The 111,668-nt window shown below is 65.8% G+C and carries 101 protein-coding genes (2 of these 101 cut by a window edge); 46 read left to right on the top strand and 55 right to left on the bottom strand.

Going from position 1 to position 111,668, the window contains the following annotated elements; genetic code table 11:
* A protein-coding gene (locus tag ACYQ4T_RS05695; protein WP_459851314.1) for a cytochrome b/b6 domain-containing protein crosses the window boundary here: on the top strand, positions 1–321 show its end. 363 nt of this gene lie to the left of the window's left edge; the window shows 321 of its 684 coding nt (coding positions 364–684); its start codon lies beyond the left edge, outside the window; the stop codon is at positions 319–321.
* Here the strand turns inward: ACYQ4T_RS05695 and ACYQ4T_RS05700 are convergent.
* Complete coding sequence (locus ACYQ4T_RS05700) at positions 318–776, bottom strand: c-type cytochrome (RefSeq protein ID WP_459851315.1); 459 nt, start codon at positions 774–776, stop codon at positions 318–320. The two genes, ACYQ4T_RS05695 and ACYQ4T_RS05700, sit on opposite strands and share 4 nt — an antisense overlap.
* Before the next feature lie 219 nt (positions 777–995).
* On the opposite strand from ACYQ4T_RS05700, the gene ACYQ4T_RS05705 reads away from it, so the two are divergent.
* Entirely contained in the window at positions 996–2,615 is a 1,620-nt protein-coding gene (locus ACYQ4T_RS05705) for a CYTH and CHAD domain-containing protein (protein WP_459851316.1), read from the top strand.
* Here ACYQ4T_RS05705 and ACYQ4T_RS05710 read toward each other — a convergent pair.
* From ACYQ4T_RS05710 to ACYQ4T_RS05720, 3 genes are read right to left on the bottom strand one after another with little or no spacing between them, the layout of a single operon-like run.
* The gene (locus tag ACYQ4T_RS05710) at positions 2,612–3,127 is read right to left on the bottom strand and encodes a SixA phosphatase family protein (protein ID WP_459851318.1); all 516 of its coding nucleotides are present in this window, start codon (positions 3,125–3,127) and stop codon (positions 2,612–2,614) included. The genes ACYQ4T_RS05705 and ACYQ4T_RS05710 overlap by 4 nt on opposite strands.
* A 32-nt stretch (positions 3,128–3,159) precedes the next feature.
* A complete protein-coding gene (locus tag ACYQ4T_RS05715) occupies positions 3,160–4,419 on the bottom strand; it encodes a PepSY-associated TM helix domain-containing protein (RefSeq protein WP_459851319.1) in 1,260 nt (419 codons plus the stop codon).
* Between the two features lie 7 nt (positions 4,420–4,426).
* A complete protein-coding gene (locus ACYQ4T_RS05720; RefSeq protein WP_459851321.1) occupies positions 4,427–6,805 on the bottom strand; it encodes a TonB-dependent siderophore receptor in 2,379 nt (792 codons plus the stop codon).
* Positions 6,806–7,105: 300 nt separating this feature from the next.
* Here ACYQ4T_RS05720 and ACYQ4T_RS05725 point away from each other — a divergent pair, with 300 nt between their 5' ends.
* Positions 7,106–9,274, top strand: coding sequence for an RNA degradosome polyphosphate kinase (locus ACYQ4T_RS05725; protein ID WP_459852040.1), 2,169 nt, complete (start codon positions 7,106–7,108; stop codon positions 9,272–9,274).
* A gap of 3 nt (positions 9,275–9,277) precedes the next feature.
* Positions 9,278–10,783 (top strand): Ppx/GppA phosphatase family protein, encoded by a 1,506-nt coding sequence (locus tag ACYQ4T_RS05730; RefSeq protein WP_459851322.1) that lies wholly within the window; start codon positions 9,278–9,280, stop codon positions 10,781–10,783.
* On the opposite strand, the gene ACYQ4T_RS05735 is transcribed toward ACYQ4T_RS05730, so the two are convergent.
* Both ACYQ4T_RS05735 and rnd read right to left on the bottom strand, forming a co-directional pair.
* Positions 10,780–12,255: a hypothetical protein gene (locus ACYQ4T_RS05735; protein ID WP_459851324.1), complete on the bottom strand. Its 1,476-nt coding sequence runs from the start codon at positions 12,253–12,255 to the stop codon at positions 10,780–10,782. The two genes, ACYQ4T_RS05730 and ACYQ4T_RS05735, sit on opposite strands and share 4 nt — an antisense overlap.
* A 3-nt stretch (positions 12,256–12,258) precedes the next feature.
* Positions 12,259–13,434, bottom strand: coding sequence for a ribonuclease D (gene rnd, locus ACYQ4T_RS05740; RefSeq protein ID WP_459851325.1), 1,176 nt, complete (start codon positions 13,432–13,434; stop codon positions 12,259–12,261).
* Positions 13,435–13,592: 158 nt separating this feature from the next.
* Between rnd and aspS the strand changes: the two genes are divergently transcribed.
* Together aspS and ACYQ4T_RS05750 are read left to right on the top strand one after the other, a co-directional pair.
* Positions 13,593–15,374, top strand: a complete 1,782-nt coding sequence (gene aspS / locus ACYQ4T_RS05745; protein WP_459851326.1) for an aspartate--tRNA ligase — start codon at positions 13,593–13,595, stop codon at positions 15,372–15,374.
* An 89-nt stretch (positions 15,375–15,463) separates the two neighbouring features.
* Positions 15,464–16,504 (top strand): agmatine deiminase family protein, encoded by a 1,041-nt coding sequence (locus tag ACYQ4T_RS05750; RefSeq protein WP_459851327.1) that lies wholly within the window; start codon positions 15,464–15,466, stop codon positions 16,502–16,504.
* On the opposite strand, the gene ACYQ4T_RS05755 is transcribed toward ACYQ4T_RS05750, so the two are convergent.
* A complete protein-coding gene (locus tag ACYQ4T_RS05755; RefSeq protein ID WP_459851328.1) occupies positions 16,501–17,379 on the bottom strand; it encodes a hypothetical protein in 879 nt (292 codons plus the stop codon). The genes ACYQ4T_RS05750 and ACYQ4T_RS05755 overlap by 4 nt on opposite strands.
* Positions 17,380–17,509: 130 nt before the next feature.
* Between ACYQ4T_RS05755 and ACYQ4T_RS05760 the strand changes: the two genes are divergently transcribed.
* Entirely contained in the window at positions 17,510–17,761 is a 252-nt protein-coding gene (locus ACYQ4T_RS05760; protein WP_459851330.1) for a hypothetical protein, read from the top strand.
* On the opposite strand, the gene ACYQ4T_RS05765 is transcribed toward ACYQ4T_RS05760, so the two are convergent.
* From ACYQ4T_RS05765 to dapA, 3 genes are all read right to left on the bottom strand, one after another.
* A complete protein-coding gene (locus ACYQ4T_RS05765; RefSeq protein ID WP_459851332.1) occupies positions 17,762–18,628 on the bottom strand; it encodes a TauD/TfdA dioxygenase family protein in 867 nt (288 codons plus the stop codon). It abuts the gene before it with no gap.
* Between the two features lie 4 nt (positions 18,629–18,632).
* Positions 18,633–19,016 (bottom strand): hypothetical protein, encoded by a 384-nt coding sequence (locus tag ACYQ4T_RS05770; protein WP_459851333.1) that lies wholly within the window; start codon positions 19,014–19,016, stop codon positions 18,633–18,635.
* Positions 19,017–19,141: 125 nt separating this feature from the next.
* On the bottom strand, positions 19,142–20,101 hold the full coding sequence (dapA, locus tag ACYQ4T_RS05775) for a 4-hydroxy-tetrahydrodipicolinate synthase (RefSeq protein ID WP_459851334.1): 960 nt from the start codon (positions 20,099–20,101) through the stop codon (positions 19,142–19,144).
* A 323-nt stretch (positions 20,102–20,424) separates the two neighbouring features.
* On the opposite strand from dapA, the gene ACYQ4T_RS05780 reads away from it, so the two are divergent.
* Positions 20,425–21,555 (top strand): PQQ-dependent sugar dehydrogenase, encoded by a 1,131-nt coding sequence (locus ACYQ4T_RS05780; protein WP_459851336.1) that lies wholly within the window; start codon positions 20,425–20,427, stop codon positions 21,553–21,555.
* 78 nt (positions 21,556–21,633) lie between these two features.
* Positions 21,634–22,311, top strand: coding sequence for a glutathione S-transferase family protein (locus ACYQ4T_RS05785; RefSeq protein WP_459851338.1), 678 nt, complete (start codon positions 21,634–21,636; stop codon positions 22,309–22,311).
* A gap of 28 nt (positions 22,312–22,339) precedes the next feature.
* On the opposite strand, the gene ACYQ4T_RS05790 is transcribed toward ACYQ4T_RS05785, so the two are convergent.
* Complete coding sequence (locus tag ACYQ4T_RS05790; RefSeq protein WP_459851339.1) at positions 22,340–23,314, bottom strand: helix-turn-helix domain-containing protein; 975 nt, start codon at positions 23,312–23,314, stop codon at positions 22,340–22,342.
* Between the two features lie 255 nt (positions 23,315–23,569).
* Between ACYQ4T_RS05790 and ACYQ4T_RS05795 the strand changes: the two genes are divergently transcribed.
* The 3 genes from ACYQ4T_RS05795 to ACYQ4T_RS05805 are packed head-to-tail and all read left to right on the top strand — an operon-like array spanning position 23,570 to position 25,814.
* Entirely contained in the window at positions 23,570–25,075 is a 1,506-nt protein-coding gene (locus ACYQ4T_RS05795) for a methyl-accepting chemotaxis protein (protein WP_459851341.1), read from the top strand.
* A 24-nt stretch (positions 25,076–25,099) separates the two neighbouring features.
* Positions 25,100–25,462, top strand: coding sequence for a hypothetical protein (locus ACYQ4T_RS05800; RefSeq protein ID WP_459851343.1), 363 nt, complete (start codon positions 25,100–25,102; stop codon positions 25,460–25,462).
* Positions 25,463–25,475: 13 nt separating this feature from the next.
* Complete coding sequence (locus ACYQ4T_RS05805; RefSeq protein WP_459851344.1) at positions 25,476–25,814, top strand: hypothetical protein; 339 nt, start codon at positions 25,476–25,478, stop codon at positions 25,812–25,814.
* Between the two features lie 37 nt (positions 25,815–25,851).
* On the opposite strand, the gene ACYQ4T_RS05810 is transcribed toward ACYQ4T_RS05805, so the two are convergent.
* Positions 25,852–27,741, bottom strand: a complete 1,890-nt coding sequence (locus ACYQ4T_RS05810; RefSeq protein ID WP_459851345.1) for an ABC transporter ATP-binding protein — start codon at positions 27,739–27,741, stop codon at positions 25,852–25,854.
* Positions 27,742–27,945: 204 nt separating this feature from the next.
* On the bottom strand, positions 27,946–28,896 hold the full coding sequence (locus ACYQ4T_RS05815) for a LysR substrate-binding domain-containing protein (RefSeq protein WP_459851347.1): 951 nt from the start codon (positions 28,894–28,896) through the stop codon (positions 27,946–27,948).
* A gap of 145 nt (positions 28,897–29,041) precedes the next feature.
* Between ACYQ4T_RS05815 and ACYQ4T_RS05820 the strand changes: the two genes are divergently transcribed.
* The gene (locus ACYQ4T_RS05820) at positions 29,042–29,668 is read left to right on the top strand and encodes an FMN-dependent NADH-azoreductase (protein ID WP_459851348.1); all 627 of its coding nucleotides are present in this window, start codon (positions 29,042–29,044) and stop codon (positions 29,666–29,668) included.
* Positions 29,669–29,760: 92 nt separating this feature from the next.
* Here ACYQ4T_RS05820 and ACYQ4T_RS05825 read toward each other — a convergent pair whose 3' ends face one another.
* From ACYQ4T_RS05825 to ACYQ4T_RS05840, 4 genes are all read right to left on the bottom strand, one after another.
* A complete protein-coding gene (locus ACYQ4T_RS05825; RefSeq protein ID WP_459851350.1) occupies positions 29,761–30,816 on the bottom strand; it encodes a sulfate/molybdate ABC transporter ATP-binding protein in 1,056 nt (351 codons plus the stop codon).
* A 12-nt stretch (positions 30,817–30,828) separates the two neighbouring features.
* Positions 30,829–31,725, bottom strand: a complete 897-nt coding sequence (cysW, locus tag ACYQ4T_RS05830) for a sulfate ABC transporter permease subunit CysW (protein ID WP_459852042.1) — start codon at positions 31,723–31,725, stop codon at positions 30,829–30,831.
* 20 nt (positions 31,726–31,745) lie between these two features.
* Positions 31,746–32,600: a sulfate ABC transporter permease subunit CysT gene (cysT, locus tag ACYQ4T_RS05835; RefSeq protein ID WP_459851352.1), complete on the bottom strand. Its 855-nt coding sequence runs from the start codon at positions 32,598–32,600 to the stop codon at positions 31,746–31,748.
* 76 nt (positions 32,601–32,676) lie between these two features.
* On the bottom strand, positions 32,677–33,123 hold the full coding sequence (locus tag ACYQ4T_RS05840) for an RrF2 family transcriptional regulator (protein WP_459851354.1): 447 nt from the start codon (positions 33,121–33,123) through the stop codon (positions 32,677–32,679).
* Positions 33,124–33,391: 268 nt separating this feature from the next.
* Between ACYQ4T_RS05840 and ACYQ4T_RS05845 the strand changes: the two genes are divergently transcribed.
* The 9 genes from ACYQ4T_RS05845 (at position 33,392) to ACYQ4T_RS05885 (ending at position 44,205) form a co-directional block, all read left to right on the top strand.
* Positions 33,392–35,248, top strand: a complete 1,857-nt coding sequence (locus ACYQ4T_RS05845; protein ID WP_459851356.1) for a hydantoinase B/oxoprolinase family protein — start codon at positions 33,392–33,394, stop codon at positions 35,246–35,248.
* Positions 35,245–36,447 (top strand): ABC transporter substrate-binding protein, encoded by a 1,203-nt coding sequence (locus ACYQ4T_RS05850; protein WP_459851358.1) that lies wholly within the window; start codon positions 35,245–35,247, stop codon positions 36,445–36,447. The genes ACYQ4T_RS05845 and ACYQ4T_RS05850 overlap by 4 nt, the downstream gene beginning before the upstream one ends.
* A gap of 36 nt (positions 36,448–36,483) precedes the next feature.
* Positions 36,484–37,233: an ABC transporter ATP-binding protein gene (locus ACYQ4T_RS05855; RefSeq protein WP_459851360.1), complete on the top strand. Its 750-nt coding sequence runs from the start codon at positions 36,484–36,486 to the stop codon at positions 37,231–37,233.
* Positions 37,234–37,236: 3 nt separating this feature from the next.
* Positions 37,237–37,986: an ABC transporter ATP-binding protein gene (locus ACYQ4T_RS05860; RefSeq protein WP_459851361.1), complete on the top strand. Its 750-nt coding sequence runs from the start codon at positions 37,237–37,239 to the stop codon at positions 37,984–37,986.
* Positions 37,983–38,861: a branched-chain amino acid ABC transporter permease gene (locus ACYQ4T_RS05865; RefSeq protein ID WP_459851363.1), complete on the top strand. Its 879-nt coding sequence runs from the start codon at positions 37,983–37,985 to the stop codon at positions 38,859–38,861. Before ACYQ4T_RS05860 ends, ACYQ4T_RS05865 begins: the two co-directional genes overlap by 4 nt.
* Positions 38,862–38,863: 2 nt before the next feature.
* Complete coding sequence (locus ACYQ4T_RS05870) at positions 38,864–39,904, top strand: branched-chain amino acid ABC transporter permease (RefSeq protein ID WP_459851364.1); 1,041 nt, start codon at positions 38,864–38,866, stop codon at positions 39,902–39,904.
* Positions 39,905–39,919: 15 nt separating this feature from the next.
* Entirely contained in the window at positions 39,920–41,974 is a 2,055-nt protein-coding gene (locus ACYQ4T_RS05875) for a hydantoinase/oxoprolinase family protein (protein ID WP_459851365.1), read from the top strand.
* 192 nt (positions 41,975–42,166) lie between these two features.
* Complete coding sequence (gene murJ / locus ACYQ4T_RS05880; RefSeq protein WP_459851367.1) at positions 42,167–43,708, top strand: murein biosynthesis integral membrane protein MurJ; 1,542 nt, start codon at positions 42,167–42,169, stop codon at positions 43,706–43,708.
* 89 nt (positions 43,709–43,797) lie between these two features.
* Positions 43,798–44,205, top strand: coding sequence for a hypothetical protein (locus ACYQ4T_RS05885; protein ID WP_459851369.1), 408 nt, complete (start codon positions 43,798–43,800; stop codon positions 44,203–44,205).
* 7 nt (positions 44,206–44,212) lie between these two features.
* On the opposite strand, the gene ACYQ4T_RS05890 is transcribed toward ACYQ4T_RS05885, so the two are convergent.
* On the bottom strand, positions 44,213–45,175 hold the full coding sequence (locus tag ACYQ4T_RS05890; protein WP_459851370.1) for a 2-hydroxyacid dehydrogenase: 963 nt from the start codon (positions 45,173–45,175) through the stop codon (positions 44,213–44,215).
* A 139-nt stretch (positions 45,176–45,314) separates the two neighbouring features.
* Between ACYQ4T_RS05890 and ACYQ4T_RS05895 the strand changes: the two genes are divergently transcribed.
* Positions 45,315–46,145, top strand: a complete 831-nt coding sequence (locus tag ACYQ4T_RS05895) for an EipB family protein (protein ID WP_459851371.1) — start codon at positions 45,315–45,317, stop codon at positions 46,143–46,145.
* A gap of 116 nt (positions 46,146–46,261) precedes the next feature.
* On the opposite strand, the gene ACYQ4T_RS05900 is transcribed toward ACYQ4T_RS05895, so the two are convergent.
* Positions 46,262–47,608, bottom strand: coding sequence for a DNA polymerase IV (locus ACYQ4T_RS05900; RefSeq protein ID WP_459851373.1), 1,347 nt, complete (start codon positions 47,606–47,608; stop codon positions 46,262–46,264).
* A gap of 197 nt (positions 47,609–47,805) precedes the next feature.
* On the opposite strand from ACYQ4T_RS05900, the gene ACYQ4T_RS05905 reads away from it, so the two are divergent.
* The 6 genes from ACYQ4T_RS05905 to ACYQ4T_RS05930 all read left to right on the top strand — a co-directional run bounded on the left by ACYQ4T_RS05905 (position 47,806) and on the right by ACYQ4T_RS05930 (position 52,229).
* Positions 47,806–48,219 carry a response regulator gene (locus ACYQ4T_RS05905; RefSeq protein ID WP_379954158.1) on the top strand — a complete coding sequence of 138 codons (414 nt, stop codon included), beginning with the start codon at positions 47,806–47,808 and terminating at the stop codon, positions 48,217–48,219.
* 6 nt (positions 48,220–48,225) lie between these two features.
* Positions 48,226–49,611, top strand: a complete 1,386-nt coding sequence (locus ACYQ4T_RS05910) for a PleD family two-component system response regulator (protein ID WP_459851374.1) — start codon at positions 48,226–48,228, stop codon at positions 49,609–49,611.
* Positions 49,612–49,842 (top strand): hypothetical protein, encoded by a 231-nt coding sequence (locus ACYQ4T_RS05915; protein ID WP_459851375.1) that lies wholly within the window; start codon positions 49,612–49,614, stop codon positions 49,840–49,842.
* 180 nt (positions 49,843–50,022) lie between these two features.
* A complete protein-coding gene (locus ACYQ4T_RS05920) occupies positions 50,023–50,766 on the top strand; it encodes a pentapeptide repeat-containing protein (protein ID WP_459851376.1) in 744 nt (247 codons plus the stop codon).
* Positions 50,767–50,779: 13 nt separating this feature from the next.
* The gene (locus tag ACYQ4T_RS05925; RefSeq protein ID WP_459851378.1) at positions 50,780–51,541 is read left to right on the top strand and encodes a pentapeptide repeat-containing protein; all 762 of its coding nucleotides are present in this window, start codon (positions 50,780–50,782) and stop codon (positions 51,539–51,541) included.
* Positions 51,507–52,229 (top strand): DUF1194 domain-containing protein, encoded by a 723-nt coding sequence (locus tag ACYQ4T_RS05930; RefSeq protein WP_459851380.1) that lies wholly within the window; start codon positions 51,507–51,509, stop codon positions 52,227–52,229. Before ACYQ4T_RS05925 ends, ACYQ4T_RS05930 begins: the two co-directional genes overlap by 35 nt.
* An 18-nt stretch (positions 52,230–52,247) precedes the next feature.
* On the opposite strand, the gene ACYQ4T_RS05935 is transcribed toward ACYQ4T_RS05930, so the two are convergent.
* The 7 genes from ACYQ4T_RS05935 to ACYQ4T_RS05965 form a co-directional block, all read right to left on the bottom strand.
* The gene (locus ACYQ4T_RS05935; RefSeq protein WP_459851382.1) at positions 52,248–53,171 is read right to left on the bottom strand and encodes a class I SAM-dependent methyltransferase; all 924 of its coding nucleotides are present in this window, start codon (positions 53,169–53,171) and stop codon (positions 52,248–52,250) included.
* Between the two features lie 122 nt (positions 53,172–53,293).
* The gene (rpmG, locus tag ACYQ4T_RS05940) at positions 53,294–53,461 is read right to left on the bottom strand and encodes a 50S ribosomal protein L33 (protein WP_395020659.1); all 168 of its coding nucleotides are present in this window, start codon (positions 53,459–53,461) and stop codon (positions 53,294–53,296) included.
* A 98-nt stretch (positions 53,462–53,559) separates the two neighbouring features.
* Complete coding sequence (locus ACYQ4T_RS05945; protein ID WP_459851384.1) at positions 53,560–54,246, bottom strand: NUDIX hydrolase; 687 nt, start codon at positions 54,244–54,246, stop codon at positions 53,560–53,562.
* Between the two features lie 10 nt (positions 54,247–54,256).
* Positions 54,257–55,885, bottom strand: a complete 1,629-nt coding sequence (locus tag ACYQ4T_RS05950) for a S41 family peptidase (protein WP_459851386.1) — start codon at positions 55,883–55,885, stop codon at positions 54,257–54,259.
* 237 nt (positions 55,886–56,122) lie between these two features.
* Positions 56,123–58,495 (bottom strand): ribonuclease R, encoded by a 2,373-nt coding sequence (rnr, locus tag ACYQ4T_RS05955; protein WP_459851388.1) that lies wholly within the window; start codon positions 58,493–58,495, stop codon positions 56,123–56,125.
* Entirely contained in the window at positions 58,467–58,760 is a 294-nt protein-coding gene (locus tag ACYQ4T_RS05960) for a cupin domain-containing protein (RefSeq protein WP_459851390.1), read from the bottom strand. The genes rnr and ACYQ4T_RS05960 overlap by 29 nt, the downstream gene beginning before the upstream one ends.
* Before the next feature lie 122 nt (positions 58,761–58,882).
* Complete coding sequence (locus ACYQ4T_RS05965) at positions 58,883–59,965, bottom strand: lipid A deacylase LpxR family protein (protein ID WP_459851392.1); 1,083 nt, start codon at positions 59,963–59,965, stop codon at positions 58,883–58,885.
* 164 nt (positions 59,966–60,129) lie between these two features.
* Between ACYQ4T_RS05965 and ACYQ4T_RS05970 the strand changes: the two genes are divergently transcribed.
* Genes ACYQ4T_RS05970 through ACYQ4T_RS05985 form a run of 4 tightly spaced genes read left to right on the top strand, consistent with a single transcriptional unit; the run spans position 60,130 to position 64,686 of the window.
* The gene (locus ACYQ4T_RS05970; RefSeq protein WP_459851394.1) at positions 60,130–60,405 is read left to right on the top strand and encodes a hypothetical protein; all 276 of its coding nucleotides are present in this window, start codon (positions 60,130–60,132) and stop codon (positions 60,403–60,405) included.
* A complete protein-coding gene (locus ACYQ4T_RS05975; protein WP_459851396.1) occupies positions 60,402–62,261 on the top strand; it encodes a PHA/PHB synthase family protein in 1,860 nt (619 codons plus the stop codon). Before ACYQ4T_RS05970 ends, ACYQ4T_RS05975 begins: the two co-directional genes overlap by 4 nt.
* A 25-nt stretch (positions 62,262–62,286) precedes the next feature.
* Complete coding sequence (locus tag ACYQ4T_RS05980) at positions 62,287–63,300, top strand: CBS domain-containing protein (protein WP_459851398.1); 1,014 nt, start codon at positions 62,287–62,289, stop codon at positions 63,298–63,300.
* 30 nt (positions 63,301–63,330) lie between these two features.
* The gene (locus tag ACYQ4T_RS05985; RefSeq protein WP_459851400.1) at positions 63,331–64,686 is read left to right on the top strand and encodes a ferredoxin reductase family protein; all 1,356 of its coding nucleotides are present in this window, start codon (positions 63,331–63,333) and stop codon (positions 64,684–64,686) included.
* A 10-nt stretch (positions 64,687–64,696) separates the two neighbouring features.
* On the opposite strand, the gene topA is transcribed toward ACYQ4T_RS05985, so the two are convergent.
* Together topA and dprA are read right to left on the bottom strand one after the other, a co-directional pair.
* Positions 64,697–67,462 (bottom strand): type I DNA topoisomerase, encoded by a 2,766-nt coding sequence (gene topA / locus ACYQ4T_RS05990; protein ID WP_459851403.1) that lies wholly within the window; start codon positions 67,460–67,462, stop codon positions 64,697–64,699.
* Between the two features lie 66 nt (positions 67,463–67,528).
* The gene (gene dprA / locus ACYQ4T_RS05995) at positions 67,529–68,695 is read right to left on the bottom strand and encodes a DNA-processing protein DprA (protein WP_459851405.1); all 1,167 of its coding nucleotides are present in this window, start codon (positions 68,693–68,695) and stop codon (positions 67,529–67,531) included.
* A gap of 85 nt (positions 68,696–68,780) precedes the next feature.
* Between dprA and ACYQ4T_RS06000 the strand changes: the two genes are divergently transcribed.
* Positions 68,781–69,263: a glutathione peroxidase gene (locus tag ACYQ4T_RS06000; protein WP_459851407.1), complete on the top strand. Its 483-nt coding sequence runs from the start codon at positions 68,781–68,783 to the stop codon at positions 69,261–69,263.
* On the opposite strand, the gene plsY is transcribed toward ACYQ4T_RS06000, so the two are convergent.
* Genes plsY through ACYQ4T_RS06015 form a run of 3 tightly spaced genes read right to left on the bottom strand, consistent with a single transcriptional unit; the run spans position 69,260 to position 72,212 of the window.
* Positions 69,260–69,904 (bottom strand): glycerol-3-phosphate 1-O-acyltransferase PlsY, encoded by a 645-nt coding sequence (gene plsY / locus ACYQ4T_RS06005; protein WP_459851409.1) that lies wholly within the window; start codon positions 69,902–69,904, stop codon positions 69,260–69,262. The two genes, ACYQ4T_RS06000 and plsY, sit on opposite strands and share 4 nt — an antisense overlap.
* Positions 69,904–71,250 carry a dihydroorotase gene (locus ACYQ4T_RS06010; RefSeq protein ID WP_459851411.1) on the bottom strand — a complete coding sequence of 449 codons (1,347 nt, stop codon included), beginning with the start codon at positions 71,248–71,250 and terminating at the stop codon, positions 69,904–69,906. The genes plsY and ACYQ4T_RS06010 overlap by 1 nt, the downstream gene beginning before the upstream one ends.
* A complete protein-coding gene (locus ACYQ4T_RS06015; RefSeq protein ID WP_459851414.1) occupies positions 71,247–72,212 on the bottom strand; it encodes an aspartate carbamoyltransferase catalytic subunit in 966 nt (321 codons plus the stop codon). Before ACYQ4T_RS06015 ends, ACYQ4T_RS06010 begins: the two co-directional genes overlap by 4 nt.
* Before the next feature lie 167 nt (positions 72,213–72,379).
* Here ACYQ4T_RS06015 and ACYQ4T_RS06020 point away from each other — a divergent pair, with 167 nt between their 5' ends.
* Positions 72,380–73,453 carry an AI-2E family transporter gene (locus tag ACYQ4T_RS06020; protein WP_459851416.1) on the top strand — a complete coding sequence of 358 codons (1,074 nt, stop codon included), beginning with the start codon at positions 72,380–72,382 and terminating at the stop codon, positions 73,451–73,453.
* A 7-nt stretch (positions 73,454–73,460) separates the two neighbouring features.
* On the opposite strand, the gene ACYQ4T_RS06025 is transcribed toward ACYQ4T_RS06020, so the two are convergent.
* The 6 genes from ACYQ4T_RS06025 to ACYQ4T_RS06050 form a co-directional block, all read right to left on the bottom strand.
* Positions 73,461–73,979: a hypothetical protein gene (locus ACYQ4T_RS06025; RefSeq protein ID WP_459851419.1), complete on the bottom strand. Its 519-nt coding sequence runs from the start codon at positions 73,977–73,979 to the stop codon at positions 73,461–73,463.
* A complete protein-coding gene (locus tag ACYQ4T_RS06030) occupies positions 73,980–75,197 on the bottom strand; it encodes a CaiB/BaiF CoA transferase family protein (RefSeq protein ID WP_459851421.1) in 1,218 nt (405 codons plus the stop codon).
* A gap of 69 nt (positions 75,198–75,266) precedes the next feature.
* The gene (ruvX, locus tag ACYQ4T_RS06035) at positions 75,267–75,734 is read right to left on the bottom strand and encodes a Holliday junction resolvase RuvX (RefSeq protein WP_459851424.1); all 468 of its coding nucleotides are present in this window, start codon (positions 75,732–75,734) and stop codon (positions 75,267–75,269) included.
* A 43-nt stretch (positions 75,735–75,777) separates the two neighbouring features.
* Positions 75,778–77,853: an oxidoreductase gene (locus tag ACYQ4T_RS06040; RefSeq protein WP_459851426.1), complete on the bottom strand. Its 2,076-nt coding sequence runs from the start codon at positions 77,851–77,853 to the stop codon at positions 75,778–75,780.
* Positions 77,854–77,953: 100 nt separating this feature from the next.
* Positions 77,954–79,387 (bottom strand): MFS transporter, encoded by a 1,434-nt coding sequence (locus tag ACYQ4T_RS06045; RefSeq protein WP_459851428.1) that lies wholly within the window; start codon positions 79,385–79,387, stop codon positions 77,954–77,956.
* Entirely contained in the window at positions 79,384–79,575 is a 192-nt protein-coding gene (locus ACYQ4T_RS06050) for a hypothetical protein (RefSeq protein ID WP_459851430.1), read from the bottom strand. The genes ACYQ4T_RS06045 and ACYQ4T_RS06050 overlap by 4 nt, the downstream gene beginning before the upstream one ends.
* 97 nt (positions 79,576–79,672) lie before the next feature.
* Between ACYQ4T_RS06050 and ACYQ4T_RS06055 the strand changes: the two genes are divergently transcribed.
* The gene (locus ACYQ4T_RS06055) at positions 79,673–80,299 is read left to right on the top strand and encodes a helix-turn-helix transcriptional regulator (protein ID WP_459851432.1); all 627 of its coding nucleotides are present in this window, start codon (positions 79,673–79,675) and stop codon (positions 80,297–80,299) included.
* On the opposite strand, the gene ACYQ4T_RS06060 is transcribed toward ACYQ4T_RS06055, so the two are convergent.
* A complete protein-coding gene (locus ACYQ4T_RS06060) occupies positions 80,300–81,331 on the bottom strand; it encodes an alpha/beta hydrolase (protein ID WP_459851434.1) in 1,032 nt (343 codons plus the stop codon).
* 552 nt (positions 81,332–81,883) lie between these two features.
* Here ACYQ4T_RS06060 and ACYQ4T_RS06065 point away from each other — a divergent pair.
* The 3 genes from ACYQ4T_RS06065 (at position 81,884) to ACYQ4T_RS06075 (ending at position 86,309) form a co-directional block, all read left to right on the top strand.
* On the top strand, positions 81,884–83,554 hold the full coding sequence (locus ACYQ4T_RS06065) for a sensor histidine kinase (protein ID WP_459851437.1): 1,671 nt from the start codon (positions 81,884–81,886) through the stop codon (positions 83,552–83,554).
* A 19-nt stretch (positions 83,555–83,573) separates the two neighbouring features.
* Positions 83,574–84,074 (top strand): PAS domain-containing protein, encoded by a 501-nt coding sequence (locus ACYQ4T_RS06070; protein ID WP_459851439.1) that lies wholly within the window; start codon positions 83,574–83,576, stop codon positions 84,072–84,074.
* 147 nt (positions 84,075–84,221) lie between these two features.
* On the top strand, positions 84,222–86,309 hold the full coding sequence (locus ACYQ4T_RS06075; RefSeq protein WP_459851441.1) for a methyl-accepting chemotaxis protein: 2,088 nt from the start codon (positions 84,222–84,224) through the stop codon (positions 86,307–86,309).
* 53 nt (positions 86,310–86,362) lie between these two features.
* On the opposite strand, the gene ACYQ4T_RS06080 is transcribed toward ACYQ4T_RS06075, so the two are convergent.
* Together ACYQ4T_RS06080 and ACYQ4T_RS06085 are read right to left on the bottom strand one after the other, a co-directional pair.
* The gene (locus tag ACYQ4T_RS06080; protein WP_459851443.1) at positions 86,363–87,733 is read right to left on the bottom strand and encodes an aspartate aminotransferase family protein; all 1,371 of its coding nucleotides are present in this window, start codon (positions 87,731–87,733) and stop codon (positions 86,363–86,365) included.
* Between the two features lie 132 nt (positions 87,734–87,865).
* Positions 87,866–89,215 carry a glutamine synthetase family protein gene (locus ACYQ4T_RS06085; RefSeq protein ID WP_459851445.1) on the bottom strand — a complete coding sequence of 450 codons (1,350 nt, stop codon included), beginning with the start codon at positions 89,213–89,215 and terminating at the stop codon, positions 87,866–87,868.
* Positions 89,216–89,468: 253 nt separating this feature from the next.
* Here ACYQ4T_RS06085 and ACYQ4T_RS06090 point away from each other — a divergent pair, with 253 nt between their 5' ends.
* Positions 89,469–90,251 (top strand): 3-hydroxybutyrate dehydrogenase, encoded by a 783-nt coding sequence (locus tag ACYQ4T_RS06090; RefSeq protein WP_459851447.1) that lies wholly within the window; start codon positions 89,469–89,471, stop codon positions 90,249–90,251.
* 11 nt (positions 90,252–90,262) lie between these two features.
* The gene (locus ACYQ4T_RS06095) at positions 90,263–91,417 is read left to right on the top strand and encodes a patatin-like phospholipase family protein (protein WP_459851449.1); all 1,155 of its coding nucleotides are present in this window, start codon (positions 90,263–90,265) and stop codon (positions 91,415–91,417) included.
* A gap of 4 nt (positions 91,418–91,421) precedes the next feature.
* Here ACYQ4T_RS06095 and ACYQ4T_RS06100 read toward each other — a convergent pair whose 3' ends face one another.
* From ACYQ4T_RS06100 to ACYQ4T_RS06145, 10 genes are all read right to left on the bottom strand, one after another.
* Positions 91,422–92,195, bottom strand: coding sequence for a heme ABC transporter ATP-binding protein (locus ACYQ4T_RS06100; protein ID WP_459851451.1), 774 nt, complete (start codon positions 92,193–92,195; stop codon positions 91,422–91,424).
* Positions 92,192–93,250: a FecCD family ABC transporter permease gene (locus ACYQ4T_RS06105; RefSeq protein ID WP_459851453.1), complete on the bottom strand. Its 1,059-nt coding sequence runs from the start codon at positions 93,248–93,250 to the stop codon at positions 92,192–92,194. The genes ACYQ4T_RS06100 and ACYQ4T_RS06105 overlap by 4 nt, the downstream gene beginning before the upstream one ends.
* A complete protein-coding gene (locus ACYQ4T_RS06110) occupies positions 93,247–94,137 on the bottom strand; it encodes a heme/hemin ABC transporter substrate-binding protein (RefSeq protein ID WP_459851455.1) in 891 nt (296 codons plus the stop codon). Before ACYQ4T_RS06110 ends, ACYQ4T_RS06105 begins: the two co-directional genes overlap by 4 nt.
* Positions 94,134–95,186 carry a hemin-degrading factor gene (locus ACYQ4T_RS06115; protein WP_459851457.1) on the bottom strand — a complete coding sequence of 351 codons (1,053 nt, stop codon included), beginning with the start codon at positions 95,184–95,186 and terminating at the stop codon, positions 94,134–94,136. Before ACYQ4T_RS06115 ends, ACYQ4T_RS06110 begins: the two co-directional genes overlap by 4 nt.
* Before the next feature lie 17 nt (positions 95,187–95,203).
* Positions 95,204–96,193, bottom strand: a complete 990-nt coding sequence (locus tag ACYQ4T_RS06120; protein ID WP_459851459.1) for an energy transducer TonB — start codon at positions 96,191–96,193, stop codon at positions 95,204–95,206.
* 2 nt (positions 96,194–96,195) lie between these two features.
* Positions 96,196–98,307, bottom strand: coding sequence for a TonB-dependent hemoglobin/transferrin/lactoferrin family receptor (locus ACYQ4T_RS06125; RefSeq protein ID WP_459851461.1), 2,112 nt, complete (start codon positions 98,305–98,307; stop codon positions 96,196–96,198).
* Positions 98,308–98,445: 138 nt separating this feature from the next.
* Positions 98,446–98,640 (bottom strand): hemin uptake protein HemP, encoded by a 195-nt coding sequence (gene hemP, locus ACYQ4T_RS06130; protein WP_459851463.1) that lies wholly within the window; start codon positions 98,638–98,640, stop codon positions 98,446–98,448.
* Positions 98,641–98,844: 204 nt separating this feature from the next.
* Positions 98,845–100,128, bottom strand: a complete 1,284-nt coding sequence (locus ACYQ4T_RS06135) for a TRAP transporter large permease (protein WP_459851465.1) — start codon at positions 100,126–100,128, stop codon at positions 98,845–98,847.
* Entirely contained in the window at positions 100,125–100,685 is a 561-nt protein-coding gene (locus ACYQ4T_RS06140) for a TRAP transporter small permease (RefSeq protein WP_459851468.1), read from the bottom strand. The genes ACYQ4T_RS06135 and ACYQ4T_RS06140 overlap by 4 nt, the downstream gene beginning before the upstream one ends.
* A gap of 66 nt (positions 100,686–100,751) precedes the next feature.
* Positions 100,752–101,747, bottom strand: coding sequence for a TRAP transporter substrate-binding protein (locus tag ACYQ4T_RS06145; RefSeq protein WP_459851471.1), 996 nt, complete (start codon positions 101,745–101,747; stop codon positions 100,752–100,754).
* A gap of 139 nt (positions 101,748–101,886) precedes the next feature.
* Between ACYQ4T_RS06145 and ACYQ4T_RS06150 the strand changes: the two genes are divergently transcribed.
* Positions 101,887–103,875, top strand: a complete 1,989-nt coding sequence (locus ACYQ4T_RS06150; RefSeq protein ID WP_459851473.1) for a sensor histidine kinase — start codon at positions 101,887–101,889, stop codon at positions 103,873–103,875.
* Positions 103,872–104,468 carry a response regulator transcription factor gene (locus ACYQ4T_RS06155; RefSeq protein ID WP_459851476.1) on the top strand — a complete coding sequence of 199 codons (597 nt, stop codon included), beginning with the start codon at positions 103,872–103,874 and terminating at the stop codon, positions 104,466–104,468. Before ACYQ4T_RS06150 ends, ACYQ4T_RS06155 begins: the two co-directional genes overlap by 4 nt.
* A 48-nt stretch (positions 104,469–104,516) precedes the next feature.
* Here ACYQ4T_RS06155 and ald read toward each other — a convergent pair whose 3' ends face one another.
* Both ald and aptA read right to left on the bottom strand, forming a co-directional pair.
* Positions 104,517–105,635 (bottom strand): alanine dehydrogenase, encoded by a 1,119-nt coding sequence (gene ald / locus ACYQ4T_RS06160; protein WP_459851477.1) that lies wholly within the window; start codon positions 105,633–105,635, stop codon positions 104,517–104,519.
* Between the two features lie 116 nt (positions 105,636–105,751).
* Entirely contained in the window at positions 105,752–107,116 is a 1,365-nt protein-coding gene (gene aptA / locus ACYQ4T_RS06165; RefSeq protein ID WP_459851480.1) for an omega-aminotransferase AptA, read from the bottom strand.
* A gap of 208 nt (positions 107,117–107,324) precedes the next feature.
* Between aptA and ACYQ4T_RS06170 the strand changes: the two genes are divergently transcribed.
* On the top strand, positions 107,325–107,885 hold the full coding sequence (locus ACYQ4T_RS06170) for a cupin domain-containing protein (protein ID WP_459851483.1): 561 nt from the start codon (positions 107,325–107,327) through the stop codon (positions 107,883–107,885).
* A gap of 45 nt (positions 107,886–107,930) precedes the next feature.
* Here the strand turns inward: ACYQ4T_RS06170 and ACYQ4T_RS06175 are convergent, their stop codons facing one another.
* Both ACYQ4T_RS06175 and ACYQ4T_RS06180 read right to left on the bottom strand, forming a co-directional pair.
* A complete protein-coding gene (locus ACYQ4T_RS06175) occupies positions 107,931–108,836 on the bottom strand; it encodes a calcium-binding protein (RefSeq protein ID WP_459851486.1) in 906 nt (301 codons plus the stop codon).
* A 149-nt stretch (positions 108,837–108,985) separates the two neighbouring features.
* The gene (locus tag ACYQ4T_RS06180) at positions 108,986–109,831 is read right to left on the bottom strand and encodes an N-acyl homoserine lactonase family protein (RefSeq protein ID WP_459851488.1); all 846 of its coding nucleotides are present in this window, start codon (positions 109,829–109,831) and stop codon (positions 108,986–108,988) included.
* Positions 109,832–109,967: 136 nt separating this feature from the next.
* Between ACYQ4T_RS06180 and ACYQ4T_RS06185 the strand changes: the two genes are divergently transcribed.
* The gene (locus ACYQ4T_RS06185; RefSeq protein ID WP_459851490.1) at positions 109,968–110,867 is read left to right on the top strand and encodes an AraC family transcriptional regulator; all 900 of its coding nucleotides are present in this window, start codon (positions 109,968–109,970) and stop codon (positions 110,865–110,867) included.
* Positions 110,868–110,935: 68 nt separating this feature from the next.
* Positions 110,936–111,493: a PAS domain-containing protein gene (locus ACYQ4T_RS06190; protein WP_459851492.1), complete on the top strand. Its 558-nt coding sequence runs from the start codon at positions 110,936–110,938 to the stop codon at positions 111,491–111,493.
* A gap of 7 nt (positions 111,494–111,500) precedes the next feature.
* Here the strand turns inward: ACYQ4T_RS06190 and ACYQ4T_RS06195 are convergent, their stop codons facing one another.
* Positions 111,501–111,668, bottom strand: the final stretch of a protein-coding gene (locus tag ACYQ4T_RS06195) for a GFA family protein (protein ID WP_459851494.1). It continues 234 nt past the right edge of the window; the window shows 168 of its 402 coding nt (coding positions 235–402); its start codon lies off the right edge, out of view — the gene reads right to left on this strand; the stop codon is at positions 111,501–111,503.

The raw sequence follows: 111,668 nt of genomic DNA on the forward strand, positions 1-111,668 counted from the left end.
GCGTTCACCGGCCTGTTCAACGCCGACGACGTGGTGTTCGAGGGCCCGTTCTATGACAACGTTTCGGAAGCCACGGCGAAGCTCGCGGGCAACCTGCACGGAGCCATGTTCAACATCCTGCTGGCGTTGATCGCGCTGCACGTCCTGGTGATCGCGGTTTATCTGGTCTGGAAGCGTGAGAACCTGGTGCGGGCCATGGTGACCGGTCGCGCGATTCTGCCAAAAGGAAACGGCGAGGCTGATTTCGCCTCGCCGTTTCGGGCTCTGATCGTGGCCGCGATTGCCGCGGTGCCGCCGATCCTGGTCTATGTCCTGAATTAGTCTTCTTTCTTCTTGTTATCCTTGTGGCAGGCGCCGCACATCTTCGCGGTCTTGTCGAACTGCGCGCGCACCGTCGCGAGATCGCCGGACTGGCCGGCCGAGGCGAGCATGGTCGCCTCGGTCTTCAGGTCGTCGGCATGCTTGGTGAAGGCGTCCCAGTTTTCCCAGATGTTCGGCAGCGCGGCGGTCTTGCCCTGATCGGAGCCCTTGGGGAACAGGGAAGGAATGAGGCCGGCGACCTCGACGATCTTATTGGCCGGCGCCACCACGTCCGCGGCATTGCCGCCGGCGTCGATGATGCCTTTGATCGCCTTGAGGCTCTTGCCCATTTCCTTCATGTCGGCCTGGCGCGTCTGGATGATGTCGTCCGCCGCCCAGGCCGCGACCCCGCCGACCGTAATGGCAGCAGCGGCACAGACGGCCTTGGCCCAGGCCGCATTCTTCAACCTTGTCATTGCGACTCCCTCGCTGACGGGTGATTGGAGGCGCGATTATGCGGTCTCCGTTAACCGACCGCATTGGTCTTAGGCCTATGTTCACGCTCTTGTGAGAAATCGCTAGGCTGCAACAATAGCGTCACGGAACAGTCACTTTTTCATACTGGGGCGTGACCATAAGGTCGCGCCGGGGAAATCGGACTCGTTGATTTCATGGCGGTGGAAACAGAACTTAAGTTGCTCCTGCCGCCGGACACGGCTGCCGGAATCCTCCGCCGGCCGGCGTTGCGGAGCCTGCTCGTTCCGGCGGCCGATGCGGTCGCGACAGCCGAACCGGTCCTGAATGCCGGCGTCGAAACGGAGCCGGAGCCCAGTCTCGCCGGTCTGCACCGCACGCGGCTGGAATCCACCTATTACGACACCGCCGATCAATGGCTCGCCGGCCAGCGCATGGCCTTGCGGGTGCGGAAGATCGGCCGGAAGCGGATCCAGACCCTGAAAGCCCCGGCCTCCGGACCGGGCGGCCTGCAGAATTTCCAGGAGATCGAGGCCGAGATCGCCGCCGACCGGCCGCAGCCCTCGGCCGTCACCGACCGGAAGCTCAGCCGCAAGCTCGAGCGCGAGAATATCTGGCGGCGCCTCCGCCCGATCTTCGAGACCAAGTTCCATCGCTCGGCCTTCCTGACCGAGCATGGCAGCTCGATGATCGAGGTGGCAGTGGACCTCGGCTCCATCACCGCCGGCGGGCGGCGCCTGCCGATCGCCGAGATCGAACTCGAGCTGAAATCCGGCACGCCCGGCGCGCTTTACGACCTCGCCGAGCAGCTTGCGCTGCAACTGGCCGAGGAGGTTCCAGTCCGGCTCGGCGCCGAGACCAAGGCGGCGCGCGGCTATGCCCTGGCGGAAGGCCGCGATCCGCAGCCGCACAAGGCTCAGCCGATCACCCTTTCTCCCGAGCTTTCGACCGAGGAAGCCTTCGTCGCCATCGTCAACAATTGCCTCGAGCAGCTGCGCGCCAATGAAGAAGCGGTGCTGTCGACCGAGGATGACGAGGCGATCCACCAGTTCCGCGTCGCGTTGCGCCGGCTGCGCGCGATCGTCAGCGCCTATCGCGACCTGGTGGATGACGGCGTCCAGGCCATGATCTCGATCGACCTCAGGTGGATGCAGCGCCAGTTCGGCCCGGCCCGCGATCTCGACGTGCTGATCGCCGAGACCCTGCAGCCGATCCACAACCGGCTGCGCGCGCAGCCCGCTTTCGCTCAGTTGATCGAGACCGCCGAGACGGCCCGCGCCGAGGCGCGCCGCGCCGCCCATCTGGCGATCGAGAACCCACGCTATGTCTCGATGCTGATCCAGTTCTATCGCCACCTTCATTCCGGCGACTGGCGTCGCGCTTCGGGGCGGGCGCGCCTTGGCGCGCCGGTCGGTGACTTCGCGCGGCCCCTGCTGCAGTCGCGGCACAAGCGATTGATGCGGCTCGGCGCCCGCTACGACCTGTTGCCGGAACCCGAGTTGCACCGGCTGCGCATCCTGGCGAAGAAAATGCGCTACGCGGCGGAGGCGTTTCATTCGCTGTTCAAGCCCAAGCCGACCAAGAAATACATCGCGTCGCTGACGGCGATCCAGGACAGCCTTGGCTCACTGAACGATGCCTTCGTCAGCCGCCAGCTCCTGAGCACCCTGGCGCAAAGGCTGATGGTCGATCGCGGCATGGCGGCGGCCGACGCCAACCTGCTGCAGGGCCTGGTGCTCGGCTGGCAGACCGCGCGGATCGACCGCGACCTCTCCGGCTTCGACGAGGTCTGGAAGAACTTCGCCGAAGAGAAGCGCTTCTGGAACGACGCGAAGGGCTAGTCGAGGTCGCGCGGCCGCGTGAAGGCGAGCAGCTTGCCGCTGCCCGGCGGCAAGTCGCTCCATTGCGCGACGTCGAAACCGAGGACCGCGATCGCCGCGGTCGGGAACTTGCCATGCATATTGGCCAAGGCCTTGGCATCGCCGCTGCCGGCGAGCAGACTGGCGAGACTGCCGATGCCGGGATTGTGGCCGAGCAGCAGCACCGTCTCCGCCGTCGCGGGCACCTTGTTGATCTCGCTCAGCATCTCCCGGGGCGGTGCCAGGTAGAGCGCCCGGGAATACTCGATCACGGTGTCCGCCGGCAGGCTCGGCTTCATCAGGTCCAGCGTCTCGCGGGTCCGCTGCGCGGTCGAGCAAAGCACGACATCGGGCCGATAGCCCGCGCCGGCGAGCCAGGCCCCCATCTGCGGCGCCGCCTTGCGGCCACGGCCGTTCAGAGGCCGGTCGGCGTCTTTCTGATGCGAATCGTGCCAGGCCGACTTGGCATGGCGCATGAGGATCAGGGTCTTCATGGCGTCGAGGTTAGCACGGTGGCCGGATTCCGCTACTCTGCGCTGACGACCTTGCGGTGAAGTGCCGGCGGCCGCCGCACCGCGACGCGGGCGCGGCGCTTCCGGAGCCAGATCACCACGCCGGTGACCGACAGGGCGGCGACCACCAATCCCATAGCCGAGATCAGAATCCGTCCCGGGATGCCGAGGATGCGACCGGAATGCACCGGGAACTGCATCTGCAGGAAGATATCTCCGGCGGTGCCGCGCCAGGGAATCCAGTCGCCGATATAGCCTCCGTCCTGGCTGTCGAAGTAGAGCACCGGATTGCCGAGGCCGAGCCCGTCACCGTGCACCTCGCCGGTGTTGAAGAACCGCACGCCGTAGACGCCGAACTCCGGCGAATAGAAGATGTCGCCGGCCGGAGCGGTGAATCCGCGGCTCTGCGCCTCTGCCTTGCCGTTCTCCAGCACCTGGGCATAGGAGACCTTGGGGTCGATCATCCGGTCCTGCGGCTGCATCGCGCGCGTGTCGAACGGGGTCGGCGTGAAGCTGGAGACGGCGGTTACGATCGGCCGCGCTACTTCCTCGTAGAGATTGAGCGAGACCGCGCTGATCGCCAGCACGAAGAGCAGCAGCCAGGTCCAGAGGCCGAACGCGCGGTGGATGTCGAAGTTGATGCGATAGGCGGAGCCGCCGGTCTTGATCTTCCAGGCAGGCTTCCACCGGCTCCACCAGCTCCCGACTCGCGCGCCCGCGCGCTTCCCCATCGGCAGGGTCAGGTAGAAACCGACGAAGCAGTCGATCATCCAGAGCAGGGCGATGCCGCCCATCAGCCAGTCGCCCCAGCGGTCGATGCCCCAGAACGCCGGGATGTGCAGGTTGTAATGCAGCACATAGAGGAAGGAGACGAAGGTCTCGGTCGTGATCGGCCAGGCGGCGCCCCATTCGCGCTTGCCGCGGACCTCTCCGGTCACCGGATCGACGAAGATCTCGTTATATCCGGTATCAAAGAGGCCCTGCGCCGCGGGGTCGTAGCGGGGATGGAGGCCGAAGGATAGGCTGTGCCCCTCCTCCGGCAGCAGCGGTACGTAGGTGACATAGGATTGCCTCTCCTCGGCCGCCAGCTTGTCGGCCAAGACCAGTGGGTCGAGGAAGGGCCCGCGGCCCGGCGACTCCACAAGATGCGGGTTGATCAGCGCGTCCAGTTCAAGGTCCCAGGAGATGACCGCGCCGGTCAGGCCGGCGACGAACAGGAACCCCGCGATCGTCAAACCAACAAAGCGGTGGATCAGGACCAAGGCAGTCCGCATCGCGCCACTACCAGCTGACTTTGACGGCGCCGGTCACAGTGCGACGCTCGCCGTAATAGCAGTAGAAGTCGCAGGCCGTGACGTAGACGTTGTCGAGCAGATTCGAGACGTTGAGCTGGAAGGTGAAGTAGCTCCAGCTGTAGCGGGCGGCGGCATCGACCAGCCAGTAGCCGGGTGTCCGGAGGTCGTTGGCGTAGCTCAAGGTCGAGCCGTAGTAGCGGACGCCGGCACCGAAGCCGAGGCCTTGGAGGTCGCCCTCCGGCACCGTGTAATCGGCCCAGAGCGAGGCGGTGTGCCGCGGCGTGTCGCCCGGACGGTCGCCCTGGCTCTCGTCCTCGGTCTCGGTCACCCTGGCATCGAGGAAAGTATAGGCACCGAGCAGGTTGAGCCCGTCCGCGAGGCTGAGGCGGGTTTCGAGCTCGATGCCGCGGTTCCTGACTTCGCCGGTCTGGATGCTGTTGGTCGGGTCATTGGGATCGGTGGTGAGGACGTTCTGCCGCGTCAATTCGAAGGCCGAGAGCGTCACCGAGCTCTTGATCCCCTCCGGCTGGAACTTCAGCCCGACCTCGTACTGGTCGCCGGTCTCCGGCTCGAACGGCTGGCCGCCGGCATCGGTGCCGCCGGTCGGCTTGAACGAAGTCGCGTAGCTGACGTAAGGCGCGAGGCCGAGCTCGGACAGATAGAGCAGTCCGGCGCGCCAGGTCAGGGCCTCGTCGTTCTGCAACGTGGTCTCCTGCGCGACCTTGTCGCGTGTCGATGTGCGGGCGAAGTCGTAGCGCAGGCCCGCCAGCAGCCGCCAACGGTCGATCGCCAGCTGGTCCTGGGCATAGAGGCCGACCTGGCGCGCATCCTGATACGTCTTGGTGCTGATCGCCGGCATGGCAACATCGGCGCCGTAATCGGGGTCGTAGACGTCGATCGACGGTGCCGGCCCGTCGCCGAACTCGGCGTCGCTGAACTGGTTCCAGAAATCGACACCGACGAGGGTGGTGTTCTTCACTCGGCCGCTGCCCAGATCGAGCTGCGCCTGGTTGTCCACCGCGACGGCGTTCGAACTTTCCACCGCGATCGAGGCGATGCGGTCGAGGGTCCTGAGATCGGCCTGCAGGCCAGCGCCGTAGACCGTGCGGTAGTCAAGGTCGAGATGGCCGTAGCGGACGTTCTGCCGCAGTGTGATCTGGTCGGTCGGTGTCGTCTCGAACTGATAGCCGAACGAATAGCGACGCTCGTTGTGCCCGTCGAAACCGGGTTCGCTGGTGAAGGTATCGGTTGATATCTTGCCGTGCGGGTTGTCCTGGATGGTGCCCTCATAGGGCAGGAAGTTGATCGCGGACCCGACCTGGTCCTCCTGGAAGTCGGCGAGGAAGGTCACCCTGGTCTCCTCGTTCGGACTCCAGGTCAGGCTCGGTGCGAAGTAACCGCGGTTGTCCTCGGCATGGTCCACCTGGGTCTCGCTGTAGCGCCCAAGGGCGACGACGCGGTAGAGCAGATCGTCATCCTCGGTCAGCGGCCCGCTGAAGTCGGCGGCCAGCTCCTCGCGCCACCAGGTGCCGCTGCGGAGCTGAACTTCGTGGATCGGCGTCTCCGAAGGCAGCTTGCTCACCAGATTGATGAGGCCGCCTGGCGAGGTCTGGCCGTAGAGCACGGAAGCGGGGCCTTTCAGCACCTCGATCCGCTCCAACCCATAAGGCTCGACCTTCCACCAGCCGTAGACGAGTCCATCACTCGGGGTCCGGAGGCCGTCGTGATACTGGCCCTCGTCGAAGCCGCGCACCGAGATCCAGTCGCCGCGGGTGTCGACGCCGTAGATGTCCGGCTGGACTCCCGCGGTGTAGTGCAAGGCTTCCGCTACCCGCTCGACGTTCTGGGTATCCATCTGCTCGCGCGGGATCACGGTGATCGATTGCGGCGTCTCAATGAGCGGCGTGTCGGTCTTGGTGCCGGTGGCGCTGCGCTCGGCGACATAGCCGTCGACCGGTCCGTTGGCGCTCTCGCTTGTGCCCTCGGCCGTGACCGGGAGGGGATTGAGCAGCACAGGACCACCCTGCGCGGTATTCGCCGCGGCCGGCTCGATCGCGACCGTCGCCGTGTCCGCCATGCGATAGTCGAGTCCGGTTCCGGCGAGCAGCGCCGCCAGGGCCTCGCGCGCCGTCATCACCCCGCGCACGCCCGGGGTGCGCATTCCGGCGATCGCCTTGCTGTCGACCATTACCCGGATCGCGGTGACCTGCTGAAACCGCGTCAACGCGACCGCCAGCGGCTCGGCAGGAAGCTCGAAATCGAAGCGCGCCTCGGCCTGTGCCGTCTCGACCGGAAACCCGCCAGACCAAGGATCCAGGACGACCGCATCCGCTGCCTGCAGTTCGGCTTCCCATCCCTCCGCCATGGCAGCTCCCGGGGCGCCGGCGAGAATCAGCAATGAGCCCAGAATCGAACCCACCAGCCAATGGTAACCCTTTGGTAGGATAATCATTTACCCGTGCCATCCCCAAGTTTCAGGAGGCAAGAAAGTAACGCAATTAAGAATCATTCGCAAATAGAACTGGAGGTGACAGTTTTGTTGAACCCGGGCGGAAATTAACGATGCGGGATGAATTGACCTTTTAAATGTCCTAGCTTCGAGGACCATGGGATCCGGTGCGAGACCGGCGGAGGAAAAGCTGTGGCGGATTCGGCGATCAAGGCGTTGGACGATCAGAAGCAACCGGCGAATGACGGCGCGGCTGCCTATCAGGGCGAGCTCAGCCGGTTCGTTAACCGGGAGCTTTCCTGGCTCGCCTTCAATGAGCGGGTGCTGGAAGAGGCGGGGAACAAGAACCACCCGCTGCTGGAGCGCCTGCGCTTCCTCTCGATCTCGGCCAACAACCTCGATGAATTTTTCATGGTGCGGGTCGCCGGCCTCCGCGGCCAGGTGCGCGCCAATGTCTCCGCGGTCAGCGCCGACGGATTGACCCCGCGCCAGCAGTTGGCGGCGATCAACCAGCGCAGCGGCGAGTTGATGCGCGACCAGCAGACGCATTGGCGGACGCTCCGCCAGGAACTGCGCGACAACGGCCTTTGCGTGGTCGATGTCGCCGAGATCACGCCGGCCGAGAAGGAGTGGCTCGACAGCTACTTCCTCGACCAGATTTTCCCGGTCCTGACGCCGATGGCGATCGACCCGGCGCATCCCTTCCCGTTCATCCCGAACCAGGGATTTGCGATGGTGATGCAGCTGAAGAACACCGCCGACGGCAAGATGATGAAGGCGCTGATCCCGGTGCCGAACCAGCTGCCGCGCTTCATCCGCTTCCCCGGCATCGATCCGAAGAATGTCCGCTTCCTGACCCTGGAAGCTTTGGTGGGGCTCTATCTCCACCGCCTGTTCCCCGGCTACGAGCTGGTCGACCACGGCTATTTCCGGCTGATCCGCGACAGCGAGATCGAAGTGATGGAAGAGGCGGAGGACCTGGTCCGCCTGTTCGAGACCGCGCTGAAGCAGCGGCGCCTCGGCTCGGTCATCCGCCTCGAGGTCAATGCCGAGATGCCGGAAGACCTGCTGGCCGAGATCATCGACGAGCTCGATGCCAGCCGCGAGGACGTGTTCCTGCTGGACGGAATCATCGGTCTGCCCGCCACCTCGAAGCTGATCATCGACGAGCGGCCGGACCTGAAGTTCCAGCCGTTCAATCCGCGCTTCCCGGAGCGCATCCGCGACATGAAGGGCGACTGCTTCGCCGCCATCCGCCAGAAGGACATCGTCGTCCATCACCCGTTCGAGAGCTTCGACGTCGTCGTGCAGTTCATTCTGCAAGCGGCGCGTGATCCCAATGTGGTCGCGATCAAGCAGACGCTCTACCGCACGTCGGAAGACTCACCGATCGTCAAGGCGCTGATCGAGGCGGCGGAGGCGGGCAAGTCGGTGACCGCCCTGGTTGAACTCAAGGCCCGGTTCGACGAGGCCGCCAACATCCGCTGGGCCCGCGACCTGGAACGGGTCGGCGTGCAGGTGGTCTACGGCTTCGTGCAGCTGAAGACCCATGCCAAGGTCTCGATGGTGATGCGCCGCGAAGGCGCCAACCTCAGAACCTATGTGCATTACGGCACCGGCAACTATCACCCGATCACCGCCAAGGTCTACACCGACCTGAGCTTCTTCACGTCGGACCCGGGCCTCTGCCACGACGCCGCGCGGATCTTCAACTATATGACTGGCTATGCGCGTCCCGAGGGCACCGAGAAGGTCGCCTTCGCGCCGATGACGCTGCGCCCGACCCTGCTGAAGCTGATCGACGACGAGATCGAGCATGCCAAGGCCGGCCGGCCCGCGAGCATCTGGGGCAAGGTCAACTCGCTGGTCGATCCCGGCATCATCGATGCGCTCTACAAGGCGAGCGGCTTCGGCGTGAAAGTGCATCTGGTGGTGCGCGGCATCTGCTGCCTCCGCCCCGGTGTGCCCGGCATGTCGGAGAACATCCGGGTGAAGAGCATCGTCGGGCGCTTCCTGGAACATTCGCGCATCGTCTGCTTCGGCGCCGGCCATGCGCTGCCGTCGCGCAATGCCAAGGTCTTCATCTCCTCCGCCGACTGGATGCCGCGCAACCTCGACCGCCGACTCGAGCTGCTGGTTCCGATCGAGAACCCGACCGTGCATCAGCAGATCCTCGACCAGATCATGGTCGCCAACCTGAAGGACAACCTGCAGAGCTGGGAAATGGACCAAAGCGGCGAGTATCGCCGGCTGAGCCCGCCGGAAGGCAAGGAGGGCTTCAGCGCCCATACCTTCTTCATGACCAATCCAAGCTTGTCAGGGCGCGGCTCGGCGCTTAAGAAGCAGAAGAAAGCACCCAAGCTCGACCTGCTGCAGAAGGCTTAAAGCTTGACCGCATCGCTTCGGAAAGCCGCGGCCGCCGCCCGGGCCGCGCGGCCCGGCCGCGTGGCCGTGATCGACATCGGCTCCAACTCGCTTCGACTCGTCGTCTTCGACAAGCGCTCGCGCTGCCCCGTGCCGGTCTTCAACGAGAAGGCCCAGCCCGGCCTCGGCAAGGGCCTTGAGAAGACCGGCCAGCTCAATCCGGAAGGCGTCAAGGCGGCGCTGGTGAACATCGCACGCTTCGTCACGATGGCGGAGGCGATGGGCGTCGAGGAGATCGACATGCTGGCGACCGCGGCCGTGCGCGATGCCGGCGACGGCAAAGCCTTCACCGCGGAGATCGAGAAGAAGACCGGCCGCAAGGTCAGGATCGTCAGCGGCGAGGAAGAGGCGCGGCTCTCGGCGATGGGCGTCATCGCCGGCGTGCCGGAGGCCGACGGCCTGATGGGCGATCTCGGCGGCGGCAGCCTGGAGCTGGTCGCGATCAACAAGGGCAAGATCGGCCACCATGTCACCTTGCCGCTCGGGCCGCTGCGGCTGGTGGAAGCCACCGGCGGCGATCTCGACGCGGCGCAGAAGCTGATCGACAAGCAGTTCGAGAAGCTGGACTGGCTGGACGAGGTCAAGGGCAGGACGCTCTATCCGGTCGGTGGCACCTGGCGCGGCTTCGCCCGCATCCACATGGAGCAGAACGACTATCCCTTGCGCGTCATCCACGAATACCGGATGCAGCGTCGCGAGGCCGAAGACCTGGCCAAGCTCTTGAGCCGCCTCGGCAAGCGCTCGCTGGCCGATATCGCCGGGGTCTCGCGCCGGCGCATGGAGACGCTGCCGCTGGGCGTGCTGGTGCTCGAGCGCCTGCTGAAGTTGACCAAGCCCAGCCTCATTCTCTTCTCGGCCTACGGCCTTCGCGAGGGCTTCCTGTTCAGCCGATTGGACGAGGAGGCGAAGAGCGCCGATCCGCTGCTGGTGGGCTGCGCCGATCTGGCCGGCGCCGAGGGCAGATTCGGCCAGGTGATGGACCAGCTGGACGACTGGCTGCTGCCGCTGTTCCGCAGCGAAGGCCATGCCCGCGCGCGGTTGCGCGAGGCGGCCTGCATCCTCTCGGATATCGCCTGGCGCGAGCATCCGGATTACCGCGCCGAGCATGCCTTCATGCGCGCGCTGCGGCTGCCGGTCGCCGGCATCACCCATGCCGAGCGCGTGACGCTGGCGCTGATCCTGGCGATCCGCTACGGCGGGTCCGCCGACGCGACGGAGTTCGATCCGGTCCGTCACCTCCTGACCGAAGACGACATGGCCTTCGCCGCCCGGGTCGGCACCACGATCCGGCTCGCTTATGCCCTGAGCGGCGGCACCGAGCATATGCTGGGCCTGACCTCGATCGAGAAGTCCAGTGCGCGGCTGACCCTGCATCTGCCCAAGGGCGGCGAAGCCCTGTTCGGCGAGGCCATCCAGCGTCGCCTCGACGCCGCGGGCCGCGCCTTCGGCCTCGCGACCGCGATCGCCTAAGGCTGCTCGGTGCGATAGACGGTCCAAGGCAGGCCGGACAGTCCCCATTGCGGGAAGGATGCCTCCTTCCTGAAGATCCTGGCACAGCCGACCGTTGAAGTGTCGAGCGTCTCCGGCATCTCGGCGTCGTTCGAGCTCGAGAGCAACCACTGCGGCTGCTTGGCGCAGATTTCTGCGGTCGGCACGTAGGTCAACGGCAGGTGGTATCGCGTCGCGAAGAATTCGAGGATCGGCCGGTTGCGGACGTCCTGGTCGGAGGTGACCAGCACCGGCCCGGCGCCGGCGACCATTTTCATGACCGCGGCCGATTGATCGCGGCCGTCCCGCAACAGCCGCGAAACATCCGCCAGATTGCCGACCGCGATCGCCAGCAGCAGCGCCGCGCCCAGCAGCCGCACCGCGCCGCCGCGCGCCCAGGCCGCGGCGAAGAGGTCGGAGAGCACCAGCAGGAAAACCACCGCCGAGGCGAGGTAGTAGCGCGGGAAATGGATGTTCGGCAGCCGCGCTGCGAACATCGCGAGCGGCAGCACAACCAGGAAGATGATGTAAAGCGCCGCGGTGTTCGGCGCGCGGCGGCGCGCCCGCTGCCAACCGAAGATCGAGACCGCGGCGCCGATCGGCAGCGCAACCCAATCGGGCGCGGCATCGGGCAGGCCGAGCAACAGGTGCAGCATCCCGCCATAGCCGGCGACGAAGCCGGCGACGGTGAAGGGATCGGTGCCGGCGATGCGGTATCCTTCGGCGTGGAGCACGGCAAAGGTGATGATCGCCGCCACGGGGATGAGCAGCCGGACGGTCCAGGAGAAGGTGGCCTCGGTTGCCGCGATGACGCGCCGGATCGCGGCGAAGCTCGGCTTGCCGGACGGCCGGTTCATCCAGGCGCTCCAGAGGATCTGTCCGGCGATGCCGCCGAGCGCGATCGGCTGGAACAGGACGGCCGCCAGGTTGGCGAAACCCAGCCTGCGGCGATCGCGCGCCGAGCCCGCCGTGGCGCTCTCGGTCAGCAGGATCGCCAGCAGCGTCATCAGGATCAGGCCGGCATAGCCGCGGGCTTCCGAGCCGTAATTCACCATCGGATAGCTGACGGCGAACAGGGCCATCGCGCCCAGCACGCCGGCCGGGCCGGAACGCCGGAGCGCCAGGCCGGCGGCGGCGACCGCCGCGACGCCCAACAGGATCGACAGGGCGCGTTGCAGCAGCACCGGTGCGTCGGCGCCGACGATCCAGAGCCAGAGCGTGTTGAGATAGTGGTTGTTGTCGATCGCGAGGCCCCAAAGGAGGTCGTGGCGCGCTTCCACCTCGTCGATCAGCTTCAGGCTCCAGATCTCGTCCAGCCAGAGCTCGCCGTTGGCGCCGAGGATGCGCAGGATGAGAGCGAGCAGCAGGATCGCGCCGGCCGCGAGGGTGGCCGGCGTCGAAACTCGGAAGGGCAGGGTGAAGCGAGAGTCGACGGAAGCGGCGCCCTCGCTCAAGGGTCAGACCTCGATGATCTTGACGCGCTTGCCGGCCGCCGTCAGGGCGAGTTTGCCATGCTTCAGATTCAAGGCCTCGGCCCCGAACAGCTCGCGTCGCCAGCCCCCGAGGGCGGGAACGTCGGCATTGTCGTCGGCCGCGATCAGCTCGAGATCGCTGCTGTTCGCGACCAGTTTCTGCGCCACTTCATGCTGGTCGCAGCGGGTCTTGAGCAGCACGCGCAAGAGATCGATCAGCGGCCCCAGTCCCGGCGGCACTTCCGGCCGGGCCTCGAGCTTCGGGCACTCGCTCTCCGGCGTGTCCAGGCCGCGCTTCACCGCATCCAGGATCGCCTCACCCATGCGGCCTTCGGCGAAGCTTTTCGACAGACCCCTGCACCGGGCGAGCGCATCGGCGTCGCGCGGCGGATGGGCGGCGATCTCGACCAGGGTCTCGTCCTTCAAGAGACGGCTCCTGGGCACGTCGCGGCTCTGCGCTTCGCGCTCGCGCCATGCGGCGATCTCGCGCAAGACCGCGAGGAAGCGCGGCTTGTCGGAGCGGGTCTTCAGGCGCTGCCAAGCCTTCATCGGGTCGACGGTGTAGGTCGCCGGCGATTCCAGGATCGCCATCTCGTCGGCCAGCCAGGCCATGCGGCCGGTCGATTCCAGCTTTTTCTTCAGCTTCTCGTAGATGACTTGCAGATGCGTCACGTCGTCGAGCGCATAGGCGATCTGCCGGTCGGTCAGCGGCCGCTGCGACCAGTCGGTGAAGCGGGAGAGCTTGTCGACCCGGGCGTTGGCGAGCTTGCCGCAGAGCGTCTCGTAGCTGGCAGAATCGCCGAAGCCCGCCGCCATGGCCATCACCTGGCTGTCGGCGATCGGGGCGGGGACCTCGCCCATCAGATGGTAGAAGATTTCCAGATCCTGCCGGGCGGCATGGAAGACCTTGACCACGTTCCGGTTCTTCAGCAGCTCCAGCAGGGGGCCGAGGTCGAGGCCCTCGGCCAGGCTGTCGATCGCGGCGGCCTCGTGCGGCGAAGCGACCTGGATCAGGCAGAGCTGCGGCCAGAAGGTCTTGTCGCGCAGGAACTCGGTGTCGATCGTGATGTAAGGCTCTTGCGCGAGCCGGCTGCAAAGCGCTGCCAGACTTGCGGAATCGGCGATCAGGACCCCGCCGTGGGGCTTTTGCTGTACGTTCATGGGCCAAGCTATAACGCCTTTTGCCGAGGGCTCAAAGCGATACGGGCGGATACCCGTCCCCGGGCGCCCGCATGGGCCGAAACCCTTGACAAAGCGCGGTTTCCCGTCTCTTTTGCGCCCCGATTCCAGCGATTTTCCCGTTCAGAAGGACCTCAGCCATGCATCCCTACCGCACCCATACCTGCGGCGCCCTTCGCGCCGCCGATTCGGGGTCCGTGGTGCGGGTCTCGGGCTGGGTCCACAGGAAGCGCGACCACGGCAACCTGGTCTTCATCGATCTGCGCGACCATTACGGCTTGATCCAGTGCGTGCTCGACATCTCCAGCCCGCTCTTTAAGGCGGTCGAGCCGACAAAGCTCGAGAGCGTCGTCACCATCACCGGCAAGGTGGTGAAGCGCACGGCCGAGACCATCAACCCGAAGCTCCCGACCGGCGAGATCGAGATCCAGGTCCAGGAGTTCCAGCTGCAGTCGGCGGCGGACCAGCTGCCGATCCAGGTCAACAGCGACGAGGATGCCGGCGAGGAATTCCGCCTGCGCTACCGTTTCCTCGACCTGCGGCGCGAGCGCGTGCACAAGAACATCCTGCTGCGCGCCAATGTGATCGCCTCGATCCGCCGCCGCATGGTCGCTGCGGGCTTCACCGAGTTCCAGACCCCGATCCTGACCTCGTCCTCGCCCGAGGGCGCGCGCGACTACCTGGTGCCGTCGCGCAACCACCCGGGCAAGTTCTACGCCCTGCCGCAGGCGCCACAGCAGTTCAAGCAGCTGCTGATGGTGGCGGGCTTCGACCGCTATTTCCAGATCGCGCCCTGCTTCCGCGACGAGGACGGACGCGCCGACCGCTCGCCCGGCGAGTTCTATCAGCTCGATTTCGAGATGAGCTATGTCACGCAAGAGGACGTCTTCAACACGATCGAGCCGGTGCTGCATGCCGTGTTCGAGGAATTCGCCGGCGACCGCACCGTCTCGCCGCTGCCGTTCCGCCGCATTCCCTTCGTGGAATCCATGCTGCGCTACGGCTCCGACAAGCCGGACCTGCGCAACCCGATCCTGATCTCGGACGTCTCGGAAGTTTTCCGCGGCTCCGGCTTCGGCATCTTCGCCAAGGCCGTCGACGCTGGCTCGGTGGTGCGCGCGATCCCGGCGCCGGGTGCGGGCACCAAGCCGCGCTCCTTCTTCGACAAGTTCAACGAGTGGGCCAGGGAGCAGGGCGCGGCGGGTCTCGGCTACGTGATCTTCGAGGCGGGCGGCGGCAAGGGCCCGATCGCCAAGAATCTCGACGAGGCGCGGATCGCCCAGCTCAAGGAGGCGACCGGCTGCAAGGACGGAGACGCCGTGTTCTTCGCCTGTGACAAGAAGGCGGTAGCCGAGAGATTTGCCGGCGCGGTCCGCACCAAGCTCGGCGAGGACCTGGCGCTCATCAATGCCAAGCATTTCGAGTTCTGCTGGATCGTCGACTTCCCGATGTACGAATACAACGAGGACCTGAAGAAGATCGACTTCAGCCACAATCCCTTCTCGATGCCGCAGGGCGGGTTGAAGGCCCTGAACGAGCAGGATCCCTTGACCATCAACGCCTATCAGTACGACATCGTCTGCAACGGCGTTGAGCTCTCCTCGGGCGCGATCCGGAACCATCTGCCGGAGATCATGTACAAGGCCTTCGAGATCGCCGGCTATCCCGCCAGCGAAGTGGAGAATAAGTTCGGCGGCATGCTGAACGCGTTCAAGTTCGGCGCACCCCCGCATGGCGGCTCGGCGCCGGGCATCGACCGCATCGTCATGCTGCTGGCGGAAGAGAAGAACATCCGCGAAGTGATTGCCTTCCCGCTCAATCAGCGCGCGGAAGACCTTCTCATGCAGGCGCCGGCGGAGGTGCCGTCCGCTCGGCTGAAGGAGCTCCACCTGAAGCTCGATTTGCCTTTGGTCAAAAAGTAAGACAGACTCCGGCACCCTCGAGCGGCCGCCCAAGAGCCGCCGGGCATTGGGATCGGCTTTCTGCGGATCAACTGCGACTGACTGGATCGATGTCGAATCCTTTCGACGACGGCTTCACGATGCCCGCCGAGTGGGCGAACCACGCACGCTGCTGGATGGCCTGGCCGGCCCGGGATGAAGCCTGGGGCGACCATATCGAAGCGGCGCGCGAGGCGGCGGCGGAGATCGCCAACACGATCGCGCAGTTCGAGCCGGTCAGCATGGTGGTGAAGCCGAAGAACGTGGCCGAGGTCTCGCTGCTGACCAAGCAGGGCGTCAGCCAGGTCTCGGTGCCGCATGACGATTGCTGGATCCGCGACATGGGCCCGGTCTTCGTGACCTCCGCCGATAAACAGGTCGCCGGCATCGACTGGAACTTCAACGGCTGGGGCCATCGCTATCCGGAATACGACCGCGACAACGCGGTCGCCGAGCAGATCCTCGAGAGCCTGAAGATGCGCCGCTACGACGGCGACCTGGTGCTGGAAGGCGGCGCGCTCCATGTCGATGGCGCGGGCACCTTGCTGGTCACGGAAGCGGTGCTGCTCAATCCCAACCGCAACCCCGACAAGACCCGCGAGCAGATCGAGGAGTCACTGATCCGTCATCTCGGCGTGAAGCAGGTGATCTGGCTCGGCGAAGGGTTGCAGGACGATTTCGGCGGCGGGCATGTGCAGAATCTCGCGCGCTTCGTGAAGCCGGGCACGGTCCTCGCACTCACCTGCAGCGACAGCGCCGACCCCAACCATCGGGTCCTCTCCGACAACCTGGCGCGATTGAAGGCCTCGAAGGATGCGGCGGGCCGCGATCTGGAGATCATCGAAATCGAGCAGCCGCGGCCGCAATTCGACGCGGAGGGCCGCCGGCTGGCGCTGTCCTATGTGAACTTCTACCTGCCCAACGACGCCGTCATCCTGCCGGCCTATGAGGACGGCGCCGCCGACAAGAAGGCCTATGACACGATCGCTAGGCTCTTCCCCAAGCGCGAGGTGATCCAGGTCCCGGCGATCGAACTCGCCTATGGCGGGGGCGGGATCCACTCGATCTGCCTGCCGCAGCCGGCCGGCAACGCGGCGCCAAACTTCGGTTAAGGAGCCGTGGAGGTTCGATCGGGTTGGCCAAACCCGTACTCTGCCTTCTTTTTCTCGGATTCGAGTCTCGCGTGGTCTGCGACCCGGTTCCAGAAACCCGCGCGGCATTCGGAAGCCAGTTCCTCCCAAAGAGCGCGATAGTCATCGCCATCCGTGAGTTCGAACTCGCGCGGCGGGAGCGGCTCGTGGTTCAGGCGATGGCAGAGGTCGATCACACCTCTGAATTTGTAGGCACCCATAAAGAGATAGAGATTGCGCGGAAGCGCATATCCGAAGAAGTCCGCGATCATCTTTTGCTGCGAGTCATCCAGATCTCTATCACGCATCTTCTCCGCTATCTGCCGGTCGACGGCATTGCGCCATTCGGCAATCTCGGCTGCCGCCACCGGCTGAGGTCTCCCAAGCTTACTCGCCCAATAGCCGAGGTAGAACCTGACGTCCTTCTTCTTAAGCAAGTTCGCATCTATCATCGAATTGATTTCATCGAGGTTGCTCAAGAAATCATCGAATGCGTCGCGGACGTAAGCACCAACGCGTCCGTATTGCGGACGCCCTTTGACATTGTGGGGGATCAGAGCCGCAGCACACCAACCCACGCTGATCCGCGCGTATTCAGGCGTGGCATTCGGCTTATTCGCATTCAGGTGAATCCATCGCAGTGAGTAGTCGAGCATGACCATTGCATTCATGCTGAGTGGAGATGCCTTTATCTTCTCCCACGCGCCGGCGACGTATTCCTTTCGCTTCCAGGCCTGATCCTTCCGGTATCGACTAAACCCTATCCAGAAAGCCGTGATCGCACCGGCATAGCCGAGAATGTCGATGGCGTTGCCGGTCGTGAAGCAAACAGCAGCAAAAAGCGATCCGTCGCACATGGCATCCCCCTGCTCATTCCGTTATATACTACCATAAGATGTAGGCGCGCCGCCAGTGGCGAGAGGAGGTATTCGGCGCCGCGCGGGCATGCTATATTTCCAGACCTTGCAACCAGCCGTGGGCTCGCGCATGCAGGGAATCGACGACATGCAAGGGGTGCTGCTGAACCTCCTGGCGCAGGTCCAAAGCAATCTTTCGCCCGCGCAGATGGACGAGGTCGATCGCCTCGTCAGCGCCGGCCGCCACGCCCAAGCGGTGGAGACGGTCTGCCGCTTCTCCCATGACGGCCGCCTTCCCTTGCCGATGCACGCCAGGGCCATGGTGTTCAAGCTGGCCGACCGTCTCGGGATGGATCCCGCGCAGCTCGGGCTGCTGGATTAGTCAGGCCGCGCGTTGCGCGACACCCGCGGGCGCTTCACCGGCGGTGGTGGTGCGGTAGAGCAGGCGGCGGTGGCCGTCATAGTCGTTGACCGCGAGATGCATCAGGCAGCGGTTGTCCCACATGGTCAGGGTGTTCGGCGACCAGCGGAAGCGGCAGCAGAACTCCGCCCGCACATTATGCTGGTGCAGATAGTCGAGGATGGGCTTGGATTCCGCTTGCGTCATGCCTTCGAAGCGCTGGGTATAGACCGGGTTGACGAAGAGGGCCTTCCGGCCGGTGACCGGATGCACGCGCACCACCGGATGCAGCACCTCGCGGTCGGCGCTGGGGTCGTTGCGCACCATCCTGATCGACTTCGAGACCGGCACGTCCGGGTTCGGGCCCATCGTGCCGTGCGGCCAGCCGGTATGCACCGCGCGCAAGGGGTCGAGCAGCGCCTTCATGCCGTCGGAGAGCGCCTCATAGGCGAGATATTGGCTGGCCCAGATCGTATCGCCGCCGACCGGCGGGATTTCGACCGAATAGAGCAGGGTGGCGGCGGGCGGTTCGGAGAGGAAAGAGAAATCGCTGTGCCAGGTCCCGCCGAAGGTGGAGATCTTCTTCTCCGACGCTTCCTTCAGCACCGCGATGACGTCGGGATGCGAGGCGACGCCCTGCACATAGGGCACCCGCAGCACGCTGCCGAACTTCCGCGTGATGGCGAGCTGGTCATCGAGCGTCAGGTCTTGGTCGCGGATGAACAGGACCGAGTGCTTGGCTAAAGCGTTCTGAATGGCGGCGATCTCGCCCGCATCGGCGGTGCGGAGATCGATGCCGCGGATCTCGGCGCCGAGATCGGGGGTGACGGGGGTGATGTTCAACGGCATTCTTCTAGTTCCCAATGTCGGTCCAAAGCGGCCAGTACGGAGCCTGCAGAACGACCCCGGCGTAGAGCGCCGGCGACAACAGAATCGTTGCTATCGCCAGCTGCATCGCCAAGCGTGGCCGGCGGTCGCTGAAGATTGCGGACGCACACGGAAGAGCGAGGGTGGGCAGTATCGCGGCCAAGGCAAGCCAGTAGACGACATCCCAGTTTGCTGGATTGAAGGCCGGCCAGTCGTTGATGAGGACCTCCATTCCAGCCCAGCTGGCGATCGAATCGCGGCTATGCTGCGCGATAGCCGCGGCATCACTCAGCATCCGCCAGAGCAATGCCGCGACCGCAATTGCGATCCACCAGGCGACATACCGCAGCGTCAGGCCCAGTCTCGTCATCGGTCTATCCCGAAATCTTTGATCCCGGTTTCAACGGCGAAATTATAGGGGCTGCGTGGCGCGAAAAGAAGCGCCTCCCCCCTTTCGGGGAGAGGCAGTTTCAGGGACGCGAGGGAGAGGCAGAATCAAGCGGCGCGGGTAGTGCCGTTCCAGCGGCCGATCTCGCGGTCGATGCGGGCGGCGAGTTGCGGGGTCACTGGCGTCATCGGCAGGCGGACTTCCGGGCTGTCGATCAGGCCCTGGCGGTAGAGCCAGTATTTGACCGGCGCCGGGCTCGGCTCGGCGAACAGCAGCCGCGGCAGGTCGGAGAGGTCGTGCCAGAGCTTGAGCGCGGTCCGGGTGTCGCCATCGTCGCGATGGGCGGCGTGGATGGTCGCAAAGCGCTCGGTCTCGACATGAGCGGACGCGAGGATGCCGCCATCGGCGCCCTGGGCGAGGGCGACATGGAATTGCGCATCCTCGCCGCACATCACCGCAAACCCTGCCGGCTTGCGGCGAATGAGGTCGAGGCTCTGCGCCGGATCGGTGCAGCAATCCTTGATGCCGATGATGGTCGGAATCTCGGCCAGGCGCAGCAAAGTGTCGTTGGCGAGGTTGACGCCGGTCCGATAGGGGATGTTGTAGATGAGGATCGGATGTTCCGCCGCCTCGGCCAGCCGCGCGAAGTGCTGGTAGAGGCCCTCCTGCGACGGCCGCACATAGGACGGGCAGGAGACGAGATAACCCGCGACCGGCCAGTGGGCGATGCGGTGGAGCTGCTGCTCGAGCTTGCGCGTGTCGCTGCCCGAAACGCCGAGATAGATCGGCAGCAGATCGCCCAATTCGTCGGCGGCGATGGCGGCCAGGCGCTCCATCTCGCGCTCGTCCAGCAGCGGGCCTTCGCCGGTGGTGGCGCCGAGCACCAGCCCGTCGACTGGGCGGGCGGAGACCTGGCGCAGCAGGCGTTTTAGCGAGACTTCGTCGAGCAGGCCGTCTTTCATCGGCGTGACCAGCGGCAACCAGATGCCGCGGATTTCCGAGCGGGTGGAATCCGAAACCACCCGCTGACTACTGGGTGGGATCGCTATCGTGGTGGGGTCGGCCATGGCGCTGTCCTCCGCTTGTCTTGCCGGAGGAGTGGGGCAAACAAAAACCCCGCTCGATCCGGCGGGGTTCTCACTGGTCCTGCTATGTCTGCGTTTTTAGCGCAGGCAGCATCCAGCGGCCCCCGGGGAGGGTCGCTTTTGCCACATAACGCAGGTGTGCCGCAGATCGCTCATGGCCCCAGTATCGGGGCGCTGCGACATTCTGTCAAGGAAGCTGTCCGAAATTTCAGCGAGATATGCGGCCGCGCCTGGATCTCCTCACGGAAACTTTGCTCGGCGCGGGCGGTTCTTTCCGCTTTGATCGCCTTTTCAGCGGGGAGGCCATGATGCGTCGAACGATCTTTGCGACCTTGGCGGTTCTGCTCATTGCCCGACCTGGAGCAGCCGAGAGCATCAATGCCGGCGGCCGCGATTCCAGCGAGACCCGGCCCTTCGCGGTCGATGCGGTGGCGGAGTTCGACACGCCCTGGGCGATCGCCTTCCTGCCCGATGGGCGGATGCTGGTTACCGAGAAGCCGGGGCGGATCTTCCTGGTGGCGCAAGGTGGCGAGAAGACACCGATCAGCGGCGTGCCCGAGGTCGCGGCCTCCGGCCAGATCGGCCTGCTCGACATCGCCGCGGCGCCGGACTTCGCGGCGAGCAACCGCATCTACTTCACCTATACCGAGGCGGCCGACGGCGACACCCGCCTGGTGCTGGCGCGCGCGACCTTGGCCATGTCCGACGGCGCCGCGCAGCTCGCCGATGTGGCGGCGATCTGGCGCCAAACGCCGGTCGGCGGGCGCGGCCATCCCGGAGGCATCATCGCCTTCGACCCGGCGGGCCAGCATCTCTTCCTCACCGTCGGCGAGCGCCAGCTGGGCAAGCCGGCGCAGGATCCGCAGCAGGCGCGCGGCAAGCTGCTGCGCCTCAATCTCGACGGCTCGTCGCCGGCAGACAATCCCAACGCCGCGCAGGGCGGCGTGCCGGGCCAGACCTGGACATTGGGACATCGCAATCCCTACGGCCTCGCTTTCGCGCCCGATGGGAAACTCTGGCTGCATGAGATGGGCCCGCGCGGCGGCGACGAGCTCAACCTGATCGAGCCCGGGAAAAACTACGGCTGGCCGGTGGTCTCGAACGGCGACAACTACGACGGCTCCAAAATCCCGCGCCATGCGACGCGGCCGGATTTCGCCGCGCCCTTGCTCTACTGGAATCCGGTCATCGCGCCGGCGGGGCTCGTCTTCTACGAAGGCGCGATGTTCCCGCAATGGCGCGGCTCGGCGCTGATCGGCGGGCTCGGCGCCGGCGTGCTGGTCCGTGTCGCCTTCGCAGACGGCCAGCCGGACGAGGTGGAGCGCTGGGACATGGGTGCCAGGATCCGCGACGTTGCCGTCGCCCCCGATGGCGCGATCTGGCTCATCGAGGATGACGATCCTGGTCGGCTGCTGCGGCTGACGCCGGCGCAGTGAAGGCAGCACTCCTCCTGACAGACCCTGTCAGGCCGCCGATGTAGGCTCCGGGCTTTTACAGTCAGGGGAAGCTGCGTCATGGCTGAGCGTATTCTCTATGTCGGGCCGCTGAGCCTGTTCTCGCGCAAGGTGGAGATCGCACTGCGCGAAAAGGGGCTGCTCTATGCGCGGGAGCTGGTGGCCTTCACCCAGGCGAAGGGGTACAGCCCGAAGCATCCGGCGGTGGCCGAGGCCAATCCGTTGAAGAAGGTGCCGGTGCTGGTCGAGGGCGACCTCACCCTGTTCGATTCCACCGTGATCCTGGAATATCTCGAGGATGCCTATCCGGAACCGCCGCTTTATCCCAAGGGTGCCAAGGCGCGGGCGAAATGCCGGCTGGTGGAGCTGGAGGCGGACGAGATCCTGTTCGCGCCGGTGCGCAATTTGCTCTACCGCACCGAGCCGCCGCTCGCCGACGGCGCACGGCAAGCGGCGCGGGAAGAGGAGGGGATCAAGGCCGATCAGGAGATCGACCGGCAGTTCGCCGGCTTGGATGCGCGGCTCGCCGCGCGCGACTATTTCTGCGGTGCGTTCAGCGTCGCGGATATCGGCATGTTCGTGACGGTGCTGTTCACCCAGCGCCTGAAAGGCCCGCGGGTGTCCGCGCACCCGCGGCTTGCGGCCTGGTATGCGCGGATGCTGAACCGGCCGTCCTGCGCCAAGGCCGCGGAGGAGATCGCCGCGGCGGATCGGGATTTGTCGCCGGACTTGAGATGAAGCTCAAACGATCCTACGGACCGGCCCCTCAGGCGACGGCGAGGTCCTCTCGTCGCCGCATATCGGACGGGCGGTCCCCGAAGGCCTTCTTGTACTCGCGGCTGAAATGGCTCGCATCGGCAAAGCCGCAGGCAAGAGCGATTTCAGTCACGGAAAGCTGCGTCTGGAGCAGCATGTCTCGGGCGCGCTTCAGCCGGATCTTCCGCGCGAATTCCTGGGGAGTATAGCCCCGGCTTTGCTTGAAGGCGCGAAAGATGCTTCTTGCGCTGGCCCCGGCAACACCAGCGAGCTCATCGATGCTTACCGGCTGGTCCCAGTTGCTCTCGATATAGGCCTCCACGCGCCGTACCTGCCGCGGCGCCAGGGTCGGCGTCGGACGTTCCAACTGGGCGCGGAAGTCGCGGCATGTGCCGGTCAGGAAGGCGGTGATCAGCGTCTGCTCGAGCTCGCCGAACACGATTCGTGCCGGCTCGCCCGCCATGGTCCCGGCCGCGTGCACGATGCACTCCAGCATGCGGAGCATCACCGCGCTCTCCGGCTTGTCGAGGTCCACGGCGGCGTCGAAGTTCAGCTCTCCGGAAACCGGTTCGCCGAGCAGGACCGAGAGTCTGCGAACGAGGTTCTCCTTCGGTATGCGCCAAACGAACTGCTGGAAATCCTCGCCGAAGTCGATTGAGATGGCGCCGGTCGATATGCAGGCTTGGGATTTGGTGACAGCGACCTCTTCTTGTCCGAACCGGGTTGCCCCGCTGCCGCGATGATTGATCTGTATCCTGACGAAGTCGTTGTCGGGAAAATCCAGGCTGAGCGGAATTCCATAGGAGCAAAACCACAAGCCGCTGTTGGGTAGCGCGAAATGCCTTGCCTGGACGTCGACATCATCGGTATCGGCGGAGAGTTTTGCGATCCTGGCAGACAGCGCCCCTTCGACGAGTTGCCCCAAGCTGTCGAGATCCGAGCAGGCGAAAGCCGGATAGGCCGCCAGAGGCTGAGCGGAAGCCATGAGTCTCTATTCTCCGAATTTGAGACGCTGATCCTGTGTCAGACAGGTTGCTAACCGGTTAACAGCCGGGCCTGGCACCGGGCCCGCACACCAAGTTGCGTCCGTATGTCTCAGAACGTCCCGGCATTGCGCCGGATGAGACGGAAAAGACTGGCAGGCGAGTTCAAACCCTGGCGCTCGGCTTCACGCAATTCGGCGCGCAGATCGCTAGCTTCGTCCGGAATGATGGACATTCCACCAACGCGAAGGACGAAAATGCTCTCCAATCTTCTATCAGGACGTGACACGGCCGCTCTGCTGACCGCTTTGGACAAGTCCCAGGCGATCATCGAGTTCAAGCCGGACGGCACCATTATCACCGCCAATGCGAATTTCCTCAATGCGCTGGGCTACACCCTCGACGAGATCAGGGGGAAGCACCACAGCATGTTCGTCGAGCCCGGCTACAAGGACAGTGCCGATTATCGTGAATTCTGGGCGCGCCTCGGCCGCGGCGAGTATCAAGCCGCGCAGTACAAGCGGATCGGCAAGGGCGGGAAGGAGGTCTGGATCGAAGCTTCCTACAACCCTCTGCTCACCAAGGGCGGCAAGACCTTCAAGGTCGTGAAGTTCGCGACCGATGTCTCCAAGCAGAAGGCCGAGTATGCCGACCTGCGCGGCAAGGTCGACGCGATCGGCCGTTCCCAGGCGGTGATCGAGTTCAATCTGGACGGCACCATTATCAGCGCCAACGAGAATTTCCTGAGCACGCTGGGCTACTCGCTTTCGGAAGTGCAGGGGCAGCACCACAGCATGTTCGTTGAGCCCGCCTTCCGACAGAGCGCGGAATACCGCGAGTTCTGGGCGGCGTTGAAGCGCGGCGAATTCCAGGCGGCACAGTACAAGCGCATCGGCAAGGGCGGCAAGGAAGTCTGGATCGAAGCCTCGTACAACCCGATCATGGATCTCAACGGCCGTCCCTGGAAGGTGGTCAAGTTCGCGACCGACCTGACCAAGCGCAAGGAAGCGAACCTGCTGCTCGCGCAGCAATTCGAGGATGGGGTGAAGACCCTGGTCGAGAAGGTGGCGCAGTCCGCCCAGCATATGGAAAGCACGGCACAAGGCCTCGCGGCGGCAGCGGAGCAGACCAACCAGCAGTCTTCGACGGTCTCGGCCGCATCCGAGGAGCTGGCGGCGTCGGTCACGGAGATTTCCCGTCAGATCGCGGAATCCAGCCGCGTCGTAGGCGTTGCCGTGAGCGAGACCCGGAAGTCCGAGGAAATGGTCGGCTCCCTGGTGCATGCGGCGCAGAAGATCGGCGAGGTCACGCAGATCATCAATGATATCGCCAGCCAGACGAACTTGCTCGCCCTCAACGCAACGATCGAGGCCGCGCGCGCCGGAGAGGCGGGCAAGGGCTTCGCCGTGGTCGCGAGCGAGGTGAAGAGTCTTGCCAACCAGACGGCCAAGGCGACCGAGGAAATCGCTATTCAGATCAAGGGCATTCAGGACTCCAGCCATACGACCGCTGCGGCAATTCAGCAGATCGGCCAAGTGATCCAGCAGGTGAGCGAGATCAGCACGTCCATCTCCGGCGCCGTCGAGGAACAGTCGGCGGCCACCAAGGAGGTCTCCGCCAACATCAACGGCGTGAGCAGCGCCGCGCGGGAGACGGGTGCCAATTCGTCGACCGTGCTCAACGTCGCCCAGGCGCTGACCGGACAGGCCAGCAATCTCGAGGTCCAGGTCGACGACTTCCTGAAGAGCGTGCGCGCCATGTGACGCATCAAGCGAGGAAACCTGGGAATGGGCAATGTAAGGCTACTGCGGGTGGTGCCTGCGCCGAACCGTTGCGCTTCCGACCGCCAGCGGCTTGCTCAAAAGCTGTTGGACGCAGCCGACTGGATCGAAGGCAGCCTGGCGGACGGCGACGGCTACGTGCGGGAAGATGCTGTCGCGGTGCTGCGCTGGTCGGCGGGCTTTCTGCGCCGACCGGCGATGCGTGAAGACGACCTCGCCGGCACCCTTCGGGTCGTCCGGAGGGTCCTCCAGGACGCGATCTTCGCGCCGGGAGACGACGGGAATGGTCTTATACCCGGTCGGACAAGCGCAAAATCGACGCGCTCTCGAATGGCGGCAAGCACTCGGAATCTGCAGGCGGTACGATAGAATGCATAGGAAAATGGAACAGCGCATCGAGCAGGTGTCGACGGAGCGGGCTGCGAGGCTCTACGCCGGCATGATCGCCCTGTCGGATCGGGTCGGGGGCACGGCGGTCTTGCCAGAAGAGTGCGTGCGTGCCCTTCGAGAACTTGGCTACGCGCTGACGCGATGTTCCCCCGACGGGGAGGGTAGATTGAGGCAGCTGCAGCTGCTCAAAGTGACCTTTCCTCTCCTCGAGGAGATTGCCCGGTATCTGGCATCGCGATACCGGGACGAGGCGGCAATTCTCTTGCGATTGGCTTCGGGAATGCTGGCGGACGCGTTTCCGAAAGACCCGCTTCCGGAATCCAAGCTGTAGTTCGGCGCCGAACCCGCTTTAGTCTCGGCGATTCCCGCTATTCCGCCGCGCTCATCTCTTCTTCGGCGGGCCGGGCGATGGTGCCGTGGCCGATGCCGTCTTCGATGAAGCCGCCGGACTGGCGGTGCCAGAGGCGGGCATAGGCGCCGTTCTTCTGCAGCAGCTCGGCATGGGTGCCGGCCTCGACGATGCGACCCCCATCCAGCACGATCAGCCGGTCCATCCGCGCGATGGTGGAGAGCCGGTGCGCGATGGCGATGACGGTGCGGCCTTCCATCAAGCCGGCGAGCTGCTCCTGGATCGCGGCTTCGACCTCGCTGTCGAGGGCGGAGGTGGCCTCGTCCAGCACCAGGATCGGCGCGTTCTTGAGGATCACGCGGGCGATGGCGATGCGCTGGCGCTGGCCGCCGGAGAGCTTCACGCCGCGTTCGCCGACATGCGCCTCGAAACCCTTGCGACCCTGCCAGTCTTCCAGCTTCTCGATGAAGTCGAGCGCGTGCGCCTGACGCGCGGCCTCGATCGCCTCGGCTTCGGTCGCGGCGGGGCGGCCGTAGCGGATATTGTCCAGGATCGAGCGGTGCAGCAGTGAGGTATCCTGGGTCACCACCGCGATCTTGGCGCGCAGACTCTCTTGCGTGACGGTGGCGATATCCTGGCCATCGACCCGGATGCGGCCTTCCTCGACGTTGTAGAAGCGGAGCAGCAGGTTGACGAGCGTGGACTTGCCGGCCCCGGAGGGCCCAACCAGCCCAACCCGCTCGCCCGGCCTGATGACGAGGTCGATGCCCTTCAGGAGTCCGCGCGCGGTGCCGTAGCCGAAGCGGACCTGCTCGAAGCGGACTTCGCCGCTGGTCACCTTCAGCGTGCTGGCACTCTCCGGATCGGCCATCTGGCGCGGAACCGCGATTGACTTCATGCCGTCCTGCACCACCCCGACATTCTCGAAGATCGCTGTCACGTTCTGCGCCACCCAGCCGGCGATGTTGGAGATCTGCCAGGTCAAGGGCAAGGCCATGGCGACCGCGCCGACGTCGATCGCGCCCTGGACCCAGAGTCGGATCGCGATCGTGCCGGTGCCGACCACCATGAGGGCGTTCAAGGTCACCAGGGTCAGCGAGAAGCGGGTGATCATGCGCTGCTGGCGGTGGAAGGCGTCGGTATGCTCGTCCACCGCCTGCTGGACGAAGGCGTCCTCGTCGCGCGGGCGGGCGAACAGCTTCACGGTCAGGATGTTGGTGTAGCTGTCGACGATGCGGCCGGTGAGGCTCGAGCGTCGTTCCGACATCTCGCGCGAGCGTTCGCGCAGACGTGGCACGAAGTAGCGCAGCATGCCGGCATAGGCGACGAACCAGCAGGCCATCGGGATGGCGAGGCGCAGGTCGTTGGAGGCGGTGAGGAAGATGGCGCTGCCGCCGTAGACGAAGATGTACCAGACCGCGTTGGTGCCGGCGACGACGCTCTCTCGCAAAGCCGGCCCGGTCTGCATCACCCGGTTGGCGATGCGGCCGGCGAAGTCGTTCTGGAAGAAGGTCCAGCTCTGCCGCACCACATGCCAATGGCTCTGCCAGCGGATCACGTTGGTGAGGCCCGGCGCGATCGCCTGGTTGGTGAGGAGATTCTGTAGCAGCAGCACCGCGGGACGCGCGATCAGCAGCACGCAGGCCATCAGCACCAACTGGTGCCAGTGGTCACGCAGCACCTCGGTCGGCGGCAGGGTGGAAATGAGTTTCACCAGCCGGCCGATGAAGACCGGGATCGTGGTGTCCAATGCGGCAACCATGAAGCCGACCACGAACAGAGCAATGACCAGCCCCTTCGCTTGCTTCGCGAAGTGCCAATAAAAGGCGCCGAGCCCATCCGGCGGGGTGGCGTCAGGCGGCAGCTTGGTCGGCTGCAGCAGGTCTTCGAAGAAACGGAATATGGCCATCGGCCTGTTTCTAAACTGTTCGGTGCGGGCAAGGCTTCAGTGCGCGGCGACCGGTCGGAGCAGCGGTTGAAATCGTTCTACGGCGCGAGGGGCAAAGACTACGCGCTTTCCCGAGTCGCCAGGGTTGCGGAAGACGCGGGGTGGGGGTGCAGCCAGCGGGAAGGTTGGAGATGGTTTGCGGCAGAGGACGTTGATCGCGCAGACTTAATCCGCGACCGGCTCCAGCAGTGCGGTCGCCGCAATGGGCGCGCTGTCCTTCTTCTCCTTACGCATGTGCTTTGCCAGGTAGTCGATGAAGGCGCGCAGCGAGGGCAGCATGCCGCGGTGGCTGAGATAGACCGCCTGGACCGTGGCGGAGGGCTTGCTCCATTCCGGCAGCACCGTGGTGAAGCAGCCGGTCTTGACCTCGTCGCGGCAATAGAGTTCGGGAAGAAAGGAGAGGCCGATGTGATTGAGCACGGCGTCGCGCAGCACGGCGAAATGGTCGGCGGCGAGGCGCGGGGTCAAAACCAGATTCTGCGTCTCGCCGCTCTGGTTCTCCAATCGCCAGCGCACCAGTCCGTCGGCGTTGGCCATGCCGACGATCGGCAGGGTCTCGAGATCGCTCGGCTGCTTGGGCTTCGCATGGCGCTTCAGGAAACGCGGCGTTGCCACCAGGCTGGCATCGGCGACGCCGAAGCGGCGGGTGACCAGATGCGGATCCTCGTCGCCCGGCATCCTTACCCTGAGCGCCAGGTCGAAGCCGTCCTCGGCGAGATCGACGCGGCGGCTGGTGACGACCAGGTTCAAGCGGATCTTCGGATACTTGGCGAGGAAGCCGGGGATGATCGGGCTCAGATCCCGATCGGCGATGCCGAGCGGGGCGGCGACTTTCAGCAATCCGCTGGGCTCGGCCCTGAGACTCTCGGCCGCATCCTCGGCGGCGTCGGCGGAAACCAGCAGGTCACGGCAATGCTGGTAGTACATCCGCCCGGCCTCGGTAAGGGTGACGCTGCGGGTGGTGCGATTGAGCAGGCGCATGCCGAGCCGGGCCTCGAGCTGGGCGATGTGGCGGGAGAGCCGCGACTTCGGGATGCGGAGCGCGCCCGCGGCGGCCGAGAATCCGCCGTGCTCCACCACCTTGGCGAAGAAATAGAGCTCGTTGAGGTCGCGCATTGGTTCGTTCCTGGCCGTCGGCCCGAAGATTGTCCCATGGATGGAACAATGCGTTCCGATCCCGCCGGCTAATTCTAAGCCCGTTCCGAGGCTATCTCCAAGCCATGGCGGTTGCCCGCCTTTGCACCCTGAGGGGAGATGACCCATGAAGATTCTGCATTTGGATTCGAGCGTGCTCGGAGAGAACTCGGCGTCGCGGGCGCTGACCCGCAATGTGGCGCAGGCCTGGCGCTCGGCGGCGCCCGATGCCGTGATCCGCTATCGCGATCTCGGGGCGCAAGCGCCGCAGCATCTTTCGCCGGATTTTTTCGCGATCGGCGCCGTGCCGGAGGAGCAGCGCTCGGCGCAGCAGAGCTCGGAGCTCAAGCTCTCGGATGCGCTGATCGAGGAATTCCTGGCGGCCGATGCGCTGATCATCGGCGCGCCGCTCTACAACTTCGCCATTCCCTCGGGCCTCAAGGCCTGGATCGACCGCGTCATGGTTGCCGGCAAGACCTTCCAGTATTCGGCGCAGGGCCCGGTCGGCCTGGCCGGCGACAAGAAGGTCGTCATCGTCGCGACCTCCGGCGGCAAGTATGAGGGCACTCCAGTCGATGCCGCGCATATCGGGCATTTGCAGATGGTGCTGAACTTCGTTGGCGTGAAGGACATCACGGTGGTCCGCGCGGCGGGGCTGAACATGGGCGCGGAGAGCCGGTCTGCGGCGCTCGCAGCAGCCGAGGCGCAGATCGCGGCGCTGTTCGCCGGCGAGCAGGCGATCGCGGCGGCTTAGTTTTCTCTCTCACGTCATGCGCGGGCTTGACCCGCGCATCTGGTGTCGTCTGCGCGAGATCGCCGGGACAAGCCCGGCGATGACGCTTCTAGCTATCCAGCCGCGAACACCCGTGCGCCGCTGAAGGTCAGCGACACCTCGGTGCCCGGCGTCAGCAGCAACTGGCGGCTGGCGTCGTGCGGCAGGTCGGCTTCGATCTGGGTCTTGGTGTCGCGGCGCTGCAACTCCACGCGAATGCCCGGACCCGCCGTGAAGACGTGGCGGATGATAGCCGGCAAGCCCGGCTCGTCCGGTGCGCGCAGGGTGATGTCGTGCGGACGGACGTAAGCCAGACCCGGCAGGTCGCGGGCAGAGGGGAATTCCGGCGCCGCCACGACCAGGGGGCCGACGCGGGCATGGCCATCCTGGATGCGGCAGTCGAAGCGGTTCACATTGCCCATGAACTCGTAGACGAAGGCGGTTTCCGGGCGGTGATAGACGTCGTCCGGCGTGCCGACCTGCTCGATCTTGCCTTCGCTCATCACGGCGACGCGGTCGGCGAGCTCCAGCGCTTCCTCCTGGTCGTGGGTCACGAAGACGCTGGTGAGATTCATCTCGTCATGCAGGCGGCGGAGCCAGCGGCGCAGCTCCTTGCGCACCTTGGCATCGAGCGCGCCGAACGGCTCATCCAGCAACAACACCGAGGGCTCGATCGCGAGCGCGCGGGCGAGCGCCACGCGCTGGCGCTGGCCGCCGGAGAGCTGGCTCGGGAAGCGCTGGCCCATATGCTCGAGTTGGACCAGATGCAGGAGCTCGTCGACGCGGCGCTTGATCTCAGGCGGGCTCGGGCGGGTCTCGTGCGGCCGCACCTTCAGCCCGAAGGCGACGTTCTCCGAGACCGTCATGTGGCGGAACAGCGCGTAATGCTGGAACACGAAGCCGACCTTGCGCTCGCGGAGCGCTACGCCGCTCACATCCGCTTCGTCGAAGCGGATCTCGCCGCTGTCCTGGCTGTCGAGCCCGGCCATGATGCGCAGGAGCGTGGTCTTGCCGGAGCCCGAGGGCCCGAGCAGCGCCATGAACTCGCCGCGCTCGATTGTCAGGCTTACCCCCTTGAGGGCTTGGAAATTGTTGAAGGTCTTGGTGACGTTGCGGGCTTCGAGACTCATCTGTCTCTTCTCCTAATGTCCGCGCGACAGGCGCTGACCCATGCGCCATTCGAGGATGCTCTTGCCGACCAAGGTCACGAGTGCCAGGAGGGCGAGCAGGCTGGCGACGGCGAAGGCGCCGACGAAGTCGTATTCGTTGTAAAGAATCTCGACATGCAGCGGCATGGTGTTGGTCTGGCCGCGGATATGACCCGACACCACCGAGACCGCGCCGAACTCGCCCATGGCGCGGGCGTTGCAGAGCAGCACGCCGTAGAGGAGGCCCCAGGCCACATTGGGCAAAGTCACCCGGAAGAAGGTCTGGAAGCCGTTGGCGCCGAGCGAGGTCGCCGCTTCCTCTTCCTCGGTGCCCTGTTCCTGCATCAGCGGGATCAACTCGCGGGCGACGAAGGGGAAGGTGACGAAGATGGTCGCCAGCACCAGGCCGGTCACGGTGAAGATCACCTTGATGCCCATGGCGGCGAGCGTCGGCCCGAACCAGCCATGCGCGCCGTAGAGCAGGACGTAGATCAAGCCGGAGATCACCGGCGAAACCGAGAAGGGGAGATCGATCAGGGTGATGAGCAGGCTCTTGCCGCGGAACTCGAACTTGGCGATCGCCCAGGCGGCGCAGAGGCCGAACACCAGGTTCAAGGGCACGGCGATGCCGGCGACGATCAAGGTGAGACGGATCGCCGACCAGGCGTCGCGGTTGGAGACCGCCGAGAGATATTTGCCGATGCCGTCGCGCAAGGCCTCGACGAAGACCGAGATCAGCGGCAGCACCAGCATCAGCGCCATGAAGGCGAGCGCGGCACCGATCAGCAGGATCTTGGCCCAGACGGGATCGGTGGTGCCGGTGTTCACCGGCCGCGGCGCGCCCACCTTGCTCGAAGGTAGCTTGCTTGTGGACGGCGCGCTGGCCGGCATGGAGAAGCTGGTTTCCGCGTTCATCCGCGGTCCTCGTGGCGGCGGGCCCAGCGCTGCAGCATGTTGATCACCAGCAGCATGATGAAGGAGGCGATCAGCATCACCACCGCAATGGCGGCGGCGCCGGCATAGTCGTATTGCTCGAGCTTGGTCACGATCAGGAGCGGCGCGATCTCCGACTTCATCGGCATGTTGCCGGCGATGAAGATCACCGAGCCGTATTCGCCGACCGCGCGGGCAAAGGCGAGGGCGAGGCCGGTGAGCAGGGCCGGGAAGATCGAGGGCAGGATCACCATGCGGAAGTTCTGCCAGCGCGTGGCGCCGAGGCTGGCCGCCGCGTCCTCGACCTCGCGGTCGAGGTCGAGCAGCACCGGCTGCACCGTGCGCACGACGAAGGGCAGGCCGATGAAGATGAGCGCGATGACGATGCCGATGGGCGTGAAGGCAACCTTGATGCCGAGCGGCGCCAGCAGGCTGCCGATCCAGCCGTTCGGCGCATAAAGCGAAGTAAGCGCGATGCCGGCGACGGCCGTGGGCAGCGCGAAGGGAAGATCGACCAGTGCATCGACCAGCCGCTTCAGCGGAAAGTCATAGCGTGCCAGCACCCAGGCGACGATGAGGCCGAAGCCGCAATTCACCAGCGCGGCGACCGCCGCTGCGCCGAAGGAGAGCTTCAGGCTCGCGACGACGCGGGGCGCGGTGACCGCCTTCCAGAATCCGTCCAGGCCGAGCTCGGCCGGGCGCAGCAGCAAGGCCGCCAGCGGCAGCAGGACGATGATGCTCAAATAGACCAGGCTGTAGCCGAGCGTCAGGCTGAAGCCCGGCAGCACGCTGGGTCGCTTCCAGGCAAAGGTGCGGGCAGCAACTGCCGTCATCCGGCTTCGGCCTCCAGCCGTGAAATCACATTAACTCTAGTCAATAAGTAGTATTAGCGAAACCGGTGAGAGATAATCATATGCCGGCGCCCTCGACAAGTTCCGTGCTGCTTTTAACCATGACGTCGGCCAGGCTGGTGTTGTCGAGGATTCTTGCTGTCGAATCACGGACTTGCAGCATGACTCGGCGGATTTCGCAGGTCTGCTCGTTCTCGCAGTCGTCACAGCGGCGGTAAGCGGTGCGGCTGGCGCAGGGGAGCTGGGCCAGCGGTCCGTCGATGATCCGGATCACCTGGCCGAAGTAGATGTTGTCCGGGGTCTTGGCCAGGGCATAGCCGCCCTTCTTGCCACGATAGGAATGGACCAGGCCGTGACGCTTGAGGTCGAGGAGGATCAGCTCCAGAAATTTCTTGGGCACCGATTGCTGGTCGGCGATCTCCGAGATGAAGACAGGGGTTTCCGGCTGCGCTTGTGCCAAGTAGAGCAGGGCGCGCATGGCGTACTTCGCTTTTTGGGAGAGCATGCGATTATTCTCTATTAATTCTATAGAGTATTAATGTAACCGCGCCGGATCGTCAAGGGCCTGACCTTTTTGTGAAGCGTGGAGCAGCGCAGCGGCGGACGGTGACCATCAGACGCGGGCCTTCGGAACGGGTCGCCGCGAAGCGCATCCCGCTGTGCCGAACGGGGCCGGCCCTTCAGCGCCTTCGGTGGTGACGCTTGTGATCACAAGTACTGTGATGGTAGTGTACGAGAAAAGCCGATGCGAAACAGGGCAGGTGAGGGATTGAATGGCTGACGGCGGCCCCGGGCGCGCGGCCTCGCGCAAGGCGTCGGATTTCGATCCGGTGCTGCTGGCGGTGCTCTCCAACCGCTTCGAATCCATCATCCGCGAGATGACCAACACGGTCATGAAGGCCAGCCGGTCGAGCGTCATCAAGAATGCGCGCGACATGTCTTGCGGCTTGCTGACCTACGACCACCGCCTGGTTTCGGTCGAGGAGGCGCTGCCGATTCATGTCACCGGCCTGGAGCTGACCACCCAGCCGATCACCGAGCTGTTCGATGACATCCGCGAGGGCGACGCCTTCCTGAACAACAGCCCGTTCTACGGCGGCACGCATCACGCCGACCTCACGCTCTGCGTGCCGGTGTTCTGTGAGGGCGAGCCGCTGTTCTGGACGCTGGCCCGCTCGCACCATGCCGACATCGGCGCGCCGGAACCGACCACCTATCTGCCCTATGCCGGCGACATCTACATGGAGGGGGTGCACTTCCCCTGCGTGCGGGTCCACCAGGACTACCAGGAGAAGGCGGATATCGTCCGTATCGGCCTGCAGAAGATCCGTGTGCCGGCGATCTGGTACGGCGACTATCGTGCCCAGGTCGGCGCCTGCCGGACCGGCGAGCGCCGGCTGAAAGAGCTGGTGAAGCATTACGGCATCGACACCATCAGGGCCTTCATCGAGGCCTGGATGGACTATGGCGAGCGGCGCGCTATCGACGCGATCAAGCAGCTGCCCGCCGGCACGTTTTCTTATGAGGTGCGCCATGATCCGGTGCCCGGCGTTGCCGACAAGGGTGTTCCGATCAAGGCGACGGTGACGATCGACAACAAGAAGGGCCTGATCACCGTCGACGTGCGCGACAATCCCGATTGCGTGCCGGGCGGGCTCAACGTCACCGAGGCCTGCGTGATCGCTTCCTGCCGGACCGGGGTCTACTACAACATCGATGCCAGCATTCCGCATAACCACGGCAGCGCCAGCCGCATCGTGCCGCTGCTGCGCGACAACTGCGTGGTCGGCAAGCCGCAGCACCCGATCGGCACTTCTTGTGCAACCAGCAACGTCAATGAACGCCTCGCCAACGCGGTGCAGTGCTGCTTCGCCCGGCTGGGCAAGCCCTACGGCATGGCGGAGGGCGGCGGCAACGCCTCGGCGGCGCTCGGCGTCGTCTCGGGCGTGGACAAGCGGCGCAAGGAGGCGGTGCCCTACGTCACCCAGGTGATGCTCGGCCTCTCCGGCGGCCCCGGCTCCTACGGTCATGACGGCTGGCTGACCTACGAGTGCTCGGTCGGCAACGGCATCATGGTCAATGACTCGATCGAGATCGACGAGGCGACCTACCCGATCCTGATCGAGGAGCGCAGCGTCGCCCAGGACAGCATGGGCTTCGGCGAGTGGAACGGCGCGCCGGCGGTCAAAGGCTCCTACCGCTCGCTGACCGGCGACATGACGGTCTATTTCTTCGGCGACGGCGGCACCTTCCCGCCGAAAGGCGTGCTCGGCGGCCTGCCGGGCAGCGGTTGCGGCACCTGGAAGCGTCACCGGAACGGCAAGCTCGAGCGCCAGCCGGACTTCGACCATTGCACCGCCGGCGAGAAGGAAGCGGTGCATTACCGGAGCTGCGCCGGCGGCGGCTACGGCGTGCCGCGCGACCGAGCGCCGGAGCGCGTGGTGGCCGACATCAACCGCGGCTGGCTCAGCGTGGACAAGGCCCGCGCGGTTTTCGCCGTCTCGGTCACCCGCGCCGCGAACGGCGTCGATTACGAACTCGATGCTGCCGGCACGGCGAAACTGCGGGCCGGAAAGACCAAGCGGAAAACAGCCAAAGCAAAAGTAACGAACAGCAGGAGGCGGAAATGAAACAGGGCATGGGGTTCCGGCGGGTCGGCAGCCTGTCGGCACTGGCGGCCGGGCTGGCGGCAGCCGCGTTTGTGGCGGCCGGCGCGGCGCAGGCCGAGGATCCGGTGGTGATCGGCGCGGCGATCGCGCAGTCCGGCGCGGTGGCGCCCTACGACGAAGGGCCGGCCGGCGGCATGGAGATCGCCGTCGAGGAGATCAACGCCAGGGGCGGCCTGCTGGGCCATCCGCTGAAGATCGTCTACGCCGACACCAAGTCCGACATCGCCTATGGCGCGACGGCGGCGCAGCAGGTCATCGACCAGGGCGCCAGGCTGGTGGTCGTGACCTGCGACTACGACTATGGCAGCGCCGCGGCCTCGGTCGCCGACGGCGCCAACCTGATCGCCTTCTCGACCTGCGCCGGCGATCCGAAGTTCGGCCCGAAGGGGATCGGCCCCAACGCCTTCACCATGGCGACCGGTGCGCCGGGCCAGGCGGTGGCGATGGCGGAATGGGCCTTCAAGGTGAAGGGCTGGAAGAGGGGCTACATTCTCAAGGACACAACCATCGCCTTCGATGCGACCTGGGCCGACTTCTTCAACCGCCGCTTCACCGAACTCGGCGGCGAGGGCGCCATCCTCGGCACGGATACGTTCGGCGGCGAGGACCCGCAGATCGCCAGCCAGATCACGCGCATCAAGGCGTTGCCGGAGAAGCCGGACTTCATCGTCCTCTGCTCCTTCCCGCCGGGCGGCGTCAGCGCCATGCGGCAGATCCGCGCCGCCGGCGTGGACACGCCCTTGCTCGGCTCGGAGTCCTGGGACGGCGACTTCTGGCTCGAAGGCGTGCCGAACCTCAGCGACATGTATTTCGTCACCTACGGCTCGATGTTCGGCGCCGACCCCCGGCCCGAGGTCCAGGGCTTCATGGACAAGTTCAAGGCGAAGTTCGGCAAGCCGCCGGTCACCTCGCACTCGGTCACCGGCTACAGCGTAATCGAGGCCTGGAGCAAGGCGGTGGAGAAGGCCGGCAGCTTCGACACCGACAAGGTGCGCGAGGTCCTGGAGAGCTTCAAGGACGAGAAGCTGCTGGCCGGGCCGACCACCTTCACCAAGGACGAGCACATCAACATGCAGCGCGACCTGCTGCTGATCGAGGTGAAGGGCGGCAAGTCCGGCAACATCGTCCAGGTGGTCAAGGCCGAGCAGATGCCGAAATAGGCGCGGCGGCTTGAACACTGCGATTGCCATGATGCCATGACGGGTGAAGTGCGCGTTGCGACGGCGTCGGCGCTGGAAGTCGCCGGCGTCGTCGTCAATTTCCAGGGCCTGCGTGCGATCGACGACATCCACCTGACGTTGCAGCCGGGGGAAATTCTCGGACTGATCGGGCCCAACGGGGCCGGCAAGACCACGCTGATCAACGTGCTTACCGGCTTCCAGGCGCCCGACCGGGGCAGCGTCCTGCTGGGCGGTGTCGACCTGCTGCCGCTGAAGCCGCATCAGCGCAGCCGCATGGGCTTGGTGCGCACCTTCCAGAACGTGCTGCCGTTCGCCGGGCTGACCGCGCTGGAGAACGTCGAGGCCGGCGCCATGGCGACCGGCATGCCGCGCGCCGCCGGCCGCGCCTGGGCCATGGAGGTGCTGGCGCGGCTCGGCCTCGCCGCCAAGGCGGACCGGCGGGTCGACACCCTGCCGTTCGGCGAAGAGCGCCGGGTCGGCATCGCCCGCGCCATCGCCATGAAGCCGAAATTCTTGCTGATGGACGAGCCGGCCGCGGGCCTGAACGATGCCGAGGCGGAGGACCTGCAGCGCGTGGTTGCCGGGATCACGGCCGAGGGAAGCTGCGGCGTGCTGCTGATCGAGCACCGCATGCCGCTGGTGTTTCGACTCTGCCATCGCATCCAAGTGCTGCAGCACGGCGCCACCATCGCCGTCGGCACGCCGGAGGAGATCCGCGCCCACAACGCGGTGCGCGCCGCCTATCTCGGCGACGAGGCGGTGTAGCGGATGCTGAGCATCGAGAACCTGCAGGTTTCCTACGGCAGCATCACCGCGCTGCGGGGCGTCGATATCGCGGTCGCGGCCGGCGAGATCGTCGCCGTGATCGGGCCGAACGGCGCCGGCAAGTCGACCCTGCTGCTGACCGTGGCCGGCGTGGTGAAGGCGAGATCCGGTCGGGTCAGCTTCGAAGGCCGCCCGATCCTGGGCGAAGCGCCCGAGAAGCTGGCGGCTTGCGGCCTCGCGGTGGTGCCGGAGGGGCGGCATATCTTCGGCAGCCTGTCTGTTGCCGAGAACATCGCCCTCGGCGCCACAACGCGGCGTGACCGCGACGGCATCGCCGCGGACACCGAGAAAGTCCTCGACATGTTCCCGGTGCTGCGCGACCGCTATCGCCAGCGCGCCGGCAATTTGTCCGGCGGCGAGCAGCAGATGCTGGCGATCGGCCGCGCCCTGCTGTCGCGCCCGAAGCTGCTGCTGCTCGACGAGCCGTCGCTGGGCCTGGCGCCGCTGGTCGTCAAGCAGGTCTATGACGCGATCTATGCCCTGCGCCAGGAAGGCCTGACCGTGCTGGTGGTCGAGCAGAGCGTCAACCGCGCGCTCAACGCCGCCGACCGCGCCTATGTCATGAGTGGCGGCGCGATCGCAATGGTCGGCCGCTCCGCCGAGCTGCAGGGCACGGCCGCCTTCGATGCCGCCTATTTCGGCACCACCCAGACGGGTCCGGGATCGGAATCCAAGGGGCGGGCAGGGACATGATCGTCATCCAGAACCTGATCGACGCGACCAGCCTGGGCGCGGTCTATGCCCTGGCCGCCCTCGGCATCGGGCTGATCTTCAGCATCATGCGGCTGATCAACTTCGCCCATGGCGAGCTGATCATGGTCGGCGGCTTCGTGATCTACACGCTGGCTGGCAGCCCGTGGATCGTGATGGGGCTGAGCGCAATCATCGTGGTCACCATTCTTGCCTTGGGCATGGAGCGCATCGCCTTCCGGCCGTTGCGCCGGGCGAGTCCGCCGACGCTGCTGATCGCCTCCTTCGCGGTCTCCTATTTCGTGCAGCATTGTGTGCTGCTGATCTTCGGCTCGCGGCCGATGGGCGTCGACTTCCTGTCGGCCCTGGGCGAGAGCATCGAGTTCGGCGGGTTGCGCGTGCCGGTGCTGCAATGCATCGCCATCGCGGTCACCCTGCTGCTGATGGGCGGGCTGGTCGCGTTCTTCCGGCTGTCGCGGATCGGGGTGCAGATGCGCGCCGCGGCGGAGGATTTCACCATGGCCCGGCTGCTCGGTGTCAAGGCCGACCGGGTGATCGCGGTCGCCTTCGCCCTCTCCGGAATCCTCGCGAGCTTCGTCTCGCTCTACCTGGTCGCGCAGACCGGAACGGTCTCCTACAAGATGGGCGTGAACATGGTGCTGATCGCCTTCGTCGCCTCGGTGATCGGCGGCATGGGCTCGCTCACCGGCGCCGCGCTCGGCGGCTTCCTGGTGGGGCTGGTCTCGGTCTCGCTGCAGGCCTACCTGCCGGAAGAGCTGCGGCCCTACCGCGACGCCTTCGTGTTCCTGGCCTTCATCGCCTTCCTGCTGTGGCGGCCGCAGGGCCTGCTGGTCAGCCGGCGTGCGGAGCGGGTGTGACCATGGCCCACACGACCACGCCCGAGACGACCGCGCCCGTCGCCCACAACCCACTGAAGACCGCGCTGCTGCTCGCCGTGATCCTGCTCGGCGTCGCCGCGGTCGCCAGCTTCTTCCCGCCGGCGCTGCAACGTACCGCCACCCAGGCCATGGTCATGCTGGTGGTGGTAGTCGGCCTCTACACCTTCTGCGGCAATTCCGGCGTGTTCTCCTTCGGCCATGTCGCCTTCATGGCCCTGGGCGGCTACGGCTCGGCGATCCTGACCATCCTGCCGGGCAAGAAGGAGGTGGCGCTCGACCTGCCGCTCTTCCTGGAGCAGATCCAGCTTCCGGTCAGCGTGGCGGGACCGATTGCCGTGCTGTTCGCCGGGCTGGTCGCGCTGCTGGTCGGCTTGGTCTTCATGCGGCTCAGGGGCATTGCGCTGCCGATGGCGACCTTCGCCATGCTGGTGATCGTCTATGTCGTGGCGCTGAACTGGCAGGCGGTGACCGGAGGGCGCCAGGCGCTGGTCGGCCTCCCGCGCACCACGGGGCTTTGGACCGCCTTCGGCTTTGCGGTGGTGGCTTTGTTCGCCGCGGCGCTCTATGACCGAACGCGGCGCGGTCTCGCGCTGCGCTGCTCGCGGGAGAGCGAGATCGCTGCGGCGGCGACCGGCATCGATGTCCCGCGCGAGCGCCTCATCGCCTTCGTCCTCTCAGCCATGATCGTCGCGGCCGGCGGCGTGCTGTTCGCGCATTTCCTCGGCACCATGACCGCCAACACCTTCTACCTCGACCTCACCTTCGTGACCCTGACCATGCTGGTGGTGGGCGGCATGCGCAGCCTGACCGGCGCCTGCGCCGGCGTCGCCCTGGTCTCGGTGGTCTCCGAGGTGTTCCGCGGGATCGAGCGCGGCATATCGCTCGGCGGCACCACCCTCGCCGCGCCGGCCGGCCTGCAGGAAGTCGTGCTGGCGCTGATTCTCCTGGTGATCCTGCTGCTCCGGCCGCATGGCCTCGCCGGCGACTGGGAACTGGCCCTGCCGGGCCGCAAGAAGACGTGACAGAGGGGAATAGAGATGTACGCGGGTTGCATCGATATCGGCGGCACCTTCACCGACCTGGTCCTGCACGACCGGGAACGCGGCCTGGAGATCTTCAAGTCCCCGACCACGCCCGGCGAGTTCGAGAAGGGTTTCATCAACGTGCTCGGCGTCGCCGCCGACAGCCGCGGCCTCAGCCTGCGCGACTTCCTCGGCCGCATGGACTTGCTGGTGCACGGCACCACGGTCTCGACCAATGCGCTGGTCGAGGGCAAGGTCGCGCCGATCGGCCTCATCTGCAACGCCGGCCATCCGGACGTCCTCACGCTGCGGGAATCGCCGCGGAAGCGCGCCTTCAACGTGAAGATCGACTTCCCGGCGCCGTTCGTGCCGAGGAGCCGCACCTGCGAGGTGCGCGGGCGCATCGATTCCATGGGCAACGAGATCGAGCCGCTGAAGACGACCGACGTGGTCGCTGCGGTCAGGCACCTGAAGAAATGCCAGGTGCAGGCGATCGCCGTCGCCCTGCTCTGGTCGATCGTCAACCCGGCGCATGAGCGCAAGGTGCGTGAGATCATCGCCCAGGAATGGCCGGAGATCCCGGTGACGCTGAGCCACGAGCTCAACCCGATCCCGCGGGAATACCGGCGCACCATCTCGACCGCAATCAACGCCGCGCTGTTCCCGATCGTCAGCGCCTATACCGGCAAGCTGACCGAGGCTTTGAAGCAGGCCGGATTCAAGAGCGAGCTGCTGATCGCCAACTGCGTCGGCGGCATGATGCCGCCGGACGAGATCATCCGCCGGCCGATCTATAGCGTCATGTCCGGGCCGACCCTCGCCCCGATCGCCGGCATGCATCTCACTACCGACGACAACGTCATCGTGGTCGATATGGGCGGCACTACCTTCGATGTCTCGGCGCTGCGCAGCCGCCGGCTGGTGGTGACCTCCGACGCGACCTTCGGCATGGAGATGCTCGGCATCCCGAAGATCGACGTGCGCTCGGTCGGGGCCGGCGGTGGTTCGATCGCCTGGGTCGATGCCGGCGGCCTGCTGCATGTCGGCCCGCACAGCGCCAGCGCGCGGCCCGGTCCCGCCTGCTATGGCCTCGGCGGCACCGAGCCCACGGTGACCGATGCCAACGTGGTGCTCGGTATCATCGATCCCGACTACTACCTCGGCGGCCGCATCAAACTTGACCGCGCCAAGGCGGAAGCAGCGATTGGCAAGATCGCCAAGCGGCTGAAGCTCGGGCTGCAGGAGGCCGCCTACGCGATCTATACCACCAGCAACCACAACATGATTGCGGCGATCGAGGACATCACCATCAACGAAGGCATCGACCCGCGGGATTCCTATGTCGTCAGCGGCGGCGGTGCCACCGCCTGCCATATCGGCGACATGGCGCGGCTGATGGGGATCAAGCGCTTCATGGTGCCGAAATTCGCCGCGGGCCTCAGCGCCTTCGGTGGCCTGATCTCCGACGTGCGCTGGGAAGAGACCGGCACCCAGCACACGACGGGCAAGGATTTCGACCTCGCCAAGGTGAACACCCTGCTGGCGGGGCTGATCAAGCGCGGCCGCGCCTTTCTGAAGCGCGCCGGCATCCCTGAGGAGAAGCAGCGCTTCGAGTTCGCCTTCCAGGGCCGCTATCTCTATCAGTCCTGGGACATCGAGGTGCCGTTCGACCTCGGCGGCGGCAAGCTCCAGAAGGGCGACGTCCCGAAGCTGGTCGCCGCCTTCCACCAGATGCACGAGCGCATCTACACCATCAAGGATGAAGCCGACATCGTCGAATTCACCACCTGGAAGGTCCGCGCCATCGGCGATACCGGCGGGGCCCAGCGGACCGGCCGGGGGCTCGCGGCGCAATCCGGAAAGCCGGAGGCGAAGTCGCAGCGCATGGTCTATCTCGGCAAGTCCGGGGAGCGGAACCTACCGGTCTACGCGGGCGACAGCCTGCTGGCCGGCGCCCGGGTGGCCGGGCCGGCGATCATCGAGCAGCCGACGACGACACTCCTGCTGCTCGACGGCCAGTTGGCAACCACCAATACCGCCGGCGATTTCCTGGTCGAGAACAACGGCTGAGCCTTTACGGCTGAGGCGGCGCTGAGCGGGGCCGCGGCAAGGCGGAGCCCCGCGGCGCTCCCCATGTTGTCTAAAAAGGACACAAAATCAAAAAGTTATCTGAGGGGCGCCGATCGGTGGTGTAACGGCCTTGTCGGCGCCCTATTCGGCGGTTACGAAGCCACCTTGACCTCAAGAGACAGCCGATTCTCCATGTTTTCCCTTAGATCCGTCGCCACGGTCGGCGGCCTGACCCTGGCGAGCCGCGCGTTGGGCTTCCTGCGCGAGGTGCTGATCGCGCGTCTCCTGGGGACGAGCCCGGTCGCGGAGGCCTTCTTCGTCGCGATGCGGCTGCCCAACCTGTTCCGCCAGCTCTTCGCCGAAGGTGCCTTCAACTCGGCCTTCGTGCCGATGTTCGCACGACAGCTCGAGGAAGGCGGGCCTGCGGCGGCCAAGCTCTTCGCCGAGCATGTGCTCAGCGTGCTGCTGATGGTGCTGCTGCTGGTGACCATGGTCGCCGAGCTCACCATGCCCTGGCTGATCCATGTCTTTGCGCCGGGCTTCGATGAATATCCGGAGAAGTTCCAGCTGGCGGTGCTCTTCACCCAGATCACCTTTCCCTATCTCGTCTTCATGTCGCTGGGCGCCCTGCAGGGCGGAATCCTGAATGCCTTCGGCAAGTTCGCCAACGCGGCGGCGGCACCGATCCTGCTGAACGTGGTGATGATCGTCGTGCTGTTCGGCGTCGTGCCCTATACGGGGCATGCGGGCGAGGTGCTGAGCATCGCCGTCACGGTCGCCGGTGTGTTCCAGTTCCTCTGGCTGGCGATCTCCTGCCAGCGCGCCGGGATGAATCTCCGCCTGCCGATTCCACGCCTCGGCCCCGACGTGAGGCGGATGCTGGTGCTGATGGTCCCCGGCCTGATCGGCGGCGGCGTCAACCAGATCAACCTCACCGTTGCCACCATTCTCGCCACCCTGCAGCCCCAGGCGGTCGGCTATCTCTACTATTCGGACCGGCTCTATCAGTTGCCGCTGGCACTTATCGGCTCGGCGATCGGCGTGGTGCTGCTGCCGTCCTTGACGCGGGCGATCCGGGGGCCGAACCCGGAAGAGGGGATGCGGATCCACAACCGCGCGATCGAGATGGGTTTCTTCCTCTCGCTCGCGGCCACGGTGGCGCTGGCCGTGGCGGCCAAGCCGATGATCACCGTGCTCTACCAGCGCGGTGCCTTCACGCCGGACGACACGATCAAAGTCGCGGCGGCGCTGACCGCGATCTCGCTGGGGCTTCCGGCTTATATTCTCAACAAGGCGCTGACCCCCGGCTTCCTCGCCCGGGAAGACACGATGACGCCCTTTCGTTACGCGATGGTCGGAGTCGCGGCGGATATCGTCATCAGCCTGATCCTGTTCCACTTCATCGGCTATGTCGGGATCGCGCTCGGCACAGCGGGTGCCGCCTGGATCAACTGCGCGCTGCTCTACCTCACTTTGCGGCGGCGTGGCTTGCTGGTGATCGATGCGAAACTGAAGCGCACCTTGCCCCGGCTGTTCCTGTCGGCGGCGGGCTTGGGCCTCGCGCTTTATTTCGGGATCAAGCCGTTAGAGCCTTATCTTGCCGAGGGCGAGGTGGTGCGGGCGCTGGCGCTGGCGGTGCTGGTCGCGGCCGGTCTCGGCCTCTACCTCATCCTGGTGATCGCGACCGGCGCGATGCCGCTCGCGGACCTCAAGCGCTTCCTCAAGCGGCGCTAGCGCTCTCCACCTTCGTCGTACTGGTCAAGCCTGCTCGAAAGTGACAAGGTCTTCGGCGTCTTGTCATTCGCGTCACAGGGAGAGTCCCAATGGCCAAGAAGTCGAAGACCAAGACCAAAGCCAAGGCAAAATCGAAGACGAAGAAGAGAGCTGTGAAGGCGAAGGTCAGGAAGACCGCGCGCCGGAAAGCCGCGCGGCGGAAAGTTACCGCGCGACGCAAGAGCGGGCCGAAGCCCAAGGTCGCGAAGAAAGCGGCCAAGCGGAAGTCGGCGCCGAAACGCAAGGTGGCGAAGAAAGCCGCAAAAAAGGCGGCACCGAAACGCAAGATCGCGAAGAAGGCCGCGCCGAAACCCGTAGCACCGAGGCCGGCCGCGCCCGCACCCGTCGCGGCCCCGCGCCTGCCTGAAGCGCCGCAGACCTACAGCGCGCCGCCGCAGGAGCCGCCGGCGGAAGCGCCGGCCGGCACGGGCATGTCGACCTCGACCGAGCCGACCTAGGCGCTGCTCAGACCACCCGGTCCAGCAGCGGCTTGCCGGCGAAGAAGGCGTCCAGGTTGTCCAGCGCCTTGAAGCCCATGGCGTTGCGGGTATCGACCGTGGCGCTGCCGAGATGCGGCAGCAAGAACACGTTCTGAAGCTCGCGATAGGCCGGGTTGAGGTTGGGCTCGTTCTCGAAGACGTCGAGGCCGGCGGAGAACAGCTTGCCCGACTTCAGGGCCGCAATGAGAGCGGCATCGTCGATCAGCGTGCCGCGCGCGGTATTGATCACGATCGCATTGTCCGGAAGCTTGGCGATGCGGGCGGCGTTCAGCCAGTGGAAGGTCTCGGGACTGGCCGGCGCGTTGATCGAGAAGAAGTCGGAGACGCCCAGCAGGTCCTCGGGATCGGCATGGAAGGTCGCGCCTTGCTCGAGGTCTGCCGGCAGGCGATTGCGGTTGGAATAGTGGACCTCCATGTCGAAGGCCCGGGCGCGCTTTGCCACCGCCTGGCCGATCCGGCCCATGCCGAAGATGCCGAGCCGCTTGCCGGTCATGTGGACGCCCAGCATGTAGGTGGTGGACCAGGACTTCCACGTGGCCTCCCGCACCGCGCGCTCGCCCTCATAGGCGCGGCGGGCGGCGCCCAGCATCAAGAGGAGCGTGATGTCGGCGGTGGCGTCGGTCAGCACGTCCGGCGTGTTGGAGACCGGATAGCCGCGCTTCTTCGCCGCCTCGAGGTCGATATGTTCGTAACCGACCGAGAAGGTGGCGATCATCTTCACCGACGCCGGCAACCGTTCGATCAGCGCGGCATTGACCTTGTCGGCCGGGGTCACGAGCAGGGCATCCTTGCCCTGGGCCTTCTCGATCACTTCGTCGGCCGACATGATGTGGTCGTCGGCATTGGTGACCGCGTCATAGGTGGCGTTGAGCCGGTCGGTCACCGCGGGCGGCAGGCGGCGCGTCACGAGCAGTTTCGGTTTGGCCATGGTTTTCCCCTCATCGGAACGCCGATCCGGGGGGCCGGCCGGCAGGCTCTTGCAATGCAGGTCGCAATCTTGCGGTTTCGGTTGTTGCAGGGCTGCCTGGAAACGGCTTGAATTGCACCGCAAACGACAATGGTTCCCCATGGATAGCGCAGGACTGCTCGGCAAGGCTACGGCGCTCGGCGCCGCGGTCTTCCTCCTTTCGGCTGATATCGCCATCGCCCAGGATTCGTCGGGGGCAAATCTGGTCGCGCACAAGGCGACCTACGTCCTTTCGATCGCACCGGACAGCAACAGCGGCCAGGTCACCAGCGCCGACGGCGTCATGACCTTCGAGCTGAAGAATGCCTGCGACGGCTGGGCCACCGATCTGAAGTTCAAGTTCGCCATGGCAACCGAGAGTGGCGAGAACCGCGACATGGAAATCAGCCAGGTCGCGTGGGAATCGAAGGACGGGCTGGCCTATCGCTACAATATCAAGAACGGCGCCGGCGGCGAGACCTTGCAGCAGCTCCGCGGCGAGGCACGGCTCGACTCCATCGGAGGCAAGGGCAGCGCCACCTCCGACCTGCCCAGTCGCGCCGAGGCGGATCTTCCGGCCGGCACCATGTTCCCGGTTGCGCATACCAAACTGGTCCTGGAGAAGGCGGCGGCCGGGGAGAATGTCGTCAGCGCGGAGTATTTCGACGGCAACGCGTCAGTCGATACGATGATGGCCAGCGCTTTGATCGGCGCCGGCGAGAAGGACTGGCCGGGTTTGCAGAAGAAGTTCCCGGAGCTTGAAGGGCATGTCTCCTATCCGATCGGGCTCGCCTTCTACAGCGTGCAGACCAGCGAGTCCGAGCCGGATAGCGAGCAGGTGCAGCGCCTCTACGACAACGGCGTCATCAGCAACTTCAGCATCGAGCTGGGTGCGCTGAAGCTGCGCGCGGCGCTCAGCGCCCTGGAGCTGCTGCCGGATCCCGGCTGCTGAGCGCTGTCGGCGCGAGATGCCCGGGTCAATCCCCGGATCAAGTCCGGGGACGGGGATGACGATTAAAGAAATGGTCGTCACCGCCGGGCTTGAGCCGGCGGTCTGCTCGAAGCGAGTTACCGCAGGCTCCGCCCCTTCACGATCGCCTTGCCGCCGAGCTTGCGGCGGACTTCGTCCATTGCGCGCTCGACCTTGCGGCGCTGTTCGGCGTTGGGGTCGGCGAGGTCGGGCGGGTCGGCGTCCTCTGGGGAATGGAAGTCATCGGTGCCGACGCCGATCAGGCGGAAATAGGTGCCGTTCGCCTCGCGCTTCAGCAATGTCCGGGCCATGCGATAGAGCGTCTCCGCGAGCTGGGTCGGGGCGGGGAGCCGCGCCTGGCGCGAGATCAGCTTGAAGCCGGCGGTCTTCAGCTTCAGGTGCACGACATGGCCGGAGAGCTCGGCGGCTTTGAGGCGGCGCGAGACGGTCTCGCAGAGCGGCCAGAGCTCCTTGGAGAGCTCCTCGAGGTCGGCGATGTCGGCATCGAAGGTGGTCTCGGCGGAGATGCTCTTGGCCTCGCCCTCGGGGTCGACGCTGCGGTTGTCCTCGCCGCGGGCGAGATGGAAGAGATGTGCGCCCATCTTGCCGTAGCGCCGGGCGAGGTCGACCTCGGCCATGGTTTGGAGCTGGCCGATGGTGGCGATCCCGTCCTGCTCCAGGCGCTCGCGCATCACCTTGCCGACGCCCCAGATCATCGAGACCGGCTTGTCGGCGAGGAAGCGCAGGGTCTCGGCGCGGCCGATCACCGAAAGGCCGCGCGGCTTGTCGAGATCGGAGGCGATCTTGGCGAGGAATTTGTTGTGGCTGAGGCCGATCGAAACGGTGATGCCGATCTCGCGCTCGATCTTCAGGGCCAGACGGTTCAGCGCCCGGACCGGGCTCATGTGGTGGAGCTTCTCCGTCCCGGTCAGGTCGAGGAAGGCTTCGTCGATCGAGAGCGGTTCGACCAGCGGAGTCAGCTCCAGCATCAGGTTGCGGATCTGCTCGCCCACCTCCCGGTACTTGGCCATGTTGGGTGGGACGACGACCGCCTCGGGGCAGAGCTTGCGGGCCTTGAACATCGGCATGGCCGAACGCACACCGGACATCCGGGCGATATAGCAGCAGGTCGAGACCACGCCGCGATGCCCGCCGCCGACGATCAGCGGCTTGTCGCGCAGGCTGGGGTCGTCGCGCTTTTCGATCGCGGCGTAGAAGGCGTCGCAGTCGATATGAGCGATGGCGAGGCTGTCGAGCTCGGGATGGCGGGCGATCCGGGTCGAGCGGCAGGACGGGCAGCGGATGCGAGTCGCGCCGGTGGGCGCCCCTGTGCCCGGCCTGGCGGGGGCGGCTGGTATATCGTTCCCGCAGTCACGGCAGAAGCCGCCGGTTTCGCTGGGCGAAACGGGAGTTTCGGCTGATTCCGCATGGTTTGGGCCGTTCATCTTGGTAAATTCGGCCTTTGAAAAGCAAGAAATCATTCACTATCATCGTAGTATAGGTTTTGTTCGGCGGCACAAAAAGATAGGCTTGTGCCGCGGTGTATGGCGCGTCCGCACTGGCAGTCGCAGGGTCTTAACCCTGGGGTTGTCCAGGGGGGAAGCGGGGGCAGCGTCCGCGGAAGGCGCTCGTTGGAGGGGTCATGAGTGACAAGCAGCCACTCTCTCTTGAGGAGAAGCGCAAGCGCGCTGCCGAGAAGACGATTCTGATCGTGGAAGACAACGAGCTCAACATGAAGCTCTTCCACGATCTCATCCAGGCGCATGGCTATAACATCCTGCAGACCAAGGATGGGATGGAGGCGCTGAAGCTGGCGCGCCAGCACAAGCCGGATCTGATCCTGATGGACATCCAGCTGCCCGAGGTCTCGGGCCTGGAAGTCACCAAGTGGATCAAGGAAGACGACAACCTGAAATCGATCCCGATCATCGCGGTCACCGCCTTCGCGATGAAGGGCGACGAGGAAAAGATCCGCGAAGGCGGTTGCGAGGCCTACATCGCCAAGCCGATTTCCGTCGTCCAGTTCCTGGAAACCGTCGATCGCTTCCTGCAGTAAGCGGCCATGTCGGCACGCATTCTGGTCGTCGATGATATAGCCGCGAACGTGCGGCTGCTCGAGGCCAAGCTCGCAGCCGAATATTTCGAAGTGGTGACCGCGTCCAGCGGTCCCGAGGCGCTGGATATCATCAACCGCAACGCGCCAGACATCGTTCTCCTGGACGTGATGATGCCGGAGATGGACGGGTTCGAGGTCTGCGCCCGGATCCGCGCCAATGCGAAGACCCGGTTCCTGCCGGTCGTGATGGTGACCGCGCTCAGCGATCCCAGCGACCGGGTGCGCGGCCTCGAGGCCGGCGCCGACGACTTCCTCACCAAGCCGGTCAATGATCTGGCACTGTTCGCGCGCGTGCGCAGCCTGGTCCGCCTGAAGATGATGATGGACGAATGGCGGATGCGCGAGCAGACCTCCGGCCAGTTCGACATCCTGACGGCCGAGGCCGAGCCCGGCCCGGAAGACGACCGCAATGCCGAGATCCTGCTGGTCGAGAGCTTTCAGCCGGCGGCGCAGCGCATCGTCAGCGTGCTCAGCGGCGACGGCAACAAGGTCGAGGTCGCCGATACCCTCGCCAAGGGCATGGAAGCTTCGGCCAAGGCGCGGCACGACCTCATCATCACCAACATCCAGGTGGCGGGCGAGGACGGGTTGCGGCTCTGCTCGCATCTCCGCTCGCAAGAGGACACGCGGCAGGTGCCGATCCTGCTGATCGTCGAGGACTATGACATGCCGCGGCTGATCAAGGGCCTCGACATCGGCGCCAGCGACTACCTGATGAAGCCGATCGATCCCAACGAGCTGCTGGCACGCGTCCGCATCCAGATCCGCCGCCGGCGCTACCAGGATCGCCTGCGTGCCAACTACGAGCGCAGCCTCAGCCTGGCGCTGACCGACAGCCTCACCGGCCTCTACAACCGCCGCTATGCGATGCGGCACTTGGATGGATTGATGCGGCGGGTGGCTACGACCGGTAAGACCATGGGCGTGCTGGTCTGCGATCTCGACCGCTTCAAGTCGGTCAACGACACCTACGGCCACGCGGCCGGCGACGAGGTGCTGAAGCAATTCGCCCAGCGCGCCACCGCCTGCATGCGCAACATCGACATGCTGGCCCGCATGGGCGGCGAGGAATTCATCGCCTTCCTGCCGGACACCGACGGGCAGACGGCCTTGCGCGTCGCCGAGCGCCTGGTGAAGAAGGTGGGCGAGACACCGATGCAGGTCGATGGCGCGCCGAATGGCGGGTTGACGGTCACGGTCTCGGTCGGCGTCGCCTCGACCAGCGTCGAGATTCCCGGCGAAGAGCTGATCAAGATGGCCGACGCCGCGCTCTACCGCGCCAAGGAAGGCGGCCGCAACCAGGCCGTCGCCGACCCGGCGAGCCTGCTGTAGATGACTGCCCCCAACCCGCTGAAGGTCGATGTCTTTGGCCCACTGCCTGTTTGGGCGAAGGTGGCTGCGGCTGCCGCATTCGGGGTCCTATTCATCGTCATCGATCGGTGGACGGCTCATATGCTGCCGACTTCGATGTTTGCAGCCTGCATGTTCTTTCTTGCCTTGGCCTGCCTGTTCTATGTGGGCATGCTGGGACACAGTCATTTGATGCACGCGCAGCGCCGTTAAGGCCAAGGGCCCGACACACCCTCATTCTTTCGGAGGATTTGTTCCCACCTTTCTCGGGAATACTTCCCGCGCGACCTAGGCGCAGGATGGGGGAGTTTGTAGAGTCGTCCGGTCTAACCGGGTTGGTGGATGGCGGTGCGCGGCTTTCGATCGGCGACTCTCCTTGTGCTGATGCTTGGCATGGCGGCGACCGCCATGGCTGAGCCGATGACCGTGAAGCAGATCAGCCAGATCCTATTCAAGGCGGCGCCGGGCTCGGCGCCGGATCTCTCGCATGCCGATCTCGGCGGGCTCGACCTGAGCGAGCTCGACTTCAAGGGTGCTAGGTTGGCCGGCGCCGATCTCTACGGCGCCAACCTGTCACGCGCCAATCTCTCCGGCGCCGATCTCTCCGGCGCCAGCCTCGACCACACCATCATCACCACCACGAATTTCGCCGGCGCCAACATGGAGAAGGCGACGCTCTACGGCACGGCTGCCTATTCGACCTTGGATTCGATGACCCGGTCGGAGGCGCCGAGCTTTGCCGGGGCCAATCTTTCCGGTGCGCTGATCATGTCGCCGCTGGCGCGTACGGATTTCCGCGGCGCCAACATGAGCCACCTGAAGACCCAGCAGGGGCGGGCGCGCTTGGAATGGATCCTTTGGAGCGACTTCTCCGGCAGCGATTTCACCGGTGCCGATCTCTCTTACGCTGAGCTGCCGCAGGCGAAGCTCCGCTTTGCGAAGATGGTGAACGTGAACTTGACCGGCGCGCTGTTAGCCGGCGCCGACCTCAGCCGCGCCGACCTGACCGGCGCCAACTTGACGGGCGCGGAACTGACCGGTGCGGATCTCGACGGTGCTATCCTGAAGGGCGTCATAGGGCTCGACCAGGCGAAGGGGCTGGATGCGGCGAAGAACCGGGAGAAGGCGCTTTATTGACGCCGGCACAGTCGTGGCGCTGACGCTCGCCGGCCTGCTGCCGGCGGCGGCGGAGCCGATGACCGTGAAGCAGATCAGCCAGGCTCTGGTGAAGGCGACGCCGGGCCATCCGCCGGACTTTTCCCATGCCGAGCTCATCGGACTCGACTTGAGCGACCTCGACTTCAAGGGCGCGAAGCTGGTGGGCGCCGATCTTCTCGGCGCCAATTTGTCACGTGCCAATCTGGCCGGTGCTGACTTGAGCGGCGCGAAGCTGGATCGCGTCACCATCACGCGGACCAACTTCGCCGGCGCCAATCTCTCCGATGCCAGCCTGTTCGACGTCGCGGCCTATTCGACCACCGAGTTTCCGCGACCCGAGGAGGCGCCGAACTTCGAGGGCGCCGATCTCTCCGGCAGCGACATCCAGGCGCGGCTGCCCGGCGTGAACATGCGGGGCGCCGACCTTTCCGACGCGCATATGGGCTTGAAACGCGGGCAATTGAAGTCGCCGATCTGGCACGATTTCTCGGGCTGCGATTTGACCGGCGCCAAGCTCCGCAACACCGATCTCCATGGCGTCCATCTGCAATTCACCAAGCTCGTCGGCGCCGATCTGACCGGGGCCAATCTCCACGTCGCCGATCTCTCCCATGCGGATCTCAGCGGCGCGGACCTGACCGGCGCGGACCTGAGCGGCGCCGATCTCGACGGGACGATCCTGCGCGGCGTCAAAGGCTTGAGCGAGACCAAGGGACTGGATGATGCGAAGAACCGGGACAAGGCGGCTTACTAGCGCCGGCATGGTGGTCTGCGCGGCGCTGCTGGCGGGGCCGGCGGCAAAGGCTGCGCCGGAAATGGTCGATACCGCCCTGGTGCTGGCGGTCGATGTCTCGCAATCGGTCAATGACGAGCGCTTCGCCTTGCAAATGGAAGGCATCGCCAAGGCCTTCGAGGACCCGGAGGTGCAGCGCTCGATCTTCTCCGGCCCGCACCGCGCGATGTTCGTCACCCTGGTGGAATGGTCGGACAAGGCCGCGGTCGCGATCCCCTGGACCTTGATCGCGAGCAACGAGGACGCCGCCGCCTTCGCCGCCACCTTGCGCAAGACGCCGCGCAAGGGCGCCGAGTTCACCTGCATGTCGCGCGCGCTGCAGCTGATCGGCGACAAAATCCTGCCCTTCCTGCCGATGCCGGCCAACCGCACGGTGATCGACGTCTCCTCGGACGGCCACGACAACTGCAACCTCAACCCGCCGGTCGAGGCGCTGCGCGACGCGCTGGTGGCCGAGAACGTCACCATCAACGGCCTGCCGATCCTGGAAGGCGACGAGGCCGCGACCCTGGAGGCCTGGTACAAGGCGCATGTGATCGGCGGGCCTTCGGCCTTCACGGTGCCGGCGCATGGTTACGACGACTTCGAGCGCGCGATGCGCAGGAAGTTCGTGACCGAGATCAGCCAGCTGCCACTGCCGGTGGATTGAAACGAGGGTGCGACGGGCCTATCCGACCTTCGCCAATACCGCCGCCGCCTTCAGGAACGCCTCCTGCGGCATATCCGTCGTCGCCCACAAAGGCTGCATGCCGTGTGCCGGAAGATCGGCGACGCGCGCCCGCAGATAATCGCGGGCGACCACGTAGCGCCGCGCGATCCCCGAGGCGTTGGCTTCGCGGAACGGCTCGATCATGAAGGCGTGGCCGGCGCTGACCCGGGCGATCTCGTTCAGGGCCTGATCGCGGATGCGTTCCATCTGCTCCAAGGCGAGCACGGTGATCACCAGGTCGAAGCTCTTCGGCGCGAAGGGCAGCGCCGTGGCGTCCCCGGTCTGGAAGGTGACCCGTTTGAAAGCGGCCGGATCGTGCAGCTGCACCGGGGCGAAGGCCTGGAGATAGGGCGGCAACAAGTCGTTCTGCTGCTGCACGCGCCTGGCCGCCGCGGGGCCTTCCTGCGTCAGGTCGATGCCGGTGAACTCGATCTCCGGGAAGCGGCCGGCCAGCAGCAGCAGGTTGATGCCGTTGCCGCAGCCGACCTCGAGCACGCGCCTGGGCTGCAGCAGCTCGATGGTGCGGATCAGCAGCAACTGGCGCACCCTTGTGCCGCCGCGGTTGCTGGCGAGGCTGCGCTGGCTGCCCCATTGCCAGAGGCTGTGTTTCTCCGGCACGGCGTCGAGGCTGTAGCTGCGGTGGTCGATCGATAGCCACTCGTTGCCGTATTCGCGGGCAACGGCGGCCTTCAGGCGCTGGGCATGGCGGCGCCAGCCGAACAGGCGGCGCTTCAGGTATTGGCGCCAGATCTTGCGGTTGCGCTTGGCGAAACGGAGCTGCCAGAGCGCGTCGTCCACTTTGACGAAGGGCTGGAACAGGCGGTCGATCTCTGAGCGGGTGATCCCGAGTGGAAGCTCTTCGAGCGGAGAAAAAGAGATCATTGCTCGCCGGAGGCAGTCATTGCGGGGCTCCCCCACCCAACCTCCCCGAGGACGGGGAGGGGAATCAAAAAAGGGGCGCGTTGCGCCCCTTTAGCCGGCTGCCGGCGAAAGCCGGCGCGGTGTTACTTGATCTTCGCTTCCTTGAACGCGACGTGCTTCTTCACGACCGGGTCGTACTTGCGGAACTCCAGCTTCTCGGTCACCGAGCGCGGGTTCTTCTTGGTCACATAGTAGTAGCCGGTGTCAGCGGTGCTCACCAGCTTCACCAGGATGGTCGCTTGCTTCGCCATGATGCGTTCTCAAATCTAAAGAGCCCATTGCAAGGGCCGGGGTCCAAAAGTTGGCGGCAAAATAGCGATAAAGCTCGCCCTGTCAAGGCCGGGACGCCCTAGCCTCGCGCCCGGTGTCGCGAGAGCGTCATGATATCGTTCCTATAATTCAATAGTTTAGGCGGTTCCGCGCCGGCCGGAGAACGGGCCTGCCAGCGCCGCAAGGCTTCTTTCAGCACATATTCCGTCACATCGACGATATTGAGGCCGGAAAGCGCCGAAACCGGGCGCCAGGCCAGGTCTTCCAACTCGCCGTTGCTGTTGACCGATCCGACCGCCCGGGCCCCGTCTGCCAGGAAGAATCGGGTGTTGTAGCGGCGGGGCGAGGTGACTGGCGTGATCGCCCGGCAGATGAAATCGATGCTACCGAAATCCGGCGCGATCCCGGCCGCCCGATAGGCCTGCCAGACGGGGATATCCGCGACCTTCTGCCTCTTGCCGGCATTGCCGACCAGCAACCCGGTCTCCTCGAGAGTCTCGCGCAGGGCGGCACGCGGGAAGGCGAGGGCGGGGCGACGGCTGCCGCCGCTCAGCAGCGAGGCTGCGACGGCGGGGTGCAACGTCTCGGCAAAGCCACTTCGGTCATGGTCCTCGGCATCGACCCGGCCGCCGGGGACGACATAAATGTCGGGCAGGAAGCCGGCCTTGCGATGTCGGCGGCCGAGCAGGATCTCGGGCTCACCCCTGGCGCCCGCGCGAATCAGCACGAGTCCCGCCGCATCCACCGGTTTCACGACCTTGGTCATGCCGGCGATCCTAGGGCAGGATCGTGTAGTCGTCCTTGTTCGAGGAATCGCTCGCCGACTGAACCGGCGGCGCGGCGAGATGGATCGCGTCCGCGAACAGGGTCGGGCGATTGAGCAGACGCACCGCGGTCTCGAGGTCGATCGGATCGGTCTCGTGCCGGGCGGGGCAGGTCTTTCTGAGCGCGTCCATGCCGGCGGTGTCGTCGGGCCGCACGGTGTTGCGCTTCATGGTCGGCACCTGCTTCAGCTCGCCCGCGGCCAGTTCGTTGATCAGCACGCCGGCATCCTTCTCGCCGGAGGTGCAAACGGTCGGCAGCACGCCGAGATGATGCAGGCTGTAGCCGCTGGGCGCGTGATAGCGCGCCCAGGTCAGCGCGATCTCGCCCTTGTTCGGCAGGCTCATGACGTTCTGCACCGTGCCCTTGCCATAGGAGTTGCTGCCGATAAGCACGGCGCGCTCGTTGTCCTGCAGCGCCGCGGCGACGATCTCGGCGGCGGAGGCGGAATTGCCGTCGATCAGCACGGCGACCGGCTTGCCCTGGGCGATGTCGCCCTCGGTCGCCTCGAAGAACTGGTGGCTGTCCGGGTTGCGGCCGATCGTAGAGACGATCTTGCCGTGGTCGAGGAACAGGTTCGAGGTCGAGATCGCCTGGGAGAGCAGGCCGCCGGGATTGCCGCGCAGGTCGAGGATGTAGCCCTTGATGTTGTCCTCGCCGATCTCGGCCTTGGCATCACGGATCTCGCGGCGGAGCGTCTCAGTGGTACCGGAATTGAAGCTGTAGACGCGGAAGTAGGCGATGTCGCCCTCGCGCTGATAGGCCACCGTCTCCGGCACGACCAGCGCGCGGATCAGCGAGACCTGGAAGGGATTGTCCTGGCCCTTGCGCTGCAAGGTCAGCGTGACTCGGCTGTCCACCGGGCCGCGCAGCTTGTTGACGACCTCACGCTGCGGCAGGCCGCCGATCGGCGTGCCGTCGATCTCCATGATGATGTCGTCGCGGTGGATGCCGAGCCGGTCGGCCGGCGTGTAATGCATCACCGAGACCACGCGCACCTGGCCGTCCTCGACCGAGATGGTGACGCCGATGCCACCGAAGCCGTCGCGCTGCGCGCGCAGATCCGCGGCATTGGCGGCCGAGGCGTAGTGCGAGAACTGGTCGAGCTTGCCGACGATGCCGTCGAACATGACCTCGTAGATCTTCTCCGGCGCGGCGCCGGCAATCTTGTCGGAGGATTCGCGCGCCCGGTCGAGCACGTCGGCGGTGACGTCGCCCCAATGCCGCGCGTCCAGTCCGTCGCTGACGGCGATACTCTCTACCGTGCGGTTGTCGACCATGAGCTCGAGCGTGTCGCCTGTGCGGCGCGCGACGACGGCGGGATCGATCGAGGACAGCTGCTGCATGCCGGCCAGGGCCAGCGCGCCCATATCGGGCTCGGTGACGTAGATGTCCTCGATGTCCTCGTAGCCGGTCACGAACATGTCGTGGTCGAGCTGGCGGGAGGATTCTTCGGGGGTGAGGGTGCCGTCGCTGGAACAGCCGAACAGACTCAGCGCCACCCCTGCAAAAATCAGCAGGCAGAAGCGGGCTCCGGGCAGCCGCCCGGCACCGGACACACGCAACACAGGCACTTCAGGCATTCGCAATCCTGTCGACCGGTTCTCGGGCAGGGAATACATCCCATCCGCGCCAGATCCGGCCCGTCGCGTTAACTTTAGCAGAATTATTTCCCCCCGCCAGTGCATTCTGGCCACAGTCGGCGGCAAATACCCGCCCCGGCCCAGAGAAATCAAGCGCGGGGAGCCGTTTACGGATCGTTAAGCCTCGGCTTGCGGGGAGCGGAGCGGAGCGAACTGTTGCTCGACTGCCACAGAAGATTAACGGCGCTTTCTCGATTTGCGCGAGCGGATGGGCGGTCCCGCCGGTCGGCCGGGCTTGTTGCGGGACTTGCCCTGGGACCGCTGGGTGGACCTGCCGTGCGGATGCTTTAGCGGCGCCTGGTCCTGTCCCCCGCCTTCGATGAGTTCGAAAGTGATGCCGCCGGTCAGCGGCTGGGCGGCGACCAGGCGGACCTGGACCCGGTCGCCCAGCCGGTAGACCTGGCCCCAGCGCCGGCCGACCAGGGCATGCCGGGTCTCGTCATGGTCGTAAAAGTCGTTCGGCAGCGAGGAGACCGGGATGATGCCGTCGGCGCCGGTCTCGTCGAGCGCCACGAACAACCCGGCGCGAATGACGCCGGAGATCCGGCCGGAGAAGATCTCGCCGACGCGCTTCGCTAGGAAGGCGGCGGTGTAGCGGTCGACGGCCTCGCGCTCGGCGGCGGCGGCGCGGCGCTCGGTGGCGCTGATATGGTCGCCCAGTTCCTTGAATCCCTTCACCTCGCGGTCGAGGCCGTCTTCCCCGAACTCGTAGGCGGCGATCAGCGCGCGATGCACCAGCAGATCGGAATAGCGCCGGATCGGCGAGGTGAAATGCGCATACCGCTGCAGCGCCAGGCCGAAATGCCCGAGATTCTCCGGCGAGTAGACCGCCTGCGACTGCGAGCGCAGCACCAGGCTGTTGATCATGTCGGCGTATGGCGTGCGCTTCGCCTTCTCCAGCAGCTGGGTGAAGTGCTTCGGCCGGATCACCTGCCCGCGCGGCAGGCGCAGCTCCAGGCCCTCCAGGAACTCGCGCAAAGCCTCGACGCGGCTCGGGTCCGGCTGGTCGTGCACGCGGTACATGCAAGGCCAGCGACGCTTCTCCAAGGCTTCCGCCGCCGCAACATTGGCGGCGATCATGAACTCCTCGATCAAGCGATGGGAGTCGAGGCGCTCGCGGGCTTCGATCTTCTGCACCTCGCCGTGGTTGTCGATCAGGACTTTGCGTTCCGGGAGATCGAGCTCAAGCGTGCCGCGCGCCATGCGCGCCTTCAGCAAGGCGCGGAAGGCGCCGTAGAGCGGCTGGATCACCGGTTGGAGCAGCAGCGCCGTCACCGCATCGGTCTTGCCGTCCATCGCCGCCTGCGCGCGCTCATAGGTGAGCCGGGCGGCGGAACGCATCAGCCCGCGCAGGAAGGTATGCCGCTTCTTGTGGCCTTCGGCATCGATCACGATCTCGACCGCCATGACCGGGCGGTCTTCGTCGGGGCGGAGCGAGCACCAGCCGTTGCTGAGCTCTTCGGGCAGCATCGGCACGACGCGATCGGGGAAATAGACCGAGTTGCCGCGCTCGCGGGCGGATTTGTCGAGCGCGTCGCCCTCGCGGACGTAATGCGCGACGTCGGCGATCGCCACCAGCAGCTTCCAGCCGCCGGGATTCTTCGGGTCGTTGTCCGGTGTGGCGTGGACCGCGTCGTCGAAGTCACGCGCATCCTCGCCGTCGATCGTGACCAGCGGGACGTTGCGCAGGTCGGTGCGGCTGCCCAGAGTCGCCGGCCCGGCCTCTTGCGCCTGCGCCAGCGCTGCCGGTGGGAACTCGTTCGGGATGCCGTGCGCCGCGATCGAGATCAGGCTGACCGAACGCGCCTCGCCGGTGCGCCCCAGGCGCTCGACCACGCGGGCGCGCGGCGTGCCCATTGGTCGGCCCGGTTCCACTTCGGCGACGACGATCTCTCCCGATTTCACCCCATGCGGGCCGCGGGCATCGATCGCGAACTCGGTGCGCAGCCGCTTGTCGGCCGGCGTGATGCGCAAGGTGCCGTCGGAGGCGCGGGTGATGACGCCGACCACGCGGGCGGCGCGGCTCTCCAGTTTGCGGATCGGGCGGGCCTCGTATTCGTCGGCATCGGTGCGGGTGAGGCGCACCAGCACCCGGTCGCCGGGACCCAATGGCTTATGGCCATGCTCCTTGTGACGCTCGCCCTTCTGCTCGATGACCAGGATCTTGGGCTCGGCATCGTCGGGGCGGAGATCGACCGGCCGCGCCCAGAGATCGCCGTCGGCATCGGGGCCGATGATCTGCACCACGGTAACTTCGGGCAGCTGGCCGGCCGCGCCCATGCGCCGGTTGCGGCCGCGATCCACATTGCCCTCGCGCTCCAGTTCCTTCAGCAGCGCTTTCAAGGGAATACGGTCGGAGCCCTTGAGCTGGAAGGCGCGGGCGATCTCGCGCTTGCCGACCGGTGTCGGGCTCTCTCGGATGAAGGCGAGCACCTGCTCCTTGGTCGGGAAGGGCACGGCCTTCTTGCCGTGCTTCTTCTCCGGCTCGGCCGGGCCCGGCTTGCCGCGGCGCGGCTTTCGATCAGGCCGACTTGAGCTCGATTTCGACAAAAGCGTACTCGAAGTCGTTGGCGTTGATGACGTTGTGCTCGACCCCGACCGGGCGGTTATAGGAACCGCCGGCCTTCATCTCGGCAGTAATCGTCTCCTTGCCGTTGTCAATCGCGAGCTTGCCGTCCAGCAGGGGCACCACGATGTAGTCATGGCCATGGCGATGCCAGCCGGTTTCGGCGCCGGGGGCGAAACGCCATTCGGTGACGATCACCCGGTCGTTCTCGATCTGCTTGGTCCCGATGGCCTTCGGCCGCTCCGCCATTTTCCGCTCCCGATTCCAGCGTCCTCTGGCGGCACCATAGCATGGTGTCGTAGGAAATCGTCATCCCCGGAGGTGATCCGGGGATCTGGTGCCGGTTGGAGAGGGTGGCGCTGTTGTGAGGATCAGAGCCCGAAGGAGATGTTGAAGCCGCCGAAGATGACGCGGTCGCCGTCCTGGCCCTCGAATTCCTTGGTGCGATAAGTCGCGGAGGCGTCCATGCGGAAATTGTCGGTCCAGAACAGCGCGACGCCGGCGGAGAGATCGCCGACCAGCGGCTCCTTGTCGACGCTGCGGCTGTCCTCGAAGGTGTTGCCGTCGAGAAAGATGTTGCGGCCGACCGCCCGGCCTTGGGCCGCGACATAGATGTAGTAGCCGAACGGGCTGGTCATCGCCTCGGCATTGAAATAGCTGGTGCCCGAAGTCGAGGGGCGCATGCGCTGCTGGCCGTAATCCGCCTTGAGGCCCTGGCCGAAGCGCAGGCTGATTCCGGTCTCGCCATAGGTCATCACGTTGCCGACCGTCGCGCCGAGCTCGGGGATCGCCTCGATTTCCTGGCCCCAGAACAGCGGCTGGTTGAAACGCCATTTGCGCTCGTAGGAGATCATGAGGCCGGGCTCGGAATGGAGCTGGTGATCCCAGCCCTGCGCCTCGCCGATGCCGATGAACTGGTGCCAGTCGTTCTGCGCGTTCCGCGCCATCGAATGCTCGCCGATGATCCCGGCGGTGATCTCGAGATGGTCGAGCTCGCGGTGGTCGGTGTCCTGGATCATGCCGATCCCGCCGTAGAGCCAGCCGCCATAGGGCCGGTCATCCTCGGGCGGATTGGAGAGACTGATGTCCGACGGCGTGAACACCTGCTGGCCGAGCAGGATCTCGTAGTGCCGCTTGCGCCACTGGCCGCCGCTGTTGAACGGCGCGAGGGGTCCGCCGGACAGCCATTCGAACGGTTCGTAGACTCCGCTGTCGGCGCCGATGCTGGGCGAGAGCCAGGTGAACTGTGCGCCCTGGGTGTAATAGCGATCGTCGTCGAGATAGATCGAGTCGTTCTCCTCGATGATCGTGAGGCGCCCCCAATCGGTCCCTTCGTTGGGGTCTTTGCCCTCCTGGGCCAAAGCCGGCGCAGCCAGGGCCAGGCAGGCCAATCCGAGCCCCAGCGCCGCGCGCCGGGCCGGCCGCAGCCGGACCTTGGAAAACACCGATTTCATTGAAATCCCACCGTAAAGAATCTGTCCTCCCGGGAGTAAGTCCCGGAATTTGCACTGGTTCCCTAGCCAAGCCGGACTATCACCTGCAGTCCGAATTGCTCCAAATCAAATCCCGCGGCGCGCCTCCATGGCACATTTCCGTCGCCACTGAGAGGAAGGCTGCCATGCTCACCTACGAGGACTGTGTCGCCTTGTGCGGCTTGAACCGTCGCGAGGTCGAAGCCATCGCCGAACACGAGCATATTCCCCCGATCGTCGCGGCCGAGCTCGGCAACTACCTGTGTCGCAACACGGCGGGCGAGCTTTGCGTGCAACGCTACATCCTCGACGATATTGCGGCGGCGGAGAAGCGGGGCGATCGGCACCATGTGACGGTGCTGCAGGCCGTGCTGCGGCATTTCATCGCCACGCATCCCAGCCGGGACGGCGCGGCGGCATGAAGAAAATGGCCGAGGCCGCGCCAAAGCAACCCGTCGCGCCGTCGCCGGCCGCGAATGACGACGCGCAGGCACCCGGCAAGGCGGGCGCCATGCGCCCGGCCGAGCCGACCGTGTGCGAGCCGATCGATGTCAACGAGACGCGCGCCGATTCGCTCGACCGGCTGACCCATGCCTGGCAGGCCCGCTTCACGGCTTCGATCTCACCGGCGGCCCTGCGCCTGGCCTTCACCGACTGGGCGATGCAGTTCCTGAACTCGCCGGGCAAGCAGCAGCTGCTGCTGGAGAAGGCGGTGCGCAAGTGGCTCCGGCTGGCGCTCTACCAGGCGCAGCGCCTGCGCGAGCCGGACTGCGCGCCCTGCATCGAGCCGCTGGCACAAGACCGTCGCTTTGCCGACCCGGCCTGGCGCCAGCCGCCGTTCGACGGTATCTACCAGAGCTTCCTGCTGGGCCAGCAATGGCTGCACAACGCGATGACCGGCGTCCGCGGCGTCTCGAGGAGCAACGAGCGGATCGTCGATTTCACCATGCGGCAGCTGCTCGACGTGGTGTCGCCGGCCAATTTCCCCTGGACCAATCCGGAGATCCTGAAGCGGACCTTCGAGGAGAACGGCCAGAACTTCCTGCGCGGCGCGATGAACTTCGCCGCCGATTGGGAGCGCGCGGTGGCCGGCCGGCCGCCGGTCGGCAGCGAGAACTTCGTGGTCGGCCGGGACGTCGCGGTCACCCCCGGCAAGGTCGTCTATCGCAATGAGCTGATCGAGCTCATCCAGTACGCGCCGAGCACTCCTCAAGTGCGGCCGGAGCCGGTGCTGATCGTGCCGGCCTGGATCATGAAATACTACATCCTGGATCTCTCGCCGCAGAACTCGCTGGTGCGCCACCTGGTGGCCCAGGGACACACCGTCTTCATGATCTCCTGGCGCAACCCCGGCGTGGAGCAGCGCGACCTCGGTCTCGACGACTACCGCCGGCTGGGCGTCGAGGCGGCACTGGAGGCGATCGCGGCCATCTGCGATGCCGAGAAGAAGGTGCATGCCTGCGGCTACTGCCTCGGCGGGACGCTGCTCGCGATTGCCGCGGCGCATCTCGCCCGGAAACGCGACGAGCGCCTCGCGACATTGACGCTGTTCGCCGCCCAGACCGACTTCACCGAGGCCGGCGAGCTCATGCTGTTCATCAACGAGAGCCAGGTCGCCTATCTCGAGGACATCATGTGGGAGCAGAGCTTCCTGGACACCCGGCAGATGTCGGGCGCCTTCCAGCTGCTGCGGTCGAACGATCTCATCTGGTCGCAGATGGTGAAGGAATACATGATGGGCGAGCGGGCGCCCATGACCGACCTGATGGCCTGGAACGCCGACGCCACCCGGATGCCGTATCGCATGCATTCGGAATACCTGCGCCAGCTGTTCCTGGACAACGACCTCGCCGAGGGCCGGTTCGAGGTCGAGGGGCGCCCCGTCGCGCTCTCCGACATCCAGGTTCCGGTCTTCCTCGTGGCGACCGAGAGCGACCACATCGCGCCGTGGCATTCGGTGCACAAGTTCCACCTGCTCGCCGACACCGACGTGACCTTCCTGCTCACGACCGGCGGGCATAATGCGGGGATCGTCAGCCCGCCCGGCCATCCGCGCCGCTCGTTCCGGATCGCCGCGCGGCGCGATCACGAGACCTATCTCGACCCGGAGACCTGGCGGGCCGCAGCCGAGCATCGGGAGGGCTCCTGGTGGCCGGCCTGGTTCGACTGGCTCGCCGCGCGTTCGGGATCGCCGGTCGCGCCGCCGACCCTGGCCGCGCCGGAACGAGGCCTGCCCCCGCTCGCCGATGCACCGGGTACCTACATCCGGCAACAGTGAACAGCACGGAAGAAATCGCCGAACCATGCGTACCGATGAAATCATGACCGCGCCGGTGGTGACGATCACGCCGGACACTCCGGCCAGCCGCATCGCCAAGCTCCTGCTGGAGAACCATGTCAGCGCCGTGCCGGTGGTCGATGCTTCCGGCGCGCCGGTCGGGATCGTCAGCGAGGGCGACCTGTTGCGCCGCGACGATTCAGGGCGCGCCGCGCGCCGAGCCTGGTGGCTCGAGATGCTGGCGGAGGGCGAGCCGCTCAGTAAGGAATACGTGGCGCAGCTTCGGACCAAGGATCAACTGGCGAAGGAAATCATGTCGGCGCCGGTCGTGACGGTGACCGAGGCCACCGACGTCGCGGAGCTGGCGCATCTCTTTGCCTCCTATCGCATCAAGCGGGTTCCGGTGCTGCGCGACGGTCGGATTGTTGGCATCGTGAGCCGCGTCGATCTACTGCGCTCCTTCGACCGCGAGGAAGGCGAGGGCGAAGGCGACTTGCATCCGAGCATCCTGCATCCGCTCGACGCGCTGCTCTCGCTGGAGGAGCGGTTGAAGCGGGCGCATCATCCCCAAGAGGAGACGGCACCGCAGGCGACGCAGCCGTCCGGGGGCGACGGCTTCGATGTGGGCCTGTTCCGCGCGCTTGCCGCGGATTCGAAGCACGAGGAGCAGTTGCGCCAGGCGGAGGCGCGCCGCGCCGAGGCCGCCGCGCGCCGCCACACGGTCGAGCAGCTGATCGATCATCACATCGGCGACGAGACCTGGCGCAACATGCTGCACAAGGCGCGCGAGGCGGCGCAGCATGGGCAGAAGGAGTTCATGCTGCTCCGCTTCCCGCACGACCTTTGCAGCGACGGCGGCCGCGCCATCAACGTGCCGGAGCCGGGCTGGCCGAAGACCCTCCGCGGCGAGGCCGCCGAGGTCTACCTGCGCTGGGAGCGCGAGCTGAAATCGCGCGGCTTCCGCCTGACGGCGCGGGTGCTGGATTTCCCCGGCGGCTTTCCCGGCGATATCGGCCTGTTCCTGGTCTGGGGCGAGTAGCTTGCCGTCGGCCGGCGAGGAGGTTGCCCGTTGAAGCGCATCACGATCGGGTTCTGGGCCGGGCTGGCGGTGCTGACGCTGCTGTGGTTCGCCGCGGATCCCTCGGCGCTGCAGCCGGCCGGATTCTTCGCGCTGCGCGGCGCGATGGTGCAGTTGACCGGCATTCTCGCCATCGGCTGCATGAGCCTCGCCATGATCCTCGCCTTGCGCCTGCGCTGGCCGGAGCGGGTGCTGGGCGGTCTCGACAAGACCTATCGGCTGCACAAATGGCTCGGCATCGGCGGCTTGTGCCTTTCGGTCGCGCATTGGCTCTGGACCCAGGCGCCCAAATGGGCGGTCGGCCTCGGCTGGCTCGAGCGTCCGGCCCGCGGTCCGCGCGGAGCGGTCGATAACGCGATGGAGCAGCTGCTAGGCTCGTTGCGCGATCCGGCGGAAGGACTCGGCGAATGGGCCTTCTATGCCAGCGTGCTGCTCATCGCCGTGGCGCTGATCCAGCGCGTGCCCTATCACATCTTCCACAAGACGCACCGTTTGCTTGCGGTCGCCTACCTGGTGCTGGTCTTTCACAGCGCGGTGCTGGCCGAGTTCGACTACTGGGCGACGCCGCTTGGCGCGCTGATCGCCGTCCTGTTGATCGCCGGTGCCTTTGCCGCTGTCGTCACCCTGCTCGGCAGGATCGGCGCTGGACGCAAGGTCCGCGGATCGATCGCGAGCCTAACCTATTATCCGCCGCTGCGCGTGCTGGAAGGCGAGATCGACATCCCGAAGGGCTGGCCCGGGCACCAAGCGGGGCAGTTCGCCTTCGTCCGGTCGCAGCCTTCGGAGGGCGCGCACCCCTACACGATCGCCTCGGCCTGGCATCCGGCGGTCCATCGCCTGACCTTTGTGGTGAAGGCGCTGGGCGACCACACCGCCCGGCTGCGCGACACGTTGCATGTCGGGCAGGACGTGGAGGTCGAAGGCCCCTATGGCGGGTTCACCTTCGACGACGATTGTGCGCATCAGATCTGGATCGGCGGCGGCATCGGGATCACGCCCTTCATCGCCCGCATGAAGCAGCGCGCGCTGCAGCGCCGGCCGGGGGAGGGTCCGCTGCCGACGCAGACCATCGACCTGTTCCACACCACGGCCGACTTCAGTGCGGAGGCCATCGCCAAGCTCGAGGCTGATGCGCGCGCCGCAGACGTCCGCCTGCATGTCCTGGTCGACTCCTGGGACGGCCGGCTGAACGGCGAGCGGATCCGCGCCGCGGTTCCCGGCTGGCGCAACGCCAGCGTCTGGTTCTGCGGACCTTCCAGCTTCGGCACCGCGCTCCGCCGGGACTTCGCCGCGCAAGGCTTCCCCGCCGGCGAAAGATTTCACCAGGAGCTGTTCGCGCTCCGCTAGTCCGGACGCGCTAAGCCGCGCTCTTCTTCGTTGTTGCCTTCTTAGCGACCGCTTTCTTAGCGGCCGGAGCCTTCTTCGCGGCGGCCTTCTTCTTCGCGGCTTTCGGGGCCTTGGCGGTTTCTTCGCTCAGGCCCGGCGCGGCTTCCTCTTTCTTCTTCGCCGTCTTCTTGGCGCCGCGCTTCGGCTTGCCGCCGTCCATCGCCATCTTCTCGGCGCGGGCGGCGATCAGCGACAGGGCCTGATCCAAAGTCAGCGACGAGGGCTCGATCGAGCCGGGGATGGTGGCGTTGACCTTGCCCATCTTTACATAGGGACCATAGCGGCCTTCGTGCTGGGTGACGGTCTCGCCGGACGCGGGATCCTTGCCGATCTCCTTGCCGGGGGCGGCCTGGCCGCGGCCGCGGCCCTTGCTCTCCTGGGAGAGGATCTCCATCGCGCGGTTCATGCCGATGGTCAGCACGTCGTCGTCCTTGGGGATCGACTTGTACTTGCCGTCATGCTGCAGATAGGGGCCGAAGCGGCCGATACCGGCGAGGATCGGCTTCTGCGTCTCCGGGTGGTTGCCGACGGTGCGCGGCAGCGAGAGCAGGCGCCGCGCCTGTTCGATGGTCACGTCATTGGGCTCGATGCCCTTGGGGATCGACTGGCGCTTCGGCTTCTCGCCTTCCGCCCCTTCGCCCAATTGCACGTAATGGCCATAGGGGCCCTTGCGCAAGGTGATCGGCGTGCCGTCCTCGGCCTTGCCGAGCTCGACCGGGCCGGCGGCGGCGGCGTCCATGGTCTCGGCGGTCTGCACCGCGAGCGGCACGGTGTAGCGGCAGTCCGGATAGTTGCTGCAGCCGATGAAGGCGCCGTTCTTCGCGAGCTTGATGCCGAGTTCGCCTTTGCTGCAGGCGGGGCAGAGGCGCGGGTCCTTGCCATCGCCACGGTTCGGGAAGAAATGCGGCGCCAAGAGATCATTGAGGACGTCGATTACGATCGAGCGCTTGCCGATGCCCTTGTCCAGGAACTGGACCGCTTCCGACATCGAGGGCAGGCCGTCCTTGTCGGTCTCCTCGCCCTGCTGGTGCAGGCGGGAGAAATCCTCCCAAAAATCGCGCAGCACCTGCTTCCACTGGGCGCGGCCGCCGGAGATGTCGTCGAGCTTCTCCTCCAGCGCGGCGGTGAAGCCGTATTGCACATAGCGGTCGAAGAAGCTGGTGAGGAAGGCGGTGACCAGGCGGCCGCGATCCTCGGGGATCAGGCGGCGCTTCTCGAGCCGGACATATTGCCGGTCCTCGAGTGTCTGCAGGATCGAGGTATAGGTCGAAGGCCGGCCGATGCCGAGCTCCTCCAACCGCTTGATGATCGAAGCCTCGGAATAACGCGGCGGCGGCTGGGTGAAATGTTGCTCCGGCTTCACCTCCTGGCTCTGCGGCTGGTCGCCGACTTTCATCGCCGGCAGGCGGCGGCTGTTCTCGTCGTCGCCTTCGACCGGATCGTCGCGGTCTTCGGAATAGAGGGTGAGGAAGCCGTCGAACTTCACCACCGAGCCGGTGGCGCGCAACGTCGCCTGCTTGTCGGCGGTGACGATATCGACCGCGACCTGGTCCAGCTCGGCGCTTTCCATCTGCGAGGCGAGGGTGCGCTTCCAGACGAGGTCGTAGAGCTTGAACTCGTCGTCGCGCAGGAATCGCTTCACCTGCTCTGGCCGGCGGAAGAGGTCGGTCGGGCGGATCGCCTCGTGGGCCTCCTGGGCATTCTTGGCGACGGTCTTATAGATGCGCGGGGCATCCGGCAGGTATTCCTTGCCGTATTGCTCGGCAATCAGCTTGCGGCCGGCCTCAATCGCGTCCTGCGACAGGGTTACGCCGTCGGTACGCATATAGGTGATGAGGCCGACGGTCTCGCCGCCGAGATCCACGCCTTCATAGAGGCGCTGGGCGATTTTCATGGTCTGCGCCGCGCCGAACCCGAGCTTGCGCGAGGCTTCCTGCTGCAGGGTCGAGGTCATGAAGGGCGGGTAGGGGTTCCGCTTGACCGTCTTGCGCTCGACATTCGAGACCGTGAAGGGCGCGCCGGCCTGGAGCTTGGCGGCTGCGGCCTTGGCCGTGGCTTCGTCGGGCAGGTCGAACTTGTCGAGCTTCTTGCCGTCGAGATGGGTGAGGCGCGCGGTGAAGACGGCGCCGTCCGGCGCCTTGAACACGACCTCGATGGTCCAGAACTCGCGGGCCTTGAAGGCCTCGATCTCGGATTCCCGCTCGCAGATGATGCGGAGCGCCACCGACTGCACCCGGCCGGCCGAGCGGCTGCCCGGAAGCTTGCGCCAGAGGATCGGTGAGAGGGTGAAGCCGACCAGATAGTCCAGGGCGCGGCGCGCCAGGTAGGCGTCCACCAGCTCCTGGTCGATCTTGCGTGGGTTGGCAATGGCTTCGGCCACCGCGCGCTTGGTGATCTCGTTGAAGGCGACCCGCTCGATCGGCAGGGTCTTGAACTGCTTCTTGTTCCGGATCTCCTCTTGGATATGCCAAGAGATGGCCTCGCCCTCGCGGTCGGGGTCGGTCGCCAGAATGAGCTTGTCGGCGCCCTTGGCGGCCTCGGCGATTTCCTTGATCCGGGCGGCGCCGCGGCCTTCGACTTCCCAGGTGATGGCGAAGTCTTCCTCCGGCCGCACGGACCCGTCCTTCGGCGGCAGGTCGCGTACATGCCCGAAAGAGGCCAGCACCTTATAATCGCCGCCAAGATACTTGTTGATGGTCTTGGCCTTGGCCGGGGATTCGACGACGACGACTTTCATGGATTGCTTCGTTCAGCCCTTAGAATCGCGGCGTTAAGCTTTGCTCGGGACCCGGCTTCCGGGCCCTCAAGCGGCCTGCATCAGCAGGGAGACCCGGTTCCCCGGGTGCCGTTCCAGCCGGCCTGCCAGGTCCAATTCCAGGAGCACCATGCCCAGAACGGGGGGCGAGCAATGACACTGCCGGACCAGTTCGTCAACCATGACCGGGCTGGGCCCTAGGAGTGAAAGCACTTCATCCCGCACCCGATCCGCTTCATTTAATGTATTAATTTCAACAGTTTGTTCGCTAAAATTCAAGTTCTCGTGAAACCTTAGGTTTGGCCCCGCAAGTCCGTCCAGGGACTCCAGAACCTGGGCAAAATCCTCGACCAGGCGGGCGCCTTCCCGGATGAGGCGATTGGCCCCACGGCAGCGAGGATCGAGGGGTGAGCCTGGGACCGCCATGACGTCACGGCCCTGATCTAGGGCGTAGCGGGCGGTGATCAAGGAGCCGGATCTGAGGGCAGCCTCGACCACCACCACGGCCCTGGACAGGCCGGAGATGATCCGGTTGCGCCGCGGGAAGTGCCGGGCGGCCGGCTCGGTCCCCAGCGCCGCCTCGGCGACGATCAGGCCTTCGGCCGCGAGCCGCTCGAACAGCGCGCCGTTTTCCGGCGGATAGAGCACGTCGATCCCGCCGGCGACCACGGCGATGGTGCCACCGGTCTCCGCTCCGGCGTCGAGTGCACCGAGATGGGCGGCGGTGTCGATGCCCCGCGCCATGCCGCTGACCACGACGGCGCCGGCCTGCGCCAGCCCCGCCGCCATGTCGGAAGCGATGCGCCGGCCGTTGGCCGAGGCGTTGCGGGCGCCGACCAGGGCGATCTTGTGCGGCGCCAGCAGACCCGCCCGGCCCTTTACGGTGATGACCGGCGGCGCGTCCTCGAGCGCTGCGAGCGCCTCCGGGTAAGCCGGCTCGGCCCTGGCGATCACACGGGCGCCGCGCCTGGCGAGGGCTTCGATTTCCCGCTCGGCTTCCGCCTTCGAGCAGATCCGGACCGGCCGCGACCCGCCGCCGCGCCGCGCGAGATCGGGCAGCGCCTCGAGCGCCTTTGCCGCCGTCCCGTAGAAAGCGATCAGGTCCCGGACCGTCACCGGTCCGATGCCGCTGCTGCGCGCCAGACGCAGCCAATCCAGCCGCTCTTGGTCCCCGAACCCCATAAGGGCAGAACATAGCCGCAACTGCAGCGGCAATCAATCCGCCTCCCGGCAATGTCCAGTTGTATTAGGTGAAGTGATGGGTTGTGACCGGCGCAGAATCGGCTATGAACGCGGCGGCATGACCAGTGTTTACGACTTCACCGTCCGCGATCTCTACGAACGAGAAGTGCCCTTGAGCCGCTTTCGCGGCCAGGTGCTGCTGATTGTCAACACCGCCAGCCATTGCGGCTTCACCCCGCAATATACCGGGCTGAACCAGCTCCATAAGGACCTCAGTCCGCGCGGCTTCTCGGTGCTGGCCTTTCCCTGCAACCAGTTCGGCCAGCAGGAGCCGGGCGAGGCCGAAGTGATCGAGCGCTTCTGCCAGCAGATCTATGACATCCGCTTCCCGATCTTCGCCAAGATCGCCGTCAACGGCCCGGACGCGCATCCGCTCTATCGCTGGCTGACCGGGCAAGCCCGTGGCTTCCTCGGCACGACCTCGATCAAGTGGAACTTCACCAAGTTTCTGATCGACCGCGAGGGCAGGGTGCTGCGTCGGTTTGGCTCGGTCACCAAGCCGCAGAAGATCCGGGCGAAGATCGAGAAGCTGCTGGGCTAGGCGAGCGGCGGGCCACCGTTATGCCCCATCTGCGCATCCTCGACCGGCTTCTTCTTGCCGATCTTCGGCTCTTCGCCTTTCAGGAGGCGGCGGATGTTCTCGTGGTGGCGGACCCAGACCAGGATCGCGACGCCGATCCCGAACCAGATCAGCGCCGGTGTCCCCAGCCAGATTGCGTAGACCGGCGCCAGAGCGACCGCGAGCAAAGCGGAGAGCGACGAGAAGCGGAAGACGAAGGCGACCACGAGCCAGGTGAGGCAGGCTAGCACGCCGATCGGCCAGGCGAGGGCCAGCCAGGTGCCGAGCGCGGTCGCGACACCCTTGCCACCCTTGAACTTCAGCCACACGGGAAAGATATGGCCGGCGAAGGCCGCGGCCCCCGCGATTACAGGCAGCAGCGGATCGAGGAAGAACCAGCGCGCCAGGCAGACCGCGACCGCACCCTTGGCGCCGTCGAGCAGCAGGGTCGCCAGCGCCAGCTTCTTGTTGCCGGTCCTGAGTACGTTGGTGGCCCCGATATTGCCGGAGCCGATGCTGCGGATGTCGCCGAGTCCCGCCATACGGGTCAGCAGCAGGCCAAAAGGAATCGAGCCCAGCAGATAACCGCCGACGATCGCGACGATCAGATTGGTCGGGTCCATCAATTCGCGCCCGTCGCCGCGAAGACCTGCCGGCCATCGACGAAGGTGCGGCGCACCGCGCCCTGCACCTGCCGCCCGTCATAAGGTGAGTTCTTCGACTTCGAATGGAAGGCGCGGAGGTCGATCTTATGCTGGTGCTCGAGATCGATCAGCGTCATGTCCGCCGGCGCGCCCTTGGCGAGGCGGCCCTGCGGCAGGCCGAGGATCTCGGCCGGCCGGCTGGTCATGCACTTCAAGAGGTTCGACAGCGAGACCGAGCGGTTGTGCGTGAGCCCGAGGCTCACCGGCAACAGGGTCTCGAGCCCGATCCCGCCGGCCGCGGCCTGGGCGAAGGGCACGCGCTTGCTCTCCACATCATGCGGAGAATGGTCGCTGGCGATGCAGTCGATGATGCCCTCGGCGACCGCGGCGGCGATGGCGCGCCGGTCGGCCTCGCCGCGCAAGGGCGGCGACAGCTTGGCGAAAGTGCGGTAGTCGCCGATCTCATTCTCGTTCAGCGAGAAGTAGGGCGGGGCGGTGTCGCAGGTGACCGGCAGGCCCTCCTGCTTTGCCTTGCGGATCGCCTCGACCGCGGCGGCGGTCGAGACATGCGCGACATGATAGCGCGCCCCCGACATGCGCACGAGGTGCAGGTCGCGCTCGATCAGCATCACCTCGGCGCAGGCCGGGATGCCGGCGAGGCCGAGCCTGGTCGCGAGCTCGCCGTTGTTCATGGCGCCGCCGGCGGCAAGACGCGGCTCTTCCGGATGCTGGATGATCAGCAGGCTGAAGGACTTCGCGTAGTTTAAGGCCCGGCGCATCACCTGGGCGTCGGCGACGGCATGCAGCGCGTCGGTGAAACCCAGCGCGCCACTGGCCGAAAGCAGGCCCATCTCCACCAGGTCTTTGCCCTCGAGGCCGCGGGTCAGCGCGCCGTAGCAATAGATCTTGGCGCGCTTGGTCTCGCGGGCGCGCCGGGCGATGAACTCGACGCCGGCCACGTCGTCGATGATCGGGTCGGTGTTCGGCAAGGTCACCATCGAGGTGACGCCGCCGGCCGCCGCCGCGAGGCTGCCGGTCTCGATCGTCTCCTGGTGCTCCTCGCCCGGCTCGCGCAGCTGGACGCGCATGTCGATCAGCCCCGGGCAGAGCACGTCGCCGTGGCAATCGATCACCTCGGCGCCCTCCGGCAGACCGGTCCGGGTGATCTGCGGCCCGAGGTCGCGGATGATGCCGTCCTCGACCAGGACGCCGCCGGCTTCATCGCGGTTGCTGGCCGGATCGACCAGTCGCGCATTGACCAGCGCCAGCGGCCTGGTCTGGCGCTTCGGCGGACGGTGTGCGCCGCTCTGCTGCCGCTGGCTCATACGTTCGCCCCGGTCAAGTTGCGGTTCAGCGCGTCGAGGCAGGCCATGCGCACGGCGACGCCCATCTCCACCTGCTCGCGGATGACCGACCGGTTGATGTCGTCGGCCAGCTCGGAATCGATCTCGACGCCGCGGTTCATCGGGCCGGGATGCATGATGATCGCGTCGGGCTTGGCCACTTCCAGCTTCTCGTAATCGAGGCCGAAAAAATGGAAATACTCGCGGATCGAGGGGACATAAGCGCCCTGCATGCGCTCCAGCTGCAGGCGCAGCATCATCACCACGTCGGCGTCCTTCAAGCCCTTGCGCATGTCGGTGAAGACCTCGACGCCCATCTTATCGACCTGCGAGGGCAGCAGCGTAGTGGGCGCGATCACCCGCACCTTGGCACCGAGCTTGGTCAGAAGATGGATATTCGAGCGCGCCACGCGCGAATGCAGCACGTCGCCGCAGATCGCGACGATCAGGCCCTGGATCTTGCCGCGGCGGCGGCGGATGGTCAGCGCGTCCAGCAAAGCCTGGGTCGGGTGCTCGTGGCGGCCGTCGCCGGCATTGACCACGGCGCCGTCCACCTTCTGCGACAAGAGGCTGACCGCGCCGGATTCCGGATGGCGCACGATCAGCACGTCCGGTCCCATGGCGTTCAGCGTCATCGCCGTGTCGAGCAGGGTCTCGCCCTTCTTGATCGAGCTGGTGCCGACCGCCATGTTGATGACGTCCGCCCCCAGCCGCTTCGCGGCGAGCTCGAATGAGGTCAGCGTCCGGGTCGAGTTCTCGAAGAACAGGTTCATGACGGTCCGGCCGCGCAGCAAGGCGCGAGCCCGCGGGTCGTCTTTCGGTGTCTCGGCATAGGACTGGGAAAGATCGAGCAACCGGGTGATCTCGTCCGCCGAAAGTCCTTCGATTCCCAGCAGATGCCGGTGGGGATAGAAGGCGGCAGGCTTGCGCGCGGGGTCGCTCATAAGCCGCGCATCATAGGGACGGACGGCCCGAGGTCAACGATTCGTGGCGGCCTCCGGCCGGGGGATTCGCCGTCAGGTATTTTGGTGAAGATTCCGGGGCCGGCTTCGGCCGGGGGGAAATATAATGGCTTGACCCGAGGCTGCCTGGCCGCCATTTCAGAACCCAGATGAAGCACCGCGCGCAAGTTGCTGCCAAACCCGAAACCAGGCTGGAGCCGGTCCGCTACCCCGACCAGCGGCTGATGTTCCGCTGCGAGATCGCGGCCTGGGTGATCATGGGCGTCACCCTCGTCGCGGTGCTCTGGCTGCACCTGATCGCCGGGCTCCTGGCCGGATTGCTGGTCTTCGAGCTGGTCCAGGTGATTGCCGCGCGGCACCATTGGATCGGCGTCAGCCGCCGGGTCGGCGGCTGGATTGCGGTCGGGTTGGTGGCCTTGGTCGTCGTCCTCGCCTTGGTGCTCGGCGGCTGGAGCCTCGCCAGCCTGGTCACCGACCGGTCGGACAACCTCCCGGTCCTGATGCAGAAGATGGCCGATATCGTCGGCTCGGCCCGGGCCTACCTGCCGCCCTGGGCGCGGGAATACCTGCCGGCCAATGTCAACGAAATCGAGAACACCGCCGCCGGCTGGCTCCGGGCGAATGCGCGCGGCCTGCAGATCTATGGAGAGCGGGCCGGCGGGGTGCTGCTGCATCTGCTGATCGGCATGATCATCGGCGCCATGGTGGCGCTGACCGATCTCACCCCGACCCGCGAACTGCCCGTATTGTCCCGCGCGCTGGAGCAGCGGGTCTCGCGCCTCGGTATGTCCTTCCGTCGCATCGTCTTCGCGCAGATCCGGATCTCGGCGCTGAACACCACGCTGACCGCGATCTACCTGGTGCTGATCCTGCCGATGCTGGGCGTCAACCTGCCGCTCACCAAGACCATGATCCTGGTCACCTTCGTCGCCGGCCTGCTGCCGGTGATCGGCAACCTGATCTCCAACACGGTCATCGTGGTGGTGAGCCTCAGCGTCTCGCTCTATGCCGCGATCGGCTCGCTGGTGTTCCTGGTCGCCATCCACAAGCTGGAATACTTCGTCAACGCCCGGATCATCGGCGGCCAGATCCACGCCCGCGCCTGGGAGCTGTTGCTGGCGATGCTGGTGATGGACGCGATCTTCGGCATCCCCGGCGTGATCGCCGCGCCGATCTACTACGCCTATATCAAGGATGAGCTGAAAGCCCGCGGGCTGGTGTGAAGCCAAGCTACATAGGGAACCGGCTCAACTCACGGAGCAGGGCCGGGTCCAGCAGAACGCGAAACTCGCCGATTGACCCCCACCAACAGATAACGGCAAGGACGATCGCCGCCCTGCGCGCGCGGAAGGATGGAACGCCGCGGTAATGGCAGCGCCGCGTCATTGTCCAGGCGAGGATGACTAGGCCGACCCAAAGGGGTGCGAACAGCAAGCTGTACATCACCATGCCGAACAAGGTGTGACCGAATGCCAGGGGGGGTGCCGCGAAGGCCATCAGCGGGAAACGAAGAACGATGTAAGCGAAGCCGATCCAAAGGATCACTCGGTGAACCCGCGCGACGAGGCCGGCGAACATCCCGATCCAGGCAAATCGTTCGGTGTCTCGCAACGAATACCACAAGACCGTCGCATTGACTGAAGCAACCAGGGCAATCGCCAGGTAGAGCGCGGATGGCTGGCCGAATTTCATCTCGCTGAGAACGGTTTCGAGACGCTCCAGGTAGAACGGGAAGAAAGTATCACCCACTCAGACGATGCCCTTCACCCTTAGCGCCGCGATCTCCTTCTCCTCCAGGAACAGCAGTTCCTTCAGCACTTCGTCGGTGTGCTGGCCGCAGGTCGGCGGCGGACGCTTGTAGTCCACGGGGGATTCCGAAAGCTTGATCGGGTTGCCGATCAGGTCGACATGGCCGGAGCCGGCGAGGGGATGCGGCATGGTCACCTTCATGCCGCGGGCCAGCACCTGCGGGTCGGCGAAGACCTGGCCGATGTCGTTGACCGGGCCGACCGGCACGCCGATCTTCTCTAAGCCTTCCATCCAGTAGGACGTTGTCTTGGTCTCGGTGACGCCGTTCACGAGTGCGTAGCATTCGACCCGGTTCTTCACCCGCGCCGGGTTGGTCTTGAAGCGTTCATCCGTCGCCCATTCCGGCTTGCCGGCGAAGCTGCAGAACTTCTGGAACTGGCTGTCATTGCCGACTGCAAGAATGAAGAAGCCATCGGCCGATTTCACTACGGAATAGGGCACGATCGAGGGATGCTCGTTGCCGAGCCGCACCGGCACCTTCCCGGATGTGAGATACTGCAGACCGGCATTGGCGAGCCAGCCCACCTGGGAGTCGAGCAGGGCCATATCGACATATTGGCCGAGGCCGGTCACATGGCGATGCTGGAGCGCCGCCAGGATAGCGGTCGAGGTGAAGATGCCGGTCACGATATCGGTGGCGGCGACGCCGACCTTGGTCGGCTCGCCGTCGGGATTGCCGGTGATGCTCATGATCCCGCCCATACCTTGCGCCAGGAAATCGTAGCCGGCGCGGTTGGCATAAGGGCCGGTCTGGCCGAAGCCGGTGATCGAGCAATAGATCAGCCGCGGGAACTCGAACTTCAGCTCCTCGTAGTTCAGGCGATACTTGGCCATATCGCCGACCTTGAAATTCTCGATGAAGATGTCGCAACGCGCGATCAGCCGCTTCGCCAGCTCCTGGCCTTCCGGCTTGGCGACGTCCAAGGTGACCGAGCGCTTGTTGCGGTTGATCGCGAGATAATAGGCGCTCTCGGTGGTGTCGTTGCCTTGCGCATCCTTGACGAAGGGCGGGCCCCATTTGCGCGTGTCGTCGCCGGCCCCCGGCCGCTCGATCTTGATGATGTCCGCGCCGAGATCGCCGAGGATCTGGGTGCACATCGGCCCGGCCAGGATACGCGTCAGATCGAAAACCCGAAGGCCGGTCAGCGGTCCGGACATAGAAGCTCCCCATGCTCTTTGGCCGCCACTGTCGAGGGGCGGGTGCGGAAATGCAAGCGGTGAGTGGTCTCAGCGGTCCCGATGCAGGGAATCCAGCGCGCCCTGCAGAATGAACGCCGCCGCCGACTGATCCACGACCTTGCTGCGCTTCGCCCGGCTCAAGTCCGCTTCGATCATGCCGCGGGTGACGGCCATGGTGGACATGCGCTCGTCCCAGAAGGCGATTGGCAGGTCGCGCATCGGCATCAGGTTCCGGGCGAATTGCCGGACCGACTGGCAGCGCGGGCCTTCCGTGCCGTCCATGTTGAGCGGCAGGCCGATGATCAGGCCGCCGATCTGCCGCTCGTCAACGATGCGCAGGAGCTCGGTCGCATCCTTGGTGAACTTGCTGCGGCGGATCGTGGTCAGCGGCGAAGCGACATGGTGCCCGGGATCGCCGATCGCGACGCCGATGGTCTTCTCGCCGAGATCGAGCCCGGCCAGCCGCATGGGGCGCGGCAAGGCGACGGCGAGCTCGTTGGGGTTCGCGTAGATCATCGGCGTTTGATACGCGCGCCCGACGCTCCCGTAAACCCCGCCGTCACTCCGGCAGCAGCTCGGTGATCTCGCGACGGAAGGGCAGGGCGTCGCCGATCGGCGGGGCGTCCATCTCTTCGGCATAGCGGCGACCGCCATAGACGGCGCCGGCAATGGTCGAGGGCGCCCAGGCGTCGCCGGCGCATTTCACGCCCATGATCCCGGCATCGGCCCAATCCTTCTCGCGTGCCTTCAAATCGAGATAGAGCCGGTCATTCGGCAGGCGTGCGGTCACCAGCACCACGCTGCCGCTGGAGCGCCTATCGGTGCGTCCGGTGAAGACGCAGGCGGTCTCGATCTCGCCCTTCCGCACGGCGGAAACCGCGCGGCCGGTGACGATTTCGACGCCGAGCTCCAGCAACCGCGCCTGGATCTTGAACTGCTCCATCGTGTTGCGCGCCCAATTCGAGACCTCGGTCGCCGGCGTCACCAGGGTGACCGCGAAGCCCTCGCGCTGCAGCAGCTCCGCCAGCACACCGCCCATGTAGTAATGGTCGTCGTCATAGAGCGTCACCGTCTTGCCGCCGGGGCGCTTGCCCGCCATCAGGTCGTCCGGCGTCAGAACTTCCGCACCGGCCGCGATCGGCATCGGCAGGGTATGAGCATGCGCGACGCCATCGCGCCGCCAGGTCGACCCGGTCGCGACCAGCACCCGGTCGAAGCCGAACTCCAGCACCTGGCCGGCATCGAGCCGGCTGTCGTAGAAGATCTCGACATTCGGCATCTTCGAAAGCTGGAAGGCGCGATAGTCCTTCACCCTTCCCCAGGCCGAGAGACCCGGCAGCTTCTGCTCACGGGCGACGCGGCCGCCGAGCTCGGTGGTCGCTTCGGCCAATGCCACGTCATAGCCGCGCTGGCCGAGCGCCCGCGCCGCTTCCAATCCGGCCGGGCCGGCGCCGACGATCAGCACCCGCGCATCGGATTCCTTGGGGCGGATGAATTCCGGATGCCAGCCCTTGCGCCATTCCTCGCCCATCGCGGGGTTCTGGGTGCAGCGGCTGGGCGACATGGTCATGTCGCCGGAGACGCAGATGTTGCAGCCGATGCATTCGCGGATATCTTCGATACGGCCTTCCGCGATCTTCTTCGGCAGGAAGGGGTCGGCGATCGAGGGCCGGGCCGCACCGATGAAATCCAGCAGCCCCTGTTTGATCTGCCGCACCATCTGGTCCGGCGAGGTGAAACGGCCGACGCCGACCACCGGCTTCGAGGTCAGCGCCTTCACGCCGCGCACGTATTCTTCCTCGCCGGCTTCCTCGACGAAGCGCGAGGTGCGGGAATCGATGTCCCAGCTGCCCATGGTGAGGTCCCAGAGGTCCGGCACCTCGCCCATGCGCCCGATCACTTCCTCGGCCTCGGACTTGGTGATGCCGTCCGGTCCCATCAGCTCTTCCATGGCGAAGCGCACGGCGACGGCGCAGGTATCGCCGACCGCTTCCTTGGTGTCCTCGGTGACCTCGCGCAGCAGGCGCATCCGGTTTTCGAGGCTGCCGCCGTATTCGTCGGTGCGGTGGTTGTAGCGCCGCGACAGGAAATGCTGGAACACGCTGAAGCCATGCGCGGCATAGACATAGACGATGTCGAAGCCGGCACGCTTGGCCCGGATCGCGGCATTGCGATGCCAGCGGCGGAGATCGCGGATATCGGCCTGGTCCATCGCCCGCGCCTGCATCGGGTCGTAGGTGAAGGTGGCGATCGGCAGATGGCTGGGCCCAAGCGGCGTCTCGCGGGTGGTGAAGTTGGCGCCGTTCATGCCGTTATAGGCGAGCTCGGTGCCGGCCAGCGCCCCCTGGTCGTGCACCACCTTGGCGATCCGCTCGAAGATCGGCAGGTCGCGGTCGTCCCACATGCGGAGCTCGATGAAGGGCGTGATCTCCGAGGTGTGGTGGATCTCCACCTGCTCGGTGCAGATCACCGCCCAGCCGCCGGCGGCCTTGTTCTGCCGCATCTTGATCATGGCGGAGGGGTCGCGGTAGCCCTGGCCGTTGCAATGCGGCACCTGGTAGAAGCGATTCTTCGCCGTGACCGGACCGATCTTCACCGGCTCGAACAGGATGTCGTAGCGCGGGTCGCGCGGCATGATGGCAGGAACTCCCCAAACTTGGATCGGCGCAGATTGCCCGAAGGGGAGTGTATCTGGAAAATCGAATTAAATGAGCGACGGCATAGATAATATCAATTCAGGCGGCGCGCCGCGGATGCAAGGCGTAGGCGCGGACCATCTGCCAGGCGAACAGGATGCCGATTCCGGCCAGCAGGGCTCCGCCGCCATAGAGAATGAGCGAGGCCTGCTCGACGACCGCGACGGTGAGCGGGCGATCGAGCCCGATGCTGTTGCCGATCAGGCCTGAAACCGCCGCGCTGATCGCGCCGCCCATGCCGAAGATGGTGGACATCGAGGCGATGGTCGCATCTTCCTCGCCGGGATCCGCAGTCCCCATGATGCGCTGGCTGAGGAAGGAATAGGAGATGCCGAAGCCGCAGCCGATCGGCACCATCGCGATCGCGATGATCGGGAGCGGGCTGGTCGCGAGCGTGAAGGCGAGGCCCGCCAGGCCGATCGCCAGCAAGGTCGGACCGGCAATGATCGCATGGTCGTGCCAGCGGGCGCCGAGCGGCGCCACCAGCATCGCGGTCAACGACCAGGCGATCGCATGGATCGCGCCGAAATAGCCGGCCCAGGTCGGCGTCAGGCCGCGATAGATCTGCAATATGTAAGGTCCATAGACATAGACCGCGGCCTCCGACAGGGCCATCAGGGCCAGCACCCAGATGCCGAGGCATGCGGGATGGCGGAACCCGGGGAAGGCGGTGGGGAAGAGCTTGTGCCGGCTACGCCGGTCGAGCGCGAAGGTGAGGGCGATCACGGCGATACCGAACGGAACCGCTGCAAAGCCGAGCAGGCGACCGACCTCGCCTTCGACCAGCACCGAGAGCCGATCGGCGACGGCAATCGCCATCACGCCGATCGCGAGCAGCAGCAGTCGCAGCATCGGCGCCGACTGCGCGATCTTCTCATAGGGATGCCGGCGCAGAATCACCCAGCCCAACGCCATCATCGGCAAAGGCAGCATGCCCGAACCGAAGAAGGCAAGGCGCCAGGTGCCGAGATCGGTCAGCCAGCCGCCGAGCAGCGGGCCGATGAAGACGGCGCAGGCCCAGGTCACCGCTTCGATGCCGCCGACCCGCGGCACCAGTGCGTTGTCGAACAGCTCGCGCACCAAGGTGTAGCTCAGTGCCAGCAGGAAGCCCTCGCCCAGTCCCTGGATCGCGCGGCCGGCCAGGATGAAGCCGATGTTCGGCGCGATTGCGGCGAGGACGCCGCCGGCGACGACCACCAGTCCGAACACCATCATCGCGTTGCGCGGGCCGAAACGCGCCTTGATCGGTGGCAGCATCGCGCCGCCGAGGATCGAGGTCATGAGATAGAGGCTGGTCGCCCAGCTCAAATAGGCGGCGGCATCGAGCTCCTCGACCGCGCTCGGCATCGCCGTCGTCGCCATGTACCAGATCGTCGCATGCAATCCGACGCCGAGATTGACCAGGACCAGCGGCGCGATGTTCTCCCGGCGCAACAGGCGCACCGGCTGCGCATTGTCGACAGCGGAGCTCATCGAAAGGTGCGCCAGTCCTCGCGGGTCTCGCAGTGGAAGGTCTCGAAGCCGATGTCGCGCCGCAGATAGGGCGGCAGCACGCAGAGATCGAGCTTGCCGCGCTTGCGCTGCGGCTCGCTCGGGCGCATGTCGGGCAGGCGCAACGCCTGGAGGAAAGCGACGAGACGCAGCGGCAGGACCAGAGGCATGAGGCACCTCGACCGGTTCAGGTCTTCCCTCTTAGCGCGGCGTAATTTGAAAAGCAAATGCTTTTCAAATTGTCGGGGCCGTGCTAATGTCACCGCCATGAAGCATCGAGGCTCGCTCCGCGTCCTGCATGCACTGAAATCCGCCGGGCCGCAGACCGCGGAGGCGGTGGGACGCAAGCTCGGCATGACCGCGGTCGGCGCGCGCCAGCATCTCGCGCGCTTGCAGGAGGATGGCCTGGTCGATGCCGTCGATCAGAGCGAAGGCGTGGGCCGCCCGAAGCGCATCTGGTCGCTGACCGAGGCCGGCCATGGGCGCTTTCCGGACAACCATGCCGGCCTCACGCTGGAACTGATCACCGCCATTCGCAAGACCGGCGGCGAGGCGATGCTCGATTCCGTGATCGAGGCACGCGAGCTGGCGGCGCGCGAGGGCTATCGCCGCGCCCTCGACGGCGCCGCATCGCTGAAGGAGAAGGTGAGGCGCCTCGCCAAGATCCGCAGCGAGGAGGGCTACATGGCGAGCATTGCGGCCGGCGGCGACGGCGCCTTGCTGCTGATCGAGAACCACTGCCCGATCTGCGTCGCGGCGAAAGCCTGCCAGGGCTTCTGTCGCTCGGAACTGGCGCTGTTCCGGGAATCGCTCGGCGAGAAGGTCAGCGTCGAGCGCGACGAACACATCGTTGCCGGCGCGCGGCGCTGCGTCTATCGCATCAGCGCCAAGTAGCTATTTCGCCAGATCCAGCCGCCAGTAGTTGCCCTTCTTGCGATAGGTCCGGTTCGGCATCGCCGCATCGTCGACACCCAGCATCGCTCCGCAGAGGTCGTTCCTGACTTCCGGCACCAGGCGATAATACTGGTGCCATTGCGGGTCGAGGCGGATCTCCTTCTTCTTGTTGACGAAGGGGTTGGCGGCCGAGCAGTTCACGAAAGTGATGTTGTGGCCGAGGAAGCTCTCCTTGTCGGGCGGGCCGTCGATGCCGAGCCGCCCGACGCCGTGCACCGGCCGGCTGATCAGGCTCAAGGGCACATCCTGGTTGTTGTAGTAGAGATAGACCCGGTCGCAGATGCCGAGGCTGATTCCGAGCCCATCCGGCCGCGACAGCGAATCCACGTCCTCGTCCGAGGCCGCGAGCACGACGCGGTCGATCACCGCCCGGAGATCGGACGGCGCGATCTGCCCGGGAGCCGTGCCGACCGCGGCGGCAAGTCCCGCGCGCAGGAAATGGTTACCCATGCTGTGCGCCAGCAGGGTGACGCGGCGGTTGGCACCGCCCTGCTTGAAGGCCTTGAGGGTCGGCAGCAGGGCTTGCAGGAAGCTCCGGAAGGCGATGCCGGAAAGGCCCGAGCTGCGGTAATCGGTGCGATAGGCGTCGATGCTGAGGCTGCCGAGCGAGGGCCAGGTGAAGGCGAGCAAGGTGGAGGGCACCTTCGGCGATCCCTTGCCGAACCAGTCGCCGAGCATGGCGGCGCGCATCATCACCTCGCGGAAGCGATAGTCGAAGCCGTGGAGGTAGATCAGCAGATGCTTGGCATTGCCGGCGGCGATCTCGGACTGCAGCAAGGGCGAGAAGCCGCCTGGAGTCACGGAATCGATCGCGATATTGGAATTGCCGATCTCGCTTTCGTCAGCGACGGAGGTGATGACCGCTCTGCCGCAGGTGAGGCCGCCGCTGGGGCTGAAATCCGTGCCGAAATTGTTGGGCACCGGTCCGAGGATCGCGTTGCGGTTGGTGCCGAAATAGACCGTGACGGCCATGATCCGAACTCCCCTGCCGAAACCGGCGCCGATCGCCGGCCGGGAAAAGCTACCGGTGGACGAGCCGATCGTCGTTCGCAAAGGCAGGGAAGTGGGACGTTCGTCACAGCTTCCGTTCGCTGGGTCCGGAAATGGGCGAGGGCCGCGGGACCCCCGAGCACCCGCGGCCCTCGTGTTCCGGCGGCGCGAAGCAAGGCTTCACCTGCGCCGGAAAGGCGTGCGCGCTCATCGCGCGCGTTATGCTTTGTGGGGGCAGGAAGAGGAGTGGTTCAACTCCGGACAGAAGACTTTCGACGACATCCAAACACCCCCGTGTTGAAAGACCGTTAACGTCAGCTGCTGCGCGAAAAAATTGAACAAAACCGCTATCTTGGCGCGACCGCGCTAGGATAAAATCCCCTGCATTGGCAGGGGGTCGGGTTGGATCTGGAACCGCCACAAGTGAAAAAGGCGCGGCGGCGCCCCGGCAAACCGGATCGCCTGCTGCTGTTCTTTGCCGTTTTCTCTGCCGCGATCCTGCTGGGGATTTGGAGCGCAACGGCCCTCGTGGCCATGGATCGTCACGAAGACACCTTCAATTCCGCCAAGCTCGAGATCCTGGGCGCGCAGCGGCTGCTCCGGGCGCAGACGGCGCGCACTTATGAGGTCATGCAGTCGGCGCTGACGATCACCAACAATTGGCTGAAGAAGAATTCCGGCCCGGCCGGCACCGCCGGCTTCGCGGACCTCATGGAGACCATCAACCAGATGGTCTCCTTCGAGGACGAGCCGGTGGCCCTGCGCTTCGTGGACAACGCGGGCTACCTGCATCGGCCGGCGGATCTCGGCGAGGAGAACATCTCGGTCTACGTCGGCGACCGGGACTATTTCATGGCGCTGAAGGACCAGCCGCCGGGCAGCATCTTTCTCGCCCCCGCCGTCGTCAGCCGCGACAGCGGTGCCGAAGTCCTGCCGGTCGTGATGCGGGCATACCCCAACCGTTACGGCGTCGGCTACATCGTCGCTGCCGTGCGCACGAGCGCCTTTCGCAGCAGCTACGACGGGTTGCTGATCTCGGCGCCGAGCCGGATCGGCTTCGTCCGGGGCGACGGCACCGTATTGGTGGCTTGGCCGGTCAACGAATGGGTTGGACGGCAGGTGCCGGTGATCTCGGATCTTGCCGTGAGCCAGGCCGGCAACACTCGCGGCCGCGGCAACGCGACGCCGGGAATCGTCCGAACCGGAACAAGCCTGCTCGCTTATATCCGCCTGTCCGGCGAGCCGATCATGATCTTCGCCTTGTTCGATACCGCCGACCTGCAGCGGAAATGGCTGCTGGGCATGATCTGGCCCTTCGCGCTTGCCGTGCTGACCACGCTGATCGTGCTGGCCTCGACCGTGTGGATCGGGCGGCTGATGCGGCGGAACCAGGCCTATTCCATGGAGGTCGCCGAGGCCCTGGTCCAGGCCCAGGCGGCCAACGTCGCCAAGCAGGACTTCCTCGCCAACATGAGCCACGAGCTCCGCACGCCCTTGAACGCGATCATCGGCTTCTCCGAGGTGATCGAGAAGGAGATGATGGGGCCGGTGGGCACCAGCGCCTATCGCGACTACGCCGCCGACATCGGCAAGGCGGGCGGGCATCTGCTCGGCATCGTGCGCGAAATCCTGGACTTCGCCCGGATCGATGCCGGCACTTTCCGCACCGGCGACGATCCGGTTGACCTGCGGCGCTGCCTTGCTCAATGCACCGATCTGGTGCGCGACATCGCCGCCGCCAAGCGGATCTCGGTGGACCTCGACCTCGGCGATAATCTGCCCACGGTGCTGGCCGACGAGACGCATCTGCGCCAAGTCTTCCTCAACCTGATCGGCAATGCGGTGAAGTTCACGCCGGAAGGCGGCGTGGTCTCGATCCATGCCGCCCCTCCTTCCGACAGCTATCTCGCCGGGGCGCTGGTGGTCTCGGTCGCGGACAGCGGCATCGGCATTCCGCGCGACAAGATCGACAAGCTGTTCCAGCCCTTCGTTCAGCTCGCCGGCAGCCAAAGTCGCAGCCATGGCGGCCTCGGCCTTGGCCTGGTCAACACGCGGCGCATCGTCGAGGCCTATGGCGGCGCCGTCTGGCTCGACAGCGAGCCAGGCGCGGGCACGACCGCCTATGTCAGCCTACCGAAATCACGGCTCGGGACGACGCCGGGGGCGTCGAGAAACATCATCGCCGCGAGGGCGGCGCGCCATTAGGGAGCGAGACGGCCAACGCATGCTCGATGCCGACTATCCTCGAATCGTGGGGCTCGCCTTCCTGGAACGCTGCCATCCTCGTACCGCCGGTTTCTTCCGGTACTGGCAATCGAAGCGACGGAGCCATCTGTTTCCGGCGCGCGTCGACCTCGATCCGATCGAGATGAAGACCTGGCTGCCCGGCCTGGTTCTGGTCGATGTCATGCCCATGCCCGATCAAAGGCCGCCATATCGTCTGACCTATCGGCTGATCGGTACCGGGGCGACCAGCCTCCGTGGCCATGAGGGCAGAGGCAAGCGTGTCGAAGAGGCGTTTTTCGGCAACAGCCTCGCCGAGATCATGGAGAATTACCGGCTGGTGATCGAGGAGCGCCAGGTCGTCTACGACGGCGACCGAACGCTGTCCGCGAATGGCGCAAGGCTTGAAGCCGAGACGCTCCTCCTGCCGCTGGCGAGCGACGGCACCACGGTCGACATGGTCGTCTGCTATCAGGAGATCGAGATGGTCCGCCCGGGCTGACCAAGGCGGGTTCCGGCCGCTCCTATACCTACGAGTCCAGAATAGGAATTAGAGCTTAATACAATATAAAGCTTCTTTGGGCCAATTTGGCGCGGTCGGCCGGTGGAACTTGCCACGGCCGCTCAGCGTGCTCGGGGGAGATCCGTCATGCGTCTCTGGAACCGGCTTCCATTGGCAGCGAAGCTGTTGCTGCCCATCTGCACCGCCCTGGTGATCGGCCTTGCCGCATCGACTCTCGTGGTCGCGACCCAATCCGGACGCGAGACCGAGAAGCTGTCGATGGCGCTCGGCCGCGCCGCGGCGGACCAGGCCGCGACCGCCATCCAGCTTCGCTTCGAGACCGCATTCCGCCTGGCGCGGCTGCTGGCCCAGAATGCCGCCACCATCCGGACGGAGAAGGGCACGCGCGAGATGCTGGCGCGCATTGCCCTCGATGCAACCCAGACGGCGCCGGATCTCGTCGGTTCCTGGATCGAATTTGCCCCCGATGCCTTTGACGGCGCCGACAAGGATCATGCCGATCCGAAGCGGGTGGTAAGCGACAGCAGCGGCCGCGCCTCGCTCTATGCGGTGAACTCGCCCGACGGGGTCAAGCTGCAGCAGAACAGCGACGCCGTGATCATGGAGCAGGACTATTTCACCAAGTCCTACAAGAGCGGGAAGGAGGAGGTGACCGAGCCTTACATCTTCCCGGTCAACGGTCAGGACGTGCTGATGACTAGCCTGACTGTGCCGATCGTGGTCGACGGCAAGACCCTCGGCACCGCCGGCGTCGATATCGACCTCAGCGCGCTCAATGCCGAGCTGGCGACGATGAAGCCGCTCGGCGACGGCAGCGTCTATCTGATTTCGTCGGGCGGACTCTGGGTCTCCTACAAGGACCCGGAACGGCTGGGCAAGAAGGTCCACGACACCCAGCCTTCGCTCGATGCCGGTTTCGAGAAAGCCGCCGCCGGCGAGACGCATGAGACCACCGACTTCTCCGAATCGCTCCAGAGCGATGTCAATCGCCTGTTCATTCCGGTGAAGCTCGGCCGGGTCGAAACGCCTTGGGTGGTGATGTCGAACCTGGTCGGCACTACGGTCGATCAGCCGACCCGTGACGTCACCCGCGTGATCGAGATCTCGTCCGCCGTCCTGGTGGTCCTGCTCGCACTGGTGATGGCGATGCTGGTGCGATACCTGGCCTCGAGGCCGGTGCGCGCGCTGGCCGGCGTGGTTAACACGCTGGCGGACGGCAAGACCGACGTCGCCGTGCCCGGCGTCGGGCGCGGTGATGAGCTCGGCGTGATGGCGAAGGCGATCGAATTCTTCCGTCAGAAGCTGACCGAGATCGAGGCGCTGCGCCGCAAGACCGAGGACGCGGAACGCGAGGCGGCGGCAGCGCGCCGCCGCGGCATGCTGGAGCTCGCCGACAGCTTCGAGGCCTCGGTGCAGGGCGTCGTCCAGGCGGTTTCCGCCTCCGCCGTAGAGCTCGAATCCAACGCCCAATCCATGGCGTCGGTCGCCGAAGAGGCGACGCGGCAAGCCGCCGCCGTCGCCGCAGCCACCACCGAGGCATCGACCAGCGTCACCACGGTGGCCTCGGCCTCCGAGGAGCTCTCGGCCTCGATCTCGGAAATCAGCCGCCAGGTGAACGACAGCTCGACCGCGGCGAAGAACGCCGTGACGGAGGTCGAATCCACCGGCAGCACGATGTCGGAGCTGGCCGCTGCGGCCGCAGAGATCGGCGGCATCGTGAAGCTGATCGGCGACATCGCCGGCCAGACCAACCTGCTGGCCCTGAACGCCACCATCGAGGCGGCCCGCGCCGGCGATGCCGGCAAGGGCTTCGCCGTGGTGGCGTCCGAGGTGAAGAGTCTCGCCAATCAGACGGCGAAGGCCGCCGAGGAGATCACCGGCCGCATCTCCCGCATCCAGAGCACGACAGAGAGCGCGGTCAACGCCATGAGCAGCGTCAAGACCACGATCTCGCGGGTGAACGAGATTGCCGCCGCCATCGCCGCCGCGGTGGAAGAGCAGACTGCGGCCACCAAGGAAATCTCCGGCAACGCGACCCAGGCCGCCAGCGGCACCGAGGAGGTCGCGCGCAACATCAGCGGCGTCTCGCGGGCAGCGGAAGATGCCGGCGGCGCCGCGTCACAGGTGCGCGAAGCTTCCGGCGAGCTGGCAAAGCAGGCCGAAGCCTTGCGGAAAGAGGTCGACACCTTCATCGCCAAGGTGCGGGCCGGTTGACGAAATGAGAAAGGCGCCCCGCGGTTGTCACGCCGCGGGGCGCCTTGCATCGCCTAGACGCCGAGATCCTTCGCGGTGAGATCGAGCGCTTTGCGCGCAAGACCCGCCCATTCGTCGATATCGGCCTTGGTCCAGGTCAACGGCGGCGAGATCAGCATGGTGTCGCGGGTCGCCCGCATCACCAGGCCGAGCTTGAAGCAGTGATCGCGGCAGATCGTGCCGGTATCGCCCACCGGCTCGAAGGTCTTGCGCGCCTTCTTGTCCTTCACCAGCTCAATCGCACCCATGAGCCCCAGGTTGCGGACCTCGCCCACCAAGGGGTGGTCGAGCATCTCCTGCATCTTCTTGGTGAGATAGGGGCCGGTCTCGTTCTTCACCCGATCGACCAGCTTCTCGTCCTTCATGATGCGGATGTTCTCGATCGCGACGGCACAAGCCACCGGGTGTCCGGAATAGGTGAAGCCATGGGCGAAGTCGCCCATCGACCCCAGCACCTCGGCGACGCGGTCCGAGACCATGATCGCCGAGAGCGGGATGTAGCCCGAGGTGATGCCCTTGGCGAGGGTCATGAAGTCGGCCTCGATGCCGTAATATTCCGAGGCGAACCAGTGGCCGGTGCGACCGAAGCCGCAGATCACCTCGTCGGCGATCAGCAGGATGTCGTGCTTCTTGCAGATCTTCTGGATCTCCGGCCAATAGGTCTCAGGCGGGATGATCACGCCGCCCGCACCCTGGATCGGCTCGCCGATGAAGGCCGCGACGTTCTCAGGCCCGAGCTCCTGGATCTTCTGTTCCAGCGCCTCGGCGCAGAGCTTGCCGAAGGCGTCCGGCGCCATGTCGCCGCCCTCGCCATACCAATAGGGCTGGCGGATATGGACAAAGCCGGGCAGCGGCAGGTCGGCGAGCTCATGCATGTAGCTCATGCCGCCCAAGGATGCCGCCACCATGGTCGAACCGTGATAGCCGTTGGTCCGGGCGATGATGGTCTTCTTCTTCGGCTGCTTCTTCAGGTTCCAGTAGCTCCTGACCATGCGGACGATGGTGTCGTTCGCATCCGAGCCCGACTGGCCGTAGAAGACGTGGTTAAACTGCTTCGGCGTCATGTCGATCAGGATCCGCGAGAGCTCGGCCACCGGCGGATGCGTGGTCTTGAAGAAGGTGTTGTAGTAGGGCAGCTCGAGGAGCTGCTTGTAGGCGACCTCGGCGATCGACTTGCGGCCATAGCCGACGTTGACGCACCAGAGTCCGGCGAAGGCGTCGAGCAGCCTCACGCCTTCGGAATCGATCAGGTGCGTGCCCTCGGCCTTGGCGATGACGCGCGGGCCGATCTTGTGCAGCTGGGCATGGTCGGTGAACGGATGGACATGGGCGCGGTCCAGCGCCTGCCATTCGCGGGTCGAGTTGCGTGCGGGTTGAGCGGTCATAGCGATATTCCTTCCTGAAAACGATACGCGGCATCAGCCGCAGAGTCGGTGGAAGGCGAAGGTCACGGATTGAAGTTGATCCGCGCCGTCAGGACGAGGAGTTCGTATTTCGTGATGAACACGGCGACCTCCTTAGACGTTGAGCAGCAGATGCTCGCGCTCCCAGGAACTGATGACGTTCTGGTAGGCCGCGAGCTCGGCGGTCTTCACGACATAGAGGGCCTGAATGAACTTTTCGCCCAGCAGGCTCTTGATCGGCTTGCAGGCCATGAAGCGCGACAGCGCCTCATAGGCCGTCTTCGGCAGAGTATGCGGCATGCGATAGGCGCTGCCTTCGATCTGGTTCGAGGGCTTCAGCCTCTCCGTCATGCCGATGTAGCCGCAGACCAGGGTCGCGGCCATGGCGAGATAGGGATTGGCATCCGCGCCGGCGAGCCGGTTCTCGATCCGCCGGCCGGCCGCGTTCGAGACCGGCACGCGCAAGCCGCAGGACCGGTTGTCGATGCCCCATTGCACGTTGATCGGCGCGTCGAACTGCGGCTGCAGCCGTCGGTAGGAGTTGATGTTCGGCGCCAGCATCGGGATGACCTGCGGCAGGTAGCGCTGCAGGCCGGCGACATAGGCGCGAAACAGGGCGGTGTCGCGGCCCTTGGAATCCGCGAACAGGTTGCGGTTGGTGCGCTTGTCCACCACCGACTGGTGGACATGCATCGAGCTGCCCGGCTGATTGGCCAAGGGCTTCGCCATGAAGGTGGCATAGACATTGTGCTTCAGCGCGGCGTGGCGGACCGTGCGCTTGAACAGGAAGGCCTGGTCGGCGAGCTCCAGCGGGTTGCCGTGGTTGAAGTTGATCTCCATCTGCGCCGATCCGGATTCATGGACCAGCGTGTCGACGTCGATCTCGGAGATCTCGCAGTAGTCGTAGACGTCCTCGAAGATCGGGTCGAACTCGTTCACCGCGTCGATGCCATAGGCCTGGCTGCCGGTTTCCGCGCGGCCGCTCTTGCCGATCGGCGGCAGCAGCGGCAGGTCGGGATCGGTGTTGGGCTGCACCAGGTAGAACTCGAGCTCCGGCGCCACCACCGGCTTCCAGCCCTTGTCGTCATAGAGCTGCAGCACGCGCTTCAGCACGTAGCGCGAGGCCATTTCGACCGGCTTGTCCTCGCCGTCGACCGCGTCATGGATCACCTGCGCGGTTGGATCAGTGTACCAGGGGACGATGCGCACGGTGTCGGAATCGGGCGTCAGATAGACATCGGGATCCTCATAGGAGCCGACGCTGTCTTCTTCTACGTCCGGATACTCGCCGGTCACGGTCTGCAGGAACACGCTGGTCGGCAGCCGCAGGCTCTCGCCCTTCGAGCTCTTGATGAACTTGCGCGAGGGCAGGATCTTGCCGCGCGGGATGCCGTTGATGTCCGGGACCAGGCACTCGACCTCATCGACCTTGCGCTCGGTCAGCCAATCTTCCAAATACTTCATAAAATGACCGCTGGATTGCCAAACTGAGCCGGCGACGGAATGGCTCGGGCTTCTCATCCCGGTCGTCCCCGGCGGCCGGAGACTAGCCCAGATTCGCAGTCCCTGGCAAAGGGCGCCCAGGAATGGCCCAAGCCCCTGAAATCCGCGGAAATAGGGCGCTTCCGTTACCGTTTGATACCATCAGGTCGGTTGAAACCGACGGCCGATCCCACTACCTTTTGCACTGCAGCAAACAAGGAAGTGGAGAACCAGGATGCGTCTCGACGGCAAGGTGGCGCTGATCACCGGTGCGGCCAGCGGTATCGGCAAGGCGATCGCTGAAACCTATGCGAAGGCGGGCGCCAAGATCGCGATCGCCGATCTCAATCAGGCCGGCGCCGATGCGGCCGCCGCCGAGATCAAGGCCAAGGGCGGCGAGGCCATCGGCATCGCCATGGATGTCTCGGAGGAAAAGGCCGTCGAAGCCGGCACCGACCTCGCGGCCAAGACCTTCGGCGCGATCGACATCGTGATCTCCAATGCCGGGATCCAGATCGTGAAGCCGGTGCACGAATTTCCCTTCGCCGAGTGGAAGAAGATGATGGGGATCCATCTCGACGGCGGCTTCCTGATCACCAAGGCCGCGATGAAATACATGTACAAGGACAAGCGCGGCGGCACGATCATTTATATGGGCTCCGTCCATTCCCACGAAGCCTCCAAGCTGAAGGCGCCCTATGTCGCGGCCAAGCATGGATTGCTGGGCCTCGCGCGAGTCGTGGCGAAGGAGGGCGCCGAATACAACGTCCGCTCCCATGTGATCTGCCCCGGCTTCGTGCGCACGCCGCTGGTGGACAAGCAGATCCCCGAACAGGCCAAGGAGTTCGGGATCACCGAGGACCAGGTGATCAAGAACATCATGCTGAAGGACACGGTGGACGGCATCTTCACCACCGTCGATGACGTGGCGCAGATGGCGCTGTTCCTCGCCTCCTATCCTTCGGCGGCGCTCACCGGCCAGTCCTTCATCGTCAGTCACGGCTGGTCGATGAAGTGAGCGAGCGGAAAGTGACCAAGGTCCAGCTGCCCGCCTACGAGACCGTCGCCCTGGTGCTTCAGGGCGGCGGTGCGCTCGGTTCCTACCAGGCTGGCGTCTACCAGGGCCTGCATGAAGCCGGGATCATGCCCAACTGGTTCTGCGGGATCTCGATCGGTGCGCTCAACGCCGCGATCCTCGCCGGCAATGCGCCGGAGAAGCGGCTGGAGCGGCTGACCGAGTTCTGGGACACGATCTGCAGCTCCGCCCTGTTCCCCGAATGGGCGGTGGACGATCGTTTCGCGCCGGTGCTCGGCAGCGGCGACATCCGCTCTGCCGCCAGCGCGTTTTCCGCGGCGCGCGCTCTGTTCGAAGGTCAGCGTGGTTTCTACAAGCTCAGGTTCCCGCCGCCCTTCGCGATGGCGGGCGGCGGACCCGCCGCCACCAGCTACTACGACACCGCGCCCTTGAAGGAGACCCTGGAGCGGCTCTGCGACTTCGACCGCATCAATTCCCGCGAGGTCAGGGTCTCGGTCGGCGCGGTCGATGTCGAGACCGGCAACTTCGCCTATTTCGACAACGCCAACCGCGAACTCCGGCCCGAGCACTTCATGGCCTCGGGCGCCCTGCCGCCGGGCTTCCCCGCGGTCGAAATCGACGGCCGGCATTATTGGGACGGCGGCCTGCTCTCCAACACGCCGCTGATAGAGGTGCTGCAGCATCTGCCGCGCCGCGACACCTTGGCTTTTCAGGTCGATCTCTGGTCGGCGCGCGGGCCGCTGCCGAAGAACGTCTTCGACGTCGAGGAGCGGCGCAAGGACATCCAGTATTCCAGCCGTACCCGGCAGGCGACCGATGTCAGCCTCGAGATTCAGAAGCTCCGCCGCACCGTGCGCTCGCTGCTGCAGAAGCTGCCGGAAGGTCTAGACAACGATCCGGACGTCGTCGCGGCAAAGGAACAGTCCTGCAGCAAGGTGCACAACGTCATCCACCTCATCTACCGCGACAAGGCCTTCGAGGCCTATCACAAGGACTATGAGTTCAGCCGCCTCACCATGCGCGAGCATTGGGAAGCCGGCCTCGACGATATCCGCCGCACGCTTGCCTACCCTGAATGGCTGGAGCGTCCCGACAACGAAAGCGGCACCATCACCCACGACGTGCACCGGCTGCATGTAAAGACGTGAGCGACTACCGAAACACAATCACCGGGGCTGCATCCGCGATGCGGATGACTTCCGCCTTCGCCCCATAGGCCGACGTCAGCACCTCGGCCTGCAGCGCCGCCTCCGGCCCGCCTTCGCTGATGATGCGTCCCTGGTGCAGCAGCACCACGCGATCGGCAAACCGCGCCGCGTCGTTCAAGTCGTGGAGCGCCAGGACCACGCCGATCCCGGCGATGGTCAGATCGCGCAACAGGCGCATCACCGCCAGTCGGTGCCCGGGGTCGAGGCTGGCCGTAGGCTCATCCAGCAGCAGCATCCGCGGCTCGCCGTCCGCACTTTGCGGGCGCCAGATCTGCGCGATGACTCGCGCGAGCTGCACGCGCTGGCGCTCGCCGCCGGAGATGCGTTGATAGGCGCGGTCGCGTAGATGCCAGGCATCGGTCAGCCGCAGCGCCGTCTCCGCTGCGGCGCGATCTTCCTGCGCGGAAGCGCGGCCGTGATGGGGTGAGCGGCCGAGCATCACCAGGTCGATGACCCGGATCGGAAACGCGACCTCCAGAGATTGCGGCAGGAAGGCGCGGCGGCAGGCGAGCTCGACCGGCACCCAGTCGCCGATCGGCCTGCCGCCGAAGTTGACGATCCCACTGTCGGCGCCGCTCCGCCCGGCGAGCACGTCGAGCAAGGTGGACTTGCCAGCTCCATTCGGTCCGATGATCGCCGTGCACGCGCTGGCCGGAATCTCCAGCGAGATATCGCTCAAGCCGCCGATCCGCCGGGAGAGGTTGCTGGCGCGGATCATGCGCCCAGGCTCCGGCTGCGCCCGAGCAGCAAGGCCAGGAAGAAGGGGGCGCCCAACAGGCTGGTGACGATGCCGATCGGCAATTCCGCCGGCGCCACGATCAGCCGGCAGAGGGTGTCGGCCAGCAGGATCAGGATTCCGCCGAGCAGCGCCGCGCCCAGCAGCAGCGCGCGATGCGCCGGGCCGATCGCCAGCCGGATCATATGCGGCGCCACGATGCCGACGAAGACGATCACGCCGCAGAAGGCGACCGCGGTGCCGACGCCCGCGGCGACCGCGACGATCAGCAGCTTCTTCGCAGTCTCGACCTTGAAGCCCAGCGTCTGCGCCTCGCGCTCGCCCAGCATCATGCCGTCGAGCACCCGCGCGAGGCCGAGGCAGGCGATGACGACGACGATCGCCACCGGTCCGACGGCGGAGAGGGGACCCCAGCCGCTGCCGCCGAGGCTGCCCAGCATCCAGAAATTGATGGTCCTCAGCTGCGCGTCATCGCCGATGAAAGTGAGGAGGCCGATCCCGGCCATGACGACGGCATTCACCGCGATCCCCGCGAGCAGCATGGTCGCGATGTCGGTCCGACCGTCGCGCAGTGCGAGACGCTGGATCACGAAGACCACGGCGATGCCGCCCAGGAAGGCGGCAACGGGCATGGCGTAGAGCCGAAGACTGTCCGGGATGAAGGTGAGTGAGGCGCCGAACACGATGAAGCTCGCGGCGGCGAGTGCCGCGCCCCCGGAGACGCCGATCAGGGTCGGGTCGGCCAGCGGATTGCGGAACAGGCCCTGCATCGCGGTGCCGCCGACCGCCAGCACCGCGCCGACGCTGAGCCCCATCAGGCTCCGCGGGATGCGCAGATCGAGGATGACGTCCTTGAGCATTCCGTCGACATGACCGCCGGCGAGCGCGGCGGCGATCTCGCCGAGCGTGATCGGGATCGGCCCGAAGACGACCGAGAGCAGGAAGGCGCCGATGACGCCGACCACCAGCAGCGGCAGGATCACCGCAGCGGGAGAGGGGCCGTCATCGCCGACGGCGGCGATCGTCGATTCCGTCACGAGGTGGTCCAGGGCCGGTCCGGCAGCGAGGGGAGGGCCGCCTCCGGATGCAAGGCCGCAGCGAGGTCGCGGATCGCGTGGGCGGTGCGCGGCCCGAAATTCAGCATGTAATTGCCGTCGAGTGCGACGATCCGCTTCTCCCGGGCGGCAGCGAGCTTCGCCAAGGCTGGCAGCATGGCGACGGCGTTGATGCCGCCGATCTCGTCCACCGTCTGCTTCATCATCAGCAAGGTGTCGGGATTGGCGGCGAGCGAGGCCTCGGGCGAGACCGGCTTGTAGCCGCTTACACCGGCGAAGCTGTTCACGCCGCCTGCCCGCAGGATCATCTCGCCGGCCGCGGTGCCGTCGCCGGCGCCGCGCAAGCCGTTCGGGCCGGCCGCGATCAGGAACAGCACCTTCGGCTTGCGGGCGAGACCTGCGACGGCGCTCTCGATCGCCTTCAAGTCGGCGGCATAGCCTTCGACCATGGCCTCGGCGTCGGCATGGTGGCCGAGCGCTTCGCCGACGAAGCGGATCTTCGGGACCACCGAGGCGACGGTGTGGTCGCCGCTGAAATGCGCGACCGGCGCCCCCATGCTCTGCAGCTGGTCGAGCACGTCCTTCGGCCCGGCATCGATGTCGGCCAGGATGAGGTCGGGCTTGGTCGAGAGGATGCCCTCGACCGAGAGCTGGCGCAGATAGCCGACCTTCGGCAACGGCGCCACCGCGCGCCAGGGATAGAGGCTGGTGGTATCGACCGCGACCACCCGCGCGCCCTCGCCCAGAGCGAAGACGATCTCGGTCATCGCCCCGCCGATGGCGACTATCCGCTGCGGCGCGGCACCCAGGGCGGGCCGCGCGACGACCAGCGCGGCGCCTGCGGCAAGGAAGTTCCGCCGTCGCATCATGATGCCAGGTCCTGCACCATACCGCGCCAGGCTTCGAGTTCTGGCTGGCCCGGCTTGCGCCAGCCGAAGAAGGTCGCCATGCGTTCGCCGCCGCCATCGAATACCTCGACCGAGGTGACGATGCCGTCGCTGGTCGGCTTCTCGACCTTCCAGACCTCGGCGATCTTGTCCTCGCGGAGATGCAGGTTGAATTCCGGATCCAGCACGTTCAGCCATTCGCCGACCATCTGGATCCGCGCGACCGGGCCGCTGTGGATCTGGATGATGCCGGGATTGCCGACGAAGACCATGATCGGCACCGCGCGTTCGGATGCGATCTCCAACAGGCGCCGCACCGCGCCGTTCTCCAGCCGCCAGCTGAAGCGGCCCTCGGCCAGGCGAAAGGCCTGGTTCGCCTGCGCCTTGTGCTTCATCAGCAAGGGCACGAAGTCATGCGTGTCCTTGAGGTTCTGCCAACCGTCGAGCAGCGACGCGATATCGATCTCCGTATCGGGTCGCGGTGCCACCTTGGTCTCCGGCGCGGCAAGGTCGAGCTGCGCCGATTGAATCGGCGCGCGCAGATCGGCGATCAGGGTCGCCCATGCCGCCGCATCGGTAGCTTCCTCGGCAAAGATCTTGTGCACGGCGGTGCCGTGGCGGTCGAAGACCTGCAGGCTCTTCAGGATACCGCGCCGGCTCTCTTCCTCGACCGCGAACAGGAATCGCCAGGACTTCAGGAAGATGCGGAGATCGATGTCCGGCCCGAGCACCAGCCCGACATGGTCGTTGAAGCTGGCTTCGGCATAGGTGCCGCGGCGCTCATGCACCACCGTCTCGTTGCGGGTCAGCGCCATGACCTTGCCGAGCTTCGGCAGGCGCGCGAACAGGCCCGGCCAGTCCGGTTGCAGGCGGATGGTCTGGGCACCGAGACCGGAGGCGATCAGTTCCGCCTCATTGACCCCCAGTGCCTCGGCGGCGTCGCGGTTGCGGATGCCAGGCCTGGCCTGGCGCAGGTCGAGCCAGAGCTGCCGAAGGTCGGCTTGGGGGAGCGGGGGTTCGTCAAGCGGCATGGATACCTCGGGTTGGATCAGATCAGTTTGAAGGGAATGGGAATCTCGACGATCGCCTTGACCGCGCGGCCGCCGACCTTCTGCGGGACGAAGGCGCAGTGGGCGATGGCCTTCTGCGCCGCCTCGTCGAGCAGGCGATGGCCGGAACTCTGCGCGACCGTGACCTCGATCGGCTTGCCGTCGGGGCCGATCAGCGCATGGACCACGACGGTGCCTTCCTGGCTGCGCTTGCGCGCGCGCTCCGGATAGGAGATTGGGCAGGCGCCGGCATAGTTCGGGTTGGTGATCCGGACCGGCGCGTCGCTGATCGCGGCGCTCTGGCTGGCGGCCGGCGCCGGCTTGGACGGCGCCGAAGGCGATGTCCGCGCCGGTGTCGAGGAAGGCGTGGGGACGGCCGCGACGTGTGCGGGAGCGGCGGCCTCGGCCTGCTTCTTTGCGACAGCCGGTGCGGCGGCTTTCTTGCTCTCCTTCTTCTTCTTCTTCGGCTTCTCCGTCTTCTTCTTCGTCTCCTTGGGTTGCTCGGATAGCGTCGGCTTCTCCGGCTCCCTAGGCTTCGGTTTTTCCTCCGCCTTCTTCAGCGCGACCGCATCCGCGGGCTCCGGTTCGGCGGCGCGTGTCGCCTTCGGGTCGAAGGGGAAGCTCTCCGGCTCCGGCAGCTCCGGCGGCGTGAACTCGACCACCGGCTCCGGCGATACGGCCGGCGGCGCCGGCTGTGGCAGCGCGATCCCGGTCGCCGGCAGCGGCTCGAACTCCGGCTCGAGATCGGGCGCGGCCACGGAAGGGGCGGGCGGCGATTCCTCCGGTGCCGGCGCGGCAGCGGGGGCGAGCGAGATGAAGGTGACCGGGGGCTGCACCCGGTCGCCTTCGAGCAGGCCAAGCCCGATCACCAGCACCACGGCGCCGTGGATCAGCAGCGACGGCAGCAGGCTGAGCAGCGCGCCGGTTTGCACCGGATCGTTGCCCAGCTTGTCGCCAAGGATGTTCAGTGCGCCGTCGCTCACCGCCATCGCTAGAACGAGGCTCCGTAGCTGATGGCGACGCGGTAGTCGCGGCCGGGAGCCTCCTCGAGCGCGCGGAAGCGCTCGTAGTCCTCGTTCAGCAGGTTGTCGATCCCGGCATCGACGCGGAAGCCCTTGAGCAGCCCTTCCTCGGGCACCCAGCTCGCGAAGACCCCGACCACGTTGAAGCTGCCGACCGCCAGTTCGTCGATGTCGTCATCAGGGAGGCGGTACTGCGCCCAGTTATGCTCTTCGGTGACTCCGAAGGCGATGTCGAGCGCCGGCACCTTGGCGCCGACGGTGATATAGAGCTTGTCGGCCGGGATCGAGGTCAGCGGCTCGTCGTCGGTCAGGTTGTCGCCGCGGATCCGCGACCAGCCGCCACTGAAGAAGGCGTATTCCGAATCATAGGCGAGCTGGATCTCGGCGCCGCGGATATGCGCCCGCGGCACGTTGACCGGCGTGGTGGTGAACTGGGTCGGCGGGATGAAATCCATCACCACCTCGCCCTCGATGAAGTTCTTGGCGCGGGTGTCGAAATAGCTGCCGTCGAGCCGGATGCCGTCGCCCTCCATCAGCACGTCGTCGAAGGCGAAGCGCAGGCCGCCTTCCCAGGTCCGGGTGCTCTCCGGCTTCAGGTCGGGGTTGGGGACGAAGACGTTGTTGAACGGCCCGCCGATCGCGAAATGGATGCCGGAGATGTAGAGCTCGCGGATCGAGGGCGCGCGATAGCCTTCGGAATAGCTGCCGAAGGCGGTGACCCATTCCAGCGGTTGCCAATCGACGCCGACCTTGGGCGAGAGCCGGTCATTCGACCGGTCCTCGAAGTCGCTGCCGTCCGGATTGGTGGCGTAGTAATCCCAGCGCAGCCCCGGTGTCACGCTGAGCTGGTCGAAGAAGGTCATCCGGTACTGCGCATAGACGCCGACCACATCCTGGGTGGCGTCGGGATTCTGGCTTTGCTGCTCGCCGTTGATCCGGCCCTGGCCCGCATCGTGGTAATACTCGGTGCCGATGGTGAAGGCGTGCTGGGCCCAGCCGGTCTTGAACTCGAAGGTGTTGAAGATGTCGGCGCCGGTCGTGGCCAGTTCCGCCTTGCTGACGCGGTCGATCTCCCTGCCGTCGTCGGTGACCTCGGTCTCGTCGCGGTAGAGCGTCGCCGAGAGGTTGATGAGGTCGCTGCGCGGGCTGTCGAAGGTGTAATGCGCGCTCGCGGTGTTCTTGCGGATCCGGTGATTGGCCGCATATTCGTTGTTGCCGTTGTTCACGTCGGTCGCGACGATGTCCTCGTCGTCGGAGAACAGGATGCCCGAGAGCTCGAGGCGGTGGCCTTCGGTCGGGTTGATGCCGAGCTTCATCAGTCCGTTATGGACGTCGACCGCGCTGTCCTTGAGTTTACGGCCGTCGGCGTCGTGGTAGTCGGCGCTGGTCCGCCAGGTGTAGTTGCCGAGGAAATCGACGAAGCCGTTCGGCCGCCAGACGAAGGTCTGGCTGACCATCGGCTCCTCGTTGTTGGAGTGATAGCCGGCCTTGGTGCGGAAGCCGTACTTGTCGTCGCCGTCCAGGAAATCGGCGGCATCCTTGGTGGTGAGGGCGATGACGCCGCCGATGGCGCCGCTGCCGTAGAGCGTCGAGCCGGTGCCCTTCAGCACCTCGACCTGCTTGATCAGCTCGGGGTCGTAGAACATCGACCCGCCATGCGCCGCGCCCACGTCCTGCCGCGCGCCGTCGAGCGTCGTCACCACGCGGTTGGTGCCCCAGCCGGTGCCGCCGAAGCCGCGGATGTTGGGCTGAGATTGCGAGCCTTTCGGTCCCCCCTCGATCATCACGCCGGGCAGGTTGTCCAGCGCGTCGCCGACGGTCAGTGGCTGCTGGCGGTCGAGATCTTCCTGGGTGATCACGTCGATCGTCGCCGGCACTTCGCTTTTCGGCGTCGGCACCTTGGTGCCGGTCACGGTGAGCGGGTCCAGCACGACCGGCTTGGGCGCCTGTTGCGCCGTTGGAGCGGTTTCATCGCCTTCGACGGCAGGGGCGGATTCGGCGCTGTCCTGCGCCTGCGCCGCTGTGTTCAGCAGCAGCAAGACCGTGGAAACCGAGAGCAGTAGAGCTGAGTGGCGTGACATCGACGCAAGTCTCCTGGAACCTTGTCAGGGAATTCTCCTGGCTGGCTCCGGGCGCACGGCATGGAGGGGCCGCGCGTCCAACGGGACTCGCTGGGACGAAACCGATCGCCGCGCGCGGGTTAGGGGCGCGACGGGCGGCTATTTGGTGAGAATGAGCTTCTGGTTGCGGGTGATGCGCAGCCGGTAGTCGGCACCGTTGAACTCGATCACGATCTCGCGGTCGCTACCGAGGATGCGCGAAATCGGCACCCGCCGCAGCGATTCCGGCTGCCGGCGCGCGTCGGCGTCGCGATCATTCTTGTTCTGCGTCGACGACCTGAGCTGATCCGTCATCGCCACGTCATCCCACCCCGTTCGAGACCCGTCGGCTGAATCCCGCGGGCATCGATTGAGAACCATTCTCAACTGATGCTCAGGTGTAGCGCCCTAGAGTGTAAGATGCAAGTAAGAATTATTATCAATTAGACCCGGCCACCACCGATCTGCCGCCTCTTCGAGAAAGAAGCCTGCCGGATCAGGATGCCAGGCTGGCCCGTATCAGCGCATGCCCAGGAGATGCGGCAGGAACAGGGAGATCTGCGGCACGAAGGTGATCAGCAGCAGGAAGCCCAGCATGGCCAGCAGCCAGGGCCAGACCGCCACGGTCAGCTCGGTGATCCCCATCTTCGTGATGCCGCTGGCCACATAGAGATTGAGGCCGACCGGCGGATGGCACATGCCGACCTCCATGTTGATGGTGATCATGATGCCGAAATGGATCGGATCGATGCCGAGCTGCACGGCGACCGGAAACAGGATCGGCGCCAGGATCAGGATGATCGAGCTCGGCTCCATCACATTGCCGGCGACCAGCAGCAGCACGTTGACCACCAGCAGGAAGGCCCAGCTGGCGAGGTTCTGGTGCAGGATCCAGCCCGCCATCGCCTGCGGGATCTGCTCCGAGGTCATCAGGAAGGAGAAGAGGACCGCGTTGGTGATGATGTAGAGCAGCATCGCGCTCATATTCGCCGAATCCAGCAGCACCTTCGGCACCCGCTTCAAGGGCATGTCCTTGTAGACGAAGACCGCGACGATGAAGGCGTAGACGGCGCTCATCGCCGCCGCCTCGGTCGGGGTGAAGATGCCGAGATAGATGCCGCCCATGACGATCAGGATCAGCAGCAGGCCCCAGATGCTGTCGCGGAAGGCCTTGAGACGCTGGGTCCAGGAGGCCGGCCGCAGGCGCGGATAGTTGTTCTTCCGCGCGATGAACCAGGTGACGAGGCCGAGCAGACTCGCGAGCATCAATCCGGGAACGACCCCGGCCATGAACAGCTTGCCGACCGAAGTCGAGGTCGAGACCGCATACATCACCATGACGATCGACGGCGGGATCAGGATGCCGAGCGCACCCGACGTGGTGACGACGCCGGCGCCGAAGCGCTTCGGAAAGCCGTGCTTCACCATGGCGGGCAGGATGATGCTGCCGATCGCGACCACGGTCGCCGGGCTGGAGCCCGAGACCGCCGCGAACAGCGCGCAGGCGAGAACTCCGGCCAGGCCCAAGCCGCCATGCCAATGCCCGACCATGGATGTGGCGAAATTGATCATGCGCCTGGCGACGCCGCCGTGGGTCAGGAAGTTGCCGGCCAGGATGAAGAACGGGATCGCCATGATCTCGAACTTCTCGATGCCGGTGAACAGCTTCAGCGCGACGCTCTCGATCGGCACGCTGGTCATGGTGACGAGGAAGGTCAGCACCGTAAGGCCGAGCGCGATCGAGATCGGCATGCCGGTCAGCATCAGCACGATCAGCAGGCCGAAGATGATGAGGGCGCTCATTGCTGGACCACTCCGATCGGCGCCACGTCATCGATGCCCTCGACATGGCTGTGGTCGTGGGCCGGAAGCTTTCCGAACTTGAGGAAATTCCAGCAGACCTGCAGGAAGCGGAAGCACATCAGATAGGAGCCGCAGGGGACCGCCAGATAGACCAGCCACATCGGCACCTCCATGTCGGCCGAGACCTGGTCGGTATGAGCGATCTCCCAGACGAAGGTGGCGCCCAACGTGCCGACGGTCCCGGTGAAGAAGGCGCCGGCGAGCAGGCTGAACACGATCAGCTTCCGGCGATAGGCATCCGGCAGCCGGTTGATCAGCACATCGACGCCGACATGGATGCCGGTCCGCACGCCATAGGCGGCGCCGAATTTCGCCATCCAGATGAACATGTAGATGCAGAGCTCCTGCGCCCAGGCGAGGTTGATGTTGCGAAGATACGGGCTCAGCCAATGCACGGTCGATCCGTAGCGGTGCAGCACCGAGACGAAGATCAGCGCCGTCGCCGCACCCATCAGGGTCGCGATCAGCCATTCCTCGAGATGGTCCAGGAATTTCATGGCAAGGCTCCAGCCGTTCGAGAGAAAGCCGGCGCGGCGGCCGACGAGTGCCGCCGCGCCTTGCTCTTACGGCTGGAAGTCGGTCGCCTTGTAGATTTGCTGGATGAGGTCCCCTCCGACACGGTCCGCCACTTCCTGGTGCACCGGAATGAGCGCCTTGCGCCAGGCCGCAAGCTCCTCCGGCGTCAGGTCATGGACCTCGGTCGTGCCGGCGGCCTTGATCGCGGCCAGGGCCTTGGCGTTCTCCTCGTCGGCGATCTGGCCCTCGAAATCCGTAGCATCCTTCATCGCGCCCTCGAGCGTGGCGCGGATGTCGGCCGGCAGGCGGTCCCAGAACTCCTTGTTCACGATCACCGCATAGCCGAGATAGCCGTGGTTGGTGACCGCGACGTATTTCTGCACCTCGTGCATCTTCTGGGTATACATGTTCGAGGGCGGGTTCTCGGTGCCGTCCACCACGCCGGTCTGCAGCGCTTGATAGACTTCCGAGAAGGCCATCACCTGCGGCAGCGCGCCCAGTGCGCGCATCTGCGCATCCAGCACCTTGGAGCTCTGGATCCGCAGCTTCAGGCCCGAGACGTCGCCCGGCAGCTTGATCGGCTTGTTGGCACTCATGATCTTGAAGCCGTTATCCCAATAGGCGAGCCCCTTGATGCCCTTGGACTCGAGCTTGGCGAAGAGCTGCTGGCCGACCTCGCCCTGGGTCACCTTATGCAGCGCCTTGCTGTCGGCGAAGAGATAGGGCAGGTCGAAGACCTCGAACTCCTTGGCGCCCAGCGGGCCGAACTTCGCCAGCGAGGGCGCGAGCATCTGCACCGCGCCGAGCTGCAAGGCTTCCAGCTCCTCTTTGTCCTTGTAGAGCTGGCTGTTGGGATAGACCTCGACTTTGACCTTGCCGCCGGTCCGCTCCTCGGCCAGCTGCTTGAACTTCTCGGCCGCTTTGCCCTTGGGCGTGTCGGGCGCCACGACGTGGCTGAACTTGATGACAATCTGGTCCTGGGCGACTGCCGGACCCGCGATCATGACAGCCAGAATCCCGGCCGCGAGAGCCTTCCACTTCATCGATATCCTCCCAAAGATCGTGTTCTTAAGCGCATCACCCGGATCGTTCTATCCAGGTATCCAGCATAGGCATGGGCGTTTTTCCGCGCCGAGGCTATTGTGGATTCCCGCAGGTGGCGGCGAGGAGGGCGGAGCGCTCATGATCCCAGGCACGATGCAACAATCGCCGGCGGATTTCGCGCGGGCTCCAAGCCCGGCTCTGCTCACCGGACGCAATCCGGTGTTCGGCCTCTCGCTGCTCGCGATCGGCGGGATCATTCTCCTGCTGGGCGTGCTGCTCTTCCTGCTGCAGCAACGGGACGCCAAGGAGCAGCGCGAGACCCTGATCACCGACGTGCTCTGGCTGGAACAGGGGCTGCAGTTCCAGCTGAGCTCCGACACCGAGAAGCTGCAGCAGCTGACCGCCGGCAACTGGACCGCCGCCCAGGCCGCCAGCCGCGCTGCGGTGGTGATGGGCACGAACCCGGAGATCCAGCGCATCCGCTGGTACGATGCAACCGGCACCCTGATGGCGAGCGAGCCGCCGATAAGCGATGCCAGGCAGCAAAGCTTGGATGCGACGCAACTCGCCTTTGTCCGCAAGCTCGGCCGCCCCGTCTTCTCCGCGCCGCGCCAGCTCTCCAGCGGGCCGGATCGTTGGGGCATCGATCTAACCCTGCCGATCTTCCGCGATAGCCAGTTCGTCGGCGCGCTCGGCGGCGTGATCTCGCTCGATGCACTGCTCGCCAATCAGGTGCCTTGGTGGCTGACCGCGCGCTACCAGGTCTCGCTGATGGACGGAGCCGGCCGGCGGATCGTCGACAAGTCCAATGTGGACCTGGATCAATCCGGGCCGAGCTATGAGGTGCCGCTGGACCCGCCGGGCCATGATCTCTCGCTCAAGATCATGGCGTATCACGACGCGACGCATCTCGCGCGCAACATCATCGCCGCGGCGATGCTGCTGCTGGCCGGCAGCGCCGTCGCCGGTCTCTGGGCCACGCTGCGGCAGGCACGCCGCCGGATCGCCTCGGAACAGGCGCTGAAGGAGGAATACCTCTTCCGCAAGGCAATGGAGGATTCGCTGAACGTGGGTCTACGCGCCCGCGACATGGACGGAAAGATCATCTACGTCAATCCCGCCTTCTGCAAAATGGTCGAGCGGCCGCCGGAGCAGCTGGTCGGCGCCACGCCCCCGATGCCCTATTGGGCGCCGGACGAGCTCGAACGCACGCTCGAGGCCAATCGTGCCACGCTGTCCGGCCAGGCCCCCGAGGCCGGGTTCGAGCTCCGGTTCCAGCGCGCCAGCGGCGAGCGCTTCGACGCGCTGATTCACGAAGCGCCGCTGATCGATGCCAGCGGCCGGCAGACCGGGTGGATGGGGTCGGTGGTCGATATCACGCAAAGGAAGCGCGCCGACGAACGCGCGCGCCAGGAGCAGGAAAAGCTGCAGCACACCGCGCGCCTCATTTCCATGGGCGAAATGGCCTCGACCCTGGCACACGAGCTGAACCAGCCGCTGGCCGCGATTGTCAACTACAGCGCCGGCTGCCAGGAGGCGATCAAGGGCGGCATGCCGCTCCCGGAAATCGCCGATGCGCTCGGCAAGCTGCATGCCCAGGCTTTGCGCGCCGGCCAGATCATCCGCCGGGTCCACGACTTCGTGCGCAAGCGCGAGCCGGTGCTGGCGCGCTGCGCGATCGACGATCTCATCCGGGGCACCGTCGAGTTCTTCGGTCCCGACGTCCGCCGCCGGCGCATGGCTCTCAAAGTCCATCTTCCGAAGACGCCCCTGATCGCCGCCGCGGACCGGATCCTGGTCGAGCAGGTGATCATCAACCTGCTGCGGAACGGCATGGAGGCGATGAGCCAGACCGAGCCGAAGCAACGCCGCCTGGACATCGCCGCGCGCGAAGTCGATCAGTCGATCGAGATCGCGGTCACCGATCGCGGCCGCGGCATCTCCCCGGAGGCCGCTGCACATCTTTTCGAGCCCTTCGTCACCACCAAGCTCGAAGGCCTGGGCATCGGCCTCAACATCTGCCGCTCTATCATCGAGTTCCATGGCGGCCGGCTTTGGCACGAGGACAATCCCGGCGGCGGCACGGTTTTCCGATTTACCCTGCCGCGCGCGGCCGACGCAGCATGACGGCGACGGTCTGCATCGTCGATGACGACGAGGCGGTGCGGGATTCGCTCGCCTTCTATCTGCGCATGCAGGGCATCGCGGCGCGGGTCTGGGACTCCGCCGAAGCATTTCTGGCCGACGCGCGGCCGGCGCCGCCGGCCTGCCTGCTGCTGGACATCCGCATGGCCGGCATGAATGGCCTCGAACTGTTCGACAGCCTGATCGCGGCCGGCTCCAGCCTTCCGGTGATTTTCCTGACCGGCCATGCCGATGTGCCGATGGCGGTCTCGGCGCTGAAGAAGGGCGCCTTCGACTTCATCGAGAAACCCTATGACCAGACCGAGATCCTGCGCCGCCTGCAGGCGGCCCTGGAATACTCGCTGCAGCGCCAGGACCTCGACGCCTCGCGGGCAACCGTTGCAGCGCGCCTGAAGACGCTCTCCGAGCGCGAGCGCCAGGTCATGGAGCTCCTGCTGCAAGGCAAGATGAACAAGGTCATCGCCGCCGATCTCGGCATCGCCGTCCGCACCGTCGAAATGCATCGCGGGAGGGTGCTGGAGAAGATGGGCGTGCGCAGCGCGGTGGAACTCGCCCAGCGCCTTGCCGCCAAATGAAAACGGCGGGGCGATCGCGCCCCGCCGTTCGATCGAATCTTCGGCCGATCAGAGGCCCAGCGCGTCCTGCGCCTTCACGTATTTCAGCTTCAGCGCGTCGGCGACGGCCTTGTAGGTCAGCTTGCCGTCATGGACGTTGAGTCCGTTCATCAGATGCGGGTCTTCGGCGCAGGCGCGGCGCGCGCCCTTGTTGGCCAGCGCAATGGCAAACGGCAGGGTCGCGTTGTTGAGCGCGAAGGTCGAGGTCCGCGCCACGCCGCCCGGCATGTTGGCGACGCAGTAATGCGTCACGTTGTCCACCACATAGACCGGATCGGCATGGGTGGTCGCATGGCTGGTCTCGAAGCAGCCGCCCTGGTCGATGGCGATATCGACCACCACCGAACCGGGGCGCATCGACTTGATCATCTTGCGGGTGACCAGCTTCGGCGCCGCGGCGCCCGGCACCAGCACGGCGCCGATGACGAGGTCGGAATCGCGCACATATTCCTCGATCGCATGCACGGTCGAATAGATGGTGTTGAGCTTGGAGCCGAACACCTCGTCCAATTCGCGCAGCCGGTCGAGCGAGCGGTCGATCACGGTGACCTGCGCTTCCATGCCCATCGCCATCCTGATGGCATGGGTGCCGGAGACGCCGCCGCCGATCACGGTCACATGCGCCGCGCGCACGCCGGGCACGCCGCCCAGAAGGATGCCGGCGCCGCCGGGCTCCTTCTCCAGGTAGTGCGCGCCGACCTGCACCGACATGCGGCCGGCGACCTCCGACATCGGGGCCAGCAGCGGCAGACCGCCGCGCGGGCTGGTCACGGTCTCATAGGCGACGGCGGTGCAGCCGGACTTCAACAGGCCCTTGGTCTGGTCGGGATCCGGCGCCAGGTGCAGGTAGGTGAACAGCAGCTGGCCGGGGCGCAGCATCTTGCACTCCTTGGCCTGCGGCTCCTTCACCTTCACGATCATGTCGGCCTTGGCGAAGACGGCTTCCGCGTTCGACGCAATCGTGGCGCCCGCCGCCTTGTAGTCCGCATCGCTGAACCCGATGCCGCCGCCGGCCTTGGTCTCGACCACGACCTTGTGGCCGTGATGGATCAGCTCGCGCACGCTGGAGGGCACGAGCCCGACGCGGTACTCGTGGTTCTTGATCTCCTTCGGAACGCCGATAAGCATGGAAAGTCTCCCAGAGCTTTAGGATTGGATCAGTACATTCGGATCGGAAAAACGCGAAACGGCCGGCCCCAGGAAGCATGCCATGGGACCGGCCGCAATCTCTAATGTCGAGACGATCAGTCGATCTTGTTCAACACGTCGCGCAGGGTCGAGACCATCTGGTCGATCTGGCTCTTCTCGACGATGAACGGCGGCGACATGGCAATCGTATCGCCGGTCACACGCGTCAGCACGCCGGCCTCGTAAGCGGCGATGAAGGCTTCCTGGCCGCGGGCACCCGGCTTGCCGGCGCGCGGCTCGAGCTCGACCGCGCCGATCAGGCCGATGTTCCTGAGATCGACCACGTGCTTGGTGCCCTTCAGCGAGTGCACCGCCTCCTGCCAATAGGGCGAAAGCTCCTTCACCCGGTCGAACAGGCCCTCGTTCTTGTAGATGTCGAGGGCGGCGAGGCCGGCCGCGCAGGCGACCGGATGCGCCGAGTAGGTGTAGCCGTGGAACAGCTCGATGGCGCCTTCCGCCGAGCTGTTCATGAAGGTGTCGTAGATCTCCTTCGACACGATCACCGCACCCATCGGGATCGAGCCGTTGGTCAGGCCCTTGGCGCAGGTGATGAGGTCGGGCTTCACGCCGAAGTATTCGGTGGCGAAGGAAGCGCCCAGGCGCCCGAAGCCGGTGATGACCTCGTCGAAGATCAGCAGGATGCCGTGCTTGGTGCAGATCTCGCGCAGCTTCTGCAGATAGCCCTGCGGCGGCACCAGCACGCCGGTCGAGCAGGCGACCGGCTCGACGATGACCGCGGCGATGTTGCTGGCGTCGTGCAGCAGCACCAGCTTCTCGAGCTCGTCGGCCAGATGGGTGCCCCAGGTCGGTTGGCCCTTGGAATAGGCCATCTCGGCGCGGTTGTAGGTATGCGGCAGGTGATCGACGCCGTTCAGCGCGTTGCCGAACCACTTGCGGTTATTGACCATGCCGCCGACCGAGATGCCGCCGAAGCCGACGCCGTGATAGCCGCGGTCGCGGCCGATCAGCTTCTGGCGCGTGCCCTGGCCCTTGGCGCGGTGGTAGGCGAGCGCGATCTTCAGCGCGGTATCGACCGACTCCGAACCGGAATTGGTGAAGAACACGTGGTCGAGGCCGGCCGGCAGCAAGGCCGCCACGCGCGAGGCGAGTTCGAAGGAGGAGGGATGGCCCATGTTGAACGGCGGGGCGTAGTCCATCTCGGCGATCTGGCGCGCGACCGCTTCCGAGATCTCCTTGCGGCCGTGGCCGCAGTTCATGCACCAGAGGCCCGCCGAGGCGTCGAGCACCTTGCGGCCTTCGATGGTGGTGTAGTGCATGCCTTCCGCCTTCACGAACAGGCGCGGCTTCGCCTTGAACGCGCGGTTCGAGGTAAAGGGCATGAAGAAGGCTTCGAGATTGTTCGGGGTCGGCTTGAACTGCGTCGCCTCGAAGGTCTTCGAAGCTGCGGATTGCGTCGCCATGTCTGGGATTTCCCGGTCCGGTTTCGGATGGGCCGGCACAATATCACGTTCAAGAAAATCAACAAGTTGAATCCCAGAATGCCCGAACTGGCCCCCTAAACCCTTGATTCCTGGCCCAATCGTTTAATATATTGAGCGCACTGAACACGCCGATGGACCGAGGAAGGCCCTCCCCGGCTTCGGGGGGAGGGTTGGGTGGGGGTGCCACATGGATAATGCCGCGGGTTTCGACCTCGGCGCGCGCCTGAAAGCGCTGCGCGAATCCCACGATCTCTCGCAGCGCGAGCTGGCCAAGCGCGCCGGTGTCTCCAACGCGATCATCTCGATGATCGAGCAGAACCGTTCCTCGCCCTCGGTCGGCTTGCTGAAGAAGCTCTTGGACGGCTTCCCGCTCTCGCTGGCCGAGTTCTTCGCCGCGGATCTCAAGCCGCGCCCGCAGATCTTCTTCACCGCGACCGAGCTGGTCGAGCTCGCCGGCGGCCCGGTCTCCTACCGGCAGGTGGGGCGCGACCTCACCGGCAAGGCGATGCAGATTCTGCACGAGCATTACAAGCCGGGCTCCGACACCGGCGAGCAGATGCTGACCCACGATGCTGAGGAGGGCGGCGTGATCATCCGCGGCAAGCTGGAAGTGACCGTCGGCGACCAGGTCCGCGTGCTCGGCCCCGGCGACGCCTACTATTTCGACAGCCGCACGCCGCACCGCTTCCGCAATGCGGGCAGCGAGGAATGCGAAGTGGTTTCGGTTAACACGCCGCCGAGTTTTTGAGAGATCCAGCGCGAGGCTGCTGCCTCGCGCTGGATACAGGTTGTGCTAAGCCGGCGGTGCCGGATCGTATTGCACAAGGTTGATCCCGCTCACCCCGGCATTGTAGCCCTGCAGCACGAAGAGCGCGGCGCCCCCGTCATAGACCGTGGTCGCGCCGGTCCCCGCATCGAAGGTCCAGCTGGTGCCTTCGACGGTGTCGCCTTGCGCGGCGGAATAGTCCACGACCGTGTGCTGCTGGGTATCGTCGATGCTGACGAAGGCGTCTGCGCCCTCGTTGCCGTACATGATGTCCGACCCGCCGGGGCCGCCGATCAGCGTGTCGTCGCCCGCGCCGCCGAACAGGATGTCGGCGTCGTCGCCGCCGAACAGCCAGTCGTTGCCGCCCATGCCTGAGAGGACGTCTTCGCCCTCGCCGCCGTAGAGGAAGTCGTTGCCGTTGAGGGCGGGCGGCTGGTCGCCGTCGCCGAACAGCGCATCGTCGCCGTTGCCGCCCTCGATATAGTCGTTTCCGGAATCGCCGTAGATTTCATCGGCGTCGCCGCCGCCGTCGATGGTGTCGTGGCCGTCGCCGCCGGTGATCAGATCCTCGCCGCCGAGGCCGTTGATGATGTCGCCGACATCGGTGCCCTCGAGATCGTCATCGCCCTCGGTGCCCTCGATCGGGAAGACGCCGGGCGCCAGGAAGACCGGATCGGGCAGCGGGAAGATGGTGTCGCCGTCGTGATGCCCGGTGTCGGGATGCGTGGTCTTGAAGTCCCCGACATCCGCACTCGGAGCGGCGAGATCGTGGCTCTCGGGCTTGGGCGCCGGCGGCAGGCCGTGGGTCGCCGGCCGGTAGACCGTGTTCGTCACATCGAACAACGGACCCGAGGATGCTGCGGCAATGCCGAGCTGGTCGGGCACAAGCCTCGGATCGAGAACGCTGTTGGTCGTGCTACGCGTGGTGGTCATGGCAGGTCTCCTCTCTAAAGACAGGGCCCGCCCCCACGTGAGATGGGTCGGATGTCAGGAGCCTGATGGTTCAGGGCACACGCGGCGCTTGTGACGACCGTCATGACCTGCCTCCCCCGGTGTAGGGGGAGGCAGGATTGGTCACTGCATCACTCCGCCGCCTGCGGGAATGCCGGCAGCTTCTTCACGTCATTGGCATCATGCTGCACCACCAAGGTCGCCTTCAGCGACTTGGCCATCTGCTGCAGCCTCGCCATCGAAGCCAGCGAATCCGCGCGGTCGGTGTTGAAGCCCGGCACGCCGCTGTTCTTGAACTGCTCCTCGAAATGCACCACGTCGCCCGAGAGCAGCACCGCGCCCTGCTTCGCCAGCCGCACCAGCAGCGCATGACTGCCCGGCGTATGTCCCGGCATCGACAGCATCACCACCGAGCCGTCGCCATAGACATCCTTGTCGCCGCTGACCGGCTCCGACGGCGCTCCGTCTTTGAGCCAATGCGCCAGCAGCGATGGATCTGCGCCGAACGGCGCCGGCTCGGCCTTCAAAGCCTCGAAGTCGGCCTTGCCTATCAAAAGCTTCGCCTGAGGAAACTCGGCGGCCTGTCCCACATGGTCGAAGTGATAATGGCTGATGCCGACCAGCGCGATCTGCTTCGGCTCGAGCTTCAGCGCCGCCAACTGCTCGGCCAAGGTCTGCGTCAGGGTTGGCGAGAGCGGCGCCTTGTCGTCCAGCGGCGCGCCTTTGAGCCCGGCCGGCAGCCCGGTATCCCAGATCATGTAGTCGGCGCCGTGCTGGATCAGGTAGCAGCTGTCGGTCAGCTTCCGCTTCTGGCCGACATAGCTGAAGGTGTCGGAGAAGAGATCCAGGTTGTTGACTTGGACGGTCCCGCAGTCCAGGCGCCAGAGCTTCACGGCGGCGGCATTCTCGGCCGCCGAGGCCGCGGTCGCCGCGGCGGTCAATGCAGAGAAGAAGGCAGCAAGAGCGATCGGTTTCATCTTTTCCTCGCAGGTCATGAAGTGCCCCGATCCTGCGGCGGCAGGGCGCGTGCCTCGCGCCGGAAACGCTCCCTCTTGTGCCGGAAACGCTCATTTCTCATTTGCCGCCCGGCCCGGGCGCCGCTACGACTGAAGCATGGAAGACAAAGCCGAGACGGCGCGCCTGCGCCGGCAACTGCTCGATCGCCTGCGTCCCCTGGCCACCGCGCCGGGCCGCCCGCGTAAGGATCCGGGCATGCACAACTTCACCCGCAAGGAGGCCGGCCGCCAGGTCTTCACCTATTGCTGCTTCACGGCCGAGCGGCTGGTCCAGGTGCAGATTGTCCGCCCGCTGATCGGCATCGTGCTTTCGGGCCAGAAGGAATTCTGGCTCGGCGACCAGAGCCAGCGCTTCGTCGCCGGCGATGTCTTCGTCAGCCCCGGCGGTGCGACGCTGGATGTCGTGAACATCCCCGATTCCCGCAACGGCCTCTATGAATCGCTGCTGGTCGAGGTGGCGAGCCTGCCGCCCAGCATCGCCCAGCTGCCCGATCTGCCGCCGGTGCCGCGGAAGGGCTTCGAGATCGGCGTGACCTTGACCGCGGATCTGGTCGATGCACTGGCCCATGCCGCGACCACGCTCGCGACCTCCGACCATGCGGCGATCCTGGGCGAGCATCGCCTCGCCGAAGTGCTGATGCTGCTGCGCGCCGATCCCGCGGCGCGGCCGCTCTTCGCCGTGCCGCTCGCCGACCGCATCCGCTGGCTGGTAGCGTCGAACCCGACCCATCGCTGGACCGCCAATGAACTGGCCAAGCGCCTGGCGATCGGCGCCTCCACCTTGCGGCGCCGCCTGACCGAAGACGGCACGCCGCTGCGCAGCGTCCTCGCGGCGGCCCGCATGGGAATCGCCCAGGACCTCTTGATCCGCGGCGATACCAGCGTCACCGCCGCCGCCGAGGCCGCCGGCTACAGCTCGCGCTCGCATTTCACCCGCCGATTCCGCAAAGCCTACGGCAGCACCCCCGGCGAGCACCGCCTGCGTCGCGCCGGCTAGCGGGTCACGGCTTGTCCTGATCGTCGATCAGCGCTGCGCGGCGTCACATCCCGCCGACATAGCCCCGCATGCCCAGCAACCTGTCGGCGCGCAGAGGGGTATTGCTCGCCGTGGCGGGCTGGGCCACCCTGCATATTATGTTGGTCGCGATCCCGGATCTCCAATCGCTGAACGGCTACAGCGCCAACCTGCAGCGGATCTACGCCTATTGGCTGTCAAAGCGCGGCGATCGCGCGATGCCACGCCGCGCCGATCTCGATCCTGCCGAGATGCCGCCGCTGCTGCTGCCCGGCATCACACTGGTCGATGTCGTTGCGGACCCGCGCCGCTATGTCTATCGCCTGGTCGGCACCAAGGAGGCGGAAGTGCGCGGCTACGACCCGACGGGAAAATCCGTCGGCGAAGCCTTCTTCGGAGAGAATGCCGAGGACGCGACGGAATGCTACGACCGCGTGGTCGAAACCCGCGCGCCGGTCCTGGACCCGGTCCCGTTTCTCGAGCGCCGGCGCGGCTATCGGGGAGCGGAAAGCATGTTTCTGCCGCTGTCGAACGATGGCATCGCGGTCAACATGATCCTGGTCTTCTTCGACCCGGAGGCCGTCGTCCGCTTCACCGGCTCGAAGTGACACGACCTCAGTCGCTCTTCTCCAGCGGCTCGGCGCGGATCTCCACCCAGGGATAGCGCCGGCTCTCGTGATAGAAGGAGAGAAACGGCGCCGGGAATTCGAGATCGGCGAAGGCGCCGACCGGGATCGCGACCAGTTCCGGCTGCGCGTCGATCCTGTAATGCACCGTGGTGCC

The organism is Dongia sp. agr-C8 (genome assembly GCF_054658695.1).

What these genes read in the sequence shown, in the direction of transcription:
- ACYQ4T_RS05700 (WP_459851315.1), bottom strand. Translation starts at nt 776, where the DNA reads ATGACAAGGTTGAAGAATGCGGCCTGGGCCAAGGCCGTCTGTGCCGCT.
- ACYQ4T_RS05710 (WP_459851318.1), bottom strand. Translation starts at nt 3,127, where the DNA reads ATGAAGACCCTGATCCTCATGCGCCATGCCAAGTCGGCCTGGCACGAT.
- ACYQ4T_RS05715 (WP_459851319.1), bottom strand. Translation starts at nt 4,419, where the DNA reads ATGCGGACTGCCTTGGTCCTGATCCACCGCTTTGTTGGTTTGACGATC.
- ACYQ4T_RS05720 (WP_459851321.1), bottom strand. Translation starts at nt 6,805, where the DNA reads ATGGCGGAGGGATGGGAAGCCGAACTGCAGGCAGCGGATGCGGTCGTC.
- rnd (WP_459851325.1), bottom strand. Translation starts at nt 13,434, where the DNA reads ATGAACGTACAGCAAAAGCCCCACGGCGGGGTCCTGATCGCCGATTCC.
- aspS (WP_459851326.1), top strand. Translation starts at nt 13,593, where the DNA reads ATGCATCCCTACCGCACCCATACCTGCGGCGCCCTTCGCGCCGCCGAT.
- ACYQ4T_RS05750 (WP_459851327.1), top strand. Translation starts at nt 15,464, where the DNA reads ATGTCGAATCCTTTCGACGACGGCTTCACGATGCCCGCCGAGTGGGCG.
- ACYQ4T_RS05755 (WP_459851328.1), bottom strand. Translation starts at nt 17,379, where the DNA reads ATGTGCGACGGATCGCTTTTTGCTGCTGTTTGCTTCACGACCGGCAAC.
- ACYQ4T_RS05760 (WP_459851330.1), top strand. Translation starts at nt 17,510, where the DNA reads ATGCAGGGAATCGACGACATGCAAGGGGTGCTGCTGAACCTCCTGGCG.
- ACYQ4T_RS05765 (WP_459851332.1), bottom strand. Translation starts at nt 18,628, where the DNA reads ATGCCGTTGAACATCACCCCCGTCACCCCCGATCTCGGCGCCGAGATC.
- ACYQ4T_RS05770 (WP_459851333.1), bottom strand. Translation starts at nt 19,016, where the DNA reads ATGACGAGACTGGGCCTGACGCTGCGGTATGTCGCCTGGTGGATCGCA.
- dapA (WP_459851334.1), bottom strand. Translation starts at nt 20,101, where the DNA reads ATGGCCGACCCCACCACGATAGCGATCCCACCCAGTAGTCAGCGGGTG.
- ACYQ4T_RS05780 (WP_459851336.1), top strand. Translation starts at nt 20,425, where the DNA reads ATGATGCGTCGAACGATCTTTGCGACCTTGGCGGTTCTGCTCATTGCC.
- ACYQ4T_RS05785 (WP_459851338.1), top strand. Translation starts at nt 21,634, where the DNA reads ATGGCTGAGCGTATTCTCTATGTCGGGCCGCTGAGCCTGTTCTCGCGC.
- ACYQ4T_RS05790 (WP_459851339.1), bottom strand. Translation starts at nt 23,314, where the DNA reads ATGGCTTCCGCTCAGCCTCTGGCGGCCTATCCGGCTTTCGCCTGCTCG.
- ACYQ4T_RS05795 (WP_459851341.1), top strand. Translation starts at nt 23,570, where the DNA reads ATGCTCTCCAATCTTCTATCAGGACGTGACACGGCCGCTCTGCTGACC.
- ACYQ4T_RS05800 (WP_459851343.1), top strand. Translation starts at nt 25,100, where the DNA reads ATGGGCAATGTAAGGCTACTGCGGGTGGTGCCTGCGCCGAACCGTTGC.
- ACYQ4T_RS05805 (WP_459851344.1), top strand. Translation starts at nt 25,476, where the DNA reads ATGGAACAGCGCATCGAGCAGGTGTCGACGGAGCGGGCTGCGAGGCTC.
- ACYQ4T_RS05810 (WP_459851345.1), bottom strand. Translation starts at nt 27,741, where the DNA reads ATGGCCATATTCCGTTTCTTCGAAGACCTGCTGCAGCCGACCAAGCTG.
- ACYQ4T_RS05815 (WP_459851347.1), bottom strand. Translation starts at nt 28,896, where the DNA reads ATGCGCGACCTCAACGAGCTCTATTTCTTCGCCAAGGTGGTGGAGCAC.
- ACYQ4T_RS05820 (WP_459851348.1), top strand. Translation starts at nt 29,042, where the DNA reads ATGAAGATTCTGCATTTGGATTCGAGCGTGCTCGGAGAGAACTCGGCG.
- ACYQ4T_RS05825 (WP_459851350.1), bottom strand. Translation starts at nt 30,816, where the DNA reads ATGAGTCTCGAAGCCCGCAACGTCACCAAGACCTTCAACAATTTCCAA.
- cysW (WP_459852042.1), bottom strand. Translation starts at nt 31,725, where the DNA reads ATGCCGGCCAGCGCGCCGTCCACAAGCAAGCTACCTTCGAGCAAGGTG.
- cysT (WP_459851352.1), bottom strand. Translation starts at nt 32,600, where the DNA reads ATGACGGCAGTTGCTGCCCGCACCTTTGCCTGGAAGCGACCCAGCGTG.
- ACYQ4T_RS05840 (WP_459851354.1), bottom strand. Translation starts at nt 33,123, where the DNA reads ATGCTCTCCCAAAAAGCGAAGTACGCCATGCGCGCCCTGCTCTACTTG.
- ACYQ4T_RS05845 (WP_459851356.1), top strand. Translation starts at nt 33,392, where the DNA reads ATGGCTGACGGCGGCCCCGGGCGCGCGGCCTCGCGCAAGGCGTCGGAT.
- ACYQ4T_RS05850 (WP_459851358.1), top strand. Translation starts at nt 35,245, where the DNA reads ATGAAACAGGGCATGGGGTTCCGGCGGGTCGGCAGCCTGTCGGCACTG.
- ACYQ4T_RS05855 (WP_459851360.1), top strand. Translation starts at nt 36,484, where the DNA reads ATGACGGGTGAAGTGCGCGTTGCGACGGCGTCGGCGCTGGAAGTCGCC.
- ACYQ4T_RS05860 (WP_459851361.1), top strand. Translation starts at nt 37,237, where the DNA reads ATGCTGAGCATCGAGAACCTGCAGGTTTCCTACGGCAGCATCACCGCG.
- ACYQ4T_RS05865 (WP_459851363.1), top strand. Translation starts at nt 37,983, where the DNA reads ATGATCGTCATCCAGAACCTGATCGACGCGACCAGCCTGGGCGCGGTC.
- ACYQ4T_RS05870 (WP_459851364.1), top strand. Translation starts at nt 38,864, where the DNA reads ATGGCCCACACGACCACGCCCGAGACGACCGCGCCCGTCGCCCACAAC.
- ACYQ4T_RS05875 (WP_459851365.1), top strand. Translation starts at nt 39,920, where the DNA reads ATGTACGCGGGTTGCATCGATATCGGCGGCACCTTCACCGACCTGGTC.
- murJ (WP_459851367.1), top strand. Translation starts at nt 42,167, where the DNA reads ATGTTTTCCCTTAGATCCGTCGCCACGGTCGGCGGCCTGACCCTGGCG.
- ACYQ4T_RS05885 (WP_459851369.1), top strand. Translation starts at nt 43,798, where the DNA reads ATGGCCAAGAAGTCGAAGACCAAGACCAAAGCCAAGGCAAAATCGAAG.
- ACYQ4T_RS05890 (WP_459851370.1), bottom strand. Translation starts at nt 45,175, where the DNA reads ATGGCCAAACCGAAACTGCTCGTGACGCGCCGCCTGCCGCCCGCGGTG.
- ACYQ4T_RS05895 (WP_459851371.1), top strand. Translation starts at nt 45,315, where the DNA reads ATGGATAGCGCAGGACTGCTCGGCAAGGCTACGGCGCTCGGCGCCGCG.
- ACYQ4T_RS05900 (WP_459851373.1), bottom strand. Translation starts at nt 47,608, where the DNA reads ATGAACGGCCCAAACCATGCGGAATCAGCCGAAACTCCCGTTTCGCCC.
- ACYQ4T_RS05905 (WP_379954158.1), top strand. Translation starts at nt 47,806, where the DNA reads ATGAGTGACAAGCAGCCACTCTCTCTTGAGGAGAAGCGCAAGCGCGCT.
- ACYQ4T_RS05910 (WP_459851374.1), top strand. Translation starts at nt 48,226, where the DNA reads ATGTCGGCACGCATTCTGGTCGTCGATGATATAGCCGCGAACGTGCGG.
- ACYQ4T_RS05915 (WP_459851375.1), top strand. Translation starts at nt 49,612, where the DNA reads ATGACTGCCCCCAACCCGCTGAAGGTCGATGTCTTTGGCCCACTGCCT.
- ACYQ4T_RS05920 (WP_459851376.1), top strand. Translation starts at nt 50,023, where the DNA reads ATGGCGGCGACCGCCATGGCTGAGCCGATGACCGTGAAGCAGATCAGC.
- ACYQ4T_RS05930 (WP_459851380.1), top strand. Translation starts at nt 51,507, where the DNA reads ATGATGCGAAGAACCGGGACAAGGCGGCTTACTAGCGCCGGCATGGTG.
- ACYQ4T_RS05935 (WP_459851382.1), bottom strand. Translation starts at nt 53,171, where the DNA reads ATGATCTCTTTTTCTCCGCTCGAAGAGCTTCCACTCGGGATCACCCGC.
- rpmG (WP_395020659.1), bottom strand. Translation starts at nt 53,461, where the DNA reads ATGGCGAAGCAAGCGACCATCCTGGTGAAGCTGGTGAGCACCGCTGAC.
- ACYQ4T_RS05945 (WP_459851384.1), bottom strand. Translation starts at nt 54,246, where the DNA reads ATGACCAAGGTCGTGAAACCGGTGGATGCGGCGGGACTCGTGCTGATT.
- ACYQ4T_RS05950 (WP_459851386.1), bottom strand. Translation starts at nt 55,885, where the DNA reads ATGCCTGAAGTGCCTGTGTTGCGTGTGTCCGGTGCCGGGCGGCTGCCC.
- ACYQ4T_RS05960 (WP_459851390.1), bottom strand. Translation starts at nt 58,760, where the DNA reads ATGGCGGAGCGGCCGAAGGCCATCGGGACCAAGCAGATCGAGAACGAC.
- ACYQ4T_RS05965 (WP_459851392.1), bottom strand. Translation starts at nt 59,965, where the DNA reads ATGAAATCGGTGTTTTCCAAGGTCCGGCTGCGGCCGGCCCGGCGCGCG.
- ACYQ4T_RS05970 (WP_459851394.1), top strand. Translation starts at nt 60,130, where the DNA reads ATGCTCACCTACGAGGACTGTGTCGCCTTGTGCGGCTTGAACCGTCGC.
- ACYQ4T_RS05975 (WP_459851396.1), top strand. Translation starts at nt 60,402, where the DNA reads ATGAAGAAAATGGCCGAGGCCGCGCCAAAGCAACCCGTCGCGCCGTCG.
- ACYQ4T_RS05980 (WP_459851398.1), top strand. Translation starts at nt 62,287, where the DNA reads ATGCGTACCGATGAAATCATGACCGCGCCGGTGGTGACGATCACGCCG.
- topA (WP_459851403.1), bottom strand. Translation starts at nt 67,462, where the DNA reads ATGAAAGTCGTCGTCGTCGAATCCCCGGCCAAGGCCAAGACCATCAAC.
- ACYQ4T_RS06000 (WP_459851407.1), top strand. Translation starts at nt 68,781, where the DNA reads ATGACCAGTGTTTACGACTTCACCGTCCGCGATCTCTACGAACGAGAA.
- plsY (WP_459851409.1), bottom strand. Translation starts at nt 69,904, where the DNA reads ATGGACCCGACCAATCTGATCGTCGCGATCGTCGGCGGTTATCTGCTG.
- ACYQ4T_RS06010 (WP_459851411.1), bottom strand. Translation starts at nt 71,250, where the DNA reads ATGAGCCAGCGGCAGCAGAGCGGCGCACACCGTCCGCCGAAGCGCCAG.
- ACYQ4T_RS06015 (WP_459851414.1), bottom strand. Translation starts at nt 72,212, where the DNA reads ATGAGCGACCCCGCGCGCAAGCCTGCCGCCTTCTATCCCCACCGGCAT.
- ACYQ4T_RS06020 (WP_459851416.1), top strand. Translation starts at nt 72,380, where the DNA reads ATGAAGCACCGCGCGCAAGTTGCTGCCAAACCCGAAACCAGGCTGGAG.
- ACYQ4T_RS06030 (WP_459851421.1), bottom strand. Translation starts at nt 75,197, where the DNA reads ATGTCCGGACCGCTGACCGGCCTTCGGGTTTTCGATCTGACGCGTATC.
- ruvX (WP_459851424.1), bottom strand. Translation starts at nt 75,734, where the DNA reads ATGATCTACGCGAACCCCAACGAGCTCGCCGTCGCCTTGCCGCGCCCC.
- ACYQ4T_RS06040 (WP_459851426.1), bottom strand. Translation starts at nt 77,853, where the DNA reads ATGCCGCGCGACCCGCGCTACGACATCCTGTTCGAGCCGGTGAAGATC.
- ACYQ4T_RS06045 (WP_459851428.1), bottom strand. Translation starts at nt 79,387, where the DNA reads ATGAGCTCCGCTGTCGACAATGCGCAGCCGGTGCGCCTGTTGCGCCGG.
- ACYQ4T_RS06050 (WP_459851430.1), bottom strand. Translation starts at nt 79,575, where the DNA reads ATGCCTCTGGTCCTGCCGCTGCGTCTCGTCGCTTTCCTCCAGGCGTTG.
- ACYQ4T_RS06055 (WP_459851432.1), top strand. Translation starts at nt 79,673, where the DNA reads ATGAAGCATCGAGGCTCGCTCCGCGTCCTGCATGCACTGAAATCCGCC.
- ACYQ4T_RS06060 (WP_459851434.1), bottom strand. Translation starts at nt 81,331, where the DNA reads ATGGCCGTCACGGTCTATTTCGGCACCAACCGCAACGCGATCCTCGGA.
- ACYQ4T_RS06065 (WP_459851437.1), top strand. Translation starts at nt 81,884, where the DNA reads ATGGATCGTCACGAAGACACCTTCAATTCCGCCAAGCTCGAGATCCTG.
- ACYQ4T_RS06070 (WP_459851439.1), top strand. Translation starts at nt 83,574, where the DNA reads ATGCTCGATGCCGACTATCCTCGAATCGTGGGGCTCGCCTTCCTGGAA.
- ACYQ4T_RS06075 (WP_459851441.1), top strand. Translation starts at nt 84,222, where the DNA reads ATGCGTCTCTGGAACCGGCTTCCATTGGCAGCGAAGCTGTTGCTGCCC.
- ACYQ4T_RS06080 (WP_459851443.1), bottom strand. Translation starts at nt 87,733, where the DNA reads ATGACCGCTCAACCCGCACGCAACTCGACCCGCGAATGGCAGGCGCTG.
- ACYQ4T_RS06085 (WP_459851445.1), bottom strand. Translation starts at nt 89,215, where the DNA reads ATGAAGTATTTGGAAGATTGGCTGACCGAGCGCAAGGTCGATGAGGTC.
- ACYQ4T_RS06090 (WP_459851447.1), top strand. Translation starts at nt 89,469, where the DNA reads ATGCGTCTCGACGGCAAGGTGGCGCTGATCACCGGTGCGGCCAGCGGT.
- ACYQ4T_RS06100 (WP_459851451.1), bottom strand. Translation starts at nt 92,195, where the DNA reads ATGATCCGCGCCAGCAACCTCTCCCGGCGGATCGGCGGCTTGAGCGAT.
- ACYQ4T_RS06110 (WP_459851455.1), bottom strand. Translation starts at nt 94,137, where the DNA reads ATGATGCGACGGCGGAACTTCCTTGCCGCAGGCGCCGCGCTGGTCGTC.
- ACYQ4T_RS06115 (WP_459851457.1), bottom strand. Translation starts at nt 95,186, where the DNA reads ATGCCGCTTGACGAACCCCCGCTCCCCCAAGCCGACCTTCGGCAGCTC.
- ACYQ4T_RS06120 (WP_459851459.1), bottom strand. Translation starts at nt 96,193, where the DNA reads ATGGCGGTGAGCGACGGCGCACTGAACATCCTTGGCGACAAGCTGGGC.
- ACYQ4T_RS06125 (WP_459851461.1), bottom strand. Translation starts at nt 98,307, where the DNA reads ATGTCACGCCACTCAGCTCTACTGCTCTCGGTTTCCACGGTCTTGCTG.
- hemP (WP_459851463.1), bottom strand. Translation starts at nt 98,640, where the DNA reads ATGACGGATCAGCTCAGGTCGTCGACGCAGAACAAGAATGATCGCGAC.
- ACYQ4T_RS06135 (WP_459851465.1), bottom strand. Translation starts at nt 100,128, where the DNA reads ATGAGCGCCCTCATCATCTTCGGCCTGCTGATCGTGCTGATGCTGACC.
- ACYQ4T_RS06140 (WP_459851468.1), bottom strand. Translation starts at nt 100,685, where the DNA reads ATGAAATTCCTGGACCATCTCGAGGAATGGCTGATCGCGACCCTGATG.
- ACYQ4T_RS06145 (WP_459851471.1), bottom strand. Translation starts at nt 101,747, where the DNA reads ATGAAGTGGAAGGCTCTCGCGGCCGGGATTCTGGCTGTCATGATCGCG.
- ACYQ4T_RS06150 (WP_459851473.1), top strand. Translation starts at nt 101,887, where the DNA reads ATGATCCCAGGCACGATGCAACAATCGCCGGCGGATTTCGCGCGGGCT.
- ACYQ4T_RS06155 (WP_459851476.1), top strand. Translation starts at nt 103,872, where the DNA reads ATGACGGCGACGGTCTGCATCGTCGATGACGACGAGGCGGTGCGGGAT.
- ald (WP_459851477.1), bottom strand. Translation starts at nt 105,635, where the DNA reads ATGCTTATCGGCGTTCCGAAGGAGATCAAGAACCACGAGTACCGCGTC.
- aptA (WP_459851480.1), bottom strand. Translation starts at nt 107,116, where the DNA reads ATGGCGACGCAATCCGCAGCTTCGAAGACCTTCGAGGCGACGCAGTTC.
- ACYQ4T_RS06170 (WP_459851483.1), top strand. Translation starts at nt 107,325, where the DNA reads ATGGATAATGCCGCGGGTTTCGACCTCGGCGCGCGCCTGAAAGCGCTG.
- ACYQ4T_RS06175 (WP_459851486.1), bottom strand. Translation starts at nt 108,836, where the DNA reads ATGACCACCACGCGTAGCACGACCAACAGCGTTCTCGATCCGAGGCTT.
- ACYQ4T_RS06180 (WP_459851488.1), bottom strand. Translation starts at nt 109,831, where the DNA reads ATGAAACCGATCGCTCTTGCTGCCTTCTTCTCTGCATTGACCGCCGCG.
- ACYQ4T_RS06185 (WP_459851490.1), top strand. Translation starts at nt 109,968, where the DNA reads ATGGAAGACAAAGCCGAGACGGCGCGCCTGCGCCGGCAACTGCTCGAT.
- ACYQ4T_RS06190 (WP_459851492.1), top strand. Translation starts at nt 110,936, where the DNA reads ATGCCCAGCAACCTGTCGGCGCGCAGAGGGGTATTGCTCGCCGTGGCG.